108 protein-coding genes, 3 tRNA genes and 1 riboswitch (1 of these 112 running past the window's edge) are annotated in these 115343 nt (G+C 49.5%); of the genes, 62 read left to right on the top strand and 49 right to left on the bottom strand.

Features of this window, described 5'->3' with window-relative positions:
- Positions 1 to 18 precede the first annotated feature (18 nt).
- A complete protein-coding gene (locus BZG72_RS05105) occupies positions 19 to 438 on the bottom strand; it encodes a hypothetical protein (protein ID WP_046073228.1) in 420 nt (139 codons plus the stop codon).
- Positions 439 to 715: 277 nt separating this feature from the next.
- On the opposite strand from BZG72_RS05105, the gene ccoN reads away from it, so the two are divergent.
- The 11 genes from ccoN to ttcA all read left to right on the top strand — a co-directional run bounded on the left by ccoN (position 716) and on the right by ttcA (position 10746).
- Positions 716 to 2143 carry a cytochrome-c oxidase, cbb3-type subunit I gene (ccoN, locus tag BZG72_RS05110; RefSeq protein WP_046073229.1) on the top strand — a complete coding sequence of 476 codons (1428 nt, stop codon included), beginning with the start codon at positions 716 to 718 and terminating at the stop codon, positions 2141 to 2143.
- A 13-nt stretch (positions 2144 to 2156) separates the two neighbouring features.
- Complete coding sequence (gene ccoO / locus BZG72_RS05115; protein WP_046073230.1) at positions 2157 to 2768, top strand: cytochrome-c oxidase, cbb3-type subunit II; 612 nt, start codon at positions 2157 to 2159, stop codon at positions 2766 to 2768.
- 12 nt (positions 2769 to 2780) lie between these two features.
- Complete coding sequence (locus BZG72_RS05120) at positions 2781 to 2963, top strand: CcoQ/FixQ family Cbb3-type cytochrome c oxidase assembly chaperone (protein ID WP_046073231.1); 183 nt, start codon at positions 2781 to 2783, stop codon at positions 2961 to 2963.
- Positions 2963 to 3943 carry a cytochrome-c oxidase, cbb3-type subunit III gene (gene ccoP / locus BZG72_RS05125; RefSeq protein ID WP_046073232.1) on the top strand — a complete coding sequence of 327 codons (981 nt, stop codon included), beginning with the start codon at positions 2963 to 2965 and terminating at the stop codon, positions 3941 to 3943. The genes BZG72_RS05120 and ccoP overlap by 1 nt, the downstream gene beginning before the upstream one ends.
- 72 nt (positions 3944 to 4015) lie before the next feature.
- On the top strand, positions 4016 to 4501 hold the full coding sequence (locus tag BZG72_RS05130; RefSeq protein WP_046073233.1) for a FixH family protein: 486 nt from the start codon (positions 4016 to 4018) through the stop codon (positions 4499 to 4501).
- A 2-nt stretch (positions 4502 to 4503) separates the two neighbouring features.
- A complete protein-coding gene (locus BZG72_RS05135) occupies positions 4504 to 6882 on the top strand; it encodes a heavy metal translocating P-type ATPase (protein ID WP_077666262.1) in 2379 nt (792 codons plus the stop codon).
- Positions 6883 to 6886: 4 nt separating this feature from the next.
- Positions 6887 to 7102: a cbb3-type cytochrome oxidase assembly protein CcoS gene (gene ccoS / locus BZG72_RS05140; protein ID WP_046073235.1), complete on the top strand. Its 216-nt coding sequence runs from the start codon at positions 6887 to 6889 to the stop codon at positions 7100 to 7102.
- On the top strand, positions 7089 to 7763 hold the full coding sequence (locus tag BZG72_RS05145) for a sulfite exporter TauE/SafE family protein (RefSeq protein ID WP_046073236.1): 675 nt from the start codon (positions 7089 to 7091) through the stop codon (positions 7761 to 7763). The genes ccoS and BZG72_RS05145 overlap by 14 nt, the downstream gene beginning before the upstream one ends.
- Before the next feature lie 65 nt (positions 7764 to 7828).
- Complete coding sequence (locus BZG72_RS05150; RefSeq protein WP_077606199.1) at positions 7829 to 8578, top strand: FNR family transcription factor; 750 nt, start codon at positions 7829 to 7831, stop codon at positions 8576 to 8578.
- Between the two features lie 145 nt (positions 8579 to 8723).
- Positions 8724 to 9671: a universal stress protein UspE gene (uspE, locus tag BZG72_RS05155; RefSeq protein WP_046073238.1), complete on the top strand. Its 948-nt coding sequence runs from the start codon at positions 8724 to 8726 to the stop codon at positions 9669 to 9671.
- A gap of 145 nt (positions 9672 to 9816) precedes the next feature.
- Positions 9817 to 10746: a tRNA 2-thiocytidine(32) synthetase TtcA gene (ttcA, locus tag BZG72_RS05160; RefSeq protein WP_077606200.1), complete on the top strand. Its 930-nt coding sequence runs from the start codon at positions 9817 to 9819 to the stop codon at positions 10744 to 10746.
- A 152-nt stretch (positions 10747 to 10898) separates the two neighbouring features.
- Here ttcA and BZG72_RS05165 read toward each other — a convergent pair whose 3' ends face one another.
- Together BZG72_RS05165 and BZG72_RS05170 are read right to left on the bottom strand one after the other, a co-directional pair.
- Positions 10899 to 11549 (bottom strand): DUF2987 domain-containing protein, encoded by a 651-nt coding sequence (locus BZG72_RS05165; protein ID WP_077666263.1) that lies wholly within the window; start codon positions 11547 to 11549, stop codon positions 10899 to 10901.
- A gap of 29 nt (positions 11550 to 11578) precedes the next feature.
- On the bottom strand, positions 11579 to 12403 hold the full coding sequence (locus tag BZG72_RS05170) for a hypothetical protein (RefSeq protein ID WP_077666264.1): 825 nt from the start codon (positions 12401 to 12403) through the stop codon (positions 11579 to 11581).
- 271 nt (positions 12404 to 12674) lie between these two features.
- Here BZG72_RS05170 and potA point away from each other — a divergent pair, with 271 nt between their 5' ends.
- From potA to potC, 3 genes are read left to right on the top strand one after another with little or no spacing between them, the layout of a single operon-like run.
- Positions 12675 to 13790, top strand: a complete 1116-nt coding sequence (gene potA / locus BZG72_RS05175) for a spermidine/putrescine ABC transporter ATP-binding protein PotA (protein WP_046073242.1) — start codon at positions 12675 to 12677, stop codon at positions 13788 to 13790.
- Positions 13777 to 14631: a spermidine/putrescine ABC transporter permease PotB gene (gene potB / locus BZG72_RS05180; protein WP_046073243.1), complete on the top strand. Its 855-nt coding sequence runs from the start codon at positions 13777 to 13779 to the stop codon at positions 14629 to 14631. Before potA ends, potB begins: the two co-directional genes overlap by 14 nt.
- Positions 14628 to 15398, top strand: coding sequence for a spermidine/putrescine ABC transporter permease PotC (potC, locus tag BZG72_RS05185; protein ID WP_077577818.1), 771 nt, complete (start codon positions 14628 to 14630; stop codon positions 15396 to 15398). Before potB ends, potC begins: the two co-directional genes overlap by 4 nt.
- A 60-nt stretch (positions 15399 to 15458) precedes the next feature.
- Here potC and cobB read toward each other — a convergent pair whose 3' ends face one another.
- A complete protein-coding gene (cobB, locus tag BZG72_RS05190) occupies positions 15459 to 16175 on the bottom strand; it encodes a Sir2 family NAD+-dependent deacetylase (protein WP_077577819.1) in 717 nt (238 codons plus the stop codon).
- 189 nt (positions 16176 to 16364) lie between these two features.
- On the opposite strand from cobB, the gene BZG72_RS05195 reads away from it, so the two are divergent.
- Both BZG72_RS05195 and BZG72_RS05200 read left to right on the top strand, forming a co-directional pair.
- Complete coding sequence (locus tag BZG72_RS05195; RefSeq protein WP_077577973.1) at positions 16365 to 17084, top strand: DUF3581 family protein; 720 nt, start codon at positions 16365 to 16367, stop codon at positions 17082 to 17084.
- Positions 17085 to 17151: 67 nt separating this feature from the next.
- Positions 17152 to 17976, top strand: coding sequence for an HDOD domain-containing protein (locus BZG72_RS05200; protein WP_046073246.1), 825 nt, complete (start codon positions 17152 to 17154; stop codon positions 17974 to 17976).
- A gap of 53 nt (positions 17977 to 18029) precedes the next feature.
- Here BZG72_RS05200 and BZG72_RS05205 read toward each other — a convergent pair whose 3' ends face one another.
- Entirely contained in the window at positions 18030 to 18932 is a 903-nt protein-coding gene (locus BZG72_RS05205) for a LysR family transcriptional regulator (protein ID WP_046073247.1), read from the bottom strand.
- Positions 18933 to 19109: 177 nt separating this feature from the next.
- Between BZG72_RS05205 and BZG72_RS05210 the strand changes: the two genes are divergently transcribed.
- Together BZG72_RS05210 and dld are read left to right on the top strand one after the other, a co-directional pair.
- Complete coding sequence (locus tag BZG72_RS05210; RefSeq protein ID WP_077666265.1) at positions 19110 to 20801, top strand: L-lactate permease; 1692 nt, start codon at positions 19110 to 19112, stop codon at positions 20799 to 20801.
- A gap of 103 nt (positions 20802 to 20904) precedes the next feature.
- Positions 20905 to 22698, top strand: coding sequence for a D-lactate dehydrogenase (dld, locus tag BZG72_RS05215; RefSeq protein WP_077666266.1), 1794 nt, complete (start codon positions 20905 to 20907; stop codon positions 22696 to 22698).
- Positions 22699 to 22769: 71 nt separating this feature from the next.
- Here dld and BZG72_RS05220 read toward each other — a convergent pair whose 3' ends face one another.
- From BZG72_RS05220 to hrpA, 3 genes are all read right to left on the bottom strand, one after another.
- On the bottom strand, positions 22770 to 23633 hold the full coding sequence (locus BZG72_RS05220) for a DNA ligase (RefSeq protein ID WP_077666267.1): 864 nt from the start codon (positions 23631 to 23633) through the stop codon (positions 22770 to 22772).
- Between the two features lie 172 nt (positions 23634 to 23805).
- Positions 23806 to 24441, bottom strand: a complete 636-nt coding sequence (locus BZG72_RS05225; RefSeq protein WP_077666268.1) for a murein L,D-transpeptidase catalytic domain family protein — start codon at positions 24439 to 24441, stop codon at positions 23806 to 23808.
- Positions 24442 to 24622: 181 nt separating this feature from the next.
- Positions 24623 to 28459 (bottom strand): ATP-dependent RNA helicase HrpA, encoded by a 3837-nt coding sequence (gene hrpA, locus BZG72_RS05230; RefSeq protein WP_241832526.1) that lies wholly within the window; start codon positions 28457 to 28459, stop codon positions 24623 to 24625.
- 280 nt (positions 28460 to 28739) lie between these two features.
- On the opposite strand from hrpA, the gene BZG72_RS05235 reads away from it, so the two are divergent.
- A complete protein-coding gene (locus BZG72_RS05235; protein ID WP_077577825.1) occupies positions 28740 to 29207 on the top strand; it encodes a tellurite resistance TerB family protein in 468 nt (155 codons plus the stop codon).
- 16 nt (positions 29208 to 29223) lie between these two features.
- On the opposite strand, the gene btuD is transcribed toward BZG72_RS05235, so the two are convergent.
- The 6 genes from btuD to pheS all read right to left on the bottom strand — a co-directional run bounded on the left by btuD (position 29224) and on the right by pheS (position 36358).
- Complete coding sequence (btuD, locus tag BZG72_RS05240) at positions 29224 to 29997, bottom strand: vitamin B12 ABC transporter ATP-binding protein BtuD (RefSeq protein WP_052707987.1); 774 nt, start codon at positions 29995 to 29997, stop codon at positions 29224 to 29226.
- Positions 29994 to 30977 (bottom strand): vitamin B12 ABC transporter permease BtuC, encoded by a 984-nt coding sequence (gene btuC / locus BZG72_RS05245; RefSeq protein ID WP_046073251.1) that lies wholly within the window; start codon positions 30975 to 30977, stop codon positions 29994 to 29996. The genes btuD and btuC overlap by 4 nt, the downstream gene beginning before the upstream one ends.
- 62 nt (positions 30978 to 31039) lie before the next feature.
- Positions 31040 to 32080: a succinylglutamate desuccinylase gene (locus BZG72_RS05250; RefSeq protein ID WP_077666270.1), complete on the bottom strand. Its 1041-nt coding sequence runs from the start codon at positions 32078 to 32080 to the stop codon at positions 31040 to 31042.
- Positions 32081 to 32250: 170 nt separating this feature from the next.
- Positions 32251 to 32547 carry an integration host factor subunit alpha gene (ihfA, locus tag BZG72_RS05255; protein WP_046073253.1) on the bottom strand — a complete coding sequence of 99 codons (297 nt, stop codon included), beginning with the start codon at positions 32545 to 32547 and terminating at the stop codon, positions 32251 to 32253.
- Positions 32548 to 32952: 405 nt separating this feature from the next.
- Positions 32953 to 35355, bottom strand: a complete 2403-nt coding sequence (gene pheT / locus BZG72_RS05260; protein ID WP_077666271.1) for a phenylalanine--tRNA ligase subunit beta — start codon at positions 35353 to 35355, stop codon at positions 32953 to 32955.
- A gap of 19 nt (positions 35356 to 35374) precedes the next feature.
- The gene (pheS, locus tag BZG72_RS05265; RefSeq protein ID WP_046073255.1) at positions 35375 to 36358 is read right to left on the bottom strand and encodes a phenylalanine--tRNA ligase subunit alpha; all 984 of its coding nucleotides are present in this window, start codon (positions 36356 to 36358) and stop codon (positions 35375 to 35377) included.
- 439 nt (positions 36359 to 36797) lie between these two features.
- Here pheS and BZG72_RS05270 point away from each other — a divergent pair, with 439 nt between their 5' ends.
- Together BZG72_RS05270 and BZG72_RS05275 are read left to right on the top strand one after the other, a co-directional pair.
- Complete coding sequence (locus tag BZG72_RS05270; protein ID WP_046073256.1) at positions 36798 to 37826, top strand: lipoate--protein ligase; 1029 nt, start codon at positions 36798 to 36800, stop codon at positions 37824 to 37826.
- Between the two features lie 322 nt (positions 37827 to 38148).
- Positions 38149 to 39537 carry a peptide MFS transporter gene (locus BZG72_RS05275; RefSeq protein ID WP_077666272.1) on the top strand — a complete coding sequence of 463 codons (1389 nt, stop codon included), beginning with the start codon at positions 38149 to 38151 and terminating at the stop codon, positions 39535 to 39537.
- A 59-nt stretch (positions 39538 to 39596) separates the two neighbouring features.
- Here BZG72_RS05275 and BZG72_RS05280 read toward each other — a convergent pair whose 3' ends face one another.
- The 8 genes from BZG72_RS05280 to thrS form a co-directional block, all read right to left on the bottom strand.
- Positions 39597 to 40400: a PhzF family phenazine biosynthesis protein gene (locus BZG72_RS05280; RefSeq protein WP_077666273.1), complete on the bottom strand. Its 804-nt coding sequence runs from the start codon at positions 40398 to 40400 to the stop codon at positions 39597 to 39599.
- The gene (locus BZG72_RS05285) at positions 40397 to 40687 is read right to left on the bottom strand and encodes a hypothetical protein (protein WP_077666274.1); all 291 of its coding nucleotides are present in this window, start codon (positions 40685 to 40687) and stop codon (positions 40397 to 40399) included. Before BZG72_RS05285 ends, BZG72_RS05280 begins: the two co-directional genes overlap by 4 nt.
- Positions 40684 to 41628, bottom strand: a complete 945-nt coding sequence (locus tag BZG72_RS05290) for a phosphotransferase (RefSeq protein WP_077666275.1) — start codon at positions 41626 to 41628, stop codon at positions 40684 to 40686. Before BZG72_RS05290 ends, BZG72_RS05285 begins: the two co-directional genes overlap by 4 nt.
- A gap of 60 nt (positions 41629 to 41688) precedes the next feature.
- Entirely contained in the window at positions 41689 to 42321 is a 633-nt protein-coding gene (locus BZG72_RS05295; protein ID WP_077666276.1) for a class I SAM-dependent methyltransferase, read from the bottom strand.
- Between the two features lie 256 nt (positions 42322 to 42577).
- Positions 42578 to 42931, bottom strand: coding sequence for a 50S ribosomal protein L20 (rplT, locus tag BZG72_RS05300; protein WP_025673305.1), 354 nt, complete (start codon positions 42929 to 42931; stop codon positions 42578 to 42580).
- Positions 42932 to 42967: 36 nt separating this feature from the next.
- Positions 42968 to 43162, bottom strand: coding sequence for a 50S ribosomal protein L35 (gene rpmI / locus BZG72_RS05305; protein WP_025673304.1), 195 nt, complete (start codon positions 43160 to 43162; stop codon positions 42968 to 42970).
- 96 nt (positions 43163 to 43258) lie between these two features.
- The gene (gene infC, locus BZG72_RS05310; RefSeq protein WP_077459463.1) at positions 43259 to 43804 is read right to left on the bottom strand and encodes a translation initiation factor IF-3; all 546 of its coding nucleotides are present in this window, start codon (positions 43802 to 43804) and stop codon (positions 43259 to 43261) included.
- A 3-nt stretch (positions 43805 to 43807) separates the two neighbouring features.
- Entirely contained in the window at positions 43808 to 45736 is a 1929-nt protein-coding gene (thrS, locus tag BZG72_RS05315; RefSeq protein WP_077666277.1) for a threonine--tRNA ligase, read from the bottom strand.
- A 253-nt stretch (positions 45737 to 45989) separates the two neighbouring features.
- On the opposite strand from thrS, the gene hutC reads away from it, so the two are divergent.
- The 15 genes from hutC to BZG72_RS05390 all read left to right on the top strand — a co-directional run bounded on the left by hutC (position 45990) and on the right by BZG72_RS05390 (position 60570).
- A complete protein-coding gene (hutC, locus tag BZG72_RS05320) occupies positions 45990 to 46694 on the top strand; it encodes a histidine utilization repressor (RefSeq protein WP_046073262.1) in 705 nt (234 codons plus the stop codon).
- A gap of 55 nt (positions 46695 to 46749) precedes the next feature.
- Positions 46750 to 47541 carry a substrate-binding periplasmic protein gene (locus BZG72_RS05325; protein WP_077666278.1) on the top strand — a complete coding sequence of 264 codons (792 nt, stop codon included), beginning with the start codon at positions 46750 to 46752 and terminating at the stop codon, positions 47539 to 47541.
- Between the two features lie 144 nt (positions 47542 to 47685).
- The gene (gene hutI / locus BZG72_RS05330) at positions 47686 to 48909 is read left to right on the top strand and encodes an imidazolonepropionase (protein WP_077666279.1); all 1224 of its coding nucleotides are present in this window, start codon (positions 47686 to 47688) and stop codon (positions 48907 to 48909) included.
- Positions 48906 to 49904 (top strand): formimidoylglutamase, encoded by a 999-nt coding sequence (gene hutG, locus BZG72_RS05335; RefSeq protein ID WP_077666280.1) that lies wholly within the window; start codon positions 48906 to 48908, stop codon positions 49902 to 49904. Before hutI ends, hutG begins: the two co-directional genes overlap by 4 nt.
- A gap of 2 nt (positions 49905 to 49906) precedes the next feature.
- Complete coding sequence (hutU, locus tag BZG72_RS05340) at positions 49907 to 51595, top strand: urocanate hydratase (RefSeq protein ID WP_077666281.1); 1689 nt, start codon at positions 49907 to 49909, stop codon at positions 51593 to 51595.
- Positions 51596 to 51605: 10 nt separating this feature from the next.
- The gene (hutH, locus tag BZG72_RS05345) at positions 51606 to 53150 is read left to right on the top strand and encodes a histidine ammonia-lyase (protein WP_077666282.1); all 1545 of its coding nucleotides are present in this window, start codon (positions 51606 to 51608) and stop codon (positions 53148 to 53150) included.
- Between the two features lie 159 nt (positions 53151 to 53309).
- Entirely contained in the window at positions 53310 to 54179 is an 870-nt protein-coding gene (locus BZG72_RS05350) for a fructosamine kinase family protein (protein ID WP_077666283.1), read from the top strand.
- A 35-nt stretch (positions 54180 to 54214) separates the two neighbouring features.
- Positions 54215 to 54868, top strand: coding sequence for a hexitol phosphatase HxpB (hxpB, locus tag BZG72_RS05355; RefSeq protein WP_077666284.1), 654 nt, complete (start codon positions 54215 to 54217; stop codon positions 54866 to 54868).
- Between the two features lie 172 nt (positions 54869 to 55040).
- Positions 55041 to 55244: a CPXCG motif-containing cysteine-rich protein gene (locus BZG72_RS05360; protein WP_046073270.1), complete on the top strand. Its 204-nt coding sequence runs from the start codon at positions 55041 to 55043 to the stop codon at positions 55242 to 55244.
- Between the two features lie 162 nt (positions 55245 to 55406).
- Complete coding sequence (locus tag BZG72_RS05365; protein WP_077666285.1) at positions 55407 to 56777, top strand: MATE family efflux transporter; 1371 nt, start codon at positions 55407 to 55409, stop codon at positions 56775 to 56777.
- Between the two features lie 196 nt (positions 56778 to 56973).
- On the top strand, positions 56974 to 58998 hold the full coding sequence (locus BZG72_RS05370; protein ID WP_077666286.1) for a methyl-accepting chemotaxis protein: 2025 nt from the start codon (positions 56974 to 56976) through the stop codon (positions 58996 to 58998).
- A 121-nt stretch (positions 58999 to 59119) separates the two neighbouring features.
- Positions 59120 to 60124 (top strand): DUF3080 domain-containing protein, encoded by a 1005-nt coding sequence (locus BZG72_RS05375; protein WP_077666287.1) that lies wholly within the window; start codon positions 59120 to 59122, stop codon positions 60122 to 60124.
- A gap of 179 nt (positions 60125 to 60303) precedes the next feature.
- Positions 60304 to 60380 (top strand) — tRNA-Val (locus BZG72_RS05380).
- Positions 60381 to 60403: 23 nt separating this feature from the next.
- Positions 60404 to 60480: transfer RNA gene (locus BZG72_RS05385), tRNA-Val, on the top strand.
- Between the two features lie 13 nt (positions 60481 to 60493).
- A tRNA-Val gene (locus BZG72_RS05390) sits at positions 60494 to 60570 on the top strand.
- Between the two features lie 114 nt (positions 60571 to 60684).
- On the opposite strand, the gene BZG72_RS05395 is transcribed toward BZG72_RS05390, so the two are convergent.
- The 10 genes from BZG72_RS05395 to BZG72_RS05440 all read right to left on the bottom strand — a co-directional run bounded on the left by BZG72_RS05395 (position 60685) and on the right by BZG72_RS05440 (position 69748).
- The gene (locus BZG72_RS05395; RefSeq protein ID WP_077666288.1) at positions 60685 to 61509 is read right to left on the bottom strand and encodes a Cof-type HAD-IIB family hydrolase; all 825 of its coding nucleotides are present in this window, start codon (positions 61507 to 61509) and stop codon (positions 60685 to 60687) included.
- 67 nt (positions 61510 to 61576) lie between these two features.
- Positions 61577 to 62050 carry an NYN domain-containing protein gene (locus tag BZG72_RS05400; RefSeq protein ID WP_077666289.1) on the bottom strand — a complete coding sequence of 158 codons (474 nt, stop codon included), beginning with the start codon at positions 62048 to 62050 and terminating at the stop codon, positions 61577 to 61579.
- A gap of 296 nt (positions 62051 to 62346) precedes the next feature.
- Positions 62347 to 63075, bottom strand: coding sequence for a zeta toxin family protein (locus BZG72_RS05405; RefSeq protein ID WP_077666290.1), 729 nt, complete (start codon positions 63073 to 63075; stop codon positions 62347 to 62349).
- A gap of 62 nt (positions 63076 to 63137) precedes the next feature.
- Positions 63138 to 64886, bottom strand: a complete 1749-nt coding sequence (locus BZG72_RS05410) for a formate--tetrahydrofolate ligase (protein ID WP_077666291.1) — start codon at positions 64884 to 64886, stop codon at positions 63138 to 63140.
- Positions 64887 to 65041: 155 nt separating this feature from the next.
- On the bottom strand, positions 65042 to 66706 hold the full coding sequence (locus tag BZG72_RS05415; protein WP_198930052.1) for a methyl-accepting chemotaxis protein: 1665 nt from the start codon (positions 66704 to 66706) through the stop codon (positions 65042 to 65044).
- A gap of 217 nt (positions 66707 to 66923) precedes the next feature.
- Positions 66924 to 67301 (bottom strand): ParE family toxin-like protein, encoded by a 378-nt coding sequence (locus tag BZG72_RS16580; RefSeq protein ID WP_443508077.1) that lies wholly within the window; start codon positions 67299 to 67301, stop codon positions 66924 to 66926.
- Complete coding sequence (locus BZG72_RS05425) at positions 67270 to 68139, bottom strand: viperin family antiviral radical SAM protein (protein WP_069361259.1); 870 nt, start codon at positions 68137 to 68139, stop codon at positions 67270 to 67272. The genes BZG72_RS16580 and BZG72_RS05425 overlap by 32 nt, the downstream gene beginning before the upstream one ends.
- 63 nt (positions 68140 to 68202) lie before the next feature.
- Positions 68203 to 68904: a hypothetical protein gene (locus tag BZG72_RS05430; RefSeq protein WP_077666293.1), complete on the bottom strand. Its 702-nt coding sequence runs from the start codon at positions 68902 to 68904 to the stop codon at positions 68203 to 68205.
- Positions 68895 to 69248 (bottom strand): hypothetical protein, encoded by a 354-nt coding sequence (locus BZG72_RS05435; protein ID WP_077666294.1) that lies wholly within the window; start codon positions 69246 to 69248, stop codon positions 68895 to 68897. The genes BZG72_RS05430 and BZG72_RS05435 overlap by 10 nt, the downstream gene beginning before the upstream one ends.
- On the bottom strand, positions 69245 to 69748 hold the full coding sequence (locus BZG72_RS05440; RefSeq protein ID WP_077666295.1) for a hypothetical protein: 504 nt from the start codon (positions 69746 to 69748) through the stop codon (positions 69245 to 69247). The genes BZG72_RS05435 and BZG72_RS05440 overlap by 4 nt, the downstream gene beginning before the upstream one ends.
- 383 nt (positions 69749 to 70131) lie before the next feature.
- Between BZG72_RS05440 and BZG72_RS05445 the strand changes: the two genes are divergently transcribed.
- Complete coding sequence (locus BZG72_RS05445; protein ID WP_198930053.1) at positions 70132 to 71472, top strand: ABC1 kinase family protein; 1341 nt, start codon at positions 70132 to 70134, stop codon at positions 71470 to 71472.
- A gap of 26 nt (positions 71473 to 71498) precedes the next feature.
- Here BZG72_RS05445 and BZG72_RS05450 read toward each other — a convergent pair whose 3' ends face one another.
- Positions 71499 to 72440, bottom strand: coding sequence for a Gfo/Idh/MocA family protein (locus BZG72_RS05450; protein WP_077666297.1), 942 nt, complete (start codon positions 72438 to 72440; stop codon positions 71499 to 71501).
- A 100-nt stretch (positions 72441 to 72540) separates the two neighbouring features.
- Between BZG72_RS05450 and BZG72_RS05455 the strand changes: the two genes are divergently transcribed.
- A complete protein-coding gene (locus tag BZG72_RS05455; RefSeq protein ID WP_046073279.1) occupies positions 72541 to 72873 on the top strand; it encodes a DUF3392 domain-containing protein in 333 nt (110 codons plus the stop codon).
- 156 nt (positions 72874 to 73029) lie between these two features.
- Positions 73030 to 74307 (top strand): DASH family cryptochrome, encoded by a 1278-nt coding sequence (locus BZG72_RS05460; RefSeq protein WP_077666298.1) that lies wholly within the window; start codon positions 73030 to 73032, stop codon positions 74305 to 74307.
- Positions 74308 to 74325: 18 nt separating this feature from the next.
- Here BZG72_RS05460 and BZG72_RS05465 read toward each other — a convergent pair whose 3' ends face one another.
- From BZG72_RS05465 to BZG72_RS05475, 3 genes are all read right to left on the bottom strand, one after another.
- Entirely contained in the window at positions 74326 to 74937 is a 612-nt protein-coding gene (locus tag BZG72_RS05465) for an esterase/lipase family protein (protein WP_077641673.1), read from the bottom strand.
- A 215-nt stretch (positions 74938 to 75152) separates the two neighbouring features.
- Positions 75153 to 76523 carry a YjiH family protein gene (locus tag BZG72_RS05470; RefSeq protein WP_241832521.1) on the bottom strand — a complete coding sequence of 457 codons (1371 nt, stop codon included), beginning with the start codon at positions 76521 to 76523 and terminating at the stop codon, positions 75153 to 75155.
- A gap of 345 nt (positions 76524 to 76868) precedes the next feature.
- The gene (locus BZG72_RS05475; RefSeq protein WP_077577837.1) at positions 76869 to 77711 is read right to left on the bottom strand and encodes a hypothetical protein; all 843 of its coding nucleotides are present in this window, start codon (positions 77709 to 77711) and stop codon (positions 76869 to 76871) included.
- A 200-nt stretch (positions 77712 to 77911) separates the two neighbouring features.
- On the opposite strand from BZG72_RS05475, the gene BZG72_RS05480 reads away from it, so the two are divergent.
- Positions 77912 to 78247, top strand: a complete 336-nt coding sequence (locus tag BZG72_RS05480; RefSeq protein WP_046073283.1) for a DUF440 family protein — start codon at positions 77912 to 77914, stop codon at positions 78245 to 78247.
- An 89-nt stretch (positions 78248 to 78336) separates the two neighbouring features.
- Here BZG72_RS05480 and emrD read toward each other — a convergent pair whose 3' ends face one another.
- The 5 genes from emrD to BZG72_RS05505 all read right to left on the bottom strand — a co-directional run bounded on the left by emrD (position 78337) and on the right by BZG72_RS05505 (position 82905).
- On the bottom strand, positions 78337 to 79545 hold the full coding sequence (gene emrD / locus BZG72_RS05485) for a multidrug efflux MFS transporter EmrD (protein ID WP_077666300.1): 1209 nt from the start codon (positions 79543 to 79545) through the stop codon (positions 78337 to 78339).
- Between the two features lie 191 nt (positions 79546 to 79736).
- Positions 79737 to 80198 carry a methyltransferase family protein gene (locus BZG72_RS05490; RefSeq protein WP_077666301.1) on the bottom strand — a complete coding sequence of 154 codons (462 nt, stop codon included), beginning with the start codon at positions 80196 to 80198 and terminating at the stop codon, positions 79737 to 79739.
- 106 nt (positions 80199 to 80304) lie between these two features.
- Positions 80305 to 80910, bottom strand: coding sequence for a GTP cyclohydrolase II (locus BZG72_RS05495; RefSeq protein WP_046073286.1), 606 nt, complete (start codon positions 80908 to 80910; stop codon positions 80305 to 80307).
- 157 nt (positions 80911 to 81067) lie between these two features.
- Entirely contained in the window at positions 81068 to 81625 is a 558-nt protein-coding gene (locus BZG72_RS05500; protein ID WP_046073287.1) for a sugar O-acetyltransferase, read from the bottom strand.
- Between the two features lie 5 nt (positions 81626 to 81630).
- The gene (locus BZG72_RS05505; RefSeq protein WP_241832522.1) at positions 81631 to 82905 is read right to left on the bottom strand and encodes a patatin-like phospholipase family protein; all 1275 of its coding nucleotides are present in this window, start codon (positions 82903 to 82905) and stop codon (positions 81631 to 81633) included.
- A gap of 753 nt (positions 82906 to 83658) precedes the next feature.
- On the opposite strand from BZG72_RS05505, the gene BZG72_RS05510 reads away from it, so the two are divergent.
- From BZG72_RS05510 to BZG72_RS05525, 5 genes are all read left to right on the top strand, one after another.
- Positions 83659 to 85146: a sodium-dependent transporter gene (locus tag BZG72_RS05510; RefSeq protein ID WP_046073288.1), complete on the top strand. Its 1488-nt coding sequence runs from the start codon at positions 83659 to 83661 to the stop codon at positions 85144 to 85146.
- Positions 85143 to 85244, top strand: a complete 102-nt coding sequence (locus BZG72_RS16105) for a MetS family NSS transporter small subunit (protein WP_100297978.1) — start codon at positions 85143 to 85145, stop codon at positions 85242 to 85244. The genes BZG72_RS05510 and BZG72_RS16105 overlap by 4 nt, the downstream gene beginning before the upstream one ends.
- 269 nt (positions 85245 to 85513) lie before the next feature.
- Positions 85514 to 86233 (top strand): response regulator, encoded by a 720-nt coding sequence (locus tag BZG72_RS05515; protein ID WP_046073289.1) that lies wholly within the window; start codon positions 85514 to 85516, stop codon positions 86231 to 86233.
- The gene (locus BZG72_RS05520) at positions 86223 to 87671 is read left to right on the top strand and encodes an ATP-binding protein (protein ID WP_046073290.1); all 1449 of its coding nucleotides are present in this window, start codon (positions 86223 to 86225) and stop codon (positions 87669 to 87671) included. The genes BZG72_RS05515 and BZG72_RS05520 overlap by 11 nt, the downstream gene beginning before the upstream one ends.
- Positions 87671 to 88945: an ABC transporter substrate-binding protein gene (locus BZG72_RS05525; protein ID WP_241832523.1), complete on the top strand. Its 1275-nt coding sequence runs from the start codon at positions 87671 to 87673 to the stop codon at positions 88943 to 88945. The genes BZG72_RS05520 and BZG72_RS05525 overlap by 1 nt, the downstream gene beginning before the upstream one ends.
- A 47-nt stretch (positions 88946 to 88992) precedes the next feature.
- On the opposite strand, the gene BZG72_RS05530 is transcribed toward BZG72_RS05525, so the two are convergent.
- Positions 88993 to 89796 (bottom strand): DeoR/GlpR family DNA-binding transcription regulator, encoded by an 804-nt coding sequence (locus tag BZG72_RS05530; RefSeq protein WP_077606234.1) that lies wholly within the window; start codon positions 89794 to 89796, stop codon positions 88993 to 88995.
- A 60-nt stretch (positions 89797 to 89856) separates the two neighbouring features.
- Positions 89857 to 90591 (bottom strand): glycerophosphodiester phosphodiesterase family protein, encoded by a 735-nt coding sequence (locus BZG72_RS05535; protein ID WP_077666303.1) that lies wholly within the window; start codon positions 90589 to 90591, stop codon positions 89857 to 89859.
- A 279-nt stretch (positions 90592 to 90870) separates the two neighbouring features.
- On the opposite strand from BZG72_RS05535, the gene ugpB reads away from it, so the two are divergent.
- The 7 genes from ugpB (at position 90871) to panP (ending at position 98510) form a co-directional block, all read left to right on the top strand.
- On the top strand, positions 90871 to 92175 hold the full coding sequence (ugpB, locus tag BZG72_RS05540) for a sn-glycerol-3-phosphate ABC transporter substrate-binding protein UgpB (RefSeq protein ID WP_046073294.1): 1305 nt from the start codon (positions 90871 to 90873) through the stop codon (positions 92173 to 92175).
- Between the two features lie 79 nt (positions 92176 to 92254).
- A complete protein-coding gene (ugpA, locus tag BZG72_RS05545) occupies positions 92255 to 93136 on the top strand; it encodes a sn-glycerol-3-phosphate ABC transporter permease UgpA (protein ID WP_077666304.1) in 882 nt (293 codons plus the stop codon).
- Positions 93136 to 93984: a sn-glycerol-3-phosphate ABC transporter permease UgpE gene (gene ugpE, locus BZG72_RS05550; RefSeq protein ID WP_046073296.1), complete on the top strand. Its 849-nt coding sequence runs from the start codon at positions 93136 to 93138 to the stop codon at positions 93982 to 93984. Before ugpA ends, ugpE begins: the two co-directional genes overlap by 1 nt.
- Positions 93985 to 95088, top strand: a complete 1104-nt coding sequence (locus BZG72_RS05555) for a sn-glycerol-3-phosphate import ATP-binding protein UgpC (RefSeq protein ID WP_077666305.1) — start codon at positions 93985 to 93987, stop codon at positions 95086 to 95088.
- 21 nt (positions 95089 to 95109) lie between these two features.
- Positions 95110 to 95931, top strand: a complete 822-nt coding sequence (locus BZG72_RS05560) for an HAD family hydrolase (protein WP_077666306.1) — start codon at positions 95110 to 95112, stop codon at positions 95929 to 95931.
- 194 nt (positions 95932 to 96125) lie between these two features.
- Positions 96126 to 96647: a hypothetical protein gene (locus tag BZG72_RS05565; RefSeq protein ID WP_046073298.1), complete on the top strand. Its 522-nt coding sequence runs from the start codon at positions 96126 to 96128 to the stop codon at positions 96645 to 96647.
- Between the two features lie 216 nt (positions 96648 to 96863).
- Complete coding sequence (gene panP / locus BZG72_RS05570; protein ID WP_077666307.1) at positions 96864 to 98510, top strand: pyridoxal-dependent aspartate 1-decarboxylase PanP; 1647 nt, start codon at positions 96864 to 96866, stop codon at positions 98508 to 98510.
- Between the two features lie 88 nt (positions 98511 to 98598).
- Here the strand turns inward: panP and BZG72_RS05575 are convergent, their stop codons facing one another.
- The 5 genes from BZG72_RS05575 to BZG72_RS05595 all read right to left on the bottom strand — a co-directional run bounded on the left by BZG72_RS05575 (position 98599) and on the right by BZG72_RS05595 (position 103035).
- Complete coding sequence (locus BZG72_RS05575) at positions 98599 to 99042, bottom strand: hypothetical protein (protein ID WP_046073300.1); 444 nt, start codon at positions 99040 to 99042, stop codon at positions 98599 to 98601.
- A 145-nt stretch (positions 99043 to 99187) separates the two neighbouring features.
- Positions 99188 to 99658, bottom strand: a complete 471-nt coding sequence (locus BZG72_RS05580; RefSeq protein ID WP_046073301.1) for a DUF2947 domain-containing protein — start codon at positions 99656 to 99658, stop codon at positions 99188 to 99190.
- A 137-nt stretch (positions 99659 to 99795) separates the two neighbouring features.
- Positions 99796 to 100365 (bottom strand): heme utilization protein HutZ, encoded by a 570-nt coding sequence (hutZ, locus tag BZG72_RS05585; protein ID WP_046073302.1) that lies wholly within the window; start codon positions 100363 to 100365, stop codon positions 99796 to 99798.
- Between the two features lie 2 nt (positions 100366 to 100367).
- Positions 100368 to 100901, bottom strand: a complete 534-nt coding sequence (gene hutX / locus BZG72_RS05590; RefSeq protein ID WP_046073303.1) for a heme utilization cystosolic carrier protein HutX — start codon at positions 100899 to 100901, stop codon at positions 100368 to 100370.
- Between the two features lie 76 nt (positions 100902 to 100977).
- On the bottom strand, positions 100978 to 103035 hold the full coding sequence (locus BZG72_RS05595) for a TonB-dependent hemoglobin/transferrin/lactoferrin family receptor (RefSeq protein WP_077666308.1): 2058 nt from the start codon (positions 103033 to 103035) through the stop codon (positions 100978 to 100980).
- Between the two features lie 200 nt (positions 103036 to 103235).
- On the opposite strand from BZG72_RS05595, the gene BZG72_RS05600 reads away from it, so the two are divergent.
- The 10 genes from BZG72_RS05600 (at position 103236) to BZG72_RS05645 (ending at position 114763) form a co-directional block, all read left to right on the top strand.
- A complete protein-coding gene (locus tag BZG72_RS05600) occupies positions 103236 to 104078 on the top strand; it encodes a heme/hemin ABC transporter substrate-binding protein (protein ID WP_077666309.1) in 843 nt (280 codons plus the stop codon).
- The gene (locus BZG72_RS05605) at positions 104078 to 105112 is read left to right on the top strand and encodes a FecCD family ABC transporter permease (RefSeq protein ID WP_077666310.1); all 1035 of its coding nucleotides are present in this window, start codon (positions 104078 to 104080) and stop codon (positions 105110 to 105112) included. Before BZG72_RS05600 ends, BZG72_RS05605 begins: the two co-directional genes overlap by 1 nt.
- Positions 105112 to 105888: a heme ABC transporter ATP-binding protein gene (locus BZG72_RS05610; RefSeq protein WP_077606242.1), complete on the top strand. Its 777-nt coding sequence runs from the start codon at positions 105112 to 105114 to the stop codon at positions 105886 to 105888. Before BZG72_RS05605 ends, BZG72_RS05610 begins: the two co-directional genes overlap by 1 nt.
- 293 nt (positions 105889 to 106181) lie before the next feature.
- Positions 106182 to 107186, top strand: a complete 1005-nt coding sequence (locus BZG72_RS05615) for a substrate-binding domain-containing protein (RefSeq protein ID WP_077666311.1) — start codon at positions 106182 to 106184, stop codon at positions 107184 to 107186.
- Positions 107187 to 107363: 177 nt separating this feature from the next.
- Positions 107364 to 107466: riboswitch (cyclic di-GMP riboswitch) on the top strand.
- A 146-nt stretch (positions 107467 to 107612) separates the two neighbouring features.
- Positions 107613 to 108206 carry a TfoX/Sxy family DNA transformation protein gene (locus tag BZG72_RS05620; RefSeq protein WP_077666312.1) on the top strand — a complete coding sequence of 198 codons (594 nt, stop codon included), beginning with the start codon at positions 107613 to 107615 and terminating at the stop codon, positions 108204 to 108206.
- Positions 108207 to 108488: 282 nt separating this feature from the next.
- A complete protein-coding gene (gene lpdA, locus BZG72_RS05625; protein ID WP_077666313.1) occupies positions 108489 to 110624 on the top strand; it encodes a dihydrolipoyl dehydrogenase in 2136 nt (711 codons plus the stop codon).
- 12 nt (positions 110625 to 110636) lie between these two features.
- On the top strand, positions 110637 to 111791 hold the full coding sequence (locus tag BZG72_RS05630) for an ABC transporter substrate-binding protein (protein WP_077666314.1): 1155 nt from the start codon (positions 110637 to 110639) through the stop codon (positions 111789 to 111791).
- 12 nt (positions 111792 to 111803) lie between these two features.
- A complete protein-coding gene (locus BZG72_RS05635; protein ID WP_077666315.1) occupies positions 111804 to 113513 on the top strand; it encodes an ABC transporter permease in 1710 nt (569 codons plus the stop codon).
- A complete protein-coding gene (locus BZG72_RS05640; RefSeq protein ID WP_077666316.1) occupies positions 113473 to 114144 on the top strand; it encodes an ATP-binding cassette domain-containing protein in 672 nt (223 codons plus the stop codon). The genes BZG72_RS05635 and BZG72_RS05640 overlap by 41 nt, the downstream gene beginning before the upstream one ends.
- Entirely contained in the window at positions 114137 to 114763 is a 627-nt protein-coding gene (locus BZG72_RS05645; RefSeq protein ID WP_077666317.1) for a CDP-alcohol phosphatidyltransferase family protein, read from the top strand. The genes BZG72_RS05640 and BZG72_RS05645 overlap by 8 nt, the downstream gene beginning before the upstream one ends.
- Position 114764: 1 nt before the next feature.
- Here the strand turns inward: BZG72_RS05645 and punR are convergent, their stop codons facing one another.
- On the bottom strand, positions 114765 to 115343 hold the 3' portion of the coding sequence (gene punR, locus BZG72_RS05650; protein WP_046073314.1) for a DNA-binding transcriptional activator PunR. 321 nt of this gene lie beyond the right edge of the window; the window shows 579 of its 900 coding nt (coding positions 322–900); its start codon lies off the right edge, out of view; the stop codon is at positions 114765 to 114767.

Below are 115343 nucleotides of genomic sequence, written 5' to 3' on the forward strand. Positions count from 1 at the left end.
GATTTAAACCGCAGTTTATCACTCGCTTTTGGGGTAATTAAATTTAAATTGATATCGATCAAAGACAAGGTTAAACCTCATCGGATTGCGAGGTAAATCTTGGGTTTTCCACTGCCAAGTTAGCGTGATCTTCTCCCCATTTCGGTCTAGCTGATCGCTAATTTCGATCTGCTTACTTCCTTCTTCTCCCCAATAAGCCGAATGTGGCTTTTTGTCTGAAACCACTGAAAAAATTACATTATCTTGTTCTTTACTCCAGGCAAACTCTATGAGCTGCTGAGATTGTGACGTGCCACAAAATCCACGTTCCCCTTCACAGTCTATAATGGTCAATCCAGGTGTATAGACCAGCGTCCTCCAGAAGAAAGCAACCACCAAAAGTGTAAGCATAACGATGATTTGCGCGAGTCGTCCTCGAGTGAGTTTTTCTGCTGCCATGAGTCGCTTTCTCCGTGTTACAGAGGTCAAAGTTTTATAAGAAAGGTAGGTAAGCCGCACTAAGTGTGTGGGTTAGACCCTGTTTTTTAACCAGTATCTACAGTATGATTCTGGTCGAAAATGCCATTTTTACAAAGAAATAGCAACGGAGTGTGCAAAGTGGTTAAAAACCATACGCAACGGGGCGTTTTCTTAAAAATGGTATGTTAACAGGCGAAGCGGAGGCTTCGTCCGTATCAAACGTGAGTGTAGTTAACTAAAAGTGGAAGCATGCAATATGAGCCAAGTTAAGCAGCTTGAACAAGACTACAACTACCGCGTTGTCCGCTTATTTACCCTAACAACGATTTTGTGGGGTATTGTGGGCATGGCTGTAGGTGTACTTATTGCCGCTCAATTAGTGTGGCCTGCACTGAACTTTGATATTCCGTATTTGACGTATAGCCGTCTGCGTCCACTGCATACCAACGCAGTGATTTTCGCTTTCGGTACCAGTGCGTTGTTTGCAACCTCTTATTATGTTGCGCAGCGAACTTGTCAAACACGGTTGTTCGGAGGGAAGTTAGCAGAGTTCACCTTCTGGGGTTGGCAAGCCATCATCCTTTCTGCAGCCATCTCGCTGCCAATGGGATACACCACCTCTAAAGAGTACGCTGAACTAGAGTGGCCAATTGATATCGCCATCGCGGTGGTATGGGTCGCATACGCTATCGTGTTCTTTGGCACGCTTATCAAGCGTAAAACGTCACATATTTATGTGGCCAACTGGTTCTTCGGTGCCTTTATTCTGACCATCGCGGTGTTGCACATCGTCAACAGCATGGCAATCCCTGTTTCACCGATGAAGTCTTACTCCATCTATGCTGGCGCAGTTGATGCGATGGTGCAGTGGTGGTACGGACACAACGCGGTTGGCTTCCTGCTGACAGCAGGCTTTTTGGGTATGATGTACTACTTCGTTCCCAAACAAGCGGGTCGCCCTGTTTACTCGTATCGACTCTCCATCGTCCACTTCTGGGCATTGATTTCGCTCTATATCTGGGCGGGTCCTCACCACCTTCATTACACGGCTCTGCCCGATTGGACACAGTCACTGGGGATGGTGATGTCGTTAATCTTGTTTGCACCTTCGTGGGGCGGGATGATTAACGGTATTATGACGTTGTCAGGTGCGTGGCATAAACTTCGCTATGATCCCATCTTGCGCTTCCTTATCGTGTCTTTGTCATTCTATGGCATGTCTACGTTTGAAGGCCCAATGATGTCGATCAAAACAGTTAACGCCTTGTCGCATTATACCGATTGGACAATCGGTCACGTTCATTCTGGTGCACTCGGTTGGGTCGCAATGGTCTCTATCGGCTCTATCTACCACTTGATTCCTAAACTGTTTGGTCAAGAGCGTATGTACTCAGTGTCTTTGGTGAACGTACACTTCTGGCTTGCCACGATTGGTACCGTGCTTTACATCGTTGCTATGTGGATTTCTGGTGTGATGCAGGGTCTGATGTGGCGCGCCGTCAACACTGACGGTACGTTGACATACAGCTTTGTGGAGTCATTGGAAGCCTCCTATCCGTTCTACTTCGTCCGCTTTATCGGCGGTGCGATTTTCCTATCAGGCATGTTCTTGATGGCTTACAACGCATATAAAACGATTCGTGCGCCTGAAGCTAGCTTGAAGTCGCTTGAGCCTGCGGTGTAAGGAGGACGATTAAATGAGTTCAAATCGCCACGAGATAGTAGAAAAAAACACAGGTTTGCTAGCGATTTTGATCATCGTTGCAATCAGCTTTGGTGCATTGGTGGAGATAACGCCATTGATTTACCAAAAGCAAACCACTGAACCGGTAGATAACCTTCGTCCGTATACAGCGTTAGAAATGGAAGGACGTGACATCTACATCCGTGAAGGATGCAACGTGTGTCACAGTCAAATGGTTCGTCCATTCCGTGCTGAAACCGAGCGTTACGGCCACTATGCCGTCGCAGGGGAAAGTGTTTGGGAGCATCCCTTCTTATGGGGCTCTAAACGTACCGGTCCTGACCTCGCCCGAGTTGGGGATCGTTACTCTGACGAATGGCACCGCGTTCACTTAATTAATCCACGTGACGTAGTACCTGAATCGAACATGCCTGGTTTCCCTTGGTTAGCAGAGAACAAGCTGGATGGGGAAACAACGGCCGCGAAGCTGAAAGTATTCCGTGACCAATTTGGTGTGCCATACACCGATGAGGACATCGAGAATGCCAAGGCGGCGGTTGAAGGTAAAACGGAGATAGAAGCGTTGATTGCTTATCTTCAGTCACTAGGTCACGCAATGAAGTAATAAGGAGGGCCTATGGATATCGGCACCTTTCATAGTATCTGGACAGTTGTCCTATTTGTGAGCTTCATTGGGATCGTTGTTTGGGCTTATAGCAAACGTCGCAAAAAGCACTTTGATGAAGCGGCTAACCTGATTTTCGACGATGAGGAGAACAATCAGGATAAGTCCAATAACAAGACAGGAGATAATCGCTAATGAGTACGTTTTGGAGTATCTTCGTAACAGTCATCGTACTCGGCACGATTGCTGGCTGTGCTGCTCTTATCATTTGGACAACCAAAGATAAAATGGGCGTCGCAGAAGGCGATGACATGGGTCACGAGTATGATGGTATTCGTGAACTCAACAACCCACTGCCTAAGTGGTGGTCGTACATGTTTTGGGCGACCTTGGTGTTTGGTTTGGGGTACCTCATCCTCTATCCGGGGCTGGGTAACTTTGCTGGCGTATTAGGTTGGAAAAGTTCGTACCAAGACGTAAGCAGTGTCGAGGAGTCGCGTGAGTTAATGGCAAAAGCGCAAGAAGCGCAGCATATTAACCAATATGCGATGGAGCTCGAGGCAGCTGACAAGGTGTTTGGTGAAGCATTCCGCAAACTGGCGTACCAAGAAGATGGCAAATCATTGCGTCCGATTACCCAAATCGCGCGTAATGAAGAAGCCTTGAAAGTGGGTCAACGTTTGTTTAGCCAAAACTGCGCGGCCTGCCATGGGTCGGATGCGCGCGGTCAGGCTGGTTTCCCGAACCTTACGGACGATGCGTGGTTGTATGGTGGTGAGCCTGAAACCATTAAAGCCACCCTTCTCCATGGCCGAAAAGGCAACATGCCGGCTTGGTTAGATACCATGGGTGAAGAAGGCGTTAAAGAAGTCGCCGCTTATGCACTGAGCTTGTCAGGTCGTAAAGTCGATCCGCAAATGGCTGCTAAAGGTAAATCTCGCTTTGTTGTATGTGCCGCATGTCACGGCACGGACGGCAAAGGTAACCCTGCCTTTGGTGCGCCGGATTTAACTGACAATATCTGGCTATATGGTGGCTCTCGCCGCGCCGTTGAGCAAACCATTCGTGGTGGCCGTCAAGGCGTGATGCCCGCGTGGGAAGCTCACCTTGGCGAAGAAAAAATCCAGATACTCTCTGCCTATGTATGGCGCTTGAGTAATCCTGAGGTAGAATAAGCACTTAGGTGTGATACAGCCCCTGCTTGCAGGGGCTTCTTAAATGTAAATGCTCAAACCGAGGAGCTTCTGATGGTAACACCCTGGTACAAGCAGTTTTGGCCTTGGTTCCTGATTGCCCTTCCCGCTTCTGTTGTCGTCGCGAGTTTGTTAACTGTGACCGTCTTTTCGATGAACTCTGTGTCTCTGGTGGCAGAGGACTATTACAAGAAAGGCAAGGCGATCAATGTTGATCTATCCAAACTGAAAGTCGCGGCCCAGCTGGGTGTTTCAGCGCAATTGTCGTCAAACAACCAGGCAATCGCGATAGCACTAGATAAGGGCGATCTCGCGTCATTTCCTGCGCTCAAGGTGCATATTCAGCACCGTACGCTCGAGCGAAAAGATGTGAACGTCATGGTAAACCCAAACCAAGCGGGGATTTATCATATCGATCTTGCTGAGCCAATATCCGGCCCCTGGTTTATCGAAATCACTTCATTCGATAAGCAATGGAAAGTGCACGGTCGTATCAATTTCCCTGTCTCAACTCCCCTGACGTTAACCGGTAAGCAGTAACCATGACCACGCCTTGTTATCACTGTGGTGATCCTGTACTAACAGGAGACACCTACCAAGTAGTGATTTTCGATAAACCCCGCCTTATGTGTTGCCCTGGCTGCCAAGCCGTGGCAACCACGATCGTAGACAGTGGTTTGAGTTCTTATTATCAGTATCGTACAGAGAACGCCGATAAGGCCGACCTCGTCCCCGAAGAGCTCAAATCACTGACGCTATACGATAATCAAGATGTACAACAAGAGTTTGTCCGAGATGTGGCAGACCAAAAAGAGGTGACGTTGTCACTTGACGGTGTCTCCTGCGCTGCGTGTGCGTGGCTGATTGAAAAGCAGTTACAACGCACAACAGGCGTCACACATATTCAGGTCAACACCACTACTAACCGCGCCCAGGTGCGTTGGGATGAGAGTGAAACTTCCCTGAGTACAATACTCACACGCATTCATCACCTAGGTTATAAAGCGGCACCTTTTGAGGCTGACAGACAAGAGCAACAATACCATCGCAACATGAAGCAGTACTTATACCGATTGGGGATTGCTGGCTTGGCCACCATGCAGGTCATGATGTTAGCCGTGGCGATGTACTTCGAAGTGTTTGGCGATATGGACGAAACTTTTCGGAATTACTTCCGTTGGATAAGTTTAATCTTCGCGACGCCTGTCTTGCTTTACTCTGCGTTGCCCTTTTACACCAATGCTTGGCGGAACCTTAAGGCACGCACACTGGGAATGGATGTCCCCGTTTCTATTGCCCTGTTATTTGCCTACTTCTCAAGCCTGTACGCGACTGTCACTGGAAAGGGCGAAGTCTTTTTTGAATCGGTGGCAATGTTTACCTTCTTCTTATTGCTCGGGCGTTTTCTGGAAATGCGCGCACGCCGCACGGCAGCAGCAGCCAGCGCCAACTTGTTAAAACTGGTTCCCAAAATGGCGCGCCGCCTTAACGGTGAAGCCGTGCCAGCTAACAGTCTTAAAATAGACGATAACATTCGCGTATTGCCCGGTGAGCCCTTCCCTGCCGATGGACAAATATTGTCTGGCACAACCTCTGTCGATGAAGCCATGCTGACAGGCGAGTCACTACCTCAGACTAAGCGACTGGGTGATGCCGTTTATGCCGGCACCATGAATGTGGAAGGGAATGTCGATATTTGTGTTACGAGTAATCACAAAGAGTCTCTCGTGGCTCATATTGTGCGTTTGCAAGATGAAGCTCAAATGGCAAAACCCAAGGTGGCGGTGTTGGCAGACCATATCGCGCGTTACTTTGTCGCCGCCATCTTAATTATTTCCGCATCGACTTGGCTCTATTGGCATTTTGTTCAACCTGACGATGCCTTTTGGATCATGCTATCCGTGCTTGTTGCGACCTGCCCTTGCGCATTATCACTCGCCACCCCCACGGCCCTGACTTGCTCAACATCGACCTTTGGCCAGCTCGGCATCATGTTACGCCGAGGTCACGTCTTAGAAACCTTAACCAAGGTGAATCGATTGGTGGTTGATAAAACAGGTACACTGACCGAGGGTGAGGTGAAAATTGATTCAGTCCACGTGTTTGCTGCTGACATTAGCGAACAATCGGCATTGAACATTGCGGCCAGCTTAGAAGGGTTTGCCAATCATCCTATCGCCAACGCGTTCCAATCAAAAGCGACTGAGTCTCTGACAGTCAAAGCGGCGGACAACCATATTGGTCAAGGGGTAAGCGGCGAGATCAATGGCCAGCATTGGCGTATTGGCAAGGCGGCGTTTGCTCTATCCTCGCCTAAAACTCACTATGATTCCTATCCCGTCGTGCTCAGTTGCGAGGGGCAAGTGGTGGCCGCGTTTTCACTGACCGATCCGATTCGTCCCAGTAGCGCACGCTTGATAGCCGCATTTAAACAAGCTGGGATCCAAACCACCATGCTAACCGGTGATCAATCGCGAAATGTTGAACAGGTCGCTAACCAGCTCGGCATTGATTCTGTGACTTCAGGGGTATCTCCTCAAGGAAAATTGGCGTACCTTCAAAGCCTTGATGATGATACCGTGACCCTGATGGTGGGTGATGGCGTCAATGATGCCCCCGTTTTAGCCGGTGCCCACTTGTCGGTTGCGATGGGAGGAGGCACTGATATCGCTAAATCGTCCGCCGATATGGTGTTGCTGAGTGACGATTTGGAAAAACTACTGACCGCCAGGCAGCTTGCCCAGCAAACTCGCCGTATTATCCGCGAAAACTTAATTTGGGCTTTAGGCTACAACATCACCATTCTGCCTTTGGCGGTTATGGGCTATGTCGCCCCTTACATAGCGGTGGTAGGTATGTCAGCAAGCTCAATCATTGTCGTGTCTAACTCGCTGCGCCTACTTAACAAAAAAGAGGATTAGCGTTATGGCTAGTTTGTATATTTTGATCCCCATCGCCATTATGCTGGTTTGCGTGGCGGCCGTCGTGTTTATCTGGGCCGTCAAATCCGATCAATTCGAGGATCTAGAACGACAAGGCTCTTCGATCCTTTTTGATGAAGAAGAACCGGAGAAAGACGCAGGATCACAATCAAGCCAACCAACCGAGCCTCACGCGTCGACGCAAGATGACAAACATTGATTTTATTGGTGCCCTCGTCATTGGCTTGTTGGGGGCGGGCCACTGCCTAGGGATGTGTGGTGGGGTCGCAGCGGCTATGTCGCTTGGCATTCCGCCACAAAAAGCCAAGTGGCCGTATCTTGTCTTGTATAACTTGGGGCGTATCAGCTCGTATACCCTTGCAGGCGCAATGATCGGTGGTACCGTGGCTTCATTGCTTGCTTTGTCTGATTTAACACAGCATCTTGCGGTATTGCGGCTGTTTGCGGCCATTATGATGTTGCTATTGGCAGCCTATATGGCTCAAGTATGGAATGGCCTTAGCTATATTGAACGGCTGGGTAGCAAACTCTGGCGATTTATTTCTCCGCTAACGTCCAAGCTAATGCCACTGCGTTCGCCATTATATGCCTATCCTTTTGGCCTTGTGTGGGGCTGGCTCCCCTGTGGGCTCGTTTACTCCGCACTGAGTTGGGCCGCCGTTGCTGGCAGCGCATCCGGGGGCGGCCTTGTGATGCTTGGGTTTGGATTAGGGACGCTACCGGCGATGTTAACCGTTGGTGCCCTTGCCGAGCGGATAAAGCCAATTCTTAACAACCACGCACTGCGTTTGATATGTGCCACAATGTTGGCGCTTTATGGTTTTTATACGGCTTACTCCGCCCTCAAACTCCTGATATAAGGTCGACCTGGCACGCAATCATGGTGTAATATGTATATTGACGTTTATCAATTTTAGGCAGGTGTATGGTGTCGAATAAGATCATCACTCGGCGGGTTCAGTCAGGCGGCTGCGCAATTCATTGTCAAGATTGCAGTATTAGCCAACTGTGTATTCCCTTTACGTTAAATGAGCAAGAGTTGGATCAACTGGATAGCATCATTGAGCGAAAAAAACCTATTCAGAAAGGCCAAGAACTGTTCAAAGCCGGTGATAATCTACGAGCGCTGTATGCGATTCGTTCAGGTACGGTTAAGACCTACACAATCACAGAACAAGGTGATGAGCAGATAACTGCCTTCCATCTCGCCGGCGATTTGGTAGGCTTTGACGCTATTAACGATAGTGAGCACCCCAGCTTTGCTCAAGCGCTAGAAACGTCAATGATTTGTGAGATCCCCTACGACACACTTGATGACCTCTCTGGGAAAATGCCCAAGCTTCGCCAACAAATCATGCGACTAATGAGCAATGAGATAAAAGGTGATCAGGATATGATTTTGCTGTTATCGAAGAAAACAGCTGAAGAACGTCTGGCCGCTTTCCTTTATAGCCTCTCAAAGCGCTTTGCTCAGCGTGGATTCTCTCCGCGAGAGTTCCGCCTTACCATGACACGAGGTGATATTGGTAACTACCTAGGTCTCACCGTTGAAACTATCAGTCGCTTATTGGGCCGCTTCCAAAAGTCAGAAATATTGGCCGTCAAAGGTAAATACATTACGGTTCTAAACTTAGAAGAGCTTGCACGTCTTGCGGATGAAGAGTGCTTTGTTTAGCGAATAAAAGTAAATAAGTTGTTAATAAATGGCGCTTTATGCGCCATTTCTCTTTTTTGCTCAATGGTGAACAATTTCTTTCGCGTGAACGGACTAAGTAGGTTAAAGTGAAATTAACCGATGCATCTGTGCAAAGGAGGCAGATATGTCTAGGTACACGAACCTGCTCGTCGTCATTGATCCTTCCCAAGAACAACAACCTGCACTTTCACGTGCGGTCACGCTTAGCCAGCGAAGTGATGCAAAGGTTAAGCTCACCCTCTTTCTTGCCATTTATGACTTTTCATACGAAATGACATCTATGCTCTCATCAGATGAGCGGCAAGCAATGCGCCAAGGTGTGATGCACCAGCGTGAAGAATGGATGAATGAGGTTATTCAAACGCACCAAGCTCAAGAATGTGAGATCGAAAAAGTCGTGGTATGGCATAACCGCCCTTACGAAGCGATTGTCGAACGCGTGCTGAGCCACCACCACGATTTGGTGGTTAAAGCGACACACCAGCACGACACACTAGGCTCTGTCATCTTTACGCCCACCGATTGGCACTTGTTACGCAAATGCCCAAGTTCAGTGTTATTAGTTAAAGATCATGGTTGGCCAGATAAAGGCAAGATAGTCGCCTCTGTTCATGTGGCATCTGAAACCGAAACTCACGCTGAGCTCAACGACAAATTGGTCGATGAAGGGAATATCATGAGTGCCATGCTAGGGGCTGAGTTGCACCTGGCTAACGCCTACCCTGCTACGCCGGTGAATATTACTATCGAGCTGCCTGACTTTGATCCAACATCGTATACCGATGCGGTACGAGGCCATCATCTCACCGCCATGAAAGCCTTGCGTCAGCGCCATCACATCGAAGAAACACGCACGCATGTCCAAGAAGGGTTGCCGGAAGATGTTATCCCTAACATTGCCCGAGAGCTGGATGCAGAGCTTGTCATTCTCGGGACCACAGGGCGCACTGGCTTATCCGCGGTGTTCATCGGGAATACCGCAGAGCACATGATTGATCAACTCGACTGTGACTTACTTGCCATCAAACCTGATGGTTACATTAGCCCACTCGATCCTCGCGCTAACGATTAACCTTTCTCATTCCTTCATACAGCAGGCAGTGGCATTCACTGCCTGCGGGTGACTGGCATTTGTGGTCAAAATCCGTATCATACCCGCCATTCATGCACACTGGCAGTGTAATGCGTTTACCTTGCCTGACAACGCGATAGTACTTATGAGCACCGAAGAGCTGAGCAAAGCACAAAAATACGGATTTAATAAACTGCAAAAGCGCATTCGTCGCAACACCGGACAAGCGATTGCCGACTTTAATATGATTGAAGACGGCGATCGCATCATGGTTTGTTTATCAGGCGGCAAAGACAGCTATACCTTGCTTGATATGCTGCAAAGCCTGCAAAAGAGCGCGCCAGTTTCATTCCAACTCATTGCGGTCAACTTAGATCAAAAGCAACCTGGGTTTCCTGAGCACATTTTGCCAGAGTATTTAGAGGGCTTGGGCGTCGAGTACAAAATTGTTGAAGAAGACACTTACTCCATCGTCAAAGAGAAAGTGCCAGAGGGCAAGACAACCTGTTCACTATGCTCGCGACTTCGCCGCGGTATCTTATATCGCACAGCGAAAGAGCTGGGTGCAACCAAAATTGCATTGGGCCATCACCGAGATGACATACTAGAGACCTTGTTCTTGAACATGTTCTATGGCGGCAAGATGAAAGGCATGCCACCGAAGCTCGTCTCTGATAACGGCGAACATGTGGTGATCCGTCCACTGGCCTATTGCCGAGAAAAAGACATTGAGCGTTATTCAGAGCAAAAAGCCTTCCCGATCATTCCGTGTAACCTTTGTGGCTCACAGCCCAACCTACAACGCCAAGTGATCAAAGATATGCTCCGAGATTGGGACAAGCGCTACCCAGGCCGCATTGAGACGATGTTCCGAGCAATGCAAAATATCGTCCCCTCGCATATGGCCGATACCGAGCTGTTTGATTTTAAATCCGTCGCAGCGGGTATGACGTTTGAGGGGGATGGTGATACCGCATTCGATAAGGAAAACTTTACCGATCCGGCGCCCGTTTCAGAGAGCCCTGTCGAGGTTGACCCCAACTTATCACTCGACGTGGTCAATGTCGGCACATAGTGTTTGAAGCATGACAGAATTGTCGTTGGCCCTAAATGGCCTGCTAATAAAAACGCCCATTTTAAACAGTGGGCGTTTTTTGTCGTTTCAGCCTTCTACATCGTGCGCATTATGTCTTTGAAGCTCAGTGTAGACTTGAAGTCTTTTCCCGTTTATCCGTTTTTCGGCAACCAAGGCGACACCTTGATGGGAGCGTCTGGCAGCGTTAACGTGGCGCTTTCGCCAAGATGATTGACATCTATAATGGCTTGGTGAGCATCGATTGGGTATTTTGTTCCCTCACTGCTAGTCACCGCACCAGTCACCGAGGGCGCAAAATGCAAGACGACTCCCTGTGTCTTCGGCATAAACCAAGAAGCAAACATCCCGCCTAAATTTTCCATCATCGTATCCATCTGAGGCAACCAGCCCTGAATCTGCTGGCTGGTTAATTTCTTTCCTACTGGCTGATCAACCAATACCTGGAACGAAATATCGCAGTTACGATCGGAGGGCGTTTCAACAAAGACATCCGGGTTCACTTTGCGGAGCTGGTTATCGAGAGGAAGCGGCAGCGCTTGAGAGGCTGGAATATCAAAGGCTTCATAATGCTCTTCCTTGCTCATCCATGCGCGAGAAATCGGGCAAACCTCTCCCGACTCGGCCGAGACCATAAAGTACGCCACACCAATATCGGGATGCCCTTCTTCCACGTTATGTTTAAGCTGAGTAAATAGCTTGCTATAGCTAAAACGGTATGTATCGGCACTGGCCGGGACACTCACCATTCCCAGCAAAACCAGTACACTGGCTAGTTTTTTCATCAGAACTCCAGTTGCAGGCTCAAAGCGAATCAAGCGTCAAAGGTGTCTTGGTCAGATGACGACGGAGTCGTACTATTCGACGCTCTTTCTTCATTCTCATTTTGTGACACTGTCACCTCCACACCAACGCCAAACATTTCTCGGTAAATCACACCTTTAACATTGAAGAGAAAGGGTAACGCCCAAACCAAGGCAAAGCCAGCGGTGGCAAAAGAAATGAGAAATAGCACGCCGACAACGGCATAAATGGTTGCCATTTGGAACAATTTCTTGTTTACCGCCCGGAAGGATACGGTGAGAGCTTTAACCGGCGTGAGGCGTTTTTCACAAATTAATAACGGCGACATGGAAAACGCCATCGCAACATAAAGGCTCAGTAATGGAAAAATCATGCTCGCCACACTTTGCAATGTCACCGACAGGCAGATCACGACCGTCACGGGTAAAGCAAACACGAGCCCTTTTAGTAGATGGCGTGGTTTAGAACGAAAGCCTATAGCGTGACTCAAGCCCATTAAGCTCGCCCCCGCATATAATGGCGCAATCAGAACCTCGGAAGTAAAATTCGCTAACCACACGGATGAAATCATATCTGTGGTGAGCTCACGTTGACCGACCAATGCCTCAAATAAATGCGACGGCGCGCCCAACAACAACGTCAGCATCAGCATTAAGATACCTATTTGAGTCGCGAATAGGCACAAGGTGGCGGGCAAAAACGACCAAAAGTGCTTGAAGGTCTGAGAGAAGGCTTCTTTGATTATCTCAAAAGGATCGAGCCGGTAGCGACCGTTTAGCGCTGTTTCTACCGACCCACCGATATGTAAAGCATTGTTGTATTCTTGTTGACTCATAATCGTTATCTATCATGACTAATGCACCCAGTATATCTGACTGTAACCCATAGCCAAAAATCATTCTGACAAATAAGGAAAAATAACCAGATCAGCTTTGCGTTGACAATGGTCTGGTTTAGGCTGGACACCTTATCGAACAACGGACACCAAAGTGCCAAAACGAGCGAAAAACTGCTTTAACTTCGACTGACACGCGTCTATTATGCGCCGTCTGTTTTATGGGTACGAATGTACAAGACAATTTGCCAGGTAGAGAGAGAACGAACCATTGAAGCACGCAAATGTATCTCACAAACCGGTTGTCGAGCTCGCGTCACTAACCAAAAGTTTCGACGGCAAAGAAATCATCTCCCGTTTCAACCTAACGGTCAATAACGGAGAATTCCTAACGATCCTTGGCCCTTCAGGCTGTGGCAAAACAACCGTACTGCGTTTGATTGCGGGGCTGGAAGATGCCGACAGTGGTGCTGTCGTTATTGATGGCAAAGATGTCACGACCCTCCCAGCAGAAAAACGCAATGTAAACACTGTCTTTCAAAGCTATGCGCTTTTCCCACATATGACAGTGTTTGAAAACGTCGCATTTGGCCTGCGCATGCAGGGCGTGAATCATCACCATATTGAACCTCGGGTGATGGAAGCGCTGCGAATGGTACAGCTTGACCATTATGCCTCTCGTAAACCTCATCAATTGTCTGGCGGACAGCAGCAACGTATCGCGATTGCACGCGCCGTGGTGAATAAACCGAGCGTGCTCTTGCTGGATGAATCCCTCTCTGCACTCGATTACAAACTGCGTAAACAAATGCAGATGGAGCTGAAACAGCTGCAACGCAAACTGGGGATTACGTTTATCTTCGTTACCCACGACCAAGAAGAAGCCCTGTCGATGTCAGATCGTATTATCGTTATGCGTGATGGCGAAATCGAGCAAGACGGCTCACCGCGTGAGATATATGAAGAGCCTAAGAATTTGTTCGTGGCACGCTTTATTGGTGAAATCAATGTCTTTGATGCCAATGTGATTAAACGCATCGATGACAAACGTATTTGGGCCCGAGTCGAATCACGTGAGTGTGAGGTCTATTGCAAGCTCGATGTCCATCCAGGTGACGCTATCAAGGTATTGCTTCGCCCTGAAGACATCCGCTTGGAAGAAATTCATGGTAATGCTAAGCCCAATGGTATTGTGGGCTATGTCCGCGAGCGAAATTACAAAGGCATGACCCTCGACTCGGTCCTCGAGTTGCCATCAGGGCAAACCGTGATGGTGAGTGAGTTCTTCAATGAAGATGACCCAGACGTCGATCACTCCATCGATCAGAAAGTGGCTCTGACGTGGGTAGAAAGCTGGGAGGTGGTGCTGGCCGATGAAAAAGCTTAATCTGCAAACCGCCATCGTGGGTTTGGTCGTAGGTTGGTTGCTTATCTTTGTTTTTTTACCCAACCTAATGATTATCGCGACCAGTTTTTTAACGCGCGATGACGCCGATCTTGTCGAGATGACCTTCACGCTGAGCAATTATGCGAAACTGCTCGATCCTCTTTATGCGAAAGTAGTCTGGCACTCTTTCTACATGGCGGCCTTGGCAACCCTGATCTGCCTACTCATTGGCTATCCATTTGCGTTTATCATTGCCAAAATGCCTAAAAATACACGTCCTTTGATGCTGTTTTTAGTGATTGTTCCGTTTTGGACCAATTCCTTGATCCGTACGTACGGGCTAAAAATATTTCTTGGTACCCGTGGGCTACTCAATGAAAGCATGATGTGGCTTGGCTTAATAGAGCGCCCCGTTCGCATCATGTACACCGAGTATGCGGTGATGGTTGGCCTTGTCTATATTTTGCTGCCATTTATGATCCTGCCTTTGTACTCGAGCATCGAGAAACTCGATCGCAGCTACCTTGAAGCGGCGCGTGATTTAGGCGCCAACAAATTCCAGTGTTTTATGCGTGTGATCCTGCCATTGACCACACCCGGTATTATTGCTGGCAGTTTGCTGGTCATTCTTCCCGCTCTAGGCATGTTCTACGTCTCGGATTTACTGGGGGGAGCGAAAAACCTACTGATCGGCAATGTGATTAAGAGCCAGATTTTGAACGTTCGTGATTGGCCATTTGGCTCAGCCGCCAGTATCTCTCTGACGGTGTTAATGGGCCTGTTGCTGTTTGCATATTGGCGTGTGGGTAAGTGGATGAATCGCAAGGAGGCCTTATCATGATCCGGTGGCTAAGGAATAGTTTTCTCTCCTTGGTTTACGCCTTCCTTTACATCCCAATTCTGGTGTTGATCGTTAACTCGTTCAATGCCAGCAAATTTGGCATGAGTTGGAAAGGCTTTACTTGGGAGTGGTATGGGCAGCTGGTCAATAATCATAGCCTGATGCAAGCGGCGGGTAACTCATTAACCATTGCGGTCTTTTCTGCTAGTGCTGCCGCCATGATTGGTAGCTTGACTGCCGTTGCCCTCTTTCGCTACCGCTTTCGCGGTAAACAGTTTGTCAATGGCATGCTTTTTGTGGTGATGATGTCCCCGGACATTGTGATGGCTATTTCGTTATTGGCGCTATTTGTGTTGATGGGCGCGCAACTGGGATTTTTAACCCTACTGCTCTCTCATATTACTTTCTGCCTACCATTCGTGGTCGTCACGGTATACAGTCGCTTAAATGGCTTTGACGTTAAAATGCTTGAAGCCGCGCGTGATTTAGGCGCGAGCGAATGGGTCATCCTCACCAAGATTATTTTGCCACTGGCGGCTCCTGCGGTCGGTGCAGGTTGGCTACTGAGTTTTACCCTTTCGCTGGACGACGTTATCGTTAGCTCATTTGTGACCGGGCCAAGCTATGAAATTTTGCCCTTAAAGATTTATTCGATGGTTAAAGTGGGCGTATCACCCGAAGTGAATGCACTTGCCACTATCATGTTATTGGTGTCGTTAGTGTTGGTCATGTGCTCGCAATGGCTCGCGAAAGACAGGTTAAAGTAACCCTTGCGCTAGGGCTGCTATTCCACCAGCAGCCCTTTTTTCTATCTGTATCCTCTTGCGTTACTGCTCCAGAGCCAGAATCTCCTCCACCAGCTTCGGCACGAGCGTGCTCGCCTTCCCGTAACGCCGTTCATTAAATTCACTTTCCACAGCGCTGGGCTCCAAGTTTATTTCAATAGTGTGCGCACCATGCATCGCCGCTTCGTGCACAAACCCCGCCGCTGGATACACCGCCCCAGAGGTGCCAATAGAAACAAACAGATCCGCTTGATTGAGTGCATCATGAATTTTCCCCATTCCCAGAGGCATCTCTCCGAACCACACCACGTGTGGCCTCAACGGTGCGGGCATCTGGCAACAATGGCAGTGATCGGACACCTGGATATCACCCGTCCAATCGATGGTTTGCTGCGAGTGGCTACAACGCGCCTTTAACAGCTCACCATGCATATGAATGATATTGTGCGTGCCGGCGCGCTCGTGAAGATTATCAATGTTTTGGGTCACAACGAGTACACTGGCCTCGGTTTCCTGCTCTAGGCGTGCCAGTGCCTCATGGGCCGGATTGGGGATGATCTCTCCTTGTAACTGCCGCCGACGATCATTATAAAACTGTTGAACAAGGGTCGGGTTTCTCTCAAAGCCCTCAGGCGTTGCAACGTCTTCAATATGATGCTCTTCCCAAAGGCCATCTTGATCTCGAAAGGTTCTAATCCCTGACTCTGCAGATATTCCCGCGCCTGTCAAAACTACGATGTGTCGATAAGGGAATGCCATACGCCGTTCCTATGCAAGTGACCTGTTTATTTATTTTATAACACTCTCACGCTTACCATTGAAGTAGTAAGGGTTTAGACCTTAGTCGTTGACTCTAATCACAAAAAGATAATGCAACGACTGGCTAGACCAATGCCGCGCTTCGCTTGGGTTACAATGTCGGCTTATTTCTCGCATCTGTTATCCATTATGAAATTAGAACATTATTACACTGAGCAAGATGGCAAACTGATTTTTACTCGCCAGCAAGCAAGTGACTTTGCTAAACGTATCGCCGGCGACTTTAACCCGATTCATGACACAGACGCTTCACGGTTCTGTGTGCCCGGGGATTTGCTGCTTTCTATCTTATTGGCCAAAACAGGGATCAGCGAGCAAATCGAGATTCAGTTCAATGGCATGATCAGTGCCAACACGCCCTTGTCGATTATCGAAACAGACGATGGCGTTACCGTCGTCGACGATAATCAAAAGCTTTATCTCACCATGACACGCCATGGACAGACACGTCACGATAAAGCATTAGCAACAGAGATCGCCGAGCACTACGTGCAGTTTTCCGGTAAGAACTTCCCGCATATCATGGTGCCGCTAATGCGGGAGCAACAAATGATGATCAACACTGAACGTCCACTCGTTATGTACGAGAAAATGAGCTTGGCGTTTGATGATCTCTCAATCAAATCTGCCGATGTCGCTTTATCGGACTCGGTGATGCAAGTGAGCGGCAAACGCGGAAAAGTCGATCTTGCTTTTGATTTTATTGTCGATGGGCGGCGTGTGGGACACGGATGCAAAACGATGGTTGCCAGTGGTTTGCGCCCCTACTGCGAAGAGGCCATTCAAAACCTAGTAGAGCGTTTTAATGCCAGAAAACAGGCCTACTGCGCTACGCCCGCCACGGAGTAATTTTCTTCCCTGAAGCCTTTGGCTCTGATCTATAGTTACATCAGAGCCAACGCTGAAGGAAGTTGTTATGGAATCCAATAGCTTGGTCGAGCTTATCGATCGTCTCCCGAAAATCCCCAAAGTCGTGCAAGAGTTGATTGAGTTGGTCAACAGCCATGACGCTGAGCTTAATCAAATCGCCGAAAAAATCGCCTACGACCAGGTCATTTCCGCGCGAGTGCTTCGCTTGTCTAATTCAGCCTATTTTGGCCGCGCCCGAAACGTAGGCTCTGTCAACGAGGCCGTTATCCGGCTAGGTCTAGGCCCTGTGAGAACTCTGGTGGTGTCTAGTGCACTGATGAGTGCCTTTGACGTCGATGACGAAGTGGATATGGATGCGTTTTGGCAACACACGTTCGAAATTGCAACCTTGAGTAAAGCCTTAGCAAACGCATTAAGAATGGACGGTAACGAAGCATTTACCGCCGGCATGCTCCATAATCTCGGTGAGCTGCTGATCATGACCACCGCTTACGATAAGCTGGACCGTATCAATCTGCACATGGAGGCGGGTAAGCCCAAGCAAGAAGCCCAGCAGCTTATCTTGGGGATCACCAGCGCCGAGTTAGGTGGAGAGCTCGCACAAACTTGGAACTTTCCCCAGCGCTTAAGCGATGCAATTCGTTATCAGTTTTCGCCCGTACACGATGAGCAGTTTTCGCCATTGGCGGGCATACTCCGCTTAGCCAACAAAATTGACGCCGCTTGGGGCGAGTTTGTTACCACCGACTCTAAGCTTGATTGGCTCGACCAGCAGCTCGAGTACAACATTCTCGGTTTGCCTAAAACCGTGGTCGCTAATATCGACGATGTCATTGGCTCAGGGCGTGAAATGGCCAGAATGCTTAAATAACAATGGCGTCTCTATCACCACGTGGGCGCAATATATGAACCACGTGGTGCTTTCTAAAAGCAATGTTGAATCGCAAGGTATTTATTGCGGATGTGCTCTATCAGCAAACGTACTTTTTTAGGTGGCTGGCGAGTGAATGGATACACCGCATAAATCCCGAGTTTTTTGCCCACTTGGTCAGGAAAAAGATCAACCAATACGCCCTGCATCAAATCGTCATACACCAAACAACGCGGTACATACGCGATGCCATGGCCACTTAGCGCACCTTGTCGTAGGGCGATGGGGTTATCGGTCGAAAAGTTGCCGGCCACTTTAATCACTTGGTTTTTATGCTCGCCTTTAAACTCCCAGTCACTGGCTCCCGTGGTTTGGTAGGCATATTGCAGACAATTATGCTGTTTTAACTCGATAGGATGTTGTGGCCGCCCATGACGCGCAATATAGCTGGGCGCCGCACATACCACCCATTGTGAGTCGATAATATGGCGAGCAATTAAGCTAGAGTCCTCGAGGTAGCCGGTGCGGATAACCAGATCAAACCCCTCATCAATTAAATCAACAAAGCGATTGTCCAACGACATATCGATGTTGAGACCAGGGTATTGCCCACAAAACGCCGCCACCGCTTCGGCCAACAACAGTTCCCCAGAAATGGTCGGCACTGAAATTTTAATCTGGCCCGTTATCGCCTCCCCAAACCCTGCGACCGCATCAAAGGCTTCATCAGCGGCCTGCTTCACATTTTTTGCACCTTGATACAAGGTACGTCCGGCATCTGTCAGTGTCAGCTTACGCGTGGTGCGATACAAAAGCTGCACTCCTAACCCCTCTTCGAGCTTTTTAATCCGCTTGCTAACTACGGAATTTGTCAGGGAATTTATTTCCGCTACCTTGCTAAAAGAGCCTAATTCGGCGACTTGAGCAAAGAGGACAAGATCATCTGTTTTCGGCATATTATGTCAATTATGGAAGTAATTATTTTCATTATTTCCATATATCAGAAAAATGCAAACGCGTAATGTCACATACGGTTAACATCGAGTCACCGAGCTGTCAGCAAAATAACAACACATTGGTGACTTGTTTATTCAACGTGATTCAACGGAAGAGACACCTAATAAGGAACCCTTATGACAGATACCCTATACGCCCTCGTCGCGTTCTCACCCATCGTGGTCGCGGCTATCTTACTGGTCGGCTTAAATTGGCCAGCCAAGAAAGCGATGCCCGTTGCCTTTATCATGACAGTCTTAATCGCACTCTTCCAGTGGCAGATGAGTGCGGCACGCGTATCGGCCTCTATCGCACAAGGTTTAATCATTACAGCAGCCGTACTTTGGATCGTGTTTGGTGCCATCCTTTTGCTCAACACCTTAAAGCACACCGGCGCGATTACCGTGATTCGCAACGGCTTTACCACCATCTCCGATGATAGGCGTATTCAGGCCATCATCATTGCATGGTGCTTTGGCTCGTTCATTGAAGGGGCATCAGGCTTCGGCACCCCCGCTGCCATTGCGGCGCCGTTATTGGTCGCCATCGGCTTCCCTGCTCTCGCCGCGGTTGTGGTGGGGATGATGATTCAATCTACGCCTGTCTCCTTCGGCGCAGTGGGCACACCTATTATCGTGGGCGTAAACAAAGGGTTAGACAGCCATGCAATTGGGCAAACACTCACCGCCAATGGCAGTGATTGGGCGACCTACCTGCAGTCTATTACCACGCAAGTATCGTTTATTCACGCGGTGATTGGCACACTGATGCCTTTGCTAATGGCAATGATGTTGACCCGATTTTTCGGCAAGAACAAGAGCTGGAAAGAAGGCTTAGAGGTGGCGCCGTTTGCGATTTTCGCCGGGTTAGCATTCACCGTTCCTTATGCCCTCACCGGCTGGTTGTTAGGACCCGAATTCCCTTCATTACTCGGAGGTCTAGCAGGGATTGTGCTTGTGACCACCGCGGCACGTAAAGGCTTTTTAGTGCCGAAAAACCAGTGGGACTTTGATGACGAGTCGACGTGGCCAACCCATTGGCTGGGCTCGCTGAAGATGGATCTTAAGGTTCAAGAAAAGCCGATGAGCATGGCCATGGCCTGGACCCCTTATATTTTGTTGGCGGTTTTCTTGGTGATCAGCCGCGTTAGCCCGACGGTCAAGACGGCACTGACCGATGTCAGCCTCGGTTTCTCCTCTTTGTTTGGTGAAACAGGGGTCAACGCCGCCATTCAGCCACTTTATCTACCGGGCGGTATCCTTGCGTTCGTGGCTTTATTAGCCGTGTTGCTGCAAGCGCGTCAATTGTCACCGCTGGTAACGGCTGCGCGTGAATCGAGTAAAACACTGATTGGCGCAGGATTTGTCTTGGTGTTTACCATTCCCATGGTACGGATTTTTATTAACTCAGGCGTTAATGGTGCTGATTTGGTGAGTATGCCAGTCATGACCGCACGCTTTGCGGCCGATTTAGTGGGGAATGGCTTCCCAGCGTTAAGCGCCACCATTGGGGCGTTGGGCGCTTTTATTGCTGGCTCCAATACGGTGTCCAATATGATGTTTAGCCAGTTTCAGTTTGAAGTGGCACAAACGTTAGGCGCATCGACCGTGGTGGTAATTGCCCTGCAAGCCGTTGGTGCCGCAGCTGGCAACATGATCGCCATCCATAATGTGGTCGCAGCATCCGCGACGGTCGGCTTACTCGGCCGTGAGGGCGTGACGCTGCGGAAAACCGTCTTACCCACCATTTACTATCTGATTGCCGCGGCGGTTATTGGCTTGGTGTTAATCAATGTATTGCAATTTGCCGATGTCCTCTCCGGGGCGTAATCTTACATGTTATTGGCCGAGCCTCCTCTCGGCCTTTCTCTCCACAAGCGGGCCAGCTAGGCTGACCCCAGCCTTTGTCGTAACGTAAAGGAAAGGAACGCTTATGAATACCCCATCACGTTTGTCGTCATCACAGCAACAAGCATTTATTTCGACCTTGACCGACATCGTGGGCGAAAGCAACGTACTCACTGAGACAAGCCAGACCCAGCATTATCGTACAGGCTTTCGCTCGGGAGGCGGCCCTGCGCTGGCGGTTATTTTTCCCACCTCTTTGGTGATGCAATGGCGAGTGCTCCAAGCATGTGTCGACGCGGATGTGGTGATGATCATGCAAGCCGCGAATACGGGCTTAACCGAAGGCTCAACCCCCAAAGGCAGCGACTACGACCGTGATGTGGTAATTATCAACACTACACGCCTAGACGGATTACAGCTTCTCGATAACGGTAAGCAGGTACTGAGTTTTCCCGGAACAACATTGCACCAGTTAGAGCAGACGCTCAGGCCTCTTAAGCGCGCGCCGCATTCGGTCATCGGTTCGTCGTGCATTGGCGCATCGATTGTCGGTGGTGTGGCCAATAATTCCGGTGGTGCATTGGTCAAACGCGGCCCAGCTTATACCGAGTATTCTTTGTTCGCACAGTTGAACCAACATGGTGAACTGACGCTGGTTAATCATTTGGGCATTGCCCTAGGTGATGACCCAGAAGCTATTCTCTCGCGCGTTGAGCATGGTGATTACACCGCCGATGATATTACCTATGACGAGCGCAAGGCGTCTGCTGATGACTACGAGCAGATCTTGCGTGATGTCGATGCTGACAGCCCCGCGCGCTATAACGCCGACAAACACCGCTTACATGAAGTGAGCGGCTGTGCGGGGAAACTTGCCGTATTTGCCGTGCGCCTTGATACTTACCCGATCCCTGAGCGCGAGCAAGTTTTTTACATTGGCACCAACAACCCAGATGTGCTTAATACTCTGCGCCGCCGTGTTCTGAGCGAACTCTCTCACTTGCCAGAGGTGGCTGAGTATATGCATCGTGACGCCTTTGATATCGCCGAGCGTTACGGAAAAGATGTGTTTTTAGCGATTGGTCGACTGGGAACAGATGCAATCCCGAAAATGTTTGCCTTGAAAGCAAAAATAACCGCCTGGCTAGACAGTGTTCCCCTACTGCCTAAAGCATTACCCGATAAAGTGATGCAATACGCCAGTCAGCTTTTTCCACAGCACTTGCCCAAACGAATGCTCGCATTTCGCGATAGGTTTGAGCACCACCTAATATTCAAAGCCTCAGATGAGGGAATAGAAGAAGCCTCGGCGTTTCTGAGCCGCTTTTTCACCGAACACGCAGACAGTGATTACTTTGCCTGTAGTGAGGATGAAGCGAAAAAAGCCATGCTTCACCGCTTTGCGGCAGCCGGTGCGGCGATTCGCTACCACACCATGCACAGCCGTGATGTGGAAGACATTCTCGCGTTAGATATTGCGCTTAAGCGCAACGAGACCGAGTGGGAAGAGCACCTGCCCATCGAGATAGAACAAGAGATGGTCGCCAAGCTTTACTACGGGCACTTTTTCTGCCACGTCTTCCATCAAGACTATGTGGTGAGAAAAGGTGCGGATGTGAGTGCGATTAAGGCGAAAATGCTGGCGCTACTCAATGAACGAGGTGCCAAGTATCCTGCCGAGCATAACGTAGGTCACCTCTATGCGGCGGAGCCGGACTTAGCTAACTTCTATCACCAGTTAGATCCTACCAATAGTTTTAACCCAGGGATCGGTAAAACGGGGAAACAAAAATACAGCGCTGATTGCCAGTGCCTGGACCATCAATTGCGCCAACAGACAGGTGCTTCCTCCTCTTCCGTCACTCAGGCGCATTCGTGAGCGCTAATCGTTAACGGGGAGCGGCAACACCGCCAACGGTGAGGTATCACTCTCCGTTGGCGGAGGTTTCATTACAGGGACGGCTTCTCGCGAATAAAACGCGCAAAACGTGGAATGCCTTTTTGGGTGACACCGTTATGGCGCACCAAGATAGTACTACCAACCTGTGGCGGATCAGCCCGCTGCGCATCACTAAAGCCAGATCCCACGCTAAACTCGGTGCCGTCAGCCAGGCGTACCACCAGAGAGCCCATCAAGCCTTGTAACCGACCTTTTCCGGGCGTCATACCAATAACGGTGGCATCTTTCTCTTGGTAGGTTTTTAGCTTAACCAAGCTCTCTACGCGGTGTCCTAAGTACAGGCTATCGGGATGATGCAGCATCAAACCTTCACCCCCCGATTCATTGATGGCAATAAGCTGGGCTTGGAGCGCGTCATTGTCAGTCACTGGCTTTTGCTTTACCAAGGCTAAGAATGGCGATGCGCTGTTGGCGACTATCTTTTTCAGTGCTGCATAGCGAGCAGAAAACGGGCCAGGTTGCTCCGGTAAATCAAACGCATAAAAACGAACGTTCTGCCACGCGTCAGGGTCTGGTTTATCGTCCAACACGGTACGCAATATGGTTTGAAACTCGCCTCTTCCGGCCCATAACTCGCCATCTAAAGGTGTCTGGGGAAGCGATTGGATAAACGCTTCAGGGGCATGAATAGGATTGCCTTGCCGCGTCAATAATCGAGATCCTGTCCAGTAAGCACGGATCCCATCGAGCTTTTCACTGGCCCAATAACCACGATAGTCTTGTTCGGCAATCTGTCCGTCAATACCATGCATCAACGCTGGCGCCGACGGTGCAGCATCAGCATCAGCATCACTGGTAGGAAACAGGGTAAAGGCGGAGAGTAAGCATAGAGTAAAAGGATTTAGGCGTGCCATGGCATTCCTCCTTAGTGGTAAGGAGCATACGCTAGCGCGATAGAAGGCGTATCAACATGCCTTTATTTTTTCTTGGTAGAGAACGCGTGTTCACGGTGAACAATGCGCAGGTGTTACATCGCTCACCGTGAAATGACTCGTAAAAGCCCGTCCGCTATGACATCTTTGATCATCAAGCTTGGCTGGCAAACGCATAGATAAAAGTGCCGTTTTTTATCGCATCAATCACGCGCGCGGATAGGTAGCTAGGTAACGCCGGGCAGCCCCAGCTTCTACCTAATTGGCCGCTTTGTTTAATCACCTTAGGGTGAGCATAATCAGCACCGTGGATCACAATCGCTCTTGCGCGCGCATTATCGTTTAAGCCCTTCGAAAGCCCATCTAAACGCAGTGAGTAGCCATGTTTGCCATGGTAGGTTTCAGCCGCGCGATAGACCCCCAATGATGTTTTTAGCGAGTTGATTCTGTTAGAAAACTGCTTTGCATATAAAGCGCCGCTATTTTTGCCATGAGAGACATAAGAGCGAAATAGCATTTGGCGTTTTTTCACATTGATCACCCAAAACCGCTTTTCTGACGACGGTTTTCCGTAATCAATCAGTGTCATCACCGGCTTGCTACTTGGGTTGTGCTTAAAATGGCGATACGCATCAGAAAAGGCTTGGTACGACACCTCCCCAGCGAGATTGAGTGATTGATATAATCCACTGACCTCATCTTTAAAACTGGCCCAAACCGAGGTTGGCATGCTTAGCGCCAATACATACAAAACCACCCGATACCAAGGGGCCACATCTGCTTGTTTCATTTTTTGCTCCTTTCTTGCCACGGCAACACGCACCACCGAGCTGACTGTCGTTCGTATTGACAAAAACAAAAACCGTGCCATGTGACACGGTTTTGATTATTTATTGATATTTATATAAATTATCTCACATCGACGTTTTACCCGTCTTCATCTAATCCGTAGCGGCATAAGCTTGCCGCATTTAAACCGCCGCAATGGCGTTTTTAATCCGCTTATCCGAAACAGGGTAAGGCGTGCCGAGTTGTTGCGCAAAGTAGCTCACACGTAGCTCTTCAATCATCCAACGAATCGCTTTCACCTCATCAGGCACAGGCTTTCCTTTAGGCAGCTTGTTCAGCAACGCCTTGTACTCATTCATCACAGATTCAATTTTGAGCATGTGGTTGCGATCGCGGGTTGGATCCACAGGTAGCTTTTCCAACCGTCGCTCGATCGCTTTCATGTAGCGAAGAATATCAGGCAGCCGCTGCCAACCTGATTCGGTGGCAAAGCCTTTGTAGATAAGCCCTTCTAGTTGGGCTTTGATATCCGACATCGCAAACGCCATGGAAAGATCCACTTTGCCTTTGAGCTTTTTGTTGATATTGAACGCGTGCGTCAATATTTGCTCGACCTGTTGCGCTATCTCCACCACGGTATCGCCTAGCTCAGCACGCACCGTCTCTTTAAGCGATTCGAATGCCTGCGCCTCCCAGGTTAAGCCACCGTGTTGCTCGATAAGCTTATCGATCCCGCAAGCGATGCAATCATCAATCAAATCCAACACGCGACCATACGGATTGAAATAGAGTCCCAATTTGGACTTGTTGGGCAAGTGTGCATGCAGATATTTAATCGGTGATGGCACATTGAGCAAGATAAGCCGACGCTGCCCCGCTTGCATGGCTTTATGTTGTTGATCTTCGGTTTCGAACAGACGAATGGCAACACTGTCTTTTTCATCGACTAATGCGGGATAGGCTTTGACTTCAAAGCCGTGTTTTTTCTGCTGATAGCGCTGGGGCAAAGCCCCAAAACTCCATTGGGTAATCCCTTGCTGCTCGATATCATCATCCGCCACATCCGATAACGTCGCTTGTACTTTGTCTTTCAGAGAGACTTTAAGCGCATTTAAGTCTTCGCTTTCGGCCAAGGTTCGATTCTTATCGTCGACGACACGGAACTGGATACGCAAATGCTCGGGAAGTTGACTGAAGTTCCAGCTGTCACGCTCGATGGTGACACCGGACATCTGCTTCAAGGCTTTCTCCATGCTATCGAGCAAAGGTGCCTCCATCGGCGTCACGCGCTGTAAGACCGCATCCGCATAGTTTGGTGCCGGAACAAAGTTACGACGTAGTGGCTTGGGTAGCGATTTAATCAGCGCGACAATCAGCTCCTGACGTAGCCCGGGAACGTGCCAGTCAAAACCTTCTTCTGACACCTGATTGAGGATCGGCAGCGGGATATGCACCGTCACCCCATCGTGGTCTTGGCCGGGTTCAAATTGGTAGCTCAACTTGAGTTTCAAGTTGCCTTGATGCCAAAAATTGGGGTAATCCAGCTCCGTGACATGACTGGCGTCCCCTTGCAGTAGCATGGCTTTTTCAAAGTTAAGCAGGTCGGGATTGTCTTGACGTGCCTTTTTCCACCACGTATCAAAGTGACGCCCGCTGACGACGCTATGATCGAGGCGCTGATCGTAAAAGTCGAACAAGGTATCGTCGTCTGCCAAAATGTCGCGCCGGCGAGACTTGAGCTCGAGCTCCTCCACTTCCGCCAGCAGCTTTTGGTTTTGGCGGAAAAAGGCATGTTTGGTTTGCCAATCCCCTTCAACCAATGCCGAACGAATAAACAGCTCACGGCTAAGCACCGGGTCGATGGCGCCATAATTGACTTTACGGCTAGCCACAATCGGGATCCCGTATAGCGTGACCTTCTCGCTGGCCATTACAGCGGCTTGCTTGCGTGACCAATGTGGTTCACTGTAGCTGCGCTTAATCAAATGTTGCGCCAGTGGCTCTACCCATTCGGGTTGGATTCGCGCGACAATTCGCCCCCAGAGTTTCGAGGTTTCAACCAGCTCGGCAACCATCACCCATTTAGGCTGCTTTTTGAAAAGCCCAGAACCTGGGAAAATATGGAATCGTGCATTCCGCGCGCCTTGGTATTCATTCTTTTCTTGGTCTTTCAGACCGATGTGACTTAATAGCCCAGCGAGCAGTGCCATGTGAATGGCCTGATAACTGGCGGGCTCTTGGTTGAATTGCGCATTCTGCTCTTTCATCACTTGGGTGATCTGGTAGTGAACGTCTTGCCACTCTCGCACGCGCAGGTAATTGAGATAGTCTTTTTTGCACTGTTTACGGAACTGGTTATTCGACAGCGCTTTTTGCTGGTCTTTAACGTAATCCCAAAGGTTTACATAGGCTAAAAAGTCCGATTCTTTATCGGCAAAACGACGATGCTTTTCATCCGCTTGTTGCTGCTTATCAGCCGGACGCTCACGTGGGTCTTGAATAGCCAAGGCCGAGGCAATCACCATCACCTCATTTAGGGCACCATGCTTGGGCGCCTCAATCACCATGCGTGCCAAACGCGGGTCAATCGGCAGTTTGGCCAAGGTTTTACCGATGGCGGTCAGCTTACGTTTATCAGTGGCTTGGCCGGGTTTGATCGCGCCCAGCTCTTCAAGCAAACGGACACCATCTTTGATATGACGGCTATCAGGCGGCTGAACGAACGGGAAGGCTTGAATATCACCGAGCCCTATTGCCGTCATTTGCAGGATCACTGAGGCCAGATTTGTCCGCAGAATTTCTGGATCGGTAAATTCAGGACGGCCTAAAAAGTCCTCTTCGCTATATAAACGCACACAAATGCCTTCCGACACACGGCCACAGCGCCCTTTACGCTGGTTAGCACTGGCCTGTGAAATCGGCTCAATCGGCAGTCGCTGCACCTTAGTCCGGTAGCTATAGCGAGAAATCCGTGCCGTGCCGGGATCAATCACATACTTAATGCCCGGCACGGTTAGCGAGGTCTCGGCGACGTTGGTGGCCAATACAATCCGGCGCCCCGAGTGAGATTGGAATACACGATTTTGCTCGCCAGCAGAAAGCCTTGCGTACAAGGGCAAAATCTCGGTATCGCGCAGTTGACGACGCTGGAGATGATCGGCGGTGTCGCGAATTTCACGCTCACCGTTCATAAAAATCAGGATATCACCCGGTCCTTCCTGACACAGTTCATCGACCGCATCGCTGATCGCTTCCAGCTGGTCACGATCGCTATCGTCCTCTTCCACCAATGGACGGTAGCGCACTTCCACCGGATACGTTCGGCCAGACACCTCTATCATAGGCGCGTTATTAAAGTGCTTAGAAAAACGCTCTGGGTCGATAGTTGCCGAGGTAATGATGACTTTGAGATCGGGACGCTTGGGTAATAGCTCGCGCAAATAGCCGAGAATAAAATCGATGTTTAGGCTGCGCTCGTGGGCTTCGTCGATAATGATGCAGTCGTACTGATTCAGATACCGATCGTGTTGAATTTCGGCCAGCAAGATCCCGTCCGTCATCAGTTTGACTTGCGTCGACTCTGAGACTTTGTCGTTGAAGCGCACTTTATAGCCCACGCTGCTGCCTAACTCGACGTCAAGCTCTTCAGCAATCCGTGAGGCGACCGAGCGCGCAGCCAAGCGACGTGGCTGAGTGTGGCCTATCGTACCGGCGACACCTAGCCCAAGTTCCATACAAATTTTGGGCAGCTGAGTGGTTTTACCTGAGCCCGTTTCCCCCGCGATGATCACCACTTGGTTATTCGCGATTGCCTCGGCAATGTCATCTTTCTTTTGGCTGACTGGCAATGCTTCTGGATAGCGAACGGTTGGCGCATTGGCACGACGGGCGAGCACACGCTGCATACTCTGCGCCATTTCCGCGGCGATTTGATCGTACACCGCCTGTTTGGCGTCGTCTTTTTTGATTTTTTGCGCGCCATGGATGCGCTTTTTAAAACGAAAACGGTCTTGCAGCATACAATCGTTTAGTGCTGCAAACAGTGTCTCTGGCGTGTTGTGATGACGTGAACTCAAGGCGATTCCTGCTTACTGCTTAATCTTTTAAGGCGTTTATCAGTGTCACAGCCGATAAATAAGGTTGATTGGTGTCGCATCCTATCACAAAGTAAAAAGAATCAAAGTCGCGCCAGCCACGCGCTCACCACCAACGTGGCAGCGTAAAGTAAACGCATTGGCCGTTCGTCGCGTATAAACGCATAATGACGGCCAACAAACCCCGCAGTTTGGGAGAGCAGCCATGCTAAAACAGCTTTTTAAAAAACTCGAATCCGCCCTCGCCGCTGAAACCGGCCAACACGGTAAGCAATCCGGGCTATCCCTTCACCAAGCGATGGCGGGGCTATTAAGTGAAGTGGCGATGGCCGATCATGATATTGATGAGCGAGAGAGAACAACCAAACGCAACCGTATTTGCCAGTTGCTATCACTCGACGTGACACAAGCCGAGCAATTACTTGAGGAGGCGAGACAACACAGCGAGCATGCGACCTCGCTGTATGAATATACGGATAAATTACGCGACCTTGACCCACAAGCGCGGATAGCATTAATCGAGGCGATGTGGTCAGTCGCGTATGCCGATGAGAACATTGATCCGCTCGAGGAAGCGGTGATCCGTAAAACCGCCGAGCTGCTCTATGTCGATCATGCCGAGTTTATTCGCGCCAAGCTTAACGTGATTGAGAACGACGACAGCGAAAGTTAGGTCAAAACGTTCAAACTCATGCCGAGGACGCGCGCATGATCACTGGGCCATTGGCGGTTGATACCTGTTCCAGTGGCGTGGCAAAAACATCTGAGAGCAGCTGATCCGTCAATACCGCTTTCGGTGGGCCTAGTGACACAACACGACCTTGTTTAAGCACCACAACCGTATCCGCGTGCTCTAGGGTGCGGTTTAAGTCGTGATTAGCCATGATAACTGCGATTTCCTGCTCTCGCGCCAAGGCGGTCATTTCTTGGTAAATCACTTCCTGTTGCGCGACATCAAGTCCGGTTGACGGCTCGTCAAGCAAAAGCAAACGCGCATGTGGATTTAACGCCTTTGAAACTTGCAACATGACGCCCGCCAATCGCACCCGTTGCCACTCTCCGCCCGATAAGCTGTCTATTCTTCGGTGGAGCTTGTCGCTGATGGCCAAACGAGACACCACGTCCGCGACCGTCTTGTCTCGAATCTCACCGGTTGCCAATTGCACACTATCGAGCACGAGATTGAGGTATTCAAATACCGCCATGACAAACGCAGGGCGCTGTTGTTGCATTAGGTATCCCCGCACTTGCGCCAAATCGTATCGGGTTTGTCCTGATACGGGTTGGCCTTGCAGCCAAACACTCCCCGATTGCGGCACTTCCAAGCCCGACAAGAGTTCCAGTAAGGTGCTTTTGCCACTTCCGTTGGGACCGATAAGGTGTACCACTTGCCCGGCATCAACCGATAAGGACATCGGTAGTAAACGTGGCGATAAGCTCAAATCTTTAGCGTGAACGATCATCCCGCCCTCACCAACATCCAAATAAATAATGGGGCACCAAGCACACTGGTGACCACCCCCACCGGAAGTTCCGCTGAGGGAAGGATAAGTCGACCAACGGTGTCGGCGCTGACCAATAATAGCGCCCCTGCCAACGCAGACATGGGCAACAAGGTACGGTTCCGGCTGCCAAGCCACAGGCGTAAGTAATGAGGAACAATGAGGCCAATAAAGCCAATAACACCCGCAACAGCCACAGATACCCCGACCAAAACGCTAATTAAGGCAATCAATTGCCAACGTAGTTGATGTGTATCTAGCCCTAACTGCTGCGCCTGAGACTCTCCTAGCATAAGCTGGTCAAGCTTATGTCCGTATCGCCACAATACCGCAATGCAAGGTAAGGTCATTGTCAGTATACCCACATGCTCCAATCGCATGCCGGACAGTGATCCCATTAACCAGACCATTAACTGGCGCAAATTAAAGTCAGTACTGAAATAAAAGGCCAAGGTAACGCCTGCCCCCGCCAAAATGCTCAGAGCAACACCAACCAATAAAATGCGTGCCGTCGCTAGAGCGCGACGGGCTAATATCACTAATATAAAGGTAAACAAGCTCGCGCCCAGCATGGCAGTGACCGCCATACTGCCACTCGACGCCCAAGCTGGTGCGAGTAATAACAGTAAGACCACAGCAATGCTTGCGCCACCGGAAATGCCTAAGACACCGGGCTCCGCGAGTGGGTTACCCAATAGCACTTGTAGGCTTGCCCCGGCCATTGCCAGTGAGGCCCCTATCATCACACTGACCAGTACACGAGGGAGGCGAAGCTGTAAGAGTAACTGCTGCTCTAATATTGAGTCAGGCGCGAACGGATTGATCCATATCTCGCCCACACTCAGCGCAAGCCCACACACCAACAGCAGTAAAGCCGAGAAAGTAAGTAACGCGCGCCGCCAACGGCTCTGTTGGCGGGCGGTGAGTTCTGACACTCGCATGCGTCATCCATTAAACCAATACTGTGACGCACTTTACCGACTGATTGCCAGCTTGAAAAGCGCTACGCCGAGGCTTTTTGTGGTGCGTGCACAAAGAGTGGCTGATTGACATTAGGGTCAAAGGGCGTGGCGAGTAATCCAGCCCGATGACCTAGGTGGACATTGGCATTGGGAAAGATCACCACTTCCCCCTCATGCTCGGCATAGATTTCTTGTCCCTTGTCGGTGGCCAATAATGCCCCCTTCTCGAACGGTGTGAAGTTTTTAGCTGATGAAGGGAACGTGAGGGCAAATTGCTCCGTGTACTTGGTCAAGGTTCGCGTCACACGATAAAAGCGCATCGGCGCCAATTCAGTCGGTAATGTGGCGGCTTTGAGTAAGCCTCGTAAGGTGCGTTCAAGCGGCTCGTATTCACGCATATCATTTTCAAACAAAGGCGCGACACGGCCCATTTCTAAGGTGGCAGCCAGTGCATCATGGTGGTTGGCACTATACCAACTGAAAGTCGGTGATGGTGATTGAGACAGAATAGTGGCATCCATTTTGGCGTCATTGAGTAATGCCGCCAATGGACGTACATCCTTTTGGGTTGGCGTCGTTGGGATCACGCCAAACATATAGTGATAGGACTCGCGAATGGCACTGTGTAAGTCAAGATGCCAACGAGTCATACTGTCCGGTTGAGCAGAAAAGAAATCGCTTACCGCTTGTTGCAACTGATTGGCTAGGTAGTGCTCTTCGTTTTTTTCCTCATTCCAGCCTCCGAATAAGCGGTTGAGGTTATCTTCAATAAAACGAGTGTGCGCTTTAATCGCTTCGGCATGGCCAATAATCAGTAATAGCGGCACATTGGGGGTAAATGTCTCTGACATTATATCGGCAAGAAGACTGTCAATGAGCTCAATGGGCGCGGTTTCGTCACCGTGAATACCTGAAGACAATACGACGCAACGCGAAACCTTGGCGACATCGGGCTGTATCGAAATAATACCGGGGGCACTGTGATTGAAGGTAAGCGAGCCTACTCGCCATGAGTCTGGGGTAAAAGCATGAGGTGCAGTCAATGCGGCATCAATAAAGGCACCTGGGCGTGCTGTCAGCATAATGCTTCCTTTTATTACAACTAGACAACAAAACGTTACAGCGAGATAACCAATAAACCCAGGATTTTCCCCTCACAATGTGATCATGTATAGACAAATTAAAAAGCCGTGGCGCATCGGCACACGGCTTTCTAGTGTGGTGTCGTCACCACTGTCGGGGTCACACAGCGTTATTCTTCAACGTCTGCGTTTTCAACTCGCGCTTTGAGTTTTTGGCCCGGTCTAAATGTCACGACGCGGCGCGCCGTAATCGGAATATCTTCCCCTGTTTTAGGATTTCGACCGGGACGTTCATTCTTGTCTCGCAAGTCGAAGTTACCAAACCCTGATAACTTGACCTGTTCGCCACTTTCGAGCGCCTTCCGAACCTCTTCGAAAAACGCTTCGACTGTCTCCTTGGCGTCCCGTTTGCTAATCCCGATATTTTCAAACAGGTTCTCAGCCAAATCGGCCTTAGTGAGCGCCATAGGTTTTTCCCTCAAGAATTGTTGAACACATATGCAATACCGCAGTATCGACACCACCATTCTACACTTGGCCCATACGCCTTTAGCCCTTGTATTTTAGGGATATTTGAAGGCCAGCTCAAAACAAGTGTATGCCAACTGGCTGATTTGCGCCAACTTTTTTACATTAAAAAAGCACGAACAATGTCCAAAAAATTGACCTTTCAAACCAAGATGTTACAAGGGTTTTCTCAACCAGCATAGTCAATAGACGGCTAAGCTGCTTAATATTAGGCTTTTTTATCAATATCTGAACGCTTTCTCATCAAATATAGTGAATTTATTTAGTTTTTCAAATGGATAGATGTTAGGCCATTTAGGCATAAAAAAAGCAGCGTTTCCGCTGCTTTTTGGGATGACGTTAGGTTAGTCACGCAAGGTAACGCCTAATTTCTCTGATAAATAGCTGACAACACCAGACACGGCTTCACTGATATCGGCTTCCTCAAGCGTGCGCGAATCAGATTGCAAGGTCAGTGCGATCGCCAAGCTCTTCTTGCCCTCTTCCACACCTTTGCCGGTGTAAAGGTCGAAAAGCTGTGCGTCCTTAAGCAAGGGGTTGCCGCTTTGCAAACATGCGTCCACCACATCGCCAGAAGCAAGCGATTGATCAGCAATCACCGCGATATCCCGGCGGTTAGCAGGGAATTTAGACAGTCCTGCCGCTTCGGGAATAAAGCGTTCGTCAATGGCCTGCCACTCTAGCTCAAACACCACCGTTCGGCCATTTAAGCCAAACTCACGCTCAAGCTCAGGGTGCAGGGTACCAATGTGACCCACCACTTTGCCGTCAAACGCGATCGCGGCGGTTTGACCTGGGTGCATGGCAGGATGAGAGGCTGACATGAAACGGAAGTCTTTCAACTTGCCTGTGAGTTCCAGTACCGCTTCTAGGTCGCCTTTCAAATCAAAAAAGTCAACGGTCGCGCTCGCCAGATCCCAATGCTCTTCACTGCCAGGGCCTGCAATTACCCCCGCAAGCATGCTTTCTTGGCGAATGCTCGATTGACGAACGGCACCACCGACCTCGCCTTCCGGGGTAAAGCGTAAACCAAATTCAAACAAACGCACACGAGGCTGCTGACGCTTTTGGTTATAGGCAACCGTGTTTAAAAGCCCAGGAAGCAAGCTCAGGCGCATGGCTGACATATCTGCAGAAATTGGGCTTGGCAGGATCAGCGGCTCAACATCGGGAACAATCAGCGCTTGCTGTTTAGGTTCAACAAAGCTGTAGGTAATCGCCTCGTGGAAGCCACGGTCAACCAACAAATCGCGGACACGTTTCAGTGGCATCGCTGCTTCTTTGTATTCGCGCATCGTCAGTGCCGCTTTAGGCGCACGGGTTGGAATGTTGTCGTAGCCGTAAATACGCCCGACTTCCTCAATCAAATCCTGCTCAATGGCAATATCAAAACGCCAGCTAGGTGCCGTGGCTTGCCACCCTTTCTCGGTTTCCGTTACCGCACAACCAAGGCGAGACAAAATGGCTTGTACATCACTGTTTTCGATAGAATGACCCAATAGGCCATCTAACTTCTCTCGACGGAGGGTGACAGTGTCACGAGTTGGCAGTGTTTCTGCCGACTCAGCGGTAACAATCTCTCCCGCTTCACCACCACAAATCGCTAATAGCAGTTCAGTCGCCCGCTCCATCGCCGCTGCTTGTAAAGCTGGGTCGACGCCACGCTCAAAACGGTGAGAGGAATCTGTATGTAGCCCATAGCTACGTGCACGGCCGCGGATCACATCAGGGGCAAAAAACGCCGATTCGAGTAAGATATCTTGCGTGTCTGTGGTGACGCCAGAGTCTTGCCCGCCAAAAATTCCGGCCATCGCCAAGGCTTTGTTCTCATCGGCAATGACCAAGGTTTGCGCATTGAGTGTTGCTTCGTTGCCATCGAGCAATGTGAGCGTTTCGCCCTCTTTTGCCATACGCACCACAATGCCACCCTCAAGCTTGCTAAGATCAAAGGCATGCATCGGCTGACCTTGCTCAAGCATTACATAGTTAGTGACATCCACCACAGGGTCGATAGCGCGAATGCCACTGCGGCGCAATTTCTCTTGCATCCACAACGGGGTCTGGGCATTAAGATCCACATTTTTTACCACACGCCCTAAATAACGTGGACATGCTTGTGGCGCATCAATACGTACGGATACCTTATCTTCAATGCTGGCAGCGACCGGAGTGATGGTCGGCTCGGTGACATCAGCGCGGTTCAATACGCCGACTTCACGCGCCAAACCACGCAGGCTCAAGCAATCAGCACGGTTCGGGGTTAAGTCGACATCGATGGTTACATCGTTTAGCGCGAGGTAGTCACGGATATCAGCACCAATCGGTGCATCGGCAGGTAGCTCGATAATGCCGTCAGATTCGACATCAATCCCTAGCTCAGTAAATGAGCACAGCATGCCGAAAGACGGTTGACCACGCAGCTTCGCTTTTTTGATTTTGAAGTCACCTGGCAATACCGCACCAACCTTTGCGACCGCGACTTTTAGGCCTTGACGACAGTTTGGTGCACCACAAACGATATCAAGCAATTCATCTTCGCCGACATTGATTTTGGTGACACGCAGCTTGTCTGCATCTGGATGCTGGCCACACTCAACCACTTCGCCCACAACCACACCGCTAAAGTCGCCAGCAACGGGTGCAATTTCATCGACTTCGAGGCCGGCCATGGTGATCTGATGGGCAAGCGCGTCGGTGTCGTTTGCTGGGTTTACCCACTCTCTCAACCAAGATTCACTGAATTTCATTATTACCTTGCCCCACTGATTACTTAAATTGTTTCAAAAAGCGCAAATCGTTCTCAAAGAACGCACGGAGATCATTCACGCCATAACGCAGCATGGTTAGGCGCTCTACGCCAATACCAAAGGCAAAGCCTTGATATTCCTCTGGATCGATATTCACCGCACGTAGTACATTCGGGTGAACCATGCCGCAGCCTAAGATCTCGAGCCATTTTCCGCCTTTGCGGCGTACATCAACTTCAGCAGAGGGCTCTGTGAACGGGAAGTAAGAGGGGCGGAAACGCACTTCCAGATCTTCCTCGAAAAAGTTACGTAAGAAGTCGTTGAGGATCCCTTTGAGATCAGCGAAGGTGATGTCTTTATCGACCAATAACCCTTCCACTTGGTGGAACATCGGGGTATGCGTTTGGTCGTAGTCATTACGATAAACGCGACCGGGGGCAATAATACGGAATGGGGGTTTACCCGCTTCCATGGTACGAATTTGTACGCCAGAGGTATGCGTACGCAACATCAAATCAGGGTTAAAGAAGAAAGTATCGTGATCGGTACGTGCAGGATGATCTGGGGCGATATTCAGCGCATCAAAGTTATGAAAACCGTCTTCAACCTCTGGCCCAGAAGCGACAGAGAAGCCCAATTCACCGAAAAATTGCTCAATACGTTCAATGGTACGCGTCACGGGGTGAATACCACCGTTTTCAATACGACGGCCCGGCAAGCTTACATCAATGGTTTCTGCGGCAAGCTTCGCTTCCAACTCGGCGCGCTCAAGCGCATTTTTACGCTCAGCAATCGCTTGTTGTACGGTTTGCTTCGCTTGGTTAATCTTTTGACCCGCTTCGCGGCGCTCTTCCGGAGGCAGTTTGCCCAACGCCTGTAATTGTGCGGTTAGCTCGCCTTTCTTTCCTAGGAATTTAACCCGGACTTCATCCAATGCAGCCACAGAGGCGGCATCGGCCACCGCACTGGTTGCATTCGCAAGAATTTCTTCTAATTGTTGCATTGTTTCCTCGTCGACCCGTTGGGCAGTCCAAATCAGGTAGGTGCGTGACAATACCTGCTGACATCATGGTTTCACCCATTGTCTAAGCAAACTGACAGAGTCGCCTCAATAATACGCCTCAATGCCAATTGACTGAGAGAACAGGTAATAAATTGACCTTACATACTAATTAATGCCACGACTAATGCCAAACGCTAAACAGCATTTACGCTATTTTTCCTTGCCATCCGGTCACAAGGGGCGTCATTTTGGTGGTAGATTGGTCATTCAGCGCTTCAATCCAGTAAAAATCGAGCATATGGGCGTTGATCGAATAACTCGCTAAGCATTGTTTGGTATTCTAGCGCCTATATTGCCAAACAAGCTTGTGTGGCCACTCTCTACTTGGCCTCCGACCGCGTTTCCCTAATAACTTGTTTCCCGAACACTTGGAGCCAGTATGCAAGACACCAGTCGTCCCTTACGTGTGTTTGTTTCGACGTCGACCCACCCTTGGTTCAACCTCGCCGTGGAGGACACCATATTTCGAACCATGTCGTCGCAGCAGAACGTCCTGTTCCTCTGGCGTAATGACAATACGGTGGTCATTGGACGCGGACAGAACCCATGGCGCGAGTGTAATACGCGCAAAATGGAACAAGATGCCGTGGTGTTGGCGAGGAGACAAAGCGGCGGTGGCGCAGTGTTTCACGATTTGGGCAACACCAATTTTACCTTTATGGCAGGTAAACCAGGTTATGATAAGTCAGTATCAACGCAAATTGTACTCGATGCCCTGAAAACGCTCGGGATCAGTGCGTCAGCCAGTGGCCGAAATGACCTCACCATGGATACACCCGACGGCCCAAGAAAAGTATCGGGCTCAGCCTACAAAGAGGCCAAAGATCGCGGCTTTCACCATGGTACGCTCTTGATTAATGCCAACTTGTCGCGACTGGGTGACTACCTCAACCCTGATCCTAAAAAGCTACAAGCCAAGGGGATTTCATCTGTACGTGCCCGCGTGGCCAATATCGCTGACTTTGTCCCAGACGTTGATCACCAACGCGTGTGTGACGCGATTAAAACCGCCTTTTTCCGCCATTATGGCCATACCACTGAGATTGAGTATATTTCTCCCGACGCCAAGCCCGATGTCGAGGGGTTTGACGCGATTTATGAAAAACAGTGCAGTTGGGCGTGGAATTTCGGTAACAGCCCGCAGTTCATGCATACCTTTGATGAGCGTTTTGAATGGGGAGGCGTTGAGCTGCACTTGGATGTGAAACATGGAGAAATCATCGATTGCCAGTTATTCACTGATAGTTTAACGCCAGGCCCGCTAGAAACCCTGGCTAATCAATTGGTCGGACAAGCCTACCACCCGGAAAAACTTTACCACTTTGTGATGAGCTGGGCCGACGCAGACCAAAGTCATCAAGTGATGTACGAAGATATTGCCCTGTGGTTACGTCAAGCCATCGCCTGATCGCTGAACACGGTTAGAGTGACCTTTATCACATAATCCCCTCTTCTTTGATCCCACGCAAAGACGCAAACGCCTGTCACGTCACTATAGGTGACAGGCATGCTCTGGTCATATATCCCACATGTAATAGACAGACTGTTATTATCCACGCTAATTTGGCTTGAATAATAGTTTTTAATTTTGGTAAAAAACCATTACGCTAGTTTTACATATTTTGTTACAAAATACAGGAGGCCATTTTACAAAGGCGTTAACGCCAACACCCTGCACCCGGCTAGCCCCATGCAGACCCAACAATCATTCAACGAATAATTAGATAGTTATGGAAAACCAAAAAACAATACTTGGTCACCCTCGGGGACTGTTCTTACTTTTTGGCACTGAGCTTTGGGAGCGCTTTTCCTACTACGCAATGCGTGCCATCCTCGTCCTTTATTTGACCGATCAAACCATCAACGGTGGTTTAGGCTGGTCAACCAAAGACGCACTCGAACTTTATGGCTACTACACTGGCCTCGTCTATATCACGCCGCTGATTGGTGGGTGGATTGCCGATAACTTCATTGGCCAACGTCGCGCTGTCGTCGTTGGTGGTGCACTGATGGCGATTGGACAATTCACCTTAGCTTTTCCTGCTCAACAATACGGTTTGGACATTGTTCATACGTTATACGCCGGTCTCGCGTTGCTCATCACCGGTTGTGGCCTGCTAAAACCCAACATTTCGACGATGGTTGGTGACCTTTATGATGAAGGCGATCATCGTCGTGATGGTGCGTTTACCATCTTTTATATGGGCATCAACATTGGCTCATTGTTAGCAGGCTTCGTCTCGGGCTCTGTGACCAGCGCTTACGGCTGGCAATATGGCTTTTTCGCCGCCGGTGTAGGTATGGTGATCAGCCTGCTGATCCAGCTAACCATGGCCAACTCTTGGTTAGGTGAAATAGGCCGAGTCCCAGCCGCACAGCAAGCGCGAGACGCCAATCACTCCAAGACCAACGCTCCATTGACGAAGCAAGAAATCGATCGCCTTAAAGTCATCTTATTAATGGGTTTGTTTGTCATTATTTTCTGGGCTGGCTTTGAACAAGCCGGTGGCTTGATGAATATTTATACCCAAGAGTATACGGACCGTATGGTTGGTGGGTTTGAGATACCGGCGGCTTGGTTCCAATCACTTAACCCTTTTTTCATCATTGTTTGTGCCCCTATTGCGGCGTCATTATGGGTTCGTTTGGGTCCTAAAGAGCCAAGCTCGCCCGTGAAGTTCGCGATGGCTTTATTTATGTTGGCGCTTGGATTCGTGTGCATGATTGGCGCGGTGTTAGAGCAAGGCGGTGATACCACAGTGAAGACGTCGATGTTTTGGCTGGTGGGCGCGTTCTTCTTCCACACGTTAGGCGAACTTTGTCTCTCGCCGATCGGTTTATCCTTGGTCACTAAGCTCGCGCCGCTACGCTTGGCCTCATTGATGATGGGTGCATGGTTTGGCTTTAACGCGATTGCCAACTATGTGGCGGGTATCATAGGCTCGCATGTGGGTGATTATGGCGCTATGGCCATCTTCGGCGGTATCGCGGCAACCGCTGCGATTTCCGGTGTGATCTTACTCGCGCTATCCGGCACGCTGATTCGTTGGATGCACGGTGCTGAGTCTGGTGCCACACCCAGTGAAGACATCGAACAACAACAAGTACAAGTGGCTTAACCCCACTTCACCACTGAAAAGAGGCCGTTTGGCCTCTTTTTTGGTTGCGCTGATTTTTGCTAGGTCTTACTTAAATCTAACTTTCCGCCAAATACGGTCACTGCTCGGCCTTGTAGCAACACATGCTCGTTGGTAAGCGTCATCTCGATATGCCCACCGCGCGCGGACGCTTGATAACCGATAAGCTGCTTTTTACTCAATGCTTGTGACCAATACGCTGCCAGCGCGCAATGCGCCGAACCCGTCACGGGATCTTCATTCACCCCTACCCAAGGGGCGAAGTAGCGAGAGACAATATCGACCGTGTTATCAGAGCTTGCTGCAGTCACCACCACGCCACGTCCAGGCTGCGTAGTTAGCGCAGCAAAATCAGGAGACAGCGCTTTTACATCGTCTTCAGAATTAACCACCAATAGCTCTTTTTCGCCAAAGCAATAACTCGCGCGGATAACAGAGCCATGTATACCTAAACCTTCTAGCCGCAATGGATTTGGCGTTACCTCTACCAGCTCTGGAACAGGAAAGGCCATGGCTATACCCTCGCGTTGAATTGTCACATCAAGAGGCCCAGACTGCGTATAAAAAGTGACATTGTCACCCATCTTAACATCACCACGCTCAGCTAAAATATGAGCTGTGGCGAGTGTGCCATGACCGCAGAGTGCGACTTCAACTTTCGGTGTAAACCAGCGTAAGGACATGGTATCTAAGGCAAGAAATGCGGTTTCAGAGAGCGCCATTTCCTCGGCAATGGCCAACATGGCTGCTTCATCCAACATGGACGCCGAAATACACACCCCTGCCGGATTTCCCTGAAACAATGACGCGCTAAAGGCATCAACCTGATAAATATCAACAATCATGATTTCATTCCAAACCGGCGACGCAGCGAATGATACATTTCCACGATAAAAGTCGTAAAGCCAACGGTAGGATCGTACTGTATGTAATCCTCGATTGCATTGAGATTAATCTGGCGGAATTTTTCAATCGCAGTCTCCGCACAATCAGCAACAATCACATCCCCTTCGATGATCAACCCCTGCTCTAACAATGCTTCTTTTTCGGCAAGGTAGTTGGGGGATTCCTTGATCAAGTAAGTAAACTGGTCACAATTGTTAGGCTGACAAAAAAAGACGTATTGGTTCATCGTATATCCTTATCGTTTTTTAGGTGGTAAGCGACGCGACACCACTGCTGAGAAAAAGGCAGAAAATCTTGATGAGGAATAAAGCGCTTTGCAGCAACATTATTATGTAAGTACACCTGCTCTAGCGGCCAAATATGGTGATCCGCATACATACCCCAAGCTCTGGCTCCATCTATTAGCTCCTCGGCAGTCAGTGGTAATTGCGACGTATAGCCACTAATAAAGGCACTTGATAGCAGAGGATCCATTTGAAACATATATGCACATGCCCGAGTCACATCATAGGCACGTGGCATATTCTGCAATAAATCCCAATCAATCAGCCCTGACACTGCATTATGCCTATCGAAAAAGAGGTTAGCCTGATGGTAGTTGCCGTGGATTAGCTGACGCTGAGTGACTATCTTATATTGGTGGTCACTGTTGTTATTCGCTAAGTACTCTTGCTGTTGTTCAGCACGCCGCATTGCCCAGTAGCTGTCATCACTGGTAGGTGTTTGACGAATTTGTTTAATGATCGTTTCTAGTTTGCGTAACCAAACCTCTTTTTCCCAACTAAGGGTAATAGTTGGAAAGGCGCTACCATCATGCTGAACTAGCGCGCTATGCACTAGTGCGAGAGCAAAACCCGCCGATTGAGCCTGAACTGACGAGAGTTTACTCACGGATTTTCCATGAGCAGCAGGGTACAAAGCGTAAGATGCACCATTAAATTTGATCAACGTTAGCGCTTTTTCCGTGAAGCAAGGGGCAATCACAAATGGCAGCTGGGTTGCTAGCGAGCGCTGAATCTGATGAGACTGTAAGATTTGCGCGTCCGTTAACGTTTGATAACCGCGTAAAAAGTAAGTGTGCCTAGCATGAACCTTGTACGTAACATTCACTGCCCCGCATTCGATTTCTTCAATAGACGAGCACTGACCGATGTAAGGCCAATGCATTAACAGTCTATGTAAATCTTTAGTATTGATGAGTGGCCCCCTAGCGCCAAGAACCTGTTGTTAACGGCGCGCTTTCACTGCTTCTGCATACAACGCTTTTACTCCATTTCCTAGAACTTCGATTTGAACATCCTCAAACATCGCCGCATCAAGATAATGCTGTGTTCTTTTAGGGGTGAGCTTAATCGCATCGGCAGGCTTGCTACCGTACATTTTGATATAACGATATATGAGCCCAAACTGCTGGAAGAAACCCATACTGTATTGAGTCATACTCATCACAATCAATCGGCCACCAGGTTTTAATACTCGCTTTGCTTCAAGTAATGCTGCATGTCGACAGGGAATGATGTGCAAGAGGTTAGCCATCAAGACTGTATCAAACTGATCATCTGAATATGGTAACTGCGTACAATTAGCGACATCTGTGTGGACATTTGCATGACCTTGAAAACGCTGCTTTGTGGTTTCGACCATTTTCTCTGATAAATCAGTCGCTAGGATCGATGTAGCATTATGGAGAAGGCTTCTCGTATACGTACCATTTCCACAACCAAGCTCAAGTACTACCCCGAGGTTCTGTAATCCAGCAAGCCTCGATTTGACTGTGTCTATAATGGCCTGCCCAACAACGTAGGTATTTCTCTGCTCGAAGCTATCAGAAAATGCTTCCCACTTATTTACAGTTATCATGCTATTACCCTTCTAACTAAGGCCGGAGGCAGATGAAGATTTAATAGCTCAACAAAGCATCAGTGACACTGTGCCTACTTAAAGTGCGAAGGCATTATGCATCTTATTATGTAAGCAATATAACACGGTATTTTAGTTAAATGGTATAGTGCATCACTCACTTTCATATGCACAAAGTGTAATTATCTAGACACTTACAAATAACAAAAAAGGAGAGCCGAAGCTCTCCTTTCTCAGCAATTCTTTACTGTAAAAATTACAGTGAAGCTTTCGCTTTTTCTACCAGCACAGAGAATGCTGCTTTGTCATATACCGCGATATCGGCAAGGATCTTACGATCGATTTCGATAGATGCCTTTTTAAGACCGTTAATCAGACGGCTGTATGACATACCGTTTTGGCGAGCCGCAGCGTTGATACGTGCGATCCACAGTTGACGGAATTGGCGTTTCTTGTTGCGACGGTCACGGTAAGCATATTGACCAGCTTTCGTTACCGCCTGAAAAGCTACGCGGTATACGCGTGAACGCGCACCATAGTAACCTTTCGCTTGCTTCATTACACTCTTGTGACGTGCACGAGCTTGTACACCACGTTTTACGCGAGCCATTGTCTCTCTCCTAAACTAAATAATAAAACTAAAAACTTATGCGTATGGCAGCATGCGAGCTACTTGCGCGTTTTCGCACGCAGGAAGAACCGCATTTGGACGAAGCTGACGCTTGTTCTTAGTAGTACGTTTAGTCAGGATATGACGCTTGGTTGCACGCTTGTACTTGAAGCCACCAGCTGTTTTTTTGAAACGCTTAGCAGCACCTTTGTTGGATTTCATCTTAGACATGATGAATAACTCCGCATTGTATTAATAACATAGCAATTTGGCGAACAAAGCGGCTGCACCCAACGGGCGCAGCCGCATGTTACTTGGAAGCCAGAATTACTTCTTCTTTGGGGCCAGAACCATGATCATCTGACGGCCTTCGATGCGTGAAGGGAAGCTTTCTACTGAAGCAATTTCAGCAGTGTCTTCTTTCAAGCGGTTCAGCACGTCAACACCGATGCTTTGGTGCGCCATTTCGCGACCGCGGAATCGGATAGTGACCTTGACCTTATTGCCCTCTTCAATGAAGCGAACCAGGTTGCGTAGTTTTACCTGGTAGTCGCCTACATCTGTGCCAGGACGGAATTTGACTTCCTTAACCTGAATAGTCTTTTGTTTTTTCTTCTGCTCTTTCGCAGCTTTACTCTTCTCGTAAAGGAATTTGCCGTAATCCATAATACGACAAACCGGCGGCTCAGCGTTCGGACTGATCTCTACCAAGTCAAGAGTCGCCTCTTCTGCTTTGGCGAGTGCTTCATCAAATGGGACAATACCCACTTGTTCACCGTCGGCGTCAGTCAGACGTACTTCCTTAACACCACGAATTTCGTTGTTTAGACGATGAGCGTTCTTCTTTGCCGGGGCTTTTCTTGCGCCTTTAATACCTTATTCCTCCACAATATTGAGTGTTCGATCTTGCACTTCTTGCTGCAACTGCGCTAAGAAGTCATCAATCTTCATTTTACCCAAATCTTTACCTTTACGGGTCCGTATTGCGACTTCGCCAGCTTCCATTTCCTGGTCACCACAAACCAACATATACGGAACACGCTTCAAAGTGTGTTCGCGGATTTTAAAGCCAATCTTCTCGTTTCTCAAGTCCGCAGAGGCTCTAAATCCAGCTTTTTGCAGTTTTTTCGCAATCTCTTGCGCGTAATCTGCTTGTTTATCCGTGATATTCATCACAACGGCTTGTTGTGGTGATAACCACGCGGGGAAGTGTCCCGCGTATTCTTCGATAAGAATACCGATGAAACGTTCTAGTGAGCCCAAGATAGCACGGTGGATCATGACCGGTGTGTGCCGCTCATTATCTTCCCCTACATAGGTCGCGCTTAGGCGCTCGGGCAACGCAAAGTCAAGCTGCACTGTACCACATTGCCATGCACGATCGAGACAATCATGCAAGGTAAATTCAATCTTAGGTCCGTAGAATGCGCCCTCACCTTCTTGAATTTCAAACGGAATGTCCATTGCCGTTAACGCTTCATTTAAGGCTTGCTCGGCTTTGTCCCACATTTCATCGGAGCCAACACGTGTTTCAGGGCGTGTCGACAGCTTGACTTCAATGTTGTTAAAGCCAAAGGTCTGATAGGTCTCATAGACCATCTCGATACACGCACTGACTTCTTGCTGCACCTGTTCTGGGGTACAGAAAATGTGCGCGTCATCTTGGGTAAAGCCACGAACACGCATCAGACCATGCAATGCGCCTGATGGTTCGTTACGGTGACAACTGCCGAACTCAGCCATACGTAACGGCAGGTCACGGTACGACTTAAGGCCTTGGTTAAAGATCTGGACATGACCAGGGCAGTTCATTGGCTTGAGTGCGTATTCACGGTTCTCAGAATTCGTCGTGAACATGTAATCCGCATACTTGTCCCAATGGCCTGAGCGCTCCCAAAGCACGCGATCCATAATGAGCGGCCCTTTGACTTCTTGGTAATCATACTCAGCCAGTTTGTCACGAATAAACTGCTCTAGCTCACGGAAAATCGTCCAGCCGTTGTGATGCCAGAAGACCATACCCGGCGCTTCTTGCTGCATATGATACAGGTCAAGTTGCTTACCCAGTTTACGATGGTCACGTTTGGCAGCCTCTTCCAAGCGCACCAGGTGTGCTTTAAGTTGTTTTTTATCCGCAAATGCTGTGCCGTAGATACGCTGTAGCATTTTGTTGTCGCTATTCCCACGCCAGTAAGCGCCAGCCACATTCAGGACTTTGAAGTTCTGACAAAAGCTCATGTTTGGCACGTGTGGGCCACGACACATATCAATGTATTCTTCGTGGTGGTACAAGCCCGGACGGTCGTCACGTGATACATTCTCATCCAAGATCTCTATCTTGTATGACTCACCACGCGCTTCAAACGTGTCGCGCGCCTCTTGCCAGCTCACGTTTTTCTTCACGACTTGATATTTAGTTTTCGCCAACTCTTTCATACGCTTTTCAATGGCGTCCAGGTCATCCTGGGTGAGCGAGCGATCCATGTCTATGTCGTAATAGAAACCGTTGTCGATGGTTGGGCCAATCGCCATCTTAGTGTCAGGGAAAAGCTGCTTAATCGCATGACCTAAAAGATGCGCACATGAGTGGCGAATGATTTCTAACCCGTCTTCGTCTTTCGCAGTGATGATTTCCAGTTGGGCGTCTTGATCGATAAGATCACACGCGTCAACACGTTCACCATTTACACGGCCGGCAATGCAAGCTTTAGCAAGGCCTGGACCAATATCGTTGGCGACATCGTAAGTAGAAACCGGATGGTCAAAAGCACGCTGACTGCCGTCAGGGAGAGTAATTAGAGGCATTGATAACAATCCTTCTCAGTGGTGCCACACACCAAGTGGCACATGAAGTGTATTTTGGCGATTAGTAAGTAACCGCACAGTGCGAGTAGAATGACGATTATGAAGATCCCGCATTTGTGATGCAAGTCATCCCAACAATAATTTCTGCGCGAGAATCAGCGTGATAAACAATCAAGTTTTCTATCATTCACTTGATTTTACGCGAGACTTCATCAATCCTGATTTGTATACACAATTTTGACAAGGAAACCGTATGGCCAACGCGCCTCGTTATCAACAAATCAAAGCTTACATTGAAGAAAAAATTGAGACACGGGTTTGGCCGGTTGGTACGCGTATCCCCACCGAATACGAGCTGTGCGATCTATTTAACGTTAGCCGGATGACGGTCAATAAGGCGGTTCGTGACTTGGTGACTGATGGGCTACTCGAACGCACGCCGCGGCTAGGCACGTTTGTTACTGAACCCAAAGCGGAATCACCGTTGATGGACATTCGCAATATTGCCGATGAAGTCACTGCACGCGGTCAGCACTATCACAGCGTCATCCATGCATTGAAACGCCTCTCTGCGCCCGTTGATGTGGCAATGCGCTTGGGTGTGATGTTAGGCACCGACGTCTACTACAGCGAAATTGTCCACTACGGTGATGAGATACCGCTCCAGCTCGAGCAGCGCTGGGTGAACCCGGCGCTTGCGCCTGCCTATCTGGAACAAGACTTCAACCAGACCACCCCCAATGAGTACTTGTCTTCAGTGTGCCCAGTTAACACCATTGAGCATAGTGTCGAAGCGATTAATCCATCAGCAGCAGTCAAAGAGGCATTGGCGATGAAGTCTGATGAGCCCTGCCTTTTACTCCACCGCCGCACCTGGAGTCAGCAAACGCTGGTCAGCGCCGCATTACTCTACCATCCTGGCTCACGTTATAAGCTAACATCACGTACAGACAGATAGCCGACCTGCGTCGGTAGGCTATGCTTGTTGAAAGGTCGTGTATCGGGGTAAAGAGATGTTTGCGCGTGTGTTAACGCTATTCAGCCGCCATTGTCTATTCATCGTGATCGTTTTGATGCTGATCACTCCCACCGCTGGCGCCACAGACAAAATCATCCGCCTTACTAGCGGTGAATTCGCCCCGCTAATGTCAGTGAAAATCAAACACAGAGGCCTTATCAGTCATATTGTTGAAGAAGCGGCGGCGCTAAGTGGTTATCGCGTTCACTATGGTTTTTTCCCGTGGAAACGCGCCTATGTGATGGCAAAAAGTGGCTACTGGGATGGCTCTGTGGCTTGGGGCTACACAGAGGAACGTGAGGAATACTTTGCCTACTCGGCGCCCATCTTTCCTGAGCATGTTTACCTTTATCACCGAAAGCACTATGCATTTGACTGGCAAGAAGAAGCGGATCTGGAAGGTATAAAGCTTGGTGTTAACCGTGGTTACCTTGACGAATACATGCTGCAGCAAATGCAAAAACGCGGATTGCAAATTAACTATCAAGCCACGACCACCGAACTACAAAACTTTCGTGCCCTCATTGGAGGCCGGGTCGATATTGTCATCAGTAACCGCCTCATTGCCGAGCGAATACTCAGAAAGCATTTCGACGAACAAGCGCGTGGTAACATCGTTCGTCATTCACGCCCTTTTCGTGTCACCTCATTGCATGTACTGATCAGTCGAGAAATCGAACAGACGGATGAGTACATCTCCGCGTTCAATCAAGGGCTAGAGCGCTTGCATCAATCCGGACGCTACGATGAACTGATCACGGATTTTGAAAACGGCGCTTACGACTAACGGTTCGCTTTCCGCGCCATTAATCTCTCTAATCTCGCCAAAACGATCGAGCCGATCACAAAACCTTTACAATCCCTCTTGTGCTCGCGCCCTTATTTGTCTATACATTTGTATAGACATTTATGAAGCAGCAAGGGATTCGCCATGAAGAAGGTATTTACCGACGCAAATGTGGTCAGTATGGCGAGCGATATTCGTGAGAGTACTGGCTACCAATGCCAACCCAATACAGCGATTGCCGTCGAGAACAGCAAAATTGTTGCGGTAGGACAGCAAGCCAAGCAGCTCGATTGGCCTACGCAGTCGTTAAAAGGGTGTCTCGTCACCCCGGGACTGATCGACAGTCATACCCACCTCGTGTTTGCAGGTAACCGCGCCGGTGAATTCGAGCAGCGCCTCAACGGTGTGCCCTATCAAACCATTGCAAAACAAGGTGGGGGGATTTTATCGACCGTGAATGCTACCCGTGCGGCCAGCGAAGAGACATTACTGGCGCTTGCTCTCCCTCGGGCAGAGGCGTTAATGCGTGACGGTGTCACAACAATCGAAATCAAATCAGGCTATGGGCTTACCCTCGAAGACGAGCTCAAAATGTTGCGTGTAGCAAGAGCCATTGAACAGCACTTGCCTATCAATATCTCAACGACTTTGTTAGCGGCGCATGCATTACCGCCTGAGTATCAACACGATGCCGACCATTATATTGATTATGTTTGTCACTCGGTGATCCCCGCCGCGGCAGAACAGCAACTGGCTGACGCCGTAGACGTCTTTTGTGAAAAAATAGCCTTTAGCGTCGACCAAGCAGAAAAGGTGTATGCCGCGGCCAATGCCTATGGCTTAAACATTAAAGCGCACACCGAGCAGCTCAGTGACCTTGGCGGCAGTGTGGCAGCCGCAAAGGCAGGCGCCTTGTCCGTTGATCATATTGAATACTTGTCAGAAGCTGATGCTCAGCTTTTGGCCGCGTTCAGCACGGTTGCGACCTTGCTTCCTGGCGCGTTTTACTTTTTGAGAGAAACCCAGAAACCACCGATTCAAGCACTTCGTGATCATCATGTGCCAATGGCGATCGCCACCGATTTTAATCCGGGCACATCACCGTTTGCGTCTTTAACCCTGATGATGAATATGGCCTCCACCTTTTTTAGCTTGACGCCCAAAGAGAACCTTTACGGCGTAACCCGCCATGCCGCGCAAGCGATGGGGTTGAGCCAAAAAGGCCAAATAGCACCTGGCTTTGACGCGGACTTTGCTGTTTGGCACTGCGACTCACCGGCTGAGCTTAGCTACATGGTGGGCACCGCGCCACTTGCCGGGCGCATCGTTGGCGGAACATGGTACGACAATCAAGGGGTACGAGGATGAAACATCTACCTGCAGACATGAGTGTGTGGCAAGGGCGCGTTGACCCAGAGGACGGCGAGCGCGGACTGCGCTTGCACCAAACGGTTACCTCGTACACGCCATCGTGTGAACAAGGCGGCGTGGTGATCTATGGCTTTGCTTGTGATGAAGGTGTCGCTCGTAACAAAGGTCGTCAGGGGGCAGCTCTGGCACCGAATACAATCCGGCAGGCATTGGCGAATTTAGCTTGGCACAACGCCCCTGCCCTCTATGATGGCGGCAACATTGTCTGTGATGACACCGACCTCGTCCTTGCACAGCAAGGGCTAAGTCAACACATTCACCAAACACTATTACAGCATAATGTTTTGGTGCTGGGGGGCGGGCACGAAACGGCGTGGGCAAGCTTTCAAGGCTTATCCAGTTATGTTTCTCGCCACACGTCACCAACAATCGGTATCATTAATTTTGATGCGCACTTTGACTTGCGCACGCCACAAGGGATCAGCGAAGCCGGTAGCTCAGGGACACCCTTTGCGCAGATCGCCCAGCTTTGTCAGCAAAAAGGCTGGCCATTTCACTATGCCTGCCTAGGCGTAAGCCGAACCAGCAACACCCAGGCACTCTTTGATAAAGCCGCACAACTTGGGTGCTGGGTAGAAGAAGATACCGACATGCAGGTGGCTGCACTACCAGCACTCAAAGCGAAATTAAGCGAATTCATCCAAGGGTGTGATTACTTATACCTCACGCTCGATATGGATGTTTTTCCCGCCAGTGCCGCGCCAGGTGTGAGCGCACCAGCGACAATCGGCGTCTCAGTGCAAGTCATTGAACCACTGATTCAATCCATTTTTAGTGAAGCCGACCGGCAGCGCGTTCGTGTTCCCGTGTGCGACATCACTGAAGTTAATCCTCACTACGATCGCGACCAACAAACCAGTCGATTAGCGGCTCGCATGGCTTGGACCATGCTACACGCGGCATCGCACCATATTCACCAACAAGGAGAGTAACCATGACGGATCCACGTTTTGATTCACGCACGGTTAAAGCCCCAACCGGGCCAGAGCTAAATACAAAAAGCTGGCTAACCGAAGCCCCCCTTCGCATGCTAATGAATAACCTACATCCGGACGTGGCCGAACACCCTAATGGCTTAGTTGTCTATGGAGGTATTGGTCGGGCCGCCCGTAATTGGCAATGTTTCGATAAAATTGTCGAGGTGCTTAAACGTCTTGATGACGACCAAACCTTGTTGGTGCAATCCGGTAAGCCTGTCGGGGTATTCCCGACCCACAAAGATGCGCCCCGTGTGCTTATTGCCAACTCAAACTTGGTGCCGCACTGGGCAAACTGGGAACATTTCAATGAGCTCGATAAGCAAGGGTTAATGATGTATGGCCAAATGACCGCGGGGAGCTGGATTTATATCGGCTCTCAGGGCATTGTTCAAGGCACTTACGAAACCTTTGTTGCCGTCGCTAAAAAGCATTTCGATGGTGAAGCCAAGGGACGTTGGATCTTGACCGGTGGTCTGGGTGGCATGGGTGGCGCCCAGCCGCTAGCAGCCACCATGGCTGGCTTTTCAATGATTGCGGTTGAGTGTGATGAAAGCCGCATCGATTATCGCTTGCGCACCGGCTATGTCGATCGTAAAGCCACCTCGCTTGACGAAGCCCTGGAGATGATTGAGCAAGCCAATCAAGCTGGTAAGCCCGTTTCCATTGGGTTACTGGCCAATGCGGCTGATATTTATCCAGAGCTGGTGAAGCGCAATATCACCCCGGATGTGGTCACCGACCAAACCTCAGCCCACGATCCCCTTAACGGTTACCTACCGCAGGGCTGGACCATGGAACAAGCCGCTGCTCAGCGCAAAGAAAGCGAAGCAGAGGTCGTGAAAGCGGCGAAAGCGTCAATGGCCGTACAAGTAAAAGCGATGCTTGATTTGCAAACGCGCGGCGCGGCGACCTTGGATTACGGCAATAACATTCGCCAAATGGCACTCGAAGTGGGGGTTAACAATGCCTTTGATTTCCCAGGATTTGTCCCTGCCTACATTCGTCCGTTATTCTGCCAAGGAATTGGTCCGTTCCGCTGGGCGGCCCTGTCGGGCGATCCGGAAGATATCTATAAAACCGACCAAAAAGTCAAAGAGCTGATCCCGGACGACCCACACCTGCACAACTGGCTTGATATGGCCAAAGAGCGCATTCAATTCCAAGGCTTACCGGCACGTATTTGTTGGGTGGGTGTCAAAGACCGTGCCCGCTTGGCCCTTGCCTTTAACGAAATGGTGAAAAATGGCGAACTCAAAGCTCCCGTTGTGATTGGCCGTGACCACTTAGACTCAGGCTCAGTGGCGAGCCCGAACCGTGAAACCGAAGGCATGCTTGATGGCTCAGATGCGGTGTCAGATTGGCCATTGCTCAACGCGATGCTAAACACAGCATCAGGGGCCACCTGGGTATCTTTGCACCATGGTGGCGGTGTTGGTATGGGCTTTTCACAACACTCTGGCGTTGTCATAGTGTGTGACGGTACCGACGATGCACACCAACGTGTGGCACGCGTGCTGCGCAACGATCCTGCGACAGGCGTCATGCGCCACGCCGATGCCGGCTATGACATTGCCATTGATTGTGCCAAAGAAGAACAACTCGATCTGCCGCTGTTGGACTTACCTAACCAACCGCTGCGCTAAGGAGAGCAAGATGTACACATTAACGCTACAACCTGGTGAGCTCACCCTGGATCAACTGCGACAAGTTAGCCGAGAGCCCGTTCAACTGGCGTTTGCTGACGGCATTGAAGCCACTATGAAAACCAGCACCGACACTGTCACCAACGTCCTTGAGCAAGGACGGGTGGTGTATGGAATCAATACTGGCTTTGGCTTATTAGCCAATACCCGCATTGAGCTTGACGATCTCGAAACGCTCCAGCGCTCGATTGTACTGTCTCACGCGGCGGGCATTGGTGAATTTATGGACGATGCCACCGTGCGCTTGATGATGGTGCTCAAAATTGCGAGCTTGGCGCGCGGCTATTCAGGGATTCGCTTTGAGGTTGTCAAAGCACTGGCAGAGTTGGTCAACCGCGAGGTGTATCCCTGTATTCCTAAAAAAGGCTCCGTTGGTGCTTCAGGTGATCTTGCCCCACTGGCTCATATGAGCACGGTATTACTGGGGGAAGGCCAAGCGCGTTATAAAGGCGAAGTGATCTCCGGTGAAGCCGCGTTAAAAATCGCGGGGCTGTCTCCTATCACGCTGGGGCCAAAAGAAGGGCTTGCGCTTCTTAACGGCACCCAGGCGTCAACCGCCTTTGCCCTCGAAGGCTTATTTGAGGCCGAAGACTTGTATGCCGCCGCCACGGTTTGTGGTGCATTATCAGTGGAAGCGGCACTCGGCAGTCGCCGCCCCTTCGATCCACGCATTCACGCAGTGCGCGGCCACCAAACCCAAATGGATGCCGCTGCCGCCTATCGCCATCTGTTGAATGAATCCAGTGAAATTGGTGACAGCCACCAAAACTGTGAAAAAGTGCAAGACCCTTACTCACTGCGCTGCCAGCCACAGGTGATGGGCGCCTGCTTACAGCAAATTCGCCAAGCAGCCGACGTGCTTACGACTGAAGCCAATGCAGTGTCGGATAACCCCTTGGTGTTCCCAGATGATGGCGATATCATATCTGGGGGGAATTTCCACGCTGAGCCCGTTGCCATGGCCGCGGATAACCTGGCATTGGCGATTGCAGAGATTGGCAGCTTATCGGAACGCCGCATGGCACTGCTCATCGATAGCAACCTCAGCAAACTCCCGGCGTTTTTGGTTAACAACGGTGGCGTTAACTCTGGGTTTATGATCGCACAGGTCACTGCTGCCGCGTTGGCAAGTGAAAACAAAACCCTGGCTCACCCAGCGTCAATTGACAGCCTACCCACCTCAGCAAACCAAGAGGATCATGTCTCCATGGCCACCTTTGCCGCTCGTCGCTTGCATGATATGAGCAGCAATACACGCGGCATCTTAGCCGTCGAACTGCTGTCGGCCAGTCAAGGCATTGACTTTCGCGCGCCCGATAAAACCTCGGAACGACTGGAGCAAGCCAAAGCAGAATTGCGTGGCGTGGTGCCGTTTTATGATAAAGACCGCTACTTTGCCCCTGATATTGAAAAGGCCAACGCACTGCTTAAAACCGGGACCTATAACCGCTTAATGCCAAACGGTATCTTGCCAAGTTTGACATCCGTCTCCTAACATCGGTAACGCGTTCCAAACTTGACAGTTAAACGGCTCTTTATGAGCCGTTTTTTATCTAAACTGTCGTCATATCCACAGATATTGGGCGACATCATAGGCTAATATATAACCAGTTGCTGTTACTTCCCTCTTTACCTCGATGTAACGGAGTCGCTTATGTGGCATGCCCTGTCTGTACACCTATCCGAACAACTCGGGATTGATTTCGAGATCACCGAAAAACACGCTATCAGTGGTGGCGATATCCATGATGCCTATTGCATTAGCGATGGCGGTGATCAGCGCTTTTTCGTCAAGGTAAACGAGCGTGCACTACTCCCCGCCTTTGAAGCCGAGGCGGAAGGGTTGCGTCAACTCGCGATGAGCGGCCATATTCATGTTCCTCGGGTGTATTTTATTGGCCCCGTGAAAGACAGTGCTGTCTTGGTGCTCAACTACCTGCCCATCAAACCGATAGATGACACGCAGGCTTATTTGTTGGGGCAACACTTAGCGCGTCATCATCGCTGGGGAGAGCAAGCAGAGTACGGCTTCGATGACGATAATTTCATCGGCACCACGGAGCAGAGAAACTGTTGGCACCGCAAATGGTGTCGTTTTTTTGCCGAACAACGCATTGGTTGGCAATTGCAATTGGCGGCTGAGCGCTCGCTGCATTTTGGCGACATCGATACCATTATCGAGAATGTTAAAGCCCAACTTGTCGGCCACGCGCCCAAACCTTCGTTACTGCACGGGGATCTTTGGTCTGGCAATATGGGCCTGTCGGTCAATGGTCCGGTGGTGTTTGACCCTGCCTGTTATTGGGGCGATCGAGAAGCCGATATCGCGATGACAGAGCTCTTTGGTGGTTTTCCATCAAGCTTTTACAACGGCTATCAAGCCGAGTGGCCGTTAGATGAGGGTTATCAAAATCGAAAAGACATTTACAACCTTTATCACGTGCTTAACCATGTCAACTTATTCGGCGGGCCATACCTCACACAAGCAGAACAATTGCTGACAAAACTCACACTCACGGTGTAGGATGCGGTGCACACAAACTGAGAATGAGGTTGGCGATGTTATCTGCCGCAATATTTGATATGGACGGCCTGTTGGTTGACTCAGAGCCGTTTTGGCAACGTGCACAAATTGACGTCTTAAGCGAGCTGGGTGTTTCCATCAGTTTACAGGATACGCGTGACACCACAGGCGTTCGAATTGACGAGATAGTCAAATACTACGCACGCACTCAGCCCTGGCAAGGTTCCTCCAATGCGGATGTGCAGGCGCGAATCGTCGACCGTGTGGTTGAGTTAGTGAAAGACGAAAAGCCGATGATGCCAGGCGTTAAAGACGCGTTAGCAATTTGCCATCAAGCAGGACTAAAAGTGGGCTTGGCATCGTCATCGCCACTCACGCTTATCCATCCTACTTTGGATGCATTGGGACTCAGTGATCAATTTGCCATCGTAGAGTCAGCCGGTGCACTTAAACACGGCAAACCTCACCCAGAGGTCTATCTTAACGCCGCCACTGCCTTGGGTGTGGAGCCCGATCACTGTGTAGCTTTTGAAGATTCATTTACTGGCCTACTTGCTGCCAAAGCGGCCTCGATGAAAACCATTGTCGTGCCTGCAGCCCATGAGTGGGAGGATCCTCGCTTTGTGATAGCCGACCAAAAGCTTGCGAGCCTTCGTGCATTTAGCGCAGATAATCTCGAATCGCTCTAGCCGTCGACATCATGATAGCAATATAAATGGCATTCACCGGCATCAAGGTGATATGCCATTTGTCGCGACGCATAGCCCAGTTTATCGATCATATTAACCCCTACGTTTATCCCCTTAGCATCCTCATCTATACTGATTTTGAGTACAGAGAATCAAAAAAAGGTGTGTAACCATGGATGATATGACTGACCGGATCGTAAATTGCCCGCACTGTGGTCATCGCTTTGATATCACATTGGATCTAAGTGGTGGCAACCAGGAGTTTTATGAAGACTGCCCAAACTGTTGCAATGCCATTCATTACGATATGCAGATCGATGAATCTCATCGAACCATTCATTTGTTTATTGATGCGGATGATGAGCAAATTTTCTAACCGTTAAGCGCGATACCGCCGCAACGCGCCTGTTCTAAAGACTTTGCATCGCCGTGGGTGCGAAATTGATAGTGCTTTCGCTTTCCTTTCTCTTCCCCTAGCACGTATAATTGCGCGCGATTCCATTCCCCTTCCGTTCAATCACAAATTATTGAGGCCGACGTGCAGCAATACCATGATGAAGCAAGAGCCATTATTCGGCTCAGTGTGCCTGTTTTTATTGCCCAAATAGCTCAAACCTCAATGGGGTTTGTCGATACCGTAATGGCAGGTGGCTACAGTGCCACTGATATGGCTGCCGTGGCGGTTGCCTCAAGCATATGGATGCCCGCCATTTTATTTGGCATCGGCTTGTTAATGGCGATGGTCCCGGTGATTGCCCAGCTCAACGGGGCTGGCAAAGAAAATCAGATCCCCTTTCAATTTCAGCAAGGTGTATACATGGCACTGCTATTAAGCGTGCCGATTGGGCTCATCTTGTATAAAGCCGGCTTTATTATTGACTTGATGGATGTCGAAGCGGCGCTCACACTTAAAACCATTGGTTACTTGCATGCGGTGATTTGGGCCGTCCCGGCCTTCTTGCTTTTTCAGGCGATTCGCAACCTGTGCGAGGGGATGTCGTTGACCGTCCCAGCGATGGTGATTGGCTTTATCGGCCTAGCCGCCAATGTGCCGCTTAACTGGATGTTTGTCTACGGTAAGCTAGGGGCGCCAGAACTTGGCGGCGTGGGATGTGGCGTTGCCACCGCGCTGGTTTACTGGCTAATGGCGGGACTGATGGGCGTGTATGTCATGATCAGCAAAAAGCTCAGTGGCCTACACCTATTTGCAACGCTCTACACGCCGATGATTAAAGAGCAAATCCGCTTATTTAAACTCGGCTTCCCCGTGGCGGCCTCACTGTTCTTCGAGGTAACGCTGTTTGCGGCCATTGCTATTTTAATCGCCCCACTTGGGCCGATCACCGTGGCCGCGCACCAAGTGGCGATCAACTTCTCCACCATGATCTTTATGTTGCCGATGAGCCTTGGCGTAGCGGTCAGCATTCGTGTCGGCCACCTATTGGGCAAACGCACCACCGAAGGGGCGGCTAATTCCGCCAAAATCGGTATTTGGCTGGGTGTCAGCACCGCCGTGGTAACCGCCTTACTCACCGTGTGGCTACGCGACCCAATTATCGCCCTGTATTCTGATAATCCCGATGTCGCCACGCTGGCATCATCATTGATGTTATTAGCAGCTGTCTATCAGATCACCGATGCAATTCAAGTGGTTGCTGCCGGTGCTCTGCGTGGCTACAAAGACATGCGCGCCATTTTCCAACGCACCCTGATCGCCTACTGGGGGCTGGGCTTGCCACTCGGCTATGTGCTTGGCATGACAGACTGGTTGGTACCGGCCATGGGCGCGCACGGTTTTTGGGTTGGCATTATTATCGGTCTATCCAGTGCCGCGGTATTGTTGGGCCTACGCTTACGCTGGATGCGCCAGCAATCTCCTGAGTTCCAACTGGCTATGGCAGAGCGGTAAGTGCACCTTCACCCTGTCGGACTAAGCTGACAGGGTGATAGCCATCACAGGTTCACAAAAATAGAATTAAAAGTTTATAAAACAGAGCGATAGATCATAACTCACAGCTACGTTACTACGGCTAAACCACGTATAGTTTGTTAAAAAGCCCATACAAATCATGTGACGACCCGTTCACTTTGTCGTAGAGTTGTTTATGTTTAAATTCTTAAAGTCTCACTCGTTGTCAGGTAGAACCTTACATCAATCTCCGTACCATCCACCTTTTGTTCATTCACTGTGTATTCGTAGCCACGACGTCAATCAAGCCACGCTGTCGGCTTTATCTTTCTCAGAAGGGAAAACACCTCTGGTGCTGGCTTTTATCTCACCCCATTTACCTTTTGAAGCAACAACCTACAAACTCCAAGCCGCGATGCCCTTTTGCCAAAACCTGATCACCATAATGACAGCGGGCGAACTTGGTGGCGGGCATACCTCTCTGTATCACACCACAGATGGCCAATGGGATAACATTGTTTTACAAAGTTATGGCGACAATGTCATTGAATCTGTCAGCGCAGCGACCGTACCTTTACATTGCGAAGATATTAAAAGCGGTACGCCGACATTATCACCAGTGGCACGCATTGAAAAAATCACGCGATCGTTGCAACAGCTCAAAGTGCCTTTTACTGTCGACGCGCAAGATACAGTAGCACTCACCTTTTTTGATGGATTAAGTGGCTCAGAAAACTTTTTTATGCAGGCACTTTATGCAACCCGTCGCTTTCCCTGCTACTTCGTCGGCGGTTCAGCGGGAGGCACTCTGGATTTCAGCGCAGCTAGGTTAGCCCTCAACGGGAAACTACTCGACAACCATGCCGCACTCGCATTTATCAAGTTTGCACCAGGTGTTCGCTATGGCATCATGAATAGCCATAACTTCAAACCAACAGACTTTCATCTAGACATAGCCAAAGGCGATCCGGCGACTCGGGTTGTTACCGGTGTGTTTGCGCCCAATAGCACCGCCCTGACTTCACCCGTACAAACGTTATGTGATTACTTTTCTTGTCAGTCTCATCAGCTCGAATCATATTTGGATGGTTATACATTTGGAATAAAGATTGGCGAACAAATATATATCCGTTCAATCGCCGCGATTGATCATGAGCAAGGCATTCTACATTTCTTTTGCGATCTCGATTTTGGTGATAGCCTTTATCTGATGAAAGCGGATGACTTAGCTGAAGTGACTGCACGTGACTATCAACAACATTTAAAAGAAAAACCTCGCCGACCTTTTGCCATGCTCGCTAACGATTGTATCTTGCGCCGTGTCAACAATACACAGTCATTATCACGGGTCACTTGCTTTGATAACATTCCCAGCATTGCCGGCTTTTCAACATTTGGTGAACTATTAGGTGTACACCAAAACCAGACCTTGACCGCACTCATGCTATACCGCGTCGCTCCCGACGAACCTTTTGCTGATAATTTTGCCGATCAATTTGCCATTCACTATGCCGATTACCGTGGCTACAACGCGCAAAAACAAATTAATAGCTTACAAAAACTTTCGGCACTCCAATCGCACAGTATCGATCGCCTTTCTCGGTACAAATCGTTGCTTCAGTCACTACTAAACAGCTTCAGTGGTGTGGCAGACTATGCCACCGAAAGTGCAGATATTTTACAAGCCGTTCAAAAACAGTTTTCAACGCTTGCTCACGAGGTCAAGCAACAGCACGGGCAAAGCCAGGATCTACAAATCCATACCGACGCACTGAGTGTGAATGCAAGCCGTATCGAAGAAATTTTAAAAGTGATTGATAGCATTGCCGAACAAACTAATTTGCTGGCACTGAACGCCGCTATTGAAGCAGCTCGTGCAGGTGAACAAGGACGAGGTTTTGCCGTTGTCGCTGATGAAGTCCGTAACTTATCGCAGAATACCCAAAACAGCCTCAGTACCACCGGAGAAACAGTCAGAAACGTTAACGGTGCCATTGGGCAAATCAGCAATGTGATCAGCTTGACCCTAGAAGTGATGGAAAAAGTCCAGTGTTCGGCTGACGGCTTGAATGACGAAGTGGCACGGTTGCTAGCGCTATCTGAACAAGCAACTGGGAGTATTCAATCGAGTATTGCTAATATTGAACAAGTACAACAAGACATGGCAGCGATTGATGAGGAGCTCTTTACCATTTTATCCCTCACTCAAACCCAAAAATAATGATCGATACGGAGAAAAATGCTAGCGCGCGTAAGTAGAGATCAACTAGGCGATCGTTAATCCGATCGCCTGCGTACGTGTTAACATCGATATGTCAAGCTCTTAGCCAAGAGATAATACCATGCGTGGATTCAAACCTATCTTATTGCTCGCTACTTTGATTACATTAACAGGTTGCCAATCAGATGATCCGGCCAAGGATATGATGGCCGACTATTACCAGCGACTTGGCAATGTATTGGATGCACCCACCCCCGATTTCACTTCCCCCGAACTGCCAGCGTTGCCGCGTAAACGCGATCTGGTTCAGCCGCTTGATGAACTGCGAATGGGGGTGCTCGATGCCTATGAGCTTCGCCAGTGTGGCTTATTCAACCTTATCGCGGAGCGCAATTCATCCTTGGGTAAAGTCGCGGATCGCTTTCGCCAACTTGACTACGAGCTCAAATTCATCGATACCGCGGCGCAGTGTTTGCCGCAAGTGAAGGATCCGAGCATTCAAGCTGAGTTGAAACAGGCACTAACACTTAAACGCCAGCAACGGGAGAAAGTGATCTGGAATACGCTGATTGATAGTGACGCCTGGCGCAAACAACTCAGCTTACCCGCCTTTACACTTTCCATCGAACTGCCGGCACACAGTAATGCGGTTAACACTATTGAGCAGTTTAGCCAATTGATACCCTCAACCCAAGCGCCCACAGAGCCTGTTACGACTTGGCAAGAAAGTATCGAGAAACAACCCATCTTAGGCGATTTGTTTGTGAGCTTGAGCTATCACACCGCGTGGCTTAACCAAACCAGTGAACTGATCGCTAATCATCAACAGACAGTGCGTTGCGGCGGTAATTTCGATACTACACGTTTAAAGCGCCTGCAGACTGTCTTTTACAAGTTTTATGTGGGTGATGTGCAGCCATACCTTGCTCGGGTAGACGGACTTTATCGTGATCTCGCCCCCGCGCTTTCGCGCCTCGCGAGCTTAAACACCCCAGATATATTTAACGATTATAAAAAAGCCTACTGGGAGGGAGAAGCATATCAGGCGTATAAAGCGGCGATTAAGCATCATGCTGATGTCTGGCAGCAATTGTTCCAGCGCTGTGAGGTTAAGCTTGGGCAATAAAGCACCAAAAATCAGTAAGTCAGTGCAATCGCTTAGCGATATAAGCAAGATGAATAGTGAAAATACCGCCATATTGACGATCAAATCGCCAAACAGTCGTTTCTGCGCAAAAATATGCGCTTAAGCGCTTGCGTGACACAGATGAACTCGCTACTATTCATCCCGCTTTCAAGCACTGTGCGTCCGTAGCTCAGCTGGTTAGAGTATCGCCTTGACATGGCGGGGGTCGGTGGTTCGAGTCCACTCGGACGCACCACTTTGCTTGAAACACTAAATTATGCGTCTGTAACTCAGTTGGTTAGAGTGTCACCTTGACATGGTGGAAGTCGGTGGTTCGAGTCCACTCAGACGCACCACATTTTGAAATTCGCGTCCGTAGCTCAGTTGGTTAGAGTACCGCCTTGACATGGCGGGGGTCGGCAGTTCGAGTCTGCCCGGACGCACCATTTCCAGAGAGCCTGCTTTTAAGCAGGCTTTTTTGTTTTACGCAAAGACCGCTAATCGTTCCTTAAAGCGAGGCAGGCACAAACACCCACCCCATTTGTTCATGCTTGTTCGTTTTACGCTACGGCGCTATCCGCTGCTAACACAAACTTTTCAATCGCTTTGGCCACACCGTGCTCATCATTGCTCTCGGTAATGTAATCCGCGATTTGCTTGGTTGCTTCCATGGCATTCGCCATCGCAATGCCAAGGCCTGCGTATTCCAACATTGCGTGATCGTTTTCAGCATCGCCCATGCAAATCACTTCATCAGGTTGAATGCCTAGATGCGCTGCAATGGCAGCTACCCCCGCCCCTTTATTACTCGCAGGGTTTAAAAACTCGAGGAAGAAAGGCGCACTTTGCACGACCGTAAATTCCTCGCGTAGCGCGGATGGTAACGCACTGATCACTTCGTTTAACTTGCTTGGCTCTGCCACCATCAACACTTTGATAATCGGATGATCATCGCTTAGGGTCTCGAAATCCATCACGGTAATATCCAGCCCGTTGATCTTGCCTTCAATCTCGGTATACGGATTCTGTGCTGGTGTAATTAAACCGTGCTCAGTACTAAACGCGTGCACGTAGGCACCCAATGCTTCAGCATGTCGAGCCAACGCTTTGGCGGCTTTTCCGTCAAGCCCTTTTTGCAAGATCACCTCATCGGTCCCTACGTTTTTCACCATCGAGCCGTTGTAATACAGCACAAAGTCTTTATCCGACCCGATTCCCAGTTCGTCTAGCTTAGGCTGCATGCCCTCAAGCGGCCGACCAGACGCCAATACCACAGTCACGCCTTTCTCACGCGCGCGGGCAATGGCTTGTTTATTCTCAGCAGATATTGCTTTCTCGCTGTTTAACAAGGTGCCGTCCATATCTAGGGCGATTAATTTGTACATCGTTTACTCACTTCAACATCAAAATAAAATCAGAAACTGTCCCAGAACTGCAAACTAAACGCCGTGCCTACAACAACATATCGTCTTCAATCGCGATAAAGCGATCGACGCTGTTCACCAAAGAATTAGCCGTTAAGGATGGCACGCCAAGCACCACCGCTTCGGTGTGATAGCGCGCGCGGATTTTGTTCATCAGCAAGTCAAAATCCCCGTCACCGGATAACAGCACCACGGTATCAACCTCGGGGGCTGTTTCCATCACATCAATGGCAATCCCCACATCCCAATCTCCTTTGGTGCTGCCATCAGCGCGTTGAATATAGGGTTTGAGCTTGACGGTAAAGCCAATGTGACGCAGGGCATCTTGAAATTTGATTTGCTGATCGTCATCGCGGCGAATGGCATAGGCATACGCGGTTATCACCTCCCCCATATCATTGAGGGTTTGCCATAACTGGCGATAGTTAAACTGACGCCCGTAGGCTTGCCGTGTGGTGTAGTAGATATTTTGAACGTCGACAAAAACCGCGATTTTTTTCAAGTCAGGCTCACAGTCGGTGGGAGAATTGAAGCCAGAGAGGATACCACATCACACGACCGTGAAGATAATCACAAGCGTGGCCGCATCTAGCACAAACAAAAAAGCCGCTGACAACAGCGGCTCTCACGAGAAATATAAACGATTACTGACACTTAGCTGTTTGCTCTGCCTTTGTGAGCATGTCTTGCTGCTCTTTAATCGTTTCTCTCACTATTTTATCGAAAAACTTTCGCTTTTCTCTCGACGACGAGTGACGCACGAAGTCAGAGAAAGCGGTAGATTTTACCTTATTACGCTTATTCTGCATGGCTCCCTCCTTTCGTGATACCGACGATACGTTCAAGCGACTCTCGATTGTACTTTTTGCGCAATAGTGCGTCAATGTCACCGACGTTAAAGTGTGGTCTCTTGTTGGCACCATCGACGTTTTTCTCAATAAAAGTGATATCAATCTGATCCCTAAACAGTTTCTTTAATTCACTCACCACACGTTGCGATTCTAGGAACTGATTAATGAAGACTTCACTGGGGACACGACGACCTTCAACACTTTCTCTCGCTTTCACTAAACGCCAAGCTTGCACTGGCTCCTGATATACAAAAACAATCATAACAAAGCGGCCTTTTTTCAAAGATCGCTCGATGTTATCTTTCGCTTTATCGAAACTGGAAAGCGTTGAATCAAGAATAAAGCTGACTCTTCGCTTCAAAGCGCGATCATGAATAGCTTCTACCAAGATTGTAGCTGGGCGCTGAAACAAGGGCGAGTTATAACCTTGATAATCTTCAAATGCCTTTCTTAACTCGTCGTTCTCTATGTGCACTAATGTCAGGTCGTGCTCATTCTTAAAAGCACGAACCATCGCTCTAGCCGTTTCCGTTTTACCTGCGCCTGGCGACCCTGCCATAAATACAGAAGCCGCTTCCTCCTCCTCGGGCAAATGATCAACAAGCTTTCTGGCAATCATTTTTTTCATTGCTTTCGCTTGCTTTATAGCTTTACCTGTAATTTGTTGATCATCCATTGAATTCGCCTTTAAACGAGCAAAGCCATCTAATCCTAGCACTTTAGTCGGGCACTAAGTCATCAACTCAATCCAACAATACTGCCCTCACCATCGAGGTCGAGATTCATAAACGCCGGTTTTTCCGGTAGGCCGGGCATGGTCATCACGTTGCCGCATAAGGCATAGATAAACCCAGCACCAGCGCACAGTTTTAACTCGCGGATCGGTACATCAAAGCCTCGGGGGGCGCCTTTTATCGCACCATCGGTTGAAATAGACAGTGGCGTTTTCGCCAAACAGACTGCCAAACCGTCATACCCTTGCGCTTTAAATTGTTGTAGTTGCTGTTTCGCGGTCTCACTTAACGTCACGCTTCCCGCGCCATAACCAACTTCCGCAACCGCCATCAGTTTTTCTTCCAAGCTTTGCTGGGCATGATACAAGGGCGAGAATGATGCATTGGTTTCACATTGCGCGACCACTTGTTCCGCCAGTTCACGCGTGCCCTCGCCACCTTGGGCAAAGCCTTCACTGATCGCTACTCTTACTTTGTTGGGCAGCGCTTCAATCATCGCCTTGAGTGTCGCTAGCTCAGCATCACTGTCTTGTGGAAAGCGGTTAATCGCCACCACCGCCGGCACACCATATTGGGTCACGTTATCGATATGCCATTTGAGATTTTCGAACCCTGCTACTAATGCCTCATTATCATCTGCGAAGAGTGCATCAGGCATGGGCTGACCAGCCTGCAAATTGTAGTGACCAGAGTTAGCTTTTAAGCCACGTAATGTCGCCACAATCACCGCACAATCAGGCGCTTTACCGGATGCTTGCGCTTTGATGTTGCAGGCTTTTTCAAACCCCATGTCTGAGCCAAAACCGCCTTCCGTGACGGTATAATCACCCAACTTAAGCGCAATATTATCGGCGATAATCGACGAATTGCCATGAGCAATATAGGCAAACGGGCCGGCGTGAATCATTGTCGGCACGCCTTCTAGGGTTTGCATCAAGGTGGGTTCAATCGCTTCTTTCATACTGACCGTCATCGCGCCGGCCACTTGCAACTCTTCGGTGGTGATCGGCTCACCGGTATGGCTATAAGCCAACACTATGCGGCCGATGCGCTGACGCAAATCGCGAAGATCGCTCGCCAACGCCAGAATCGCCATTAGCTCAGAGGCCGCCGAGATATCAAACCCGCCCTCACGCTCGTAGCCGTTGATGGTTTTACCCGGCTCGTTTTTACCCACAGTCACCATACGCAAGGCGCGATCGTTATGATCCATCACCCGCTTCCACACCACGCGACTTGGGTCAATTTTTAACGCTTTTAAGCCACTGCGCGCTTCAAAATCGTCATAGCCTCGACGTTGCTCGTGATAAATTCGCGCATCAATGGCCGCAGCAGCCAAGTTGTGCGCCGCGGTCACCGCATGAATATCTCCCGTCAGGTGGAGGTTGAGCTCCTCCATCGGAGCCACTTGCGAATAACCACCGCCAGCTGCGCCACCTTTCACACCAAATACCGGCCCCATCGAAGGCTGACGAATACAGGCCGTTACAGAATGATTCAGCTTGGCCAAGCCTTGCGCCAGACCAATGGTGGTGACGGTTTTGCCTTCACCCAAGGGCGTGGGAGTTATAGCGGTGACCAGGACTAACTTTCCGGTTGGGTTGGGCGCAAGACGCTTTAAGCAATCGAGAGAGATTTTGGCTTTATAGCTACCTTGCGTTTTAAACTCTGAGTCAAGGAGGCCAACTTGCTTGGCAATAGTAGATATGGGGGCGAGTGTGGTGTTACGACAGATCTCGACATCAGGCAGCATGAAACCCTCTCAATAGCGCACAACATGTTTAAAGCAAACGTTTGCGTCAGCATAATACCGCTAAAATTGCTATTGTAAAGCGAAAGGACGCTTGCGGTAAGCGTCCTTTATGACTTTTTATCCCATGTGCCGAGAATAGTGATCATGCTATTAGCTTAGGCGGCTTTAAATTGCCCCACCAAGGTATCGAGATCTTGACCCAGTGAGCTCAGCTCTTCCGCCGCGTGTGACGATGCCTCACTCGAGTTCAATAAGCTAGCGACAATGTCACGAATCGATACCAGATTACGATGAATATCTTCCGTGACCGTGGTTTGCTCTGACGCCGCACTGGCAATTTGCGAGGTCATATCGTTCACTTGCGAAAACGCCGCACTCACCGAGGTGATTCGCTCGCCAATTTGCGCTGAAATCGTTGCCATGCTTTGGCACTCTTGATCGCTGTCGGCAATGGTTTTCACGGCACTATCCACATGCACGTGTAGACCATCAAGCATGTCACGGATCTCATGGGTACTGGTTTGAGTGCGACTGGCCAAGGTGCGCACTTCATCGGCCACCACCGCAAAGCCTCTGCCCTGCTCTCCCGCACGGGCGGCTTCAATCGCCGCGTTCAGCGCCAATAGATTGGTTTGCTCAGCAATCTCACCAATCACGGACAGTACCGAGGTAATTTTATCCGACTGAGCTTTAAGTTGATCCACCTGCCCGCTCGACTCGCTCATTTTCGCCACCAGCCGCTCAACCGACGCGATAGATTCATGCACTTGAGTTTGCGCGTTTTGCGCATCTTGGGTGGCAGAGGTGGCGGCATCAGCCACCTGTGTGGTGTTTTGTGCCACTTCTTGCGCAGCAGAGCTCATCTCTGTCACCGCGGTGACCACTTGCTCGGTCTCGTTATCATGGGTTTGTAGTTTTTCAGCCACCGCGGATGTTTGCTGAGCCATATCACAGGCGGTGCGGTTTACTTGCGCCGTGACTTGCGCGACGCGCTGAATGGTGTGCTGCAGCTTCTCTACAAAGCGATTAAAGGCATGACCGAGTTGGGCGATTTCATCATAGCCATGTACGTGCAAACGCTGAGTGAGATCGCCCTCACCGCTAGCAATATCATTAAGCTTATCAAGCATGTTTTTCACCGGCTCACCAATACGCTGCGCAAACCAGCTCACCAGCAACACCGTGATAATCACTGTGCTTATCCCCAACAGGGTTAAACGGAAAATTTGTGCATCCAGGGTTTGCTCTGCGTCGCTGCGATAGGCAGCAACCTCTTGATCAATGTCATCGGTGTAGGCGCCAGTGCCTAATAGCCATTGACCGTTATTCACCATTACCGCATAGCCGATTTTATCAATCAGCGCATCGGTACCCGGCTTATCAAACATAAAATTAAAGTAGCCATCGCCACGTTGTGCCGCCTCGAGTAACCCTTGAATCACCTTATTGCCTTTCGGATCGGTAAAATCAATCAGGTTTTTTCCTTCAAGGGCTGGTTTAACAGGGTGAAACACATTGATCCCCTGTTTGTTGTAAATAAAAAAGTAACCCGTATCGCCAAACTGCACATCAGTAAGCGCCGTTTTCACCTCAGCCAAGCGAGCCTCATTGGTGCCTGGGTTAAAACGCTTAACGATGTTCTCCGCTACCTGGGTCACTTCTTTGAGTTGTTTTTTACGCTCGTTGACCAACTTCTCCCGAAACGTGGCAATGTTTTCTTCTATTAACGCCTGTTCGTTATAGGCCGTGACCGCACTCATAATCAGCATTGAGGCGATCAGTGGCACGATGGCAAGTAGCAGTATTTTCGTTTTAAACATCAGCTTCATTGGCAATTACCCTACAGACTAACTTTGTAAGCAAATGCTACTACTTAACTAGACAACCAAAAATATAAACCGCTGTTTTATTTGATCTAAACGCGATTTAACCCCCGAGGCTGTGACCCGGGTTGGAATGTCATGTAAATGGAAAGGTCTTTGCCATATCGTGGTGTGGATTTGGCTCGCTCCCATGCGGGAACGAGCAAGACTAGCGTTATTTAGACCATATTACTCTGTATCTGGGAAGTTTCTTTCGTTTCGGAGCTTTAATCCAACGTTTACTCGCCCATCGATCAAATTCTTTATGGCTCATACAGTGATATGGGCCGGTAGAAATGCAAGAGCGCTTTACCAACAGTCTATATTTTCGATTAACGCGATAACTTAGCCAGTCCTTGTTCGTCTGAATAACCTTTGGGTGCATGCCTGGCGAGATCTTGTGATCCAATATTTTTACCACCACCTCTTCAGCTTGATGGAGAAGTCGAGAAGAGGCTTTAGGCATAATGATTTGAACGCTAACACCATCGCTTACAATTTCCTTTGTCATGCTCCCCTCCCTACTGATAACGTTGCGAAAATTTCTCGGCATCAAATCCGGTTTCCGCTAACGCAACGTCAACAGGCGTGGTAAGCAATGAACGGCTTTTAAAGTAACCTTGCCCATCATTCCCATTTTGGAAAAATGCACCATCAGGACTGAGCATAAGGTACGAATTGGTCATTGAGTCGTTATCTTCAACCGACATGCAATAAGACACGGAACGATGTCGTTCAACAAACGTTTGAAATTGTTGGTCCGTGATGGCTTGAACTGAATCAAACACAGGTAACACCCGCAGTACCTTCCATTTATGGGGCTGTATGCGTGCCATTAAAGTGGTGAAATCTTCTTCAATATTAAACGTATTGACGACGGTATTAACTTTGAGTTCGGTGTGAGGTGAGTAGTGTTTTACTTGTGTAAAAATTGATTCTAGTCGGTGGGAAGATAACGCATGACCCGCAGCTGTCTTGCGACCAATAATCTGCTGTCGCTCGAGGTCGCAAGCATCATAACTAATCCCCAGTAATTGGAGCTTGTGGCTATGCGCCTCAATAAATTGGTCTGTAATTAAATGGCCGTTCGTAATAATAGATGTATCAAAGCCTAACTCGATGGCATAATCCAATGCGTCAATAAAGCGTTGCTTTAAAAGCAAAGGCTCTCCACCTGCAAAATTTAGCCTAACACGTTGATACTGTAACTCTTTCTTAATAGGATTTGGTGAAAAGAAGTACTGCGCTAGCTTGAAAAGCAGCGACCGCATATCGTCTATATTTCGGTGGATCTCATTAGGCTTTGCCCATTTTGCATAGCAGTAATGGCAGTCGTAATTGCACTTCTCAGTAATATGGTAATTGATAACGAGTTGATTTGCTTTGTTCATAACACTACTCCTTCTGGGTGACAGAAGTAGTGTTGATTTGTGCAGTGCACAAAAAAGCTTTTTTTACTCGGGTAAACTGTTTAGCAACGACGTAAAGCGTAGAGCCTCTTGATACTCTTGATTCACCCGACTCACCAGCGCAGCTAAACCGCGATCACGGTCCATCAAGGCACTATCGACTTGCTCGGCAAGTTGTGCCGCTTTTGTCAGATCTTGCTCGAACCAGTGAAAGAGAATTTGCTCTTTCAATGACAGTGACAACCGCTGATCTCTAAGCAATTGATAGAGCAACCCTGTGTTATGCATCGCCACATCCGCATTAGGTAAGCGTTGATCGGGGAAGGGACTCGTTAAACGCTGTTCTCGCAATTTGAACCCACCATTTTGCATCTCACCGATAAACTGCTGCGCCGCCTGTGTTAAATGTGCAGTCGACTGAACAGATTGCGCGTTGAGCAAGATCTCCTCGCACACGATGGCGCTTTCGGTACGAGCAGAGGAATCATCAAAAATTTTTTTGACGAATTTGGTATCACTAAAAAAGGCGTCTAACACCAGTGCGTTAAACAAGCAATCTTGCCCTTGTGAGGTCAAATACGTTTTTCCACGCTTGTTTATGCTCGCGTCACTAAAATCTTCTTTTTGCACACACGCAGGCGGGATGACCTTGTTGCGCACGTAGCTATTCGCTTTTGAGCGGAGGAGCTGGCTCCCTCCAACCCCGAAAAGACTTTTCACTGCTTCATTGGTATTCATTAACGACATACAGCACGCTCCAACAACCGCGTTTCAGAATAGGCATCATCAAGCGTCACAGAGGCGATTAACTCTGCGGCTCTATACACAGACCGCGTGCCATAACTGGTGCACATGTTGTCGGCATTCATGAGTGCTCCTAAGCAATATCCTGCTCGAAAGCTTTCTTCCTTCGAAGTGGTGAGAAAGGCACCAAAATGGGGATCATCTTTCTTGTCATAGATTTCGATATATTCTTGGCAAGCGGAGATCAAAAAATCAGCACTACCTGCTTTAGCATCCGAATGTATTAACGCGTAGCTGGGCTTAGCAACACATAAAAGGCATAATACTAAATAACAAGCGACTCTCATTCGGCAACTCCTTCGCGGTTGATTTCGCTCGTTTGGTATTTAGTTCTGGCAAGCGTGTTGATTCGATAATAGCTATAAAGGAAGGTAACTGCCATCAATAGATAAGATATTAAATTAATTAGAGGTAGCCTGGCATAAGGTTCCCAGTTAAAATGAAAGTATTGCTTGTTTAATACAAACACAGCAATGACTAGTAAAAGCACATAAGCCTGATGCACCCACGGCATGATAACTTTTGTTACTATTGGTGCATCTACCTGTCGGCAACGCTTTATGTAGTGATAAAAAAATACCACGAAGAAAACGAAAAACAGTGTCTCGATTAGGTCGATCTCTGCAAAATAAAAGCCGTATTCAAAAACCTCGAAAGGTGTCAACGCGTAACCGAGTAGGCCTAATAAAAATAGCGTTAATAGCCAAACCCATTTCAAAAAAAATGCGATGCCGAATAGCAGTTTATTGACGATACTTCTATTTTTCTTCACCATGTTAATAAACATTCCTTTTTCCTCTCCCTCGCGCCTTAGCAGAGACAGGAACCACACTGAGGGAGGGAGTGTTATTTAGGCCTCTAGCCATTATTCAAACTCATTATTCTTTACCTTGCGGGAGCGCAGGTACGAGAAACCAACCGACTCAGTACGAGAAGGTAGCTGTATCGATACAAAAATCGAGCGTTCTGTGACTGAGTGTAAATGTAAGTAAGTTCCTACACCAGTTGTTAGATCACGTTACAAACTGGCTGCTGATATATTGAACAACTTAAGGAGTTTATACCTATCTAGATGGAAGCATGTTAAAGAGTGTGACTTTCCACGTGCACCACACGTCCCCACCAAACCATTCCGCTGTTCGTCGCGTATTCTTAGTGGGGATTCAGGAGGTGGCTATGAAAAATCGTAAAGTGCCGCATGGTAAGTTTTCTCGCTTTGGTGCACTGGCTTCGTTGGCGGGGCGTGTGGCGTCGAATGTGGCGTGGGAAGGTACCAAACAGTTTGCCCAGGGCAATCGGCCGAGTCGTAAGGATTTGGTGATGTCGCCGGCCAATATTGCCCACGTGGCGGACAAACTGGCGGACTTACGTGGAGCGGCGATGAAGGTCGGTCAATTGTTGTCAATGGATGCGGGGGATTTGATTCCGCCAGAGCTCAGCGAGCTGCTCGCCCGTTTGCGTAATAATGCCACTCCCATGCCACCGGCGCAGCTCAAAGCAGTGCTCAGTGAAGAGCTGGGCGACAATTGGCAGGCTGAGTTCACCCACTTTCGTTTTTCGCCCATCGCGTCAGCGTCGATAGGCCAAGTGCACGAGGCCTATACCGATGCCGGTGAAAAAGTAGCGGTAAAGGTGCAATACCCGCGCATCAAAGACAGCATTGATAGCGATGTGGATAATGTGATCACCCTACTGCGCTTAAGTGGCCTGATCCCCAAAGAAGCGAATTACCAAGCCTTACTCGATGAAGCCAAGCAACAACTGCATGATGAAGCCGATTACGGCAAAGAGGCACAAGCATTGACTCGGTTTGGCGACCATTTGAAAAATGCCAACGGTTTGGTGGTGCCAAGGGTTCACTCAGCCCTTACCTCAGATCGCATTCTCACCATGAGCTATATGGCAGGAGAGCCGATTGAGCAACTCAACAAGGCTTCAGAGACGATTCGTCACCGCGTGATCAGTCGTTTATTCCAGTTGCTGTTTGAGGAAGTCTTTGTGTTTGGCGAGGTCCAAACCGATCCTAACTTTGCCAACTATTTGTATCAGCCCGATACCGGACGCGTCGTGTTGCTCGATTTTGGCGCCACCCGTCAGTATGCCCCGACGTTTACCGATGGCTATCGCAAACTATTTTTAGCGGCGATTGAAAAAGACAACGCAGGGATTGAGGTGGCACTAACCCAAATTGGCTTTTTTGCCGAGCACATCTTGCCAGAGCAAAAAGCCAGTGTGCTGGAGCTTGTGAACACGGCTTGTGAACCGATTGCGACGGATGCTCCATTTAACTTTGGCGACGCCGATTTGGCAACGCGTTTACGTAACCGTGGGATGGCGCTGAGTATGGAACAAGGCTATTGGCACACGCCACCGGCGGATGCACTGTTTTTACATCGTAAAATTGCGGGGTTATATTTGCTGGCGGCCAAGTTAAACGTGAGCTTTAATGTCCGCCCGTTGTTATTGCCCTATTTAATCCACTCGCATACGGATAATCCGGTCGAAGCGTAAACAGCCACAGCGTGCTGCGCGTGGGACTAGGGGCTATCGCGCAGCGCTTCACAATAGGCGACCAAATCTTCCGCGGCCCAGTGGCTCGCCACATTACGAGCGGTGAGAGCAGCATCAACCCGCCCTTCGCTGACCACCTCAAACCAATGGCTGAGCATAGCCGCAAAACCTTTGCTCGCTTGCATACCCGTCCAATCTGGCAAGGTAAGCTGTGTGGTGACGTTGTCTTGCATGCGCGCACCACGGGTAAAGCCATCAAAGAAATAGCACTCGTTACGATAGGCCGCCGCAATGGTTTCTTTGGTGACCCCATACTGGCGGTTCATGCTGGCCTCAAACAAGCTATTGTCGCGGTGCCAACGCACGTCTAAGCGGCCTAGCAAGCCTTCGCTAAATTGAGCAAACACGTCCAAATCATCAATATTGATGTCACCATGAACGTTTATACTGTCGAGTGGATGAATGAAATCATCAAAAATAAAACGACGCGGTGCATCGGGCAGCGCATGACGGTGTTTTTCCCAACGCAGCGATAAAAGGGGTGTGCCCAGTTCGTCTTCGGGGCGCTGGCCATTGAGATGGGTGTTGAGCAAAGGCAAATAACGCCGGTTAAAGCCTGCAAACAAGGGGGTTTGCTGTTGTTCTGCCAAGTTGAATAAGGCTTCAACCTCCGCGCCTGATGGGGCGACAGGTTTATCGACAAACACCGGCACACCTGCTTGCAAGCAGGTACGAATCAAGGCCGCATGCGAGTCGGTGGCGCTGTGGATCATCACTCCATCCACCCCTAATGCTAAGCATTGTTGGATATCACTTGCGGTCTCACTCACTCGGTATTGCGTGGCGAGCGTCGCCAGCTTAGCGTCATCACGGCTGCACAATACCCATTCGAGCCCTGGCCAATTGACCATCAATGGCATGTAGGCTTTTTGCGCAATGTCCCCTAACCCGATCGATGCGATTTTCATGCCTTCTCCTTACATCGTGCGCTCCCGCGGGCTAAGTCCGCGCTGGAAGTCGCCAGCAGAAATCAGTACTCTAGCCGCATTCTACACAGTGTAAATCGTTATGAATATTTTAATCTCTTGGTTTTCTCAGGCGGGTGCGTGGTTAACGCCATGGCTCAGTGATATTGCAGTGGCCATTGTGGCGTCACTGTTGGTGGTATTTGGCAATGATATTAATCGGACGCTACGCCGTTTATTGACCGGCCATCATTTTATCGTTCGCACTCTGGTATTTGTGGCGATCAATGCCTTTGGTTACGGCGCTTTTATCATTACCGTCTCTCCGTGGCTGGCGCGACAAATGCGCGGATGGCCAGATCATTGGCTCTTTGCCGGTTTGGTCGCCACCTTTGTTTTTATTGGAATGTGGGCGCAACGCCAGCGACAGATCTAGTCTTCGTCCATAACACTCATTCACACCCCAGCGCGCACTTAGGCGGGTGCGAGAGCCCACATTCATGCTCGTGGTTGACGAATAGTCACCCAGTTGATCCAATCAAGCAATCCGCCCGCAGCCTGTGAGCGTATTGGAGGGAAAAAGGAGATAGGTATGCAACGCGGATTAATGTGGTTTCGTCACGACCTTCGAATACATGATAACCCTGCACTCGCCAATTTAGCCTCGAGCTGCGATCAGCTGACCTGCGTGTTTGTGATTGACCCGAGCTGGTATCGTGCGGATCACTTTCAAAGTAAGCACCTCGGTGCCCCACGGGAAGCGTTTTTGTGGCAAAGCCTAACCGAACTGCATCGCGCCCTGGATGCGATGGGGCAAAAATTGATTATTCGCACCGGCAAGCCGCTAGAGGTGGTGGCAAATCTGTGTATGGATCATGAGTTTGACCTTATTGGCGTCACCGACCACCCAGGGACACGTGAGCGTCACCAGATTGATACGCTGGTTGAGCGCTTTCCGCAGCGGGTGGTTGTCTCGGATGCTCACACCTTGTTTACCCAGCATCAGCTGCCGTTTGACTTACCTGAGATCCCGACGACCTTTACTCAATTCCGTAAAGCGGTGGAAAAGCGCGGGATCAAACCACGCTTGCCGTTACCAGTACCTGAGTCATTGCCAGCCCCCATCACAGCGATTAAGTCCGACCCAGCGCCCCTATCTGATCGTCGAATAGCCCCTTATCAAGGCGGTGAAATCGCCGGACGTGCGCAACTGAATCATTACTTATGGGATACCCATCGTATTCAGCGCTATAAAGAAACGCGCAACGGCCTTGATGGTTGGGATTTCTCGTCACGCTTATCGGCTTGGCTCGCTAACGGCAGTTTGTCCGTGCGCTGGGTCGCCGCAGAGCTCGATCGATATGAGCGCAATGTTGAAAAAAACGAGTCAACCTATTGGCTATACTTTGAGCTGTTGTGGCGCGAATATTTCCAATGGATGCTGTATCACTATGGCGCCCGCTTTTTTGCGTTCAAAGGCATTGCCAACAAACGGCCACTCACCACTTTTTATGCCGAAGCCTTTATGGCATGGCGTGAAGGCACGACGTCCTTTCCTATTGTCAATGCGGCGATGCGCCAGCTTAAACAAACCGGATGGCTCTCGAATCGCAGTCGTCAATTGGTGGCCAGCTGCTTAGTCCATGAGTTAGGTGTTGATTGGCGCTATGGCGCAGCATACTTTGAGCAGCAACTGATTGATTTTGATGTAGCGGCTAATTATGGCAATTGGCAATACTTAGCAGGCGTTGGTGCCGATCCGCGCGGCAGCCGCCGGTTTAACCTCGACAAACAAGCCGCGCAATATGACCCCGATGGGACGTTTGTTAATACTTGGGTGGGAACACACGAATCATCCGAACTAAAGTGACCTTATCAAACCATCACTTTAGCCCTCGGCGGCTGGCACAGCCGTCGGCTCATATTGAGCGACTAACTGAATCACACGCTCACTGACCCGCCTTGAAAACAGTAATGCAATGTGGGTCACCGAGTACAGATCGTGACTGGTCATGCCCTCGATTTTGGTTTCTTCGACCAGCACAGTGCCATCGCAGACTTGGTTTTTTAACAACAGCGCCGCAGGTCCCCAGGGGCAATCGCCGGCAAGGCTATGTAACGGCGGAAGATTCTTCCAAGGCCTGACCTTGTCAGGGATAAGCATGTCTTCGCTACGTTGAAACAACCAGCCGCCCCACCCCAGATCGCCAAAAATACTTGCTAACTTAGCGCCTTGATGCGGCGTGCCCAAAGTGATCACCGCGCGAACATCGAGAGGCGGTCTATCACACCGCTTTGTGCTCTGTTCCAAGTAACGGCGAATAATGAGTCCGCCCATCGAATGGCCAATCAAGATCGCTGGCTGGTCACCAACAAAGGCATCGATTTTGGCGGTGATACCCTCTAGGTCCGGATTGAGCGTATTATACGAAACATTCAGTACCTGGTGTCCATGTTTTTCTAAGCGCTCGCACAGCGGAATCAAAAAAACACCGTGCATGTATAATCCATGAAGAGTGACTATTTTCATCCCGCCTCCCATTAGCCGCTGCGTTCAGCATACCAATATATGTCCCTTTCTGCCCATAGGTGGTTGATACAACCGAGGGCTTGTATCACAACAACGAGGACGCGTTAACAAAAAAACGCCCCACAAAAAGTGAGGCGTTGATGATGTAAGGAGTACGCGCATAGCGGCTTATGCGTAGCGCCTAATTAGAAAATCAGGTGAGCAACCCCTGCGATAACAGGCAGAGTGACTAGCGTACGTAAAATAAAGATCACGAACAGCTCCCACAGCTTGACTGGGATTTTGCTTCCCAGTAGTAAGGCACCCACTTCCGAGATATAAATCAGCTGGGTCACCGATACCGTAGCAATCACAAAACGGGTCATTTCACTGTCGATTTCTGCGGCTAAAATGGCAGGAATAAACATGTCTGCAAAACCAATCACCATGGTCTCAGAGGCTTTCACCGCATCAGGGATATGCAATAGTTCAAGCAATGGCACAAATGGCGCCCCTAGGATGCTAAACACATCGGTGTACTCAGCGACCATCAACGCCGCCGTACCAATTGCCATCACAACTGGCAACACACCTAACACCATATCGACGGCGTTTTGTACGCCTTCTTTTAGCACACTGCTTACCGAGCGAATTTTCTCGGCACGTGTCAGAGCACAGTGCAGTCCATAGCTCAGCGTATTGTGGCCAGCCGGTAGGACTTCATCATTGGTTTCACGCTCAGAGTTATCGATAAGCGCATCTTTTTTCCAGCTCAGAGGAGGAAGACGAGGAACGATGATCGCCGCCGCAATCCCAGCTAAACAGACGGTGAGATAGAACCAAGCAAACATGTGCATCAAGTCGACTTGCGCTATCACCACCAAACTAAAGCTGATTGAAACCGCAGAGAACGTCGTGCCAACCACTGCCGCTTCACGCTGGGTATAAAAACCTTGCTCATATTGTTTACTGGTCATCAAGATACCGACGCTGCCATCGCCCAACCAAGAGGCGGCACAGTCGACCGCAGAGCGCCCCGGCAGACCGAATAACGGACGCATTACCTTGGTGAAAATAGCACCAAGCAGCTCGAGCAAGCCGAAACTTGTCAGTAGCGGCAGTAATAGACCAGCGAAAATAAACACGGATAACAAGGTAGGCAATAGCTCATTGAGCACAAAGGCCCCCGTTGTTTCACCCATGATGACTGGCGAGCCAAAACCATAAAACGCCATTACGATGAAGGCGGCACCGAAAACACGGGTGACAAGCCACACCGGAGAGACATTAAACAAACCATTAAGAAAGCCATTTCGCATGATAACGGCAGGCTTGGTCAGCGTAACCAACACTGAAACGACGGCACTCAACACCACTAAGGCAGTGACGACCGCTGTTGCACTGTTACCTAGTAAGTCCAAGACACTGCTCGCCATTACCGCAATCGGGATGGTGACGCTGTCACCGAAACTGACTGGCGTCATAAAAAGGAACAACCCCAATAATGATGGGATTGCGAACATCAGAATATTTCTCATCGAAGGTGACTTCGTAGAGAGAGTGTCAGTTTTTTGCATACGTCTGAATCCTGAATTTTTATTTATCTCACCGCGAGCATCAACGCCTTTGCTGATTAATTATTCACTCACTGTGACTAACTGGCATGCAGATTATCGAATCATACACAGGATGTAAATAACTATTTAGTCATAAATACTGAATAAATACACCCTAAAAGCAGATTACACATGCCTACTGGTGGTTTTATAGTTCAACAAACCATCTTTTGTGAAAAGTTTGTTACACCGTTTTATTGACCAAGATCAGATTCTGTTACTCACTTGTAGGGAATGAGGCGGGTTAGCTCACAGAATACGCTTAATGTTCAAGCGTCCAACGCCAGCATCGTTGCCAAACGCTAGTTAACCAATTTTAAAGTCAATGCGCGCATATTCTTTGATCAACCAATCGCCAAAGTCATTGAGGAGGGTCATGACAGCACGTTTTTTTACCGGTTTGCGCTCTAGCAGGATAAAAAGTCGCTCAATCGCCATTTTTTTATCCGGGTAGTGTTTAATAAAAGCATCCGCACACTCGTTGAGTGATTCACTCCACTGCGCTTCTTTATGAAGTACCAAACCAAATGCACCGCGTATCAGGGTGTCTGCAATCGCTTGTGCGGTATTTAGCTGAGTGTTCCATGTGGTAGCGGCGGTGATTTTTTGTTTGGCACGCGCGAGTTTGTCAGAGATATCTGGATTCATCGCTTTCGCCACTTCCCAGCTGGCTTCAAACAAACCAAAACTGACCGATAAGTCTTGGCCATAGAGGCAAATGGCTCTGTGTTTAAAAAAGAATCCCCAGTGAAAGACTTGTGAGAGATCTCTAACATGTGACACGGTCACGATATCGATATGGCAATCACTGATCACCTTGCTATGACTGGTTTTTAATCGCCATAGCAAGGTGTTTAATGCGTTCGATTGATCAAGCGTCAGGGCGTGTTGGCACACCACAGTCAGCGATAGCACGCTGTCTTTCACCACGGCTCGCCGCCAAACAATATCTCCACTCACGTAGACGCTGTGAAGCCGCTTGCCGAGCAAGCCACGTAGTTGCTTCACCGCTTTAATCATCACGGGGATAAATTCAGATTGAAACGGGGCACGCCGGTCGGGCTCCGGTAAATAAGCGTTTCTGGATTGCAACTGAGTCACGACTTTCACACAGGTTTGAGTACGCGCGCTATTGTTGGTCATCTGCATAAACAAATCAACGCTCTAACTGTGGGTCTGCTTTTATTTTAGCCAGAGGTTGTCTATTTGACCATGAGAGCCGTCGGTTGAGAGGACAAACACGGATACGCTTTAGATACCTCTTTGTGCAGGTCAACCGATACGGCGCGGCTGAGATACCCCTTACAGCATGGTATAATGCGCATACATACAGACAACGAGAGCTTACCATGACGCAAGAGAATCAACTCAGCTTGGAGACCGTGCTAGAGATCGCGTTCGAGATTTTTGCCGAAACGGCCCCAGACAACTTGGAGTTCGACGATTTAATGCTCTATGAGTCACGCTTTGAAGAAGAAGGGGGCGCTGTGGTGGTTGAAGTAAACAATGATTGGCCAGAGCATGTGGGAGCGGATGTTGACTTATCTCAGTGTGCCGAGGTGCAAATGGGTATAGCTGGCGCTGAGGTGCTAGATGAAGTCTTTGTTCGTATGCTCATCAGCCGAGATCCGGATAATAAATTCTGTCATTTATTGTGGAAGCGCAGCCCAACACAGATCCACTAGCCCTGCCCCACAGAATAACGGCAGCGATAGGTGCTGCCGTTGTGGATGCGAACTGGCGCTGACTTCATAGGATAATACCGGTTGAATGATTACAGTACGGTCACTGAGTCCGCGTCATCATGGGCGTGAGCGCGATAACTGATGACCAGTCCCAAGCTTGCCAGCGTCGCCAATGTCAGCATGATGACCCCTAATGATAATTGGCTAGCCACACCGAAACTACTGGCGACGAGTGTTACCAGCCCTGCCAATAGATTTTGCGCGCCGCCAAGAATTGCCCCTGCCGTGCCAGCATGGTAAGGAAAAGGACTAATCGCTCCTGTACTGGCTGCCGGAAAGAGAATACCTGCACCAGCAAAATAGACACAGCCGCCACCCACTAACGCATAGAGTGAAACATCACCGAGCATACCGGGTAATCCTATGATGCCTGCCCCCAACAACGCTAAGACACTGCCCAATGTCAGGGTGGGATAATACCCCATACTTTCGGAAAGCCGGCTCGACAACCCTGACCCGACTAAGTATGCCGGCAGAGGGACAACAAACAGCAAACTGATCACACTCGGAGACAACGCTAACGCATCTGACATGATCACACCTGCCGCCGCCTCGAATAAAGATACACCGGAAAAAACGGTAATTAAGCACAGCAAATACCCTTTAAATTGATGTGATCGCATAACATGACGATAGCGCGCACCAAAATGACCAGGTTGGCGTAAATCGGCAGGCAAAGTCTCGCTAAACCGCCAAGCCATGACTGTATAAACCAAGACACCGAGTAACAATAAAAAGAAGTAGCTGGCACGCCAATGTAGGGCCTCGGTTAACCATCCTCCTAGAAGCGGAGCCACTAAGGGAGAAAAGATCAGTCCCATACTAACTAGGCTATTGGCGCGGTGCAGTTTGGCCCCGGAAAAACAATCTCGGGTTAAGGTGCGCGCCATGGCGCCGCCGCAGCCAATGCCCGCGCCTTGAACCATACTGCCCAGTAAAAATACGGCAAAGGAGGTGGCCAACAAGGTGATAGCCGTCCCGACTAAAAACAATGCCAACCCAAACAAAATAACCGGCTTACGACCGATGCGATCGGAGACAGGGCCATAAACAAACTGCGATAAACCATAAGGAATAAGATAACAAGCCATCACCGCTTGTAACCAAGCGGGTGATACAGCGAAGTCGTCTGCCATTGCACCGATGGATGGTACATACATGGTTTGGGTCATTTGCCCAACCGCCGCTAATAGAACGATCAATAGCAATAGCTTGCCCATAGGCATTGCCGAGGACATACCAGCACTCCTAAAAATAATTATGCGAAAATAAGTAAGAAATAGGTATCGAGGTTGAGGGTAAAGGCCTAGCCCACCTAGCCACCTAATGATAGACAGGCGAATGATAGGCTTTAAGAGAGAGTGTGGCAATCAGAGTTGAGAATAACGATCCCGATTCTTTATTATATTAAAGATTAGTTTATCTAATCCTAAAGCCAGCGTCGGACACGAGCTACATAAGCGTCAAAATCATCTGGCCATTGGCGTGATAAACGGGCTTCTTCAGCAGGAATAAATGTGGCGGATAGGTAGGCCATAAAAGCGGGAATCATCCCCCAGCACCATAGCGCATTAAAATAAAGCCCAGCTGCGGCGATAATGAGTACCAACGCCAGATACATAGGGTTGCGGGTATAGCGATAGATCCCAGTCGTCACCAGCGCTGAGGGCATTTTCAGCGGATCAAGCGTGGTGTGATGGCGATGAAACGCCCATTTAGCGGCGGCTAATAACCCCACGGCTAACCCCAGAGGCAAGGCAGCCCACATCGGGGCACCCAGTACCAGCGAAAAAGGAAAGAAATGGCTCAGTGATAAACCAATTGCAATCGCAATGAGCATCGCCACGGGAGGCAATGGGGGAAAGAGATAATGCCATGTTTGCACACGCATGACTCGTCCTTGAGCAATGACTGATATAATGGCAATAATGTAGCGAATATAGACAGTGATTGTCACTGCCTGGCTGGCAAATTAGCCAATTTTTAGCGACGAATGTTTAATCTTGCTCAATATTGAGACGGTGCTTACCATGCTCAATCTTTGCCTTAAGATAGTTGCGGTTGCCGTCTTTAAGGTGGGCTTTGGTGCCAATCACTTCTTTGAGGGTAACCCCTGCCGCTTGCAGCTCTTCAATCTTTTTGGGGTTATTGGTGATCAAGCGAATACAGTGAGCGTCTAACGCTTTTAGCATCTGCGCCGCTTCGGCAAAATCACGCAAATCATCCGCAAACCCCAAATGGTTGTTCGCTTCATACGTCGTCATCCCTTCGCTTTGTAACTTGTAGGCATCCAGCTTGTTATACAGCCCTATCCCCCGCCCTTCTTGGCGCAAATAAAGAATAATACCGCCATCTTCACCCATCTTTTGGATGGTCTCTTCAAGCTGCTCGCCACAATCGCATCGAGAGGAATGGAAAACATCACCGGTTAAACACTCGGAATGCATGCGAACCAAAGGCGGATCGGCTTTCTTATCGGCTTGTTGGAAAATTAGCGCGACGTGCTCTTGCTCAGACTCTAAACCATGGAAGGAAAGGATCTCTGCTGGGATCTGGCTTCCCACCCCGACTTTCAACGGCACTCGGGCCCTAACTTTAACCATTCTGCGTCTATCTCTTACTGCTGATACCCGATTGAGGGCGATAACATTACTACACCCACATCAGTATGCCAATTCAAAAATGTTATATTATAACATTTATCGGGAGGATGCGATAAAATCGTATTGGGAGGTATCTGTCACCTTGTCTCTATCCTCATCATTGCAAACGCCGTACCACCGCAGCCGGATTGCCAGCCACAATAGAAAAAGGTTCGATATCCGTATCAACCACTGATCCGGCTTCAATCACTACCCCTTCACCGATTGCCGTGCCTGCTTTTATCACGGTATTTCCCTCGATGATAACGTTATTACCGATGATGACATCCTGAGAAGACTCACATTCACCGCGGGCAATGTCTAGCGGTAATACGCGATGACGCGTGGTATAGATCCCAACGTTGGGGCCAATACTCACGTTATCGCCAATACTGACATGCGCCCCGTCTAAAATGGTGCAATTTGGACCGACGCTAACATTGTTGCCAAGATGAATATTCATCCCATAATGGCAAAAGAAAGGCGCGTCGATTTCAACGTTATCGCCAATACGGGCGAATAGCTTGGTGGTTACCACCGCTAAACTGGCCGCATCTTCAGGATCGAGCCGGTTAAACTGTTGGCAAAGTCGGCGCGCGGCATATCGAAACAAAGTCAGCTCTTCATCCGCAGGACAATAAGGCAAGCCGCGTTGCATTTTTTCAAATTCTGTCATCGGCTCTACCCTTGATGCGGCATTCTTACTGACGTTGGCTCAAAGCTAGGGTTATCTACAGTCGACATAGAAACCAGCGAGTCACCGTATTCACGTAAGAATTGGTTCCCCAGCGAGACCCCTAGCTGATAGTCGGCTTCCAATGCCTCCGGCTTACTCAGTAAGGCACTACTTTGCAACGGAGCGCTCGGCGCAATTTGCACTATCTGAGCACGCGCAGGCGGTGACGCCAAAAATTGCAGTTCACTTTGATAGCTTTGATAATGCGTCGTCAGCATCTTGAGCATTTCAGTGTTTAGCGGCTTGCCGGATAAAGACTGGAGCCGATAAATCGTGTCGCCACCAAAAAGCCAACGACCACCATTTTGCATCGCTTTCTCTTTCATACTGTCGCGCACACGATTAACCAATTGCTCGCGGCTGGACTTATAGCGATCTGACAGTTCACCGATTTGCTTACTGAGCTCTTTCTGGAAGGTTTCAAAGCGTGCAAGTCGATATTTGGACTCAAAGTTTGATAAATAGTCGGAGAGCTTAAATTGCGGCCTCTTCGCCTCAAAGCGTTCGCGTAGTGTTTCAAGAAAGCGCCGGTTCTCATCATCACGTTTATCTTGTTCAACCACTGGCTCAGTGCGAACCACGACGATAATATCCGCCCCGCGCGCAAACGCTTCTTTTGCCGGGATCGCCGCTGTTACCCCACCGTCCACATAACGGTGCTCACCGATGTTCACCGGATGCGGATAAAGTAGCGGAATCGCACAGGTCGCTTTCAGGGCATCTGGCCAGGTGTCTTCTGTCAGTGAGAAGAAGGCTGGTTGCAGCGTATCTATGTCAGTCGCGCATGCATAAGCATAACGGTTTTGCAGATGGTGCCGCGCCGCTTCCATATCCAGAGCCGTTTCTTTACCAGGTAACGCCGTGTCTAACGCCCAATCCAAGTCCATGTAATGCTGCCGGCGAACATACTTCATTAAATGGAAGAAGCGCTCCTGCGTGGTGAGTTGGGTAATAAAGCGGTAACCATATTGGTACTGTTGGCAGACATAGGCACTCATATTGAGCGCCCCCGCCGATGTACCAAAATAAAGCTCAAAGGGGTCAAATCGGTGGGTTAAAAACGCATCCAGCACACCTGCTGTAAAAATACCTCGTTGTCCGCCCCCTTGAAGCACAAGGGCTATGCGCTGCGGCCGCGCGTGAGTCCCGCTCTGTGCGCCAGCGGTCAGCGCGTTGTCGGTCAACACCGTGGGCTGCACGGCTTGATTGGTTTCTACCACGTTCGCCCCTTACCATCACATTTAGCGTTATGCTTATGTTTTATTGACTATTTTTAATTAGCTAAGTCTCACAGTTTAACGCGTCGTGTGACACTGTGCTAGCGCTACCGTGCCGTGGCATCGTCATCAAACCGGAAGCCACCGAACCAAGTGTTGTCTATGCCATTACCGCCACGGCGGCAAACGTAAAAATAAGGCCGAGTGCGCAGGCAGTCGTGACCAGTGCATAAGTGAGTGTCGTATTCATGATGTCCTCCTAGGTGATAACGCTGCTATAACAAGTATAAACCACATTTAGTGTGCGTCTTTGTTGTCTAAAATTCTGCTAATGAGATCATGTTTTCTGGCGCTGTGGCACGCGCTCAACACGTCTTGGCGTTGTTTTTTTCATCAATTGACGAGCGAACAAAAATAACCATTAATCACCACTTATTGATAATTATGATAGTTTTTATCACTACATAGGGTTAACAAAACATGATTTATATCTACCTCACTCTACCAATAGCAGGTTAACCCCCATTTTTTTGCTAACTTGTTGGTTTTAAGGCTATTGATTTAGCCTTACGCTGTGCTTAATGTGCAATGACTGCCCGCTTTAGATAAAAAATTCAACATTCGGGCAACAGGAAGTTAAAAATCAATATTGCGGGAATGTGCTATTTCTTTCATATCGGCCAAAAAACGCAGCCTCACAACACTGCTTATTTGGATGGGCGTAAAGAAAGGCGATTCGCAAAGGAGTAAGTAGATATGAAAAGAGAACAATGGGGCTCACGCGCTGGGTTTATCCTGGCTGCCGTGGGGTCAGCAGTCGGCCTAGGGAATATTTGGCGCTTCCCTTACATGGCCTATGAGAACGGTGGCGGTGCCTTTTTTATTCCATACCTTTTCGCCATGCTCACCGCGGGTATTCCATTTATGATTATGGAATTTGGGCTAGGGAAAAAACTGCGCGGCTCATCGCCCGTGGTGTTTTCTAAGCTCAATACCAAATTTGAATGGCTGGGGTGGTTTCAAGTTTTAATCGCGGCAACCATCGGGATTTACTACGTCGCCGTTATTGGCTGGGCCATTTCATACTTTGGCTTTTCGTTTGGCCAAGATTGGGGCACAGACACCAACGCCTTCTTCTTCTCCGATTACCTAAAATTGGGGGAAAACTCTCCCACCAGCTTGGGTGATTGGCAGTGGCACATCGCGATTCCAATGATCATTGCTTGGGCCATCACCTATGCAGCCGTTTTCCGTGGCGTAAAAGGCGGCATCGAAAAAGCCAGCAAAATCATGATGCCTTTGCTGTTTATCATGGTGTTGTTACTCATTGGCCGTGTGGTGATGTTGCCAGGGGCACTGGATGGTTTGAACTATCTGTTCTCGCCTGACTTTAGCAAATTGGCCGATGCCAGTGTGTGGTCCGCCGCTTATGGGCAGATCTTCTTCACGCTGTCGGTGGGCTTCGCCATCATGCTTGCTTATTCTAGCTACTTGCCAGAAAAGTCCGACGTCAACAACAATGCTTTGATGACGGTATTGATCAACTGTGGCTTCTCAATTGTTGCCGGCGTGCTGATCTTCTCGATTCTTGGCTATATGGCGGCGGAACAAAGCAAAGGGATCACCGATGTCGTCAGCGGGGGCGTTGGCCTAGCGTTTGTCACGCTACCTGCTGCGATTAATTTGCTCCCTATCCCTTATATTCTTGGTCCATTGTTCTTCCTCGCATTGGTTGTTGCTGGCTTGAGTTCGCACATTTCCATCATTGAAGCCGTGACGTCGTCAATTATGGATAAGCTCAATGTGACTCGTCAAAAAGCGGCGACAGCCGTATGTGGGGTGGGCTTTGTCGTATCAATGGCGTTCGCTACCAACGGCGGTCTATTGCTGCTTGACTTGGTTGATTACTTTGTTAACAACGTTGCACTGCTCACAAGCTGTTTGCTTGAGCTGTTGCTGGTCGGCTGGCTAGTTAAACTGTCAGACATCCGTCAGTATGTTAACCGTGTCTCTGAATTCAGCGTGGGTCAGTGGATGGAAATTTGTATCCGCTTTATCAGCCCCATTATGCTGGCGGTGATCTTGGTGAAAAACCTGATTGACACCTTCAACGAAGGCTACGGCGGTTACGCACAATTCGAATTACTGACCCTGGGTTGGGGCTTGGTCGCTGCCATGCTGGTGGTTGGTATTATCGTTAATAGCACCACGACCCCTGCTCGCGATATGGAGACAGACGCATGACAACAGGCGCAATCATCATGATGCTTATCGGCTTTGCCGTCACTTGGGGTGGCGCGGCCTTGTGTATTCGCAAAGCGATGCACAGCAATAGCGAATAGCTCGTCACGGTTCATAACACACTGTGATGTCAACCAAAGCCCTCTTATATAGAGGGCTTTGTCTTTTTCACGATCTCGCGTCGTCAAGCAATGAACTATCTGCCTTTTTATACCTTTCCCCCTCCTGGGTGTCTGCTCTGACATCATCACCAAAACGGTTATCAACAAGTCGCTGATTAATTACACAAAGAGCGGCTTTGTTTGTAGCATCTCAACGATAAAGCACCGATAATGGAGGAACTGACTTTAGCAACGAGGACAATGGCGATATGGCTTCAGCCAAACGCATCTTAGTGGTCGACGACGATGTCGAAATCCGTGAGCTTCTCCAAGCTTATCTCACCAAAGCCGGTTACGAAGTGATGACCGCGCAAAACGGTCATGAGATGCAAACTAAGCTGGCTGTCCAATACCCGGATTTAATTTTACTCGACGTGATGCTCCCAGGGGATGATGGCTTTACGCTATGCAAAAGTATTCGTAAAGATTCGAGTGTGCCTATCATCATGCTCACCGCTGTATCAGACGAAACGGATCAAATTGTTGGGCTAGAGCTAGGCGCCGATGATTATATCGCCAAGCCCTTTAGTCCACGCCAATTGATCGCCCGTATTCGTGCATTATTACGTCGCACCCAGCAATTGCAGGAGACCACGCTGTCCCGACCCAAAGCGATTCGGTTTGGCCAGTGGCGTCTAGAGCCTGCCACCCAGCAATTGCACCAGGTTGTTACTGGCATGGAGATAGAGTTGTCGGCGTCTGATTATGCCCTGCTGATGCTGTTTATCGATCACCCACACCAGTTGCTCGATCGTAATGCGATTAGCCAAGCGACGCGCGGCCGCGATGCTCAGGCACAAGAACGTGGCATCGATGTACAAGTCAGCCGCTTACGCCAGCGCTTACGTGACACAGGCAAAGCGAACTTGATTAAAACTGTGCGTGGTGCGGGTTATATGTTTGTCGCTGAGATCCAATATGAATCATGAATGGCTAGAAAAGCTGATCCCTCGCTCTTTGCTATCACGCACCTTGCTGCTGACCTTGTTATCCGTGGTATTGGCGCAGGGTATTGCCACCTCAATTTGGTATACCCAATCAAAACGAACCCAGCTTGCGGGGCTAGAGGCGGCGTCGGCGAGTTTAGCTAACATGTTTGCCTCAACCACCACCTTCTTTCAATCGTTGCCCGTTGCTTATCGGCATGTGGCGCTTAATCAATTACGTAACATGGGCGGGACACGGTTTTTTGTCTCCTTTAACAAAGAAAAAATCCAAATCACGCCTATTGAAGAGACACAGGCGAAAAAGGTCGCCACCCGTACCGTATCGGGCATTCTCCACGAGCAGCTCCCGTCATTGAATACCATTGATGTTGACTTTTCGCGCCCTGAAACCTTACGCGTGCTCAACAACGACATTTTATTGCAAGACTTGCCCAAATCTTGGGCACATCACACGTTAAGTTTAGAGCCATTAAATCCCCCCATTTTGGTGGTACAAATGGAGCTGAAAAAAGATGAGTGGATCTATATCGCTGCATTGTTACCCGCGCCCTATGTCACGCTCGATGATACCTTGATTACCGCCGATCAAGTGGTCTTTATCGTGGTGATCACTGCGCTATTACTGTTCTTTACTTACACCTTGATTCGCCAGCAAGCACGCCCCTTAAAACGTCTGGCCAAAGCAGCGAACTTGTTTAGCACCGACATTGAGCAACCTCCCCTGAAGGAGGAAGGCGCGGCAGAAATCGCCATTGTGACAAGGGCGTTTAACCGTATGCAGCGTCGCCTACAACGTCACCTACGTGAGCGCGAAACCTTATTCCGCTCCATGTCGCATGATTTAAAAACGCCTATCACCCGCTTACGTTTACGGGCCGAATTAATTGATGACGACCTGCAAGCCGCGAAGCTCAATAAAGATTTAGATGATCTTGAAATCATGGTTAAAGGTGCCGTACAAACGGTCAGAGACACCGATATCCATGAGAACATGGCGGCTATTGATGTCATTGATTTCCTAGCGATGATTGTCGAACCACACAACCAAAACCGTATTCGAGTCAGTATTGAAAGCGACGCAGTACCTCCGTTTACGTGTAAGCCACTCGCCTTCAAACGCTGCTTATCCAATTTAATTGATAATGGTGTGAAATACGGCGATAAAGTGACGATTTATGTGATGGACGCAAAACACACGTTAGATATTACCCTGATTGACGAGGGGCCAGGTATTCCTGAGCAAGAGCTCGACTCGGTGTTTGACCCTTATGTACGCTTACATGATGATAACGACGGTTCGGGGCTCGGTTTAGGGATTGCGCGCGATATCATCCACGCGCATGGCGGGGATATGGTGCTCAGTAACCGCAGTGAAGGCGGCCTGCAAGTTGATATCAGTTTTCCTCGGGTAGAAGAATAATGGCACGTTTAACACGCTTAAATAGATACCTCTCTCAATGGATCATCGGTGGCATGCTCGCCACCTATAGCCTTGCAGTGTCCGCAAGTGATGTTGAAGTTTTACACTGGTGGACATCGGCAGGTGAAGCCAAAGCCGCCTCTGTCTTGCGAGAAGGCATTGAGCAACAAGGCCATCAATGGCAAGACTTCGCGGTCGGTGGCCGCGCAGGGATAAGCGCGATGAACACCTTGAGGATCCGTGCCATCAGTGGTAACCCGCCCCTTGCGGCACAAATCAAAGGGCCGGAGATCACCGAATGGGCCCGTTTAGGCTTTTTACGCAACCTCAATGAGATTGCTGAAGCGGAAAAGTGGGAAGATAAAATCCCTGCCCCACTACGTGATGTCATGCAGTACCAAGGTAACTATGTGGCAGCGCCCATCAATATTCACCGCGTAAATTGGCTGTGGGTCAACTTACGCGCCTTTAAAGCAGCCAATGCCGACATCCCTACCGACTTTGATAGCTTTTTTGCTGCCGCCGATAAATTGCAGCAAGCAGGCTATATCCCACTCGCGTTGGGAGGGGAGCCATGGCAAGTCGCGACGCTTTTCGACAGTCTGGCGCTATCAGTACTGGGGCCACAAGATTACCAACGTGCCTTTTTAGACTTTGATCGCCAAGCACTCCTTAGTGACGATGTGGTCAAAGCCTTTACCCTGCTGGCGAAGATGCGCCAATATGTGGATGACTCGGGTCAAGGACGCAACTGGAGCGATACCACTCGTCTACTCATTGATAACCAGGCAGGGATGCAAGTAATGGGTGATTGGGCCAAAGGGGAGTTTTTTGCCGCCAACCAGCAAGAAGGCAAAGCCTTTACCTGTGTCGCCTTCCCTGGGACGAAAAAAGCCTTTAGTTACAATGTCGACAGCTTTGTATTTTTCAAGCCCAATAGCCAAAGTGAGCGACAAAGCCAAACAGACATGGCCTCGTACCTCCTCACACCACAGTTCCAGCGTGACTTTAACCGTTACAAAGGCTCGTTACCTATCCGATTTGATGTGCCCCTCCCCAAGGGAGACCGGTGCGCACAACAATCACGTGATGCGTTTACTTACGCGCAAGAGAATGGCACCTTAAGCCCCAGCATGTCACACGGCCTTTCCACCACACGTTATGTACAAAGCGCGGTGTTCGACGTGATTAATGAGTTCTTCTACAACCCTGAGCAAACGCCGCGTGAAGCCACCGAGGCACTGTATCGCGCTATATTATCCGCGCAAGCTTGACGGTCGTCATGCAGGCTTTTTCATCACACAAACTTAGCCAACCCTTCTCAGTTGGCAGTTGGCGCTTGCGTGGGGCCGAGATCGCGCGAGTCACAAGGAATAAAAGCAATATCTGCCGGCAGCGTCGAGTAGTTGCTCAATACATCGTTGGTGAACACATAATCAAACTGACTTAACGTTGTCACTTTCACCGGCGCACTGCGCTGCCACTTTGAACCGTCTGCCACCAACCACCTTGCACTCGCGGCACTAAGCATGGTGTCACTGACATCCGCTTCGTCGGGGGAAAACTCACACACCCATCCCTCTTCATTAACCGCCGCACAGCCAATAATGGCGATATCCGGTTGGAAACGCGACAGGAACTGAAGCACCGAGTGTCCAACCATATCTTGGTCATTGGCGCGCAGCTTCCCCCCTGCCAGCCAAATATCGAGGTCGGGATTAGCCCCCAGAATATGCGCGATCTGAACGTTATTGGTGATTACGCGAAGGTCGCGCCTTGTTAATAGCTGCTCAGCAATCGCAGAAACCGTGGTCCCTATCCCGAGCATCACGGTCGCCCCCTCAGGAATGTGCTCGGCCACCGCGCGTGCAATCGCCGTTTTAACGCCACTGTGCCTTTGCAAACGACGTTGGTAATCGCTATTGACATGCGCAGAGGGCATATTAATGCCGCCATGGTGACGCCGAGCTAAGCCAAGCGCACAGAGCTGATTAATATCACGACGAATAGTCTGCGTCGTGACCGAAAACTGCGTGGCCAAATCATCCGTTTCTAGGTGCTCTGTTTTTGCTAATTGCGCTAATATTTCGCGCTGGCGCCAATTTAACTCTGCCTCTTGTGACACATAAGCTCCTTGTTGTATGACATTATCGACCGCTCACCTAACGATTCGGTTGACTCCGTGTCAGTAAGGGTGTGCTAAGTATTTACTTGGGTCGTCGGTGATCATCATGTCTACGCCCCAACCCCACAAGGCTTCGACCTCAACAGGCTTATTAGGGGTATAACACTTAAGCGCTAAACCTGAATCTTTAACGGCTTTGGCTTTCTCTTGGGTGAGGTGGCGATAGTTGCAGTGAATGCTAAACGTGGCTAAGTCTCGGAACTCACGCCAATTATCAGGGATCGTTTCCCATAAAATCGCCCGCGCTAACTCAGGCATTTCATCACGAACAATCGCGAGTGCCTCAAGAGAAAAAGATGAGACTAATACCTTCTCGGTGCTGATAGGGCTTGCCGACAAGCAAGCAAATATCGCGCGGCACAAGGCAGGTATATCGCTATCCGGGTAAGTTTTGATCTCAAGGTTGATATGAAGCGCGTCGCGGTGCGCTTGGGCTAAAACGGCCATGAGCGTGGGTACCCTTTCATAGCCAAACATTGGCGAAAAGTGCCCGCCTGCATCGAGCTGCTGTAAATCGGCCAAGGCGGTGTCTTTTAACGCCCCTACACCATTGGTGCACCGTTGTAAGCTATGGTCATGAAACACCACGGGAACACCGTCTTGGGTCAGTTGCACATCGACCTCGACCCAACTTAACCCCATCTCTCGCACCTTTGCAATAGACGTTAACGTGTTCTCTGGAGCATGAGCAGCGACACCTCGATGCCCACATAATTGCTGTGGCGCGATTTTCATTTGAACAGTCTCATCTCAATCAGTTATTTAGGTATTGTAGGACAGCGCGAGCCGCATTGTCTCGTGTAAATATGACAGAGTGTTTACGAGTAAATCTTTGCGCTTGCAGGATTTTCATGATCAAAACACGCTCTAATTAACAATTTTTTCACATGCCATGCGACCGCGGTCAAAAGTCATACAATTGTCATCTCCCTTTTCGTTTGGGTTCATATTATGTTCATTTTTGTTCATTAAGTTGCCGAATGAACATTACCCCATCCTCAAAAGGAGTGACGCATGAAAACCCAACGCTTAACCGCGCTTTCTTCGGCCCTGTTGCTGGCCTCTTTTTCTGCCAACGCGACAACCGAAATTGAATGGTGGCACGCAATGGGCGGAAACCTTGGCGAAAAAGTGAATGAAATTGCTGAGAAGTTTAATGCCAGTCAGGATGACTATTCCGTCAAACCCGTCTACAAGGGTAACTACACCGAAACCATGACAGGCGCTGTGTCGGCATTCCGCGCCAACAAGCAACCTCATATCGTCCAGGTGTTTGAAGTAGGCACCGCGACAATGATGTCAGCAAAAGGGGCGGTATACCCGGTTTATGAGCTAATGGAAAACGCGAACGTCCCGTTTGACCAATCTGACTACCTCTCTTCTGTGACGGGTTATTATTCAGACGAAGACGGGAATATGCTGTCGATGCCATTTAATAGCTCAACGCCCGTGCTGTATTACAACAAAGATCTGTTTGCTAAAGCTGGCGTTAACCCTCCCAAAACCTGGGAAGAAGTTGAGCAAGTGTCTGAGAAACTGCTTGCCAATGGCGCTCAGTGCGGCTTCACGACTGGCTGGCAGTCTTGGGTACAAATTGAAAACCTCGGTGCTCGCCACAATGCGCCCATTGCCACCAATGACAATGGCTTTGGCAGTGTCGATAACAAGATGCTAATTAACCAGTCTCCGTTTGTGGATCACATTGCCAAAATGGCGGATTGGCAACAGGCTGGCATTTTTGAATATGGAGGCCGCCGCTCTGACAGTGCGCCGCTGTTTTACAGTGGTGAATGTGCCATGTACATGAACTCTTCAGCGTCTTACGCCGGTGTGCGCGAAAGCGTAAAAGATTTCGAGTTTGGCGTTGCCAAGCTGCCTTACTGGGATAAAGCCGTTGAGCAGCCAAGAAATACCATCATCGGCGGGGCCACGCTTTGGGTTCTACAAGGCCACGAGTCAGAAGAGTACAAGGGCGTCGCCCAGTTCTTCTCCTTCTTGTCTCAACCTGAAATCCAAGCGGACTGGCACCAGTTCACCGGTTACTTGCCCATTACCCACGAAGCCTATGAGCTAAGCAAGAAGCAAGGCTTTTATGCTCAAAACCCAGGCACAGACGTCGCGATTAAACAAATGACCGAGGTCGAGCCAACGCCTGCCTCTAAAGGGATCCGCTTAGGTAATTTCGTTCAAATCCGTGATGTGATTAACGAAGAGCTTGAGACCGTATGGTCCGGCGATCAATCGGCTCAAGAAGCGCTGGATGAAGCAGTTGAGCGCGCCAATGGCTTGCTTTCAAAGTTTGCTAAAGCCAATCAATAAGCGGTTTAGTTCCATTCAGTAAAAACCTTGTTGTATGACGGAGCGGTATAGACTGCCGCTCCACTTTTTGAGAAAGCCTATGTCCAATAAACCCACATTTAATCATTGTGCGTTTCCCATTTTATTGCTCGCGCCTCAATTGCTGATCACCTTTATCTTTTTTATCTGGCCAGCGGCGCAGGCTGTATGGCAATCCACCTTGTTGGAAGATCCTTTCGGTCTTAGTACCGAGTTTGTCGGTGGCGAAAACTTCACCGAGTTATTGGGAGACACCAACTATTATCGCTCTTTTTTGACCACCTTATTCTTTAGTTTTTCTGTTGCAGGCATCGCGCTTCTATCGGCGCTTGTGCTCGCGGTGATGGCTGACCGTGTCATTAAAGGGGCGACAGGCTATAAAACACTCTTGGTGTGGCCCTACGCGGTCGCTCCCGCTGTGGCAGGGGTGTTGTGGTTATTCATGTTCAATCCCACTGTCGGTGTATTGGCCCACGCGCTAAAAGCCATTGGTTTAGACTGGAATCCGTTTATCCATTCTGGCGATGCCATGACCATGGTGATCATTGCCGCTACATGGAAGCAGATTAGCTACAATTTTCTGTTCTTCCTCGCCGGGCTGCAATCTATCCCACGTTCATTGGTTGAAGCGGCAGCTATTGACGGCGCTGGCCCAGTAAAACGCTTTTTGACCATCATTTTTCCACTGCTCTCTCCGACTTCTTTTTTCCTGTTGGTTGTGAACTTGGTCTACGCCTTTTTCGAAACCTTTGGGGTGATTCATGCCATGACGCAAGGTGGGCCCGGTCAATCCACCACAACGCTGGTTTATAAAGTGTATGCAGACGGTTTTGTCGGCCTCAATATGGGATCGTCCGCCGCGCAATCCGTCGTGTTGATGATCCTCGTGGGCGCATTAACCGTGATTCAGTTTAAATATGTTGAAAAGAAGGTGGCTTACTAATGGTTGAACGTCGCCCTTGGCTTACTGTGTTCTCGCATTTGGTGTTGATTTTAGGCGTCGCCTCGGTGGCGCTCCCTGTGTGGCTTGCGTTGACCGCCGCCACCCATGACAGCAGCGCCTTTGTAAGTGGTGTCACGCCGTTATGGTTTGGTGACAAAGGATTATCTGTGTTCGAGGAGGTATTAACCGAAGGCACATCACGCGAGTTAAACATTTCCGTAGCCGGCATGCTGTGGAATTCATTTTTAATGGCAATGGGCATCGCCATTGGCAAGCTCGCGATTTCCATTCTTTCAGCCTATGCCGTGGTGTATTTTCGCTTTCCCGGTCGAATGTTGGCATTTTGGGTGATTTTCATGACCCTAATGCTACCGGTGGAGGTGCGCATCATGCCAACATTCCAGGTCATTGCCGACCTGAACATGCTCAACTCGATGTCGGGATTGACCATTCCACTCATCGCCAGCGCTACGGCGACCTTTCTATTCCGTCAGTTTTTTATGACGGTCCCAGGTGAAATGCTTGAAGCCGCGCGAATTGATGGCGCGGGCCCGTTCAAGTTTTTCAAAGACATTCTGCTGCCTCTTTCGCGCACCAATATTGCCGCACTGTTTGTGATCACCTTTATATATGGTTGGAACCAGTACCTTTGGCCGATTTTGATCACCACCGATGATGAGTACTACACCATTGTGATGAGTATTCAGCGCATGCTCTCTGTTGGTGATGGTGAGGTGCAATGGAACCGCGTAATGGCAACAACTCTAATGGCGATGCTACCCCCGGTGATCGTGGTGCTCGGCATGCAAAAACTCTTTGTAAAAGGCTTAGTGGAAACGGAGAAGTAAATGGCAACGGTAACCCTAGAACAGATGGCAAAGACCTACCCTAATGGGTTCAAAGCCATTCACGGCGTCGACTTATCAGTGAAAGATGGCGAAATGATTGTATTGGTGGGCCCCAGTGGTTGTGGCAAATCAACCTTACTGCGCATGATTGCCGGCCTAGAGGCGATTTCCAGCGGACAATTAGTCATTGACGATAAAAAAGTGAATGATCTTGAGCCTGGCGAGCGCGATATTGCCATGGTATTTCAAAACTATGCGCTTTACCCACACATGAGTGTATTCGACAACATGGCCTATGGCCTTAAAAATCGCGGGACACCAAAAGCGACCATTCAACAGCTTGTCACCGAGGTCGCGACCATGCTCGAGCTAGAGCATCTACTCGACAGACGGCCCAATCAATTGTCCGGCGGACAGCGACAACGCGTAGCCATGGGGCGAGCCATTGTGCGTCGTCCCAAGGTGTTTCTCTTCGATGAGCCGTTATCCAACCTTGATGCCAAACTGCGTGTACAAATGCGCCTGGAAATCAAAAGTTTGCAGAGAAAGCTGAATACCACTGCTGTGTATGTCACCCACGATCAAGTTGAAGCAATGACCCTGGCGGATCGCCTCGTGGTATTAAATGGTGGTAACGTTGAACAAATTGGTACGCCTTTAGACGTCTACGATGCCCCGGCTAGCTTGTTTGTGGCCACTTTTATCGGCTCACCAGCGATGAATATCGTTGAAGGTCGTATCGACAATGACGTCCTCTCGATAGGTCAACACGTATTGGCTGAGTGTCAGGGCATTGACACACAATCCGTGTCCGTCGGATTACGTCCCGAGCACTTAAAAGTGGTACCGGCCGATCAGGCCTGTTTCACACTGTCAGTTACCTTAACCGAGTCTTTGGGAGCTGATTTGCTGGTCTATGGCCATATAAGCGATACTGACAGCTTCATCACACTGCGTTTAGAGGGGCACAGTAAGATCGTAGAAGGAGATAACCTACCCTTGGCGATTGCTCCTGAGAACCTCCACGTGTTTGACCATGAGCAGGGAAAACGGCTGGCGCTCACTCTGCGTCAAATGAATCATCGCCATGTGGCAGCTATTTAATTAGTGAGGATCGCAATACCTATGCCGAATCAGTGTTTGCCCATATCGTCAATGCATGACCACGCCATACGCTGGCGTAACGTGCAATGGCTGTTTACCGACGTAGATGACACCTTGACATGGAAAGGTGAGCTCCCTTGGCAAACACTGAAGGCAATGGCCGATCTCCGTGAAGCCGGCATTCACGTTGTCCCTGTTACTGGCGCGTGCGCTGGCTGGGGCGACCATATGATTAACGCCTGGCCTGTCGATACGGTGATAAGCGAAAACGGTGGCGTGATCCTATGGCAAGAAAACGGTCAGCGCTTCACGAAAATCAATCACGCCGCCCATCAACAGCAAGCTGCGCTACTTGACTGGGTAAACCGCTTACTTCAGCGCTATCCAGCTCGCGCACTTGCTGCCGATCAGTCCTATCGTCTCTGTGAAGTGGCGATTGATATTGGCCAGCATACGCCACGCGCATCCGCAGACGAGATTAATGCATTACTCGACGAGCTTCATGGGCAGGGCGTCAATGCAACGGCCAGTTCGATTCATATTAACGCCTGGTTAGGTAACCACAGTAAAAGACACGCGGCGCAAGAATGGTTAGATCGTTACAGTGTCACAGGAAAGCAAGCTCAGCAACGCGCAGCGTTTATTGGCGATTCACCGAACGACAGCGAAATGTTTGCCCACTTTCCTCTGAGCGTCGGCGTCGCGAATATCTCCTCTCACCTTCCAACATTGGCCACCGTACCAACTTGGATCACAGATGCACCGGGAGGGTTTGGTTTTGTCGAATTTACCCACCACTGGCTGTCGGTACTGTCGAACCCACAAGCTATGTCAACGCGCTAACTGAGTGTGGCGTCACAGCTTTTCTGCTACAGGGCTTTTTATATCAATGTGTTATTTAACTTTGTCGCTGGCTCGTTCTACAATATCCGCGTTTTATCATTCACAAAGATGCCCAAACCTCAACGTTTGCGCCCCGCACATGGTTGGTGCGTATAATCATAAAGCGCAAACACGATAACGATTAGGATAATGTTATGAAACGCTATGCCCTTGCACTGGTCGCGGCACTATTGCCGATAATGTCAAACGCTGCGCCTGTCAAAAATGCAGATTGCTATTCGGCCAAGTATCATGATTATGTAGATGCATCGATCAATTGGTACCAAGCGTTGGTCGATATGACGGTGAAAAAAGACGCATCGCTCGATGAGGTTGCACAGTGGTTTTTGCAAGGCCGTAAAAATCACTTTAACCTCAATGCAAAAGCGTTTGATTATTATTTAGAAAATGACAGCGCCAAGCTCAATTTGGAAGCGCCAGTGGAATCTTGGTTAAAACTAGGCCAAGAAGACGTAAAAACACTCGCACAAAGCTCGTTGCCCCCCTCTGCGCTGGCCGAAAAAGTGTTTAACTTCCGCCAAGGTGAAGCCATGGACGGGAACTACGCCCTTCGCAGTGCACTTGCCGATCTGCTAAGTCATCCAAAAGAGATTGATAAGGCACTTAACCAGTACAATGACCAAATGAACAGCATTAACCAACGTCAGTGTCAGTAAACAGGCCGCTGTTTGAGAGCCGGCAACAGCTGGCTCTTTTATCGACTCTCTTTCGCGTGTGCTGTTTCAGCTGTCATCTATCAGTAAAAAAAGCCTGATGCTCTCGCTTTTTTTTGCTATGTTGAGGCCTAATTTCAGTCAGTGATCGTGACCCTACTCCCAATGCGCATGAGAGAGTCACTATTTGGACAGCCAAGCAGATATAAGAAGAACGTCATGGCAACACAAAATAAAGCCGCGGACGCCACACCGGAAACCTTGTACCGGATTTTCACTGTCCCCGAAGCCCCAGATTCAACGCTCAGTCAAATTGAGCAAGCGATCTCTCAGAATCTAAACCGGTTTTTACAAAACCATATTACGGCCACCGAACGGTCGCTCGCTGATATTGAGCGCGATTTTAGCGATCCGGCCATCCCTGAAAACCCCACTTTTGTCTCTGATCACACGCAGTTTCTGCTCGATAAGCTCGTCGCTCAATCGGTACATACCGCTTCACCGCGATTTATCGGCCACATGACCTCTGCACTGCCTTATTTTTTGATGCCGCTCTCTAAAATCATGATTGGCCTCAACCAAAATACGGTCAAAATTGAAACATCTAAGGCATTTACACCGCTTGAGCGGCAAGTGCTTGGCATGTTGCACAACCTGATTTATCAGCAAGACGACGCCTTCTATCAAAGTTGGATGCACAGCGCGAACCATTCATTAGGGGCCTTCTGCTCAGGTGGGACGGTGGCGAATATCACCGCATTGTGGGTCGCGCGAAATAACGTGCTCAAACCTGACGGAGAGTTTCCTGGCATCAACAAGGCTGGCTTGTTTGGCGCGATGCGTCACTATGGCTATCGCGACCTCGCTATCTTGGTGTCAGAACGAGGCCACTATTCATTGGGTAAGGCGGCTGATGTACTCGGCATTGGCCGCGACCAACTGATCTCGGTTCCTGCAGATAGCCAAAATCGTATTTGCATTGATGCACTCGAAGAGACCATTGCCACACTTAACCGGGACAATATTAAACCGATAGCTATCGTGGGGGTGGCGGGCACCACAGAGACAGGCAGCATTGATCCTCTCAATGCACTGGCTGATATTGCGGAACGTGAGGGTATTCACTTCCACGTTGATGCCGCGTGGGGCGGCGCGACCTTGATGTCAAATAATCAGCGCCACAAACTGGCTGGGATTGAACGTGCCGATTCTGTCACGATTGATGCGCACAAACAGCTTTATGTCCCTATGGGGGCTGGTATGGTGTTATTTAAAGATCCGTCGCTCGTGGCGTCGATCGAACATCATGCGGAGTACATCCTGCGTAAAGGAGCAAAAGATCTGGGGAGTCACACACTCGAAGGCTCTCGCAGTGGTATGGCAATGTTGGTGTTTGCTTGTATGAACATCATTTCTCGCCGCGGTTATGAGTTATTGATCGATCAAAGTATTGATAAAGCGGCGACGTTTGCCGACATGATAACCACAGATCCAGATTTTGAGCTGATATCGGAACCCGAGTTGTGCCTACTCACCTATCGCTTTGTGCCCGCAAAAGTACAAACCGCGCTGGCTGTGGCAAGTGAGGAGCAAATTGAGTTGATGCATGATTTGCTTAACGACCTAACCAAGTTCATTCAAAAGCGCCAGCGCGAATCGGGCAAAACCTTTGTCTCCCGTACACGTCTCACGCCTGAGCAATGGCAACGTCGCACCACCACGGTTTTCCGTGTCGTGCTGGCCAATCCCCTCACCACCGCTGATATTTTGCAAGAAGTGTTGGCGGAGCAGGGTGAAATCGCCAAAGAAAGTGAGTTTGCCTACCCACGCCTGATGACACTGGCTGACAGTATTCTCAAAGCCTAAGTCGGTGCGGTTCGAGCAATAAAAAGGCAGCCCCGTTACGGTGGCTGCCCTATTGCGCTAAAAAATGATGACCTGCGCAGTAAACGGGCTACTTCAGCGGCCCTGCTTTTGGTGACGTCGTTGATTGCAAGCAATGTGTTTGGCTCAGTACTGCCTCGCGTTGATGTTCGATATCAATTTGGGCTTGACGCCACTGCATCTGTACCTGAGATGCCGTCATCGTTCGCCCCGGTTCTGAAAACAAAAACCGCTGCAGCGTGTGATCAAACTCTGCACTGTTCTCTTGTTCGCTGTAAACAATGCCCATCAGCTCAAACGCACGTGTCTTCTCTCGCGCCGTACCAATCACGGTGTAGCGCTGAGCCGTATCAAGTGTTTTGTCATAGCGGCAATGGACAAGATCTTGTTGCGCGCCACGCAGTGCTTCATTGAGACCAATGGTGCTGTAATTGCGCCATAAGTCCGACATTTTTGGCAGTGAGCATCCGACCAATAACATCGACAAGCACACTGCGGCCATTATCTTAATCATCACTTCCTCCTACACTGTGCACCGAATACAACGCGTCTCTCTATGGCTGGTCACTTATCAAGACGCATCGCACCGTCACCACGCCCGGCTGTCACATTGGCGCATGGCTACCATTGGTAACGGCACTACCGCTGATAACTTGAGGTCAGTCACGTTTGCCAATCACCACTTCGCCTGATTGCTCAAACATAGCGACTTCCTTACGACGACGCCCAAGCAAAATAGGCTTATCATCGTAGAATAGAAAGTTTTTCCAATACCGTTTAAACACGCCCCATTGAGTTTCGACAATATTATGTTTGTCGTAGCAAAAATAGACCGTAATATTGTCTTCCCAAGGAAAGTTAGCGAGAAACTCTACGGGAAGATCATCATCGTCGTCCCAGGCTTGTTGCCAAACCAGTCGCTGGGTCCAAACGCTTTGATGCGTCGGCCAATCTTGCTTGCCAAAATGATCCGGTGTTGGGCTGTCTTTACTGATAAATTCTTGCCATAACTGCGCCGCGCGTGCCTCAGCCATGGGTTTAATATCAGCGAGATCCTGTTCGGGAATAGGCAAAGACTGGTGGGTGAAGATCCACTTTCTTTTATATTCAGACAACGGGAGATAATTCATGCTAATCAGGTTATACGCTCTATGATGCCGACAACTTTATCATAATCATCACTGGGTTGTTACTAAGTAAACCCGGACTGAAGCGACACAAGAGTGGCGATGCTTCACACATCGCCGTTTGAGGAAAGCAAACTCGGTTAGTCGTTAACCGCTATCTCATCGGTCGATTGAACATCTTGGCTGTCGCCAAGTTTTCGATGACCTTGGTCAAGGTGTACCATATCGACAAAATCATCACTGCCAACCTGAAAGGCCTGACCAAACCCTTTGACATACAGACCATTTTCCGGCTTTAGACGGAATAAATGGAAGTCAGCTAACCCGCTTAAGCTGTCGATAATATCGCCAAAGCGATGGGTCAGCGCCGAAATCCCCGTTTGCCACTCAGTGGTATCACGCATCACTAATTCAGCATTGGCATCAAAACTAAGGCGCTGGCGCGCATAAATCTGTTTTGCCCCGCTTTCGTCTTCGATCATCATCAGCGAAACCTGGGGGTTTTGTTGTAGGTTCCGAGCATGACGAGCAATTTCACTGATTAAAATATAAAAACCGTCTTCCAACTGTGCAAATGGCGCATAACTCACGTTGGGTTTTCCCTGGGCATCGACGGTTGCTAGCTGCAAAGTCCGACAGTTAGCACGAAAGGCTTCGATTTCTGGGCCAAGGCGGTTTTGTAGGCGTTGTTGTTTTGTCGCTTGATCCATGATTATTGCTCCGGGTCTGTTGGTGTTGAGGTCGCTAACTGCGTTTTTAGTTGATTAAAGGCTTCAACCTGATGTTCAAGAAGCTGACGTTTGTCGTCTCTTCCCACGTAAATCTTAAAGATTGAATCCCCCTGTTCGGTGAAAAAGCCGATATAGTGGGTTGTTTTACCGCGAAAAGGCTTGCTGACGAAGGCAATGCCGGTCATGCGCTCTAATTTTAGGTGGCCATGCATTTCACCCGGCTTTCCCATTAAGTTGTAGTAGCCATAAGCGATCTTTCCTTTGGGAAACGGGGCTTTTACTTCAAAAATTGAGCCACCGGAATGCACAATCGCTGTGACTGGGCCACCCCATTCGGCCACCTGGGTGAAAACGGTTTCCGCATGCTGCCCGTCCACCCACGTTTGATACTCAGCCGGCATGGCACGTACTGCCTCGCCTTCACTCACGCCTAGGGTTTTCGCTATATCAGCAGGCAATATAGAGGCATTATCTGCCAATAGTGCGTTTACCTGCTCGTTTAAAGTGGTTGTCATTGATCACTCCAGCCTATTCTTATTGTGGTGTGTCGTCTCTGAGTGGGCAGGCGTTCACCTGCCCTTTATCTTTGGGTTAAAACTGGTACCGAACATTAAACTTAATATCACGCCCGGGTGACGCGGTTTGCGCCCACGCTTGGGTGTATTGTTCATCGGTTAAATTATCGATCGCGAAATCAAACTTCACCCCATCCCAGGCGCCATTCGGGCTATAACTTGCATACAGATCCCACAGGGTATAGCCGTCGTAGGTGTTGGCATTATTCGTGTTGTCTTGATCGGCATAATGAGAGACGCGACCACCAACACTCACTGGTAACGTCGCCAGCGCGTAGTCGGTTTCCGCAACCCATTTATGAGCGGGAATATTATCTAGATAGCTGCCATCATGCTTATTCTTGCCTTCGGTTTGGCTGTAGCTCAGATTATTGGTAAAACCACCAAGTTGGTGATGCAAGCTAATCTCGATGCCTTCAAGTTTAGCTTCGGGAAGGTTCGTCTTCACCGTGGTGCCATTATACGCCCCCCAAGAGCCGTCTTTAACCGATTGATTTATAAAATTATCGACGTCATTGCGAAAGACTCGAGCATCAATATAACCTTGGTCGATATACTGACTAGACGAAAACGTATAAGTAATATTGAGTTCTTTGTTGGCACTTTCCTCAGGTTTCAAATCTGGGTTGGGCACAAACTGGTTCATTCCAAAATGTGTGCCACTGGCATACATTTCTTCTAAACTCGGGGCTCGAAACGCTTCGCGATAGCTGGCAGTCAATGCTAACTGTTCAGTCGCATTCCAAGTCAATGCAGTTGAAGGCGACCACGCCGTATTATCATGGTTACCAATGGTCGATTCGGGTCGCTTATCTTTCGCATCATAGGCATCAAAACGGACACCCGCTTGCCAGTGCCATGCTTGTCCCAGCGGTACATCAACTTGGGAAAATACGCCGACGCTTTGTGCTTCGGCATCTTGGTTGTCTGGGCGAGAGGTATTGCTTTTATCTCGGACGGTTTCAAAGCGATCTTGATAAGCATCCAGACCAGTGGTTAATGTGAGTGCTTTAAACGTCGAGCGGTTCGATAAAGACAAACCCAGCGTTTGCATCTGATTATTATCAAACTCACCTTTATCAACCCGATACTCATTGACCTCGGTGTCGTTCCAATACAGGCGAGTGTCTAAATCCACCCATGACTGGCTAGGGTTATAGTTGTACGTGAGCGACAGGCTTTGGTCTTCTACTTGGCGATACACGAGGGGCGACGAGGTTGACGGCTCTTCTGTCGTCGGATTAGAGGGAACCATGGCGTCACGTTTACCTTGACGCGCGATGAATGACCACTGGTGATCCAAAGAAGGCGTAAACACCAGTTTAGCAAACCCACCTTTTTCTCGATCCGCAGAATACGACAAGGTCTTGCCATTGCCTAATTGGCTATCGTCGCTATCGTGATAGTAGCTTTGTACTAGCCAATCAACCGTCTCCGTGCGACCAAACACCGCACCGCTTGTACGTGAGGCGTTGTCGTTGCTGTGGAAGCCTTGTTTGACATAGCCACCCAAGGTTTCTGTGCCAGAGAGAAAGTCACTGGCTGATTTGGTGTTTTGTGCGAATACACCGCCTAATGCACCAGACCCCCACAGCGTACTGGAAGGGCCACGGACCACTTCGACTGAACTGAGCAATTCAGGATCGATGAATAGACTGGAACGATGGCCGACCGAGAAATTCTGACGGGCACCATCAACAAGCTGGATGACGCGGCCGTTGTCACTGCTAAGGCCTCGAATGCTAACAGACTGAGCGGCATCACGCCCTCCTCCGAGTACGGAGACATTGGGTAAATGACGAATCAAATCCGTGACATTACTTCCCTGGCGTTTCTCTATCTCTTCCAATGACACTGTACTCACCGCCACGCCAGCGTTCGCTTTTTGCGTGTCCATACGACTTCCGTAGACAGAGAGCGTCTCTACAGGGCTAGCCTCTTTAGACTGGCTGGCGGCACTCGCGCTCTCAGCGACGGCCTGAGGCGCAACAGTCATCGTACTCAGCACGGCCCCGACTGCCAAGGCGACACGGTGGCTATGCTTTACTGTCCAAATATCCTTTCTGGTTTTCATAACGGTTCTCTATGCCTTACTGCAAATGCGACTTATCATCATTTGAAAGTGATTCTATTGATCGAGAACAGGAATGCAAACGATAATTGATCTTGTTTGTATTGGGTAATATATTGTCTGCGTTCATGTCGCACGGTGTGGCGACCTAACCAGCATATAAACCACTCGACACTACTGACACTGAAAAATAAGGATAAAGCATGGCAACCGCTGCTGTTCGACTGATTGCCCTCATGATGACACTCGTTTCATTTTCAATTCACGCATCGCCACGCATAGTGAGTGCGGGGGCAAGTGTTACTGACCTACTGATTGATCTGGGGGCAGAAAAACAAATTGTGGGGATTGATGCCACGAGCCAGCTTAATAATAAAGATGTCCCCAATATCGGTTATCACCGTCAGTTATCAGTAGAGGGGGTACTCTCATTGTCACCCACGCTTTTGTTAGGCTCTGAGGAAATGGGCCCCAAACCTGTATTAACAAAGCTCGACAATACCGGGATTAAGGTGGTTGCGCTACCCAGTGCACCGACGGTGGCGGCACTGAAGCAGCGCATAACCCAAGTTGCCAACCTCACAGACAAGCAAAGTAAAGCGGCATCCCTGCTTCGTGCGGTCGATGGAAAACTCACGCAACTGAAACGTCGCGCCCTAGCATCGACACAGCAGGGGGTTTTCTTACTTGTTCACCAAGGTCGTCCCGCGAGTATTGCCGGCGCGAGCACGACACCCAATACGCTCATTGAGCTTATCGGCGCGACTAATCCGGCTGCCAATACGGTTACCAGCTATAAACCCCTCTCACCCGAGGCGTTGCTCGGTTTTAATCCCGATTTTATTTTGGTGATGCAACGTTCTTTGGACCAATTGGGTGGCTTGACAGGACTTGCCAATGCCGTCCCCTTGCTAGAAAACACCCAAGCCTTTCAGCAAAACAAGATCCTCGCGATCGATGGCAGTGTGTTGGTTGGCGGTTTGAGCCTGAAAAGCTTAGATGAGGCGCTTCGTGTGCAATCACAGTTAATAGAGCTTAGCCAGTGATGCCATTACAGATACAGCATCCTTATCAGCGACTCTTTCCCGCGCTGATCATTTTGTTGCTTGCCGTATCGGTGACCTCGATTGCAGTCGGTCAATGGCAGTTAGGTTGGCTCGTCAGTCTACAAAGTCTAACGCCTTGGCAAGACCAGCTTGAGCCTCATGTATTAGCCATCGTGCAGCAAGTCAGACTGCCCCGAACGCTGCTTTGCTTATTTGTGGGCGCTTTACTCGCCGTTTCCGGTGCATTAATGCAAGGACTATTTCGTAACCCTCTCGCGGATCCTGGGATTATTGGTGTCTCAGGGGGGGCGTCTCTAGGCGGTGCACTGGGGCTGTTGTTGTTGTCATTTGGCAGTATAAACATGGCGTTTCACTTATCCGTGCCTCTATTTGCTTTTTTTGGTGCACTTTTCGCAACGTTATTTGTATACCGAATCGGCACCACCGCGATGGGCACGTCCGTTACCGTCATGCTATTGGCCGGTATTGCTATCAGCGCGCTATCAGGCGCGGCGCTGGGAATGATCAACTATGTGGCCGACAATCAAACCCTACGCGATATCGCATTGTGGTCTATGGGATCACTGACCGGTGCCAGTTGGGGGCAAATCGTTTTAACTGGGGTGGCGGCTGTCGCTCTCACGGTGTTTGCTTGTTGTCGTGCTCATCAGGTGAATGCTTTATTGCTCGGTGAAAACGAAGCCGCGTATTTAGGGATCGATATTCACCGCCTAAAACGTTTGCTGATCATTGCAACCGCTGCCGGGATGGGCGTATCCGTTAGTGCTGCGGGATTGATTGGGTTTATTGGCTTAGTGGTACCGCATATTGGCCGCCTGATCGTTGGGCCCGACCACCGTATGCTCATCCCTTTATCTGCAGTATTGGGGGCACTTTTACTCACGCTTGCCGATATTATTGCTCGAGTGATTGTCGCACCTGCGGAGTTGCCCGTAGGCATTATTACCGCTTTGATGGGCGCACCTTTTTTTATCTGGCTTCTTATTCAGCAACGACAAACGATGGTGCACTAATGTCTCGTACGGCGCTTCATGTTCAACACCTTCATTACACCCTTGGCCAACGCCCACTGCTTCGCGACATCAATGTCGCGTTTCAAAGTGGACAGTTACATGTCTTACTCGGCCCGAACGGAGCGGGTAAAAGTACCTTGCTCAAACAGCTGATGAGTGAGCAACACCAACAAGGCGACGTATTGTTTTGGTCAGCGTCAAGAGCGACATGGCCTCGTGATACATTCGCGAGACAGGTTGCCTTTTTGCCGCAAACCAGCGGGTTAACCTTTGCGTTTACGGTTAAAGACGTCGTCGAAATGGGCGGAACACCATTAAAAGCAAACCGTAAACAAATCCGAGCGTTAGCCGAAGAGCAGCTACATCAATGGCATGTATCTCATCTTGCACATCGTGCCTACCCCACTCTGTCGGGCGGTGAAAAACAGCGTGTGCATATGGCGCGTATTTCCATGCAATTAGCGCACACTGAACCGACTCGTGCCATGATGATGCTTGATGAGCCGACATCTGCCCTTGATATTAGTCACCAACACCAAACGCTCATGCAGTGCCGGGCACTGGTTGATCAAGGAATGACAGTGATCATCGTACTGCACGACCTTAACCTTGCCAGTCGCTACGCTGATTATCTTTATTTTATGAAACAAGGCGAAATGGTTCTCTCGGGAACGCCTTGGCAATGCTTTACGCACCACCAGATGACTGAGATTTATCAACACCCACTGACAGTAATGACACACCCAACGCATGCTTGCCCACTGATAGTGACGTAATGACAATTTTGCCGACTGTGAAGAAAATGAGATCACGCTGCAAGAGCATAGCTGGGTCACAAAACCACCTGTTGGTGATGGCTTGCTCATCAGACCAATTGCGACTGAGCAGCAACCTAAGTAAACTGAGATCGCAACCGATTAACTATGAGAATGGATGAAATCGGATTCGTTACCTTCGCAACCCTCTGATGAGCCGGGATTGTGAAAGACAACGCCGCTGCGTTACAGCGGCGTTTTTCTGTAAGGTCGCGAGTAACGATCCCAAGGCTTCACAATATAGAAGAATTAAGATGGCAACGATTAAAGATGTCGCGCGTCTCGCGGGCGTTTCAACCACCACGGTTTCACACGTTATCAATAAGACCCGCTTTGTCGCAGAGAAAACAACCGAGAAGGTTTGGCAAGCCGTTGAAGACCTTAATTATGCGCCAAGTGCGGTCGCGCGTAGTTTAAAGTGTAATACGACGCGCACGCTTGGTATGTTGGTGACCAAATCAACCAACCCTTTTTTCGCTGAACTGGTTCACGGTGTAGAAGATTATTGCTATGAGCAAGGTTATACCCTGATCTTATGTAATACCGAGGGTAACCTAGAAAAACAGCGTGACTATTTACGCATGTTGTCAGAAAAACGTGTCGATGGTTTGATTGTGGTGTGCTCGGATCTCAATGAAGATCTCATGCTGCTGTTAGAGAAGAAACGCGATCTCCCGATGGTGGTAATGGATTGGGGAAGTCATCATATCAACACCGATCGCATCGAAGACAATGCCGAGTTAGGCGGATACCTGGCAACCAAACACTTTATTGACAATGGCCATACCCAAATAGGCTGTATTTCCGGTCAAATGGATAAAAATACCTGTAAACAACGACTAGCAGGATTTTACCGTGCACTGGATGAAGCCAATATAACAGCGAACCCTGACTGGATCGTAGAGGCTGATTTCGAGGCAGATCAGGCCAAAGTCGCTGCGCAACAGTTCATTGATATGAATCATCGTCCCACGGGCGTGTTTTGCTTCAACGATATTATGGCGCTCGCCGCAATTAGCACCTTTAACCAAGCGGGGTTGCAAGTACCTGAAGATATTTCTGTGATTGGTTATGACAATATTGATCTGACCGAGTATTACTCACCACCACTGACGACCGTCCACCAACCTAAGCGGCGACTCGGTAAAACCGCTGTTAAACTCTTGCTTGCACGCATTAACGATAATGATACGCAACAGCAAGTATTTGAAATGGATCTCGAGCTCATTAGTCGGGAATCTGTAAAAACGATAAATTAATGTTTTATAATAACTTTTTAAGCTGCCATGCCATTGGGTATGGTGGCTTTTTCCCCTTCCTTGAGCCAAAAAGAGCCTTTACTCTAACTTGTCAATTACAAACTTTTTGAACCAAAATCACACTTTGTGTGGTTAGTGAGGGCGACATCACTGTCTAATTATTATATGCTTATCCCTGTTTGAACAAGGCAAACCATGGCGAAAGCATGGGACGCAAAGCCACCGGCCTATGGACGCTGATAAAATTCAATCAGTTAGTTACGGTAGCGGGGTTGCCAGCATCATTGTTATAAAGCTGAAGATAGCGTCAAAACTTACGATGTATCATCGTTGAGATTTTGATAACTCGCTGACAATTCTGCCTGTTTGCCTTGTTACACTACGGTACTATTTTTTAGGCATTTGCATTCATCGAGATTGTTATTAATGGATAAACCAGCTTTAAAAGACGCGATGCGTTTATTTGCCAATTTTGGCAATATCAAATCCCGATCCATGTTCGGCGGATTTGGCTTATTTTGCGAAGACACCATGTTCGCCCTTGTCGTCAATAACACCCTTCATCTACGCGCCGGCAAAGAAAACGAAGCTTTACTTAAACAACAGGGCCTCGCTCCCTATGTATACAAGAAACGTGGTTTCCCGGTGGTCACCAAGTACTTTGCCATCCCTGATACTTGGTGGGACAATCACCAAAAACTCATCAGTGAAGCTAAAAGTGCACTCGATGTTGCCATTCGCGATCGTTCGCTAAAAACCGAAACCAGTCCGTCGCGATTGAAAGATCTCCCAAACCTTCGACTCGCCACCGAAAGAATGCTGAAAAAGGCAGGGATCGACTCGCCTGAATCCCTTCATCAACAGGGAGCAGTCAACGCCTACAAAGCACTCGTCTCTGCACATGATAAAGACCTAAGCTTGGAGCTATTATGGTCACTAGAAGGCGCGATTACTGGCAAACACTGGTCAGTTGTCCCACCCCAACGCCGCCAAGAGTTATTACAACATCTAGAGAAATAACACCTCACAATAACACTCTCTACTCTGACTCTACTTTTTCTGTGAGCAATGTTCGCGTCCAACACCGCCTTAGGGCGGTGTCGCTTCTCTCTTTTCGCTCAAAAAAGCGTCAACCACACTTTTTTTACACTCCATGTGAAAGTCTCCTGCGATCGATCAGGTCTGATTCAAGGTACGATTAAGAGCACAGTTTCTTAATGCAACAGAAAAATCAGCCAGTTAATTAATCTACAGCACCTAATGTTATAACTGGATCCTATTTGCTACCTGACGAGATACCGTATGCCAATAAAAAAGCTCTTACTTGGCTTTGCGATTGCTGCACTTATTACCCTCTGGTTTAGTTTTGATCTCAGCCAATGGCTGACACTTGAAAACGCCAAGGCGCAACAAGCGGCATTGAACGATTACATTATTGAAAATGCGACCACCGCGAGCTTGGTGTTTTTCGCCGGCTATGTGGTGATGACCGCCCTGTCGTTGCCGGGAGCGGCCGTAGCCAGTCTATTGGGCGCGGCACTCTTTGGCTTTTGGTGGGCATTGGTATTGGTCTCCTTTGCCAGCTCGATTGGCGCTACTCTCGCCTTCTTGGTCAGCCGTTTTATGCTGCGTGACTGGGTCCAAGCCAAATTTGGCAATAAGCTCGATACCATTAATCGTGGCATTGAGAAAGACGGCAGCTTGTATTTGTTGACCCTTCGCCTGATCCCTATTTTCCCGTTTTTTCTGATTAACTTGGTGATGGGGCTAACCTCGTTCAAAACCCGCACCTTCTATTGGGTCAGTCAGCTCGGTATGTTGCCGGGTACCGCAGTCTACGTGAATGCAGGGACCCAACTGGCCCAAATCGGTGCACTCGGCGATGTGGTGTCTCCCTCGGTGCTTGGCTCTCTCGCATTACTGGGTGTTTTCCCACTACTGGCAAAGTGGGTCATGGCTTGGATCACGCGTCGTAAACGCTATCAAGGTTGGAACAAGCCTCAACAGTTTGACCGCAATATGGTGGTGATCGGTGCCGGTGCAGGCGGCTTGGTATCGAGTTATATCGCTGCAGTGGTAAAAGCAAAAGTCACACTGGTTGAAAAAGGTTCGATGGGAGGTGACTGCCTAAACACCGGATGTGTTCCCTCAAAAGCGCTAATACGCGCGGCAAAAACCATGCGAGAAATTGGCAAGGCCAAAACGTTTGGCATTCATACCCAAACGCCAGCTGTTGATTTTTCGGCGGTGATGATACGGGTTAAACAAGTGATTACCCACATTGAGCCTCACGATTCGGTCGAGCGTTACACCAAACTCGGCGTGGAGTGTGTACAAGGCGAAGCGCACATCGTTTCGCCATGGGAAGTGGAGGTGAACGGCGAGCGACTGACCACTCGCAACATCGTAATTGCCACAGGCGCACGCCCCATGCTGCCCCCCATTCCTGGTTTGGCTGAGGTCACGCATTACACCTCAGATACAATTTGGTCCCTGAATGAACTACCGCCGCGGTTGTTGGTTTTGGGCGGGGGGCCCATTGGCGCAGAATTGGCACAAAGTTTTGCGTGTTTAGGCAGCCAGGTAACGCTCGCGGAAATGGCCGACCAACTTCTCAGCCGCGAAGATAAAGATGCCGCCCAATTGGTTGAACAGGCGTTAGAACGTGACGGCGTCACGGTTTTAACACAGCACAAAGTCAAAGCATTTGAACACAGTGATAATGAGCAAATCGCCTTACTCGATGGGCCTGACGGTGAGAAGTCTGTCTCATTTGATGCGGTGCTAGTCGCGTTAGGGCGCAGTGCAAACACCAAGGGATTTGGTCTCGAAAAGCTCGATATTCCCGTAACCGAGCGTGGCACTATCCAAGTCAACGAGTATCTGCAAACCGTCTATCCCAATATTTATGCGGTGGGTGACGTAGCGGGGCCGTTTCAGCTCACCCACGCCAGTGCCCACCAAGCGTGGTATGCCGCCGTGAATGCACTATTCGGTCAATTCAAACGCTTCCGAGCCGATTATTCAGTGATGCCGGCGGCGACTTACACCTCGCCAGAAGTCGCGCGCGTAGGTATCAATGAAAAAGAAGCCAAAGCCAATCAGCAAGAAGTGGAAGTGACCTATTACGGCATTGATGATCTGGATCGCGCGATTGCTGATGGCAATGATCATGGTTTTATTAAGGTGCTGACACCGAAAGGAAAAGATACCATTCTGGGAGTGACTATTGTTGGCGAGCATGCGGGCGAGTTGCTCGCAGAATTTACTCTCGCCATGCGGCACGGGTTAGGACTAAATAAAATTTTGGGCACCGTCCATCCGTATCCGACCATGAGTGAAGCGGTGAAGTATACCGCTGGGATGTGGAAACAAGCCCATGCACCCGAGAAGCTGCTTAACTGGGTCGAAAAGTATCATCGTTGGATGCGTCACTAATTGAAAAGGAAGATGACAATGAAACACTGGATAGCGGCGTTAACATTGGCAATTGCGAGTACTGCCAGTTTTACTGCCTCTGCAAGCGAGGAAAACAACAGTTGGGAAAGAATTGAGCAACAAGCCAAAGGTCAAACTGTTTACTTTAACGCATGGGGCGGCAATCAAGAGATCAATGCTTACCTGCGCTGGGCAAGCCGCGAGTTACAACGCGATTACGGTGTCACACTTAAACATGTCAAAGTGGCGGATATCGCTGAAACCGTCAATCGCCTGCTTGCCGAAAAGACCGCCGGTAAGGATAACGGCGGCAGTGTCGATATGGTTTGGATTAACGGCGAAAACTTCAAATCGATGAAGGAAAATGATTTGCTGTACGGCCCTTTTGTCAGCACGCTCCCCAATTGGCAAATTGTCGATAAAAGCTTACCGGTTGAAGAAGACTTCACTGAGCCAACAGACGGCCTCGAAGCGCCTTGGGGGGTGGGACAGCTGGTGTTTATCCATGATCAGAAAACCTTGGCTAATCCGCCTCGATCATTTGCCGAGCTGCTAGATCTAGCTAAAGCCTTCCCTGGCCGTATCAGCTATCCCAAACCCCCTGAGTTCCACGGCACCAGTTTTCTGAAAGCGACGCTGCTTGAGCTGACAGGTTCGCCCGAAGCCCTGTACCTGCCGGTTGATGAGGTGGATTTTGACACCGTGACCGCCCCATTGTGGCGCTATCTCGACCAACTGCACCAAGTCGCTTGGCGCGAAGGCGCGCAGTTCCCATCGGGTAGTGCTGAAACTATCCAACTGTTGGACGATGGGGAGCTTCTCGTCGCGATAGCGTTTAACCCCAATGCAGCAAAAGCGGCGGTGGCCTCTGGAAAACTTGCCCCATCAGCGCGTGCGTTTGCCTTTGACCAAGGCGCGCTGTCTAACATTCACTTTATGGCGATTCCATACAACGCTAATGCCAAAGCCGGCGCCATGGTCGCCATCAACTTCTTAATGAGCGAAAAGGCACAGCTGCGCAAAGCCGATACCCAAGTATGGGGCGATCCACCCGTGGTGAAGCTGCCTGACACCGCCGAAGTCAGCCGCTTTAACACCCAACCCGAGCCACACCCAAGCTGGCAAACCGCGCTTGAGCGCGCTTGGCTGAAACGCTACGGCCAATAGAAAGAGGTTGATATGGCACGTTTGCTGTTTGCCATTACCCTAACAGTGTGCTGCCTCCCCTTGTTGCCAGGGGTGGGCGGCTTATTCGCGACCGCCTTTGCATTCTTACCCACACTAGGGCTGACAGAGGCTAATTTTAGCGGCTGGCAAGCTGTCATGGCATGGCCGGGGCTATCACAATCTATTCAGCTAACGCTCATCTCGGGGTTAGGCAGTAGCCTGCTCGCGGTAGCACTTAGCTTTATGATTTTACAGACTACTTGGCACACGCCTATTTGGCAAACGATCAGTGCACGCTTGCCTGCGCTACTGGCATTACCACACGTCGCGTTTGCGATTGGTCTGGTTTTGCTGCTATCCCCGTCGGGTTGGCTGTTTCGCCTATTAAGTCCCCTTCTCGGCGATCAACCCGTGACTTGGGCACTGGTACAAGACCCTTATGTTATTGGGCTCACCTTGGCGCTGACGCTAAAAGAAACCCCGTTCTTACTATTGATGAGTCTATCGGTGCTGCGTCAAATTGATGTGTCTAGACTGACGATGGTATCAACCAGCCTCGGGTATAACCGCACCGCAACCTGGTTAAAAGTCATTCTTCCGCTTTGGCTGGCCAAAATGCGTTTCCCGATTTTTGCCGTCATCGCCTACAGTCTTTCAGTGGTTGATGTGGCGATGATCCTTGGGCCGAATACGCCGCCCACCTATGCGGTATTGGTATGGCAGTGGTTTAATGACCCTGATTTAGCGCTATTGCCTAGAGCCTCAGCCGGTGCCTTGCTGTTGTTTGCTCTGTGTGGCTTGGCCTTATTGCTATTTCGCTTTTTGGCGTGGCTTGGTTGCCAATGTCTCAATCGCTGGCAATACACGGGGCGCCGCCACGCATGGTTACCCGGCAAATCACTCTGGTGGCCGGTGTTTATCACTCCCCTTGCAATTATGCCTGTGTTGCTGATGTGGTCATTCGCGCTGCGCTGGTCATTTCCCGATTGGCTACCCAGCCGATATAGCTTACGGTTTTGGGAGCAAGAGCTTAGCTATGTGTGGTCATTGGCGGGGAACAGTATTGTTCTGGCGGTGATCAGCGCCAGTGTCGCCTTGCTATTTGCTATCGGATGTCTGGAACGTTCGGTCAATCAGCAACGCTCAGTGCCGAGAGCGGTCATCGCTATTCCATTATTGGTTCCTCAACTCTCTATCTTGTTCGGTATTCAGGTGGCGGTGTATAGCCTTCCCGGCCAGTGGCACGTGCCGGCAACCCTTTGGGCTCACATTTTTTTCGCGTTTCCTTACGTGTACCTCGCACTCGATGGGCCGTGGCAGCAATTTGATATGCGTCTTATGCAAACCGCCAGAAGCCTCGGTGTCAGCGCCACGCTTGCATGGTGGCGAGTGAAACTGCCACTCCTTTTGCCCGCCATTATCTTGGCATGGGCGGTCGGCGCAAGCGTTAGCTTAGCGCAGTACCTACCCACACAATTGCTGGGCGCGGGACGCATTAATACCCTGACCACAGAGGCGGTTAGCTTATCGAGCGGCCTTGATCGCCGTATCAGTGGCCTGTATGGGCTGATGCAAGCGATGCTTCCACTTGTCGTTTTCGCCTTAGCCACTGTGCTGAGCCGCATCGCTGAACGTCGCCTTTTACCTAAATCAACACCAACTTATTCAGGAGCTCAACACCATGACACTGTGTGTCAACCAACTCACCATAAACGCGCCTGATCAATGTTTGGTGCGTGAGCTGTCATTTTCGGTCGCTCCGGGAGAAATACTCACCGTGATGGGGCCTAGTGGCTGCGGAAAATCGAGTCTGCTGAGTGTATTGGCGGGGCACATCCAACCGCCCATGCATTACAGCGGTCAGCTGACGTTAAATGGTAAGCCCTTTGATCACTTACCGCCGGAGCAGCGCCGTATTGGGATTTTGTTTCAAGATGATTTACTCTTCCCGCATTTAAATGTGTGGCAAAACTTGGCGTTTGCGTTGCCATCCTCGATGAATAAAGCACAAAAACGCGATCAAGCTATCGCAACATTAGGATCAGTCAATTTGGCGGAGTTTTCCGATTATGCCCCCAGCCAGCTTTCGGGCGGACAGCGTGCGCGAATCAGTGTGTTGCGTGCATTACTCGCCGCGCCCGATACCATCTTGCTTGATGAACCCTTTAGTAAGCTGGATAAGCCGCTGCGACGGGATTTTCGGGCCTTTGTGTTTGAGCAAATCGCGCAGCGCAACATTCCTGCGTTGATTGTGACGCATGATGCCGAGGATATTGCGGATCAGAGCCGCTGTTTAAATTGGCCGGCTCGCCCGACTGACCCCGCACCGCACGAGGAGATGCAGAATGCTTGATCGTTACGCCATCGCGATAATCCGCTGGCCATTGAAGCAGGCAGCGGTGCAGCTTACAAAATGGAGGGTAAAACCCGATACCGTCACGCTCTCAGGCTTTTTGATTGGCTTGCTGGCCGTGCCCGCTCTCGCGCTACAAATGTATTGGCTGGCGCTTGTGTTTATTATCATCAACCGACTTTTTGATGGCCTTGATGGTGCGCTCGCCCGCGAGCAAGGGCTCACGGACGCGGGGGGCTTTTTAGATATTACCCTCGATTTTATCTTCTACGCGGCCATTCCTTTTGGCTTTGCGCTAGCCGATCCGGCCAATAACGCCATCGCCGCCAGTTTTTTGCTGTTTTGCTTTATGGGGACTGGCGCAAGTTTTTTAGCGTTTGCAATTATGGCCAGCAAACACCAGATTGATAACCCGGTTTACGCCAATAAGTCGATGTATTACATCGGCGGGATCACCGAAGGAACGGAGACCATCGCGAGTTTTGTGTTAATGTGCCTTTTCCCAACATACATGGCGTGGATTGCCGGCATCTTTGGCGCAGCCTGTTTAATTACGGCAGCAACACGAGTCTGGGCGGGGTACCAAACGTTGCGTACGCTCGATACGCCCTCCTCCTAGCTTATAGCCACTGGTGCTGCAGCTGCTCTTTATCGCCTAAGTAATCGAGCAGCCAGCGCACCGGTGGTGATTCTTTATCCGAGCGCCATGCAATGCAGCACGGACTGCTTAATAGCGGCTCTTCAAGCGCAAGCTCCACCAGCTCTCCTCTCGCAATCGCATCTTCTGCCATGTGTGAAGGCATCACACCAATGCCTAACCCTGCCTTAAAACATTGCATGGCACTGTGCCAATTCGGTACCGTGAGGCGGCGCTGATTATCCAATAGCCAAGTGGTACGGCGCGGTAAACGGCGCGAAGTGTCTTCCAAACAGATAGCCGGATACGGCGCGAGCTGATCATTAGCCAGTGGCTGGGCACACTGGACGAGTGGATGCGAGGGGCTCACCACAAACCGCCAACGCAGGGTGCCCATTTCCCGATAGCGAAACGCGCCGCTCACTGGCACGGCAGCCGTGGCACCAATCGCAATATCGGCTCTATCATCCGCCAACGCATCCCATACGCCGTTAAACACTTCCATGGTTAGTAACAGCTCGACATCAGGAAACGCATCGTAGAAATCCCGCACCAGCGTATT

This window comes from Salinivibrio sp. PR6, assembly GCF_001995955.1.
GTDB lineage: Bacteria > Pseudomonadota > Gammaproteobacteria > Enterobacterales > Vibrionaceae > Salinivibrio > Salinivibrio siamensis.

What these genes read in the sequence shown, in the direction of transcription:
- BZG72_RS05105 (WP_046073228.1), bottom strand. Translation starts at nt 438, where the DNA reads ATGGCAGCAGAAAAACTCACTCGAGGACGACTCGCGCAAATCATCGTT.
- ccoN (WP_046073229.1), top strand. Translation starts at nt 716, where the DNA reads ATGAGCCAAGTTAAGCAGCTTGAACAAGACTACAACTACCGCGTTGTC.
- ccoO (WP_046073230.1), top strand. Translation starts at nt 2,157, where the DNA reads ATGAGTTCAAATCGCCACGAGATAGTAGAAAAAAACACAGGTTTGCTA.
- BZG72_RS05120 (WP_046073231.1), top strand. Translation starts at nt 2,781, where the DNA reads ATGGATATCGGCACCTTTCATAGTATCTGGACAGTTGTCCTATTTGTG.
- ccoP (WP_046073232.1), top strand. Translation starts at nt 2,963, where the DNA reads ATGAGTACGTTTTGGAGTATCTTCGTAACAGTCATCGTACTCGGCACG.
- BZG72_RS05130 (WP_046073233.1), top strand. Translation starts at nt 4,016, where the DNA reads ATGGTAACACCCTGGTACAAGCAGTTTTGGCCTTGGTTCCTGATTGCC.
- BZG72_RS05135 (WP_077666262.1), top strand. Translation starts at nt 4,504, where the DNA reads ATGACCACGCCTTGTTATCACTGTGGTGATCCTGTACTAACAGGAGAC.
- ccoS (WP_046073235.1), top strand. Translation starts at nt 6,887, where the DNA reads ATGGCTAGTTTGTATATTTTGATCCCCATCGCCATTATGCTGGTTTGC.
- BZG72_RS05145 (WP_046073236.1), top strand. Translation starts at nt 7,089, where the DNA reads ATGACAAACATTGATTTTATTGGTGCCCTCGTCATTGGCTTGTTGGGG.
- BZG72_RS05150 (WP_077606199.1), top strand. Translation starts at nt 7,829, where the DNA reads ATGGTGTCGAATAAGATCATCACTCGGCGGGTTCAGTCAGGCGGCTGC.
- uspE (WP_046073238.1), top strand. Translation starts at nt 8,724, where the DNA reads ATGTCTAGGTACACGAACCTGCTCGTCGTCATTGATCCTTCCCAAGAA.
- ttcA (WP_077606200.1), top strand. Translation starts at nt 9,817, where the DNA reads ATGAGCACCGAAGAGCTGAGCAAAGCACAAAAATACGGATTTAATAAA.
- BZG72_RS05165 (WP_077666263.1), bottom strand. Translation starts at nt 11,549, where the DNA reads ATGAAAAAACTAGCCAGTGTACTGGTTTTGCTGGGAATGGTGAGTGTC.
- BZG72_RS05170 (WP_077666264.1), bottom strand. Translation starts at nt 12,403, where the DNA reads ATGAGTCAACAAGAATACAACAATGCTTTACATATCGGTGGGTCGGTA.
- potB (WP_046073243.1), top strand. Translation starts at nt 13,777, where the DNA reads ATGAAAAAGCTTAATCTGCAAACCGCCATCGTGGGTTTGGTCGTAGGT.
- potC (WP_077577818.1), top strand. Translation starts at nt 14,628, where the DNA reads ATGATCCGGTGGCTAAGGAATAGTTTTCTCTCCTTGGTTTACGCCTTC.
- cobB (WP_077577819.1), bottom strand. Translation starts at nt 16,175, where the DNA reads ATGGCATTCCCTTATCGACACATCGTAGTTTTGACAGGCGCGGGAATA.
- BZG72_RS05195 (WP_077577973.1), top strand. Translation starts at nt 16,365, where the DNA reads ATGAAATTAGAACATTATTACACTGAGCAAGATGGCAAACTGATTTTT.
- BZG72_RS05200 (WP_046073246.1), top strand. Translation starts at nt 17,152, where the DNA reads ATGGAATCCAATAGCTTGGTCGAGCTTATCGATCGTCTCCCGAAAATC.
- BZG72_RS05205 (WP_046073247.1), bottom strand. Translation starts at nt 18,932, where the DNA reads ATGCCGAAAACAGATGATCTTGTCCTCTTTGCTCAAGTCGCCGAATTA.
- BZG72_RS05210 (WP_077666265.1), top strand. Translation starts at nt 19,110, where the DNA reads ATGACAGATACCCTATACGCCCTCGTCGCGTTCTCACCCATCGTGGTC.
- dld (WP_077666266.1), top strand. Translation starts at nt 20,905, where the DNA reads ATGAATACCCCATCACGTTTGTCGTCATCACAGCAACAAGCATTTATT.
- BZG72_RS05220 (WP_077666267.1), bottom strand. Translation starts at nt 23,633, where the DNA reads ATGGCACGCCTAAATCCTTTTACTCTATGCTTACTCTCCGCCTTTACC.
- BZG72_RS05225 (WP_077666268.1), bottom strand. Translation starts at nt 24,441, where the DNA reads ATGAAACAAGCAGATGTGGCCCCTTGGTATCGGGTGGTTTTGTATGTA.
- hrpA (WP_241832526.1), bottom strand. Translation starts at nt 28,459, where the DNA reads ATGCTGCAAGACCGTTTTCGTTTTAAAAAGCGCATCCATGGCGCGCAA.
- BZG72_RS05235 (WP_077577825.1), top strand. Translation starts at nt 28,740, where the DNA reads ATGCTAAAACAGCTTTTTAAAAAACTCGAATCCGCCCTCGCCGCTGAA.
- btuD (WP_052707987.1), bottom strand. Translation starts at nt 29,997, where the DNA reads ATGATCGTTCACGCTAAAGATTTGAGCTTATCGCCACGTTTACTACCG.
- btuC (WP_046073251.1), bottom strand. Translation starts at nt 30,977, where the DNA reads ATGCGAGTGTCAGAACTCACCGCCCGCCAACAGAGCCGTTGGCGGCGC.
- BZG72_RS05250 (WP_077666270.1), bottom strand. Translation starts at nt 32,080, where the DNA reads ATGCTGACAGCACGCCCAGGTGCCTTTATTGATGCCGCATTGACTGCA.
- ihfA (WP_046073253.1), bottom strand. Translation starts at nt 32,547, where the DNA reads ATGGCGCTCACTAAGGCCGATTTGGCTGAGAACCTGTTTGAAAATATC.
- pheT (WP_077666271.1), bottom strand. Translation starts at nt 35,355, where the DNA reads ATGAAATTCAGTGAATCTTGGTTGAGAGAGTGGGTAAACCCAGCAAAC.
- pheS (WP_046073255.1), bottom strand. Translation starts at nt 36,358, where the DNA reads ATGCAACAATTAGAAGAAATTCTTGCGAATGCAACCAGTGCGGTGGCC.
- BZG72_RS05270 (WP_046073256.1), top strand. Translation starts at nt 36,798, where the DNA reads ATGCAAGACACCAGTCGTCCCTTACGTGTGTTTGTTTCGACGTCGACC.
- BZG72_RS05275 (WP_077666272.1), top strand. Translation starts at nt 38,149, where the DNA reads ATGGAAAACCAAAAAACAATACTTGGTCACCCTCGGGGACTGTTCTTA.
- BZG72_RS05280 (WP_077666273.1), bottom strand. Translation starts at nt 40,400, where the DNA reads ATGATTGTTGATATTTATCAGGTTGATGCCTTTAGCGCGTCATTGTTT.
- BZG72_RS05285 (WP_077666274.1), bottom strand. Translation starts at nt 40,687, where the DNA reads ATGAACCAATACGTCTTTTTTTGTCAGCCTAACAATTGTGACCAGTTT.
- BZG72_RS05290 (WP_077666275.1), bottom strand. Translation starts at nt 41,628, where the DNA reads ATGCATTGGCCTTACATCGGTCAGTGCTCGTCTATTGAAGAAATCGAA.
- BZG72_RS05295 (WP_077666276.1), bottom strand. Translation starts at nt 42,321, where the DNA reads ATGATAACTGTAAATAAGTGGGAAGCATTTTCTGATAGCTTCGAGCAG.
- rplT (WP_025673305.1), bottom strand. Translation starts at nt 42,931, where the DNA reads ATGGCTCGCGTAAAACGTGGTGTACAAGCTCGTGCACGTCACAAGAGT.
- rpmI (WP_025673304.1), bottom strand. Translation starts at nt 43,162, where the DNA reads ATGTCTAAGATGAAATCCAACAAAGGTGCTGCTAAGCGTTTCAAAAAA.
- thrS (WP_077666277.1), bottom strand. Translation starts at nt 45,736, where the DNA reads ATGCCTCTAATTACTCTCCCTGACGGCAGTCAGCGTGCTTTTGACCAT.
- hutC (WP_046073262.1), top strand. Translation starts at nt 45,990, where the DNA reads ATGGCCAACGCGCCTCGTTATCAACAAATCAAAGCTTACATTGAAGAA.
- BZG72_RS05325 (WP_077666278.1), top strand. Translation starts at nt 46,750, where the DNA reads ATGTTTGCGCGTGTGTTAACGCTATTCAGCCGCCATTGTCTATTCATC.
- hutI (WP_077666279.1), top strand. Translation starts at nt 47,686, where the DNA reads ATGAAGAAGGTATTTACCGACGCAAATGTGGTCAGTATGGCGAGCGAT.
- hutG (WP_077666280.1), top strand. Translation starts at nt 48,906, where the DNA reads ATGAAACATCTACCTGCAGACATGAGTGTGTGGCAAGGGCGCGTTGAC.
- hutU (WP_077666281.1), top strand. Translation starts at nt 49,907, where the DNA reads ATGACGGATCCACGTTTTGATTCACGCACGGTTAAAGCCCCAACCGGG.
- hutH (WP_077666282.1), top strand. Translation starts at nt 51,606, where the DNA reads ATGTACACATTAACGCTACAACCTGGTGAGCTCACCCTGGATCAACTG.
- BZG72_RS05350 (WP_077666283.1), top strand. Translation starts at nt 53,310, where the DNA reads ATGTGGCATGCCCTGTCTGTACACCTATCCGAACAACTCGGGATTGAT.
- hxpB (WP_077666284.1), top strand. Translation starts at nt 54,215, where the DNA reads ATGTTATCTGCCGCAATATTTGATATGGACGGCCTGTTGGTTGACTCA.
- BZG72_RS05360 (WP_046073270.1), top strand. Translation starts at nt 55,041, where the DNA reads ATGGATGATATGACTGACCGGATCGTAAATTGCCCGCACTGTGGTCAT.
- BZG72_RS05370 (WP_077666286.1), top strand. Translation starts at nt 56,974, where the DNA reads ATGTTTAAATTCTTAAAGTCTCACTCGTTGTCAGGTAGAACCTTACAT.
- BZG72_RS05375 (WP_077666287.1), top strand. Translation starts at nt 59,120, where the DNA reads ATGCGTGGATTCAAACCTATCTTATTGCTCGCTACTTTGATTACATTA.
- BZG72_RS05395 (WP_077666288.1), bottom strand. Translation starts at nt 61,509, where the DNA reads ATGTACAAATTAATCGCCCTAGATATGGACGGCACCTTGTTAAACAGC.
- BZG72_RS05405 (WP_077666290.1), bottom strand. Translation starts at nt 63,075, where the DNA reads ATGGATGATCAACAAATTACAGGTAAAGCTATAAAGCAAGCGAAAGCA.
- BZG72_RS05410 (WP_077666291.1), bottom strand. Translation starts at nt 64,886, where the DNA reads ATGCTGCCTGATGTCGAGATCTGTCGTAACACCACACTCGCCCCCATA.
- BZG72_RS05415 (WP_198930052.1), bottom strand. Translation starts at nt 66,706, where the DNA reads ATGTTTAAAACGAAAATACTGCTACTTGCCATCGTGCCACTGATCGCC.
- BZG72_RS16580 (WP_443508077.1), bottom strand. Translation starts at nt 67,301, where the DNA reads ATGCCGAGAAATTTTCGCAACGTTATCAGTAGGGAGGGGAGCATGACA.
- BZG72_RS05425 (WP_069361259.1), bottom strand. Translation starts at nt 68,139, where the DNA reads ATGAACAAAGCAAATCAACTCGTTATCAATTACCATATTACTGAGAAG.
- BZG72_RS05430 (WP_077666293.1), bottom strand. Translation starts at nt 68,904, where the DNA reads ATGTCGTTAATGAATACCAATGAAGCAGTGAAAAGTCTTTTCGGGGTT.
- BZG72_RS05435 (WP_077666294.1), bottom strand. Translation starts at nt 69,248, where the DNA reads ATGAGAGTCGCTTGTTATTTAGTATTATGCCTTTTATGTGTTGCTAAG.
- BZG72_RS05440 (WP_077666295.1), bottom strand. Translation starts at nt 69,748, where the DNA reads ATGTTTATTAACATGGTGAAGAAAAATAGAAGTATCGTCAATAAACTG.
- BZG72_RS05450 (WP_077666297.1), bottom strand. Translation starts at nt 72,440, where the DNA reads ATGAAAATCGCATCGATCGGGTTAGGGGACATTGCGCAAAAAGCCTAC.
- BZG72_RS05455 (WP_046073279.1), top strand. Translation starts at nt 72,541, where the DNA reads ATGAATATTTTAATCTCTTGGTTTTCTCAGGCGGGTGCGTGGTTAACG.
- BZG72_RS05460 (WP_077666298.1), top strand. Translation starts at nt 73,030, where the DNA reads ATGCAACGCGGATTAATGTGGTTTCGTCACGACCTTCGAATACATGAT.
- BZG72_RS05465 (WP_077641673.1), bottom strand. Translation starts at nt 74,937, where the DNA reads ATGCACGGTGTTTTTTTGATTCCGCTGTGCGAGCGCTTAGAAAAACAT.
- BZG72_RS05470 (WP_241832521.1), bottom strand. Translation starts at nt 76,523, where the DNA reads ATGCAAAAAACTGACACTCTCTCTACGAAGTCACCTTCGATGAGAAAT.
- BZG72_RS05475 (WP_077577837.1), bottom strand. Translation starts at nt 77,711, where the DNA reads ATGCAGATGACCAACAATAGCGCGCGTACTCAAACCTGTGTGAAAGTC.
- BZG72_RS05480 (WP_046073283.1), top strand. Translation starts at nt 77,912, where the DNA reads ATGACGCAAGAGAATCAACTCAGCTTGGAGACCGTGCTAGAGATCGCG.
- emrD (WP_077666300.1), bottom strand. Translation starts at nt 79,545, where the DNA reads ATGTCCTCGGCAATGCCTATGGGCAAGCTATTGCTATTGATCGTTCTA.
- BZG72_RS05490 (WP_077666301.1), bottom strand. Translation starts at nt 80,198, where the DNA reads ATGCGTGTGCAAACATGGCATTATCTCTTTCCCCCATTGCCTCCCGTG.
- BZG72_RS05495 (WP_046073286.1), bottom strand. Translation starts at nt 80,910, where the DNA reads ATGGTTAAAGTTAGGGCCCGAGTGCCGTTGAAAGTCGGGGTGGGAAGC.
- BZG72_RS05500 (WP_046073287.1), bottom strand. Translation starts at nt 81,625, where the DNA reads ATGACAGAATTTGAAAAAATGCAACGCGGCTTGCCTTATTGTCCTGCG.
- BZG72_RS05510 (WP_046073288.1), top strand. Translation starts at nt 83,659, where the DNA reads ATGAAAAGAGAACAATGGGGCTCACGCGCTGGGTTTATCCTGGCTGCC.
- BZG72_RS16105 (WP_100297978.1), top strand. Translation starts at nt 85,143, where the DNA reads ATGACAACAGGCGCAATCATCATGATGCTTATCGGCTTTGCCGTCACT.
- BZG72_RS05515 (WP_046073289.1), top strand. Translation starts at nt 85,514, where the DNA reads ATGGCTTCAGCCAAACGCATCTTAGTGGTCGACGACGATGTCGAAATC.
- BZG72_RS05520 (WP_046073290.1), top strand. Translation starts at nt 86,223, where the DNA reads ATGAATCATGAATGGCTAGAAAAGCTGATCCCTCGCTCTTTGCTATCA.
- BZG72_RS05525 (WP_241832523.1), top strand. Translation starts at nt 87,671, where the DNA reads ATGGCACGTTTAACACGCTTAAATAGATACCTCTCTCAATGGATCATC.
- BZG72_RS05535 (WP_077666303.1), bottom strand. Translation starts at nt 90,591, where the DNA reads ATGAAAATCGCGCCACAGCAATTATGTGGGCATCGAGGTGTCGCTGCT.
- ugpB (WP_046073294.1), top strand. Translation starts at nt 90,871, where the DNA reads ATGAAAACCCAACGCTTAACCGCGCTTTCTTCGGCCCTGTTGCTGGCC.
- ugpA (WP_077666304.1), top strand. Translation starts at nt 92,255, where the DNA reads ATGTCCAATAAACCCACATTTAATCATTGTGCGTTTCCCATTTTATTG.
- ugpE (WP_046073296.1), top strand. Translation starts at nt 93,136, where the DNA reads ATGGTTGAACGTCGCCCTTGGCTTACTGTGTTCTCGCATTTGGTGTTG.
- BZG72_RS05555 (WP_077666305.1), top strand. Translation starts at nt 93,985, where the DNA reads ATGGCAACGGTAACCCTAGAACAGATGGCAAAGACCTACCCTAATGGG.
- BZG72_RS05560 (WP_077666306.1), top strand. Translation starts at nt 95,110, where the DNA reads ATGCCGAATCAGTGTTTGCCCATATCGTCAATGCATGACCACGCCATA.
- BZG72_RS05565 (WP_046073298.1), top strand. Translation starts at nt 96,126, where the DNA reads ATGAAACGCTATGCCCTTGCACTGGTCGCGGCACTATTGCCGATAATG.
- panP (WP_077666307.1), top strand. Translation starts at nt 96,864, where the DNA reads ATGGCAACACAAAATAAAGCCGCGGACGCCACACCGGAAACCTTGTAC.
- BZG72_RS05575 (WP_046073300.1), bottom strand. Translation starts at nt 99,042, where the DNA reads ATGATTAAGATAATGGCCGCAGTGTGCTTGTCGATGTTATTGGTCGGA.
- BZG72_RS05580 (WP_046073301.1), bottom strand. Translation starts at nt 99,658, where the DNA reads ATGAATTATCTCCCGTTGTCTGAATATAAAAGAAAGTGGATCTTCACC.
- hutZ (WP_046073302.1), bottom strand. Translation starts at nt 100,365, where the DNA reads ATGGATCAAGCGACAAAACAACAACGCCTACAAAACCGCCTTGGCCCA.
- hutX (WP_046073303.1), bottom strand. Translation starts at nt 100,901, where the DNA reads ATGACAACCACTTTAAACGAGCAGGTAAACGCACTATTGGCAGATAAT.
- BZG72_RS05595 (WP_077666308.1), bottom strand. Translation starts at nt 103,035, where the DNA reads ATGAAAACCAGAAAGGATATTTGGACAGTAAAGCATAGCCACCGTGTC.
- BZG72_RS05600 (WP_077666309.1), top strand. Translation starts at nt 103,236, where the DNA reads ATGGCAACCGCTGCTGTTCGACTGATTGCCCTCATGATGACACTCGTT.
- BZG72_RS05605 (WP_077666310.1), top strand. Translation starts at nt 104,078, where the DNA reads ATGCCATTACAGATACAGCATCCTTATCAGCGACTCTTTCCCGCGCTG.
- BZG72_RS05610 (WP_077606242.1), top strand. Translation starts at nt 105,112, where the DNA reads ATGTCTCGTACGGCGCTTCATGTTCAACACCTTCATTACACCCTTGGC.
- BZG72_RS05615 (WP_077666311.1), top strand. Translation starts at nt 106,182, where the DNA reads ATGGCAACGATTAAAGATGTCGCGCGTCTCGCGGGCGTTTCAACCACC.
- BZG72_RS05620 (WP_077666312.1), top strand. Translation starts at nt 107,613, where the DNA reads ATGGATAAACCAGCTTTAAAAGACGCGATGCGTTTATTTGCCAATTTT.
- lpdA (WP_077666313.1), top strand. Translation starts at nt 108,489, where the DNA reads ATGCCAATAAAAAAGCTCTTACTTGGCTTTGCGATTGCTGCACTTATT.
- BZG72_RS05630 (WP_077666314.1), top strand. Translation starts at nt 110,637, where the DNA reads ATGACAATGAAACACTGGATAGCGGCGTTAACATTGGCAATTGCGAGT.
- BZG72_RS05635 (WP_077666315.1), top strand. Translation starts at nt 111,804, where the DNA reads ATGGCACGTTTGCTGTTTGCCATTACCCTAACAGTGTGCTGCCTCCCC.
- BZG72_RS05640 (WP_077666316.1), top strand. Translation starts at nt 113,473, where the DNA reads ATGACACTGTGTGTCAACCAACTCACCATAAACGCGCCTGATCAATGT.
- BZG72_RS05645 (WP_077666317.1), top strand. Translation starts at nt 114,137, where the DNA reads ATGCTTGATCGTTACGCCATCGCGATAATCCGCTGGCCATTGAAGCAG.